Genomic DNA, 115343 nt, shown 5'->3' on the forward strand with positions numbered 1-115343 from the left:
TGATGCGATTCCCACACCTGCAAGGGTGTGGGGACTTGAATGCTTGACCGCAGTACTTCTTTATTTTTTGTTTCTTAAATATGTCAACTCATTAGGAGGTAGATAAAGACCGAAAGGGTCTTTATGCTACACTCAAAGACTTAAGGTGGTTATGGCAACGGGGCTCACCTCTTCCCATTCCGAACAGAGAAGTTAAGCCCGTTAGCGCAGATGGTACTGCTATTTGTGGGAGAGTATGTCGCCGCCTTTCTTTTAAGACCCTTACATTAATTTGTAAGGGTCTTTTTTTTGGAATATTATGTAGGTCCCGCTACGAAGCGGGATTCATTCCTATAGCTTTTCACTCTGCGTGCAAGCACTTGTATTCAAAAGGGGGGGCATTAATAATTCTGGGACTAAATGTTTTCAGTAAATAATTAATTCTTACTCTTTTATTAATCTACTTTCTTTATTCTATTGTTTAAATAAACCTTTATTCCCCAGGCGATTAAAAATGTGGTGATTAAGGAAAAACTACTATAAAGTACAGCAACCAGGCTTAGGTCTTTATCCTTCAAAATCTGGTTGGCGATAAACAATGCCAGTACACTGTTTTGCAGCCCCATTTCAATGGCGATCGTATATGCAGCTTTATGTTCCAGGTGGAGACGCCGGGAGCTGAAATAACCGGTTGCGATAGTAATAAAATTCAGCAGAAAAAGAGGAATAAAAAGATTAATGTGATCCAGATAATTTACTTCCTGCTGCGATTCGTCAAAAAAGATTACCGCTAAGAAGGCTATTAACATAATGCCCGGAAGAATATACTTCAATGCCTGATGGAATTTATCTGTGAATTTATGACCAAAATATTCATTCAGCAGGATTCCCAGGCTTATTGGTAAAATCACTGTTAGAAAAACATCTTGCATCGTATCGGTAAACTTAAGTTCGAACTGCTTAGTATCACTTCCCAGTAGAAGGAAACTTAGTTGCATCACAAAAGGAATGCTAAAAACTATTATAAAACTGTTGAAAGCTGTAAGGGAAACTGATAGTGCGACCTTGCCCTTTAGCATTTTTGTTACCAGGTTAGATGCAGTGCCACCGGGGCAAGCCGCCAGTAACATGAAACCGACCTTATATATCTTACCCATAGGCCAGAAGTAAACCAGAGCGAACGTAAGTAGAGGTAAAAGTATTAACTGATTCCCCAAGCCTGTTAATACTGGCCTGGGATGAGTGAAGACCCTCCTGAAATCCCTAAAACAAAGTTCTAAACCTATCCCCAACATTATAAAGGCTATGGAGAGAGGTACAATAATATTCACAACCTCTTGCATATTAGTTTTTTACTTCAGTAGCTAAGGTAAGATAATCATCTTCTTAAATTTTTGTACCTTCATATGTATATGACTTAAGTCATAAAATAGAAGGGTAATACCCGGTAATTTTACAACTAATTAAATATCTAATAATTATGAAAAGTTTGCTAAAAACAACTGGAATTTTTGCAGCAATGCTGCTAATGTTTTCTTGTGGAGATTCAGAGAAAAAAGAAAAAGATGAAATTCGTTTAGACGACTACAAGGAGGCACCTGCTCCTGAAGCAAAGTCTGCCTCCCAGGATTCAGAGGCCGATAGTGGAGATGATCTTTCCAATAAAGGAATTGGCCCTATAGACAACCTTTCTCTTGATGATGACATTGATTCCGATATGGCTGCAAAGGGAGGAGATATCTTCAAAAATATGTGTTCTGCCTGCCATAAGATGGACAAGAAATTTGTAGGTCCTCAAATCGCTGGTGTAACTGAAAGACGTTCTCCTGAGTGGATCATGAACATGATTCTTAATCCTGAACAGATGATAAAAGAAGATCCTATTGCTAAAAGACTTTTGATTGAATCGAATATGGCGGTAATGGCTAACCAGGGACTCGCTGAAGATGAAGCTAGGGCAATTCTTGAATACTTTAGACAATATGATGAGAAAAACTGATGCTTCTCATATTTTTCTAAGCTTTTCTGCTATAAATTCGCAATGAATTAGCTTTTTAATTGAATAAATCTAACCAAACCAACAAATGATGAAATCAATTCCCTTTTTAATGATGATTTTCCTGCTAATAAGTTCTTCAGTACTTATTGGATGTAAGGATAACACCAATGATGAGAGTGAGACTCCTGCCACAGCTGACGAAACAAGTAACGATGCTGCTTCAAATAGAGGTCAGGCTTTTATTGATGATGACAGTGCTACCCCAAATGCCTTACGCCTGGCCATGGACTCTGAGGATCATACAACTTTGGTTGCCGCAGTTGAAGCTGCAGGGGTTGAAAACTCTCTGGTAAATGTAGGTCCGCTTACGGTTTTTGCTCCAACAAATGCAGCTTTTGATAAACTCCCTGATGGTACCGTTGAAGATCTGTTAAAACCTGAAAATAAGTCTAAACTGGCTTATATCCTTAAAAATCATGTCGCGCCCAGCAATTATCCAATTGATATGCTTGAGAAAAATATAGAAAAAGGCCGTACCCTTTATATGGCTTCCGGAGAAAATGTAGATGTTAGCAAGGAAGGAGATGATATTATTGTGGGTGGAGCTAAAATTATCGGTACCGTTAAAGTAAGTAACGGATGGGTACACGTAGTTGAAGACGTCATTTTACCAAAAGAATAATCAATCCAATTTCAAACAATAAATTAAAAATCCAATCTAATGAAGAATATTTTAAAAATCGCGGTCCTGGGTGTTCTGGGACTATTTATCCAATCATGTGGCAATGGTGGGTCTTCTGATGAGAAATCAGGAGCCATCACCTCTAATGCAGCAGAACGTGTTTACGTAGCTCCGGGGGAGCACGATGAATTTTATGCATTCCTTTCCGGAGGATACAGTGGTAATCTTACCGTATACGGTTTACCTTCAGGAAGAATGTTGAAGGAAATTCCTGTTTTTTCTCAGTTTGCTACTAATGGTTATGGGTATTCTGAAGAAACAGTCCCAATGTTAAATACCTCATATGGATTCGTGCCATGGGGAGATGCTCACCATCCCGATATTTCTCAAACTAACGGAGAACTTGATGGACGTTGGGTTTTCATCAACGAGAACAATACTCCAAGGATAGCACGTATTAGCCTTGAGACTTTTGAGACCGAAGAGATTATCGAGATTCCTCACAGTGCAGGAAACCACTCTTCATCTTTTGTTACTGAAAATACGGAATATGTGGTAGCCGGAACTCGTTTCTCCGTGCCTTATCCACAAAAGGATATGCCTATCAATGAAATGAAAGGTAACTTTAAAGGCCCACTTACTTTTATCGCTGTTGGCGATGATGGAAGGATGAATATTGATTTCCAGCTAAAAATGCCTGGATTCAACTACGACCTTTCACATCCTGGACGTGGAGATTCTCACGGGTGGTTCTTCTTTACCACTTATAACACCGAAGAAGCTCACACTTTGCAGGAAGTTAACGCTTCTCAGAATGATAAAGATTTCATTGCTGCTGTAAACTGGAAAAAGATCCAGGAATATGTAGAAAATGGAGGTGGAGAAGAGATCGCTGCAGAATATGCACATAATGTTTTTGATCATAGTACCCAGACTGCTACTTCCACGATGGAAGATAAAGTTCTTACTGTAGATCCAAGAGAAGTAGAAGGAGCCGTATTCTTTATGCCAACTCCAAAATCTCCTCACGGTTGTGATGTAGATCCTTCAGGAGAGTACATTGTGGGTAATGGTAAACTTTCTACCGACCTTACTGTTCACTCTTTTTCTAAAATGATCACTGCAATTGAAAATGAAGATTATGAGGGTGATGCTTACGGAATTCCAATTCTTAACTTCGAGTCTACACTTGCAGGAACTGTTAAAGAAGGAGGTCTGGGACCACTGCATACCGAATTTGACGGAGAAGGAAACGCCTATACTACATTCTTTATCTCCTCTGAAGTTGTTAAATGGAAATTGGGAACCTGGGAAGTGCTTGACAGACAGCCAAGTTACTACTCTGTGGGTCACAATATGATTCCAGGAGGTAACTCAAGAAAACCTTTCGGAAAGTATATGATCTCTATGAACAAGATTACTAAAGATCGTTTCCTTCCTACAGGTCCTGAGTTGGAACACTCTGCACAATTATATGATATTTCCGGAGATAAGATGGAACTTCTGTTAGACTTTCCAACTCACGGAGAGCCTCACTATGCTGCCGGTATTCCTGCAGATATGATTAAATCTAAGTCTCAAAAAATCTACAGATTGGATGAGAATGAGCACGAATATGCCGCTACCAGTGAGTCTGAGACAAAAATGGTGCGTGATGGTAATGAAGTTCACGTATATATGACTACAGTGAGAAGTCACTTCTCACCAGATAACCTTGAAGGTATTAAAGTTGGAGATAAAGTATTCTTCCACGTTACTAACCTGGAGCAGGATTTTGATGTACCACACGGCTTCGCTATGATTGGTGCAAACACTTCTGAGCTCTTGATTATGCCCGGACAAACCAAAACAATTACCTGGGAACCCAAAAAAGAAGGGGTATGGCCATTTTACTGTACCGACTTCTGTTCAGCTCTTCATCAGGAAATGCAGGGATACGTAAGAGTATCTGGCCAGAATTCAAATGTGCCATTGAAATGGACTTTGGATGATGAAGAGATTAATTAGTTTATTTAGTTGAAAACTGGTTGTTTTTAGATTGAGAAAGGCGGGTGGATGGAAAATTTACCCGCCTTCTTTTAAAAATCCCCTTCACAATGAAAAAATCAGGAATTTTAATGGTAATAGGTTCAGCCTTACTGCTTGGCCTGTTTATCTATCCACTCTGGAACATACAACTGGAAGCGCCACAGTATCCAGATCCTCTGGGGATGAATATTTATATAAGTGGAATTCAGGGCGAAGAAGAATTTGATATTCAGAATATAGATGGTATAAACCACTATATTGGGATGAAAAAGATCCCTAAGCCTGCAGAAATGTGGGAATTTAATGTCTTCCCTCTGGTAATAGGTGGAATGGCCGGTCTAGGTGTCCTTCTGGGAATCCTGGGCTTCTTTAAAGTTATAGGTCCAAACTGGTTCTTAGGTTGGCTCATATTAATGACCGTTTTAGGCATTTTAGGAATGATGGATTTTAATAACTGGCTTACAGACTACGGAACTGATCTTGATCCTAAAGCCATTATGAAGTTAACCGACTCTGAAGGCAACCCTTTAAGCTATAAACCTCCACTCTTCGGATCTCAAAAGATTCTTAACTTTACCGCGCATTCCTATCCTAAAGCAGGTGCCTATTTGATGTTTGCAGGAATGTTACTAACTTTAGTCGCCTGGTGGGTTGGAAAAAAATCCCCAAAAGGTAAGAGCTAAAGAAAAATTAAAGCTATGAAAAAGATAATTTACCTCTTTGTGCTGGGGCTGTTCACCGCATGCAGCAGTGAACCCCAACCTATAGACTACGGCAACGATAACTGTAACTTCTGCGAGATGACGATTGTTAGTCAGGCTTATTCGGCGCAGGCAGTGAGTCAAAAAGGGAAGCAATATAAATATGATGCTATAGAATGCATGGTTAACGACCAGCTTCAGCATAATTATGATATGGCCGTAAATTTGGTTGCCAATTTTGAGCAACCGGGAACTATGATAGATGTAAATAAGGCCGGATTTGTTATAAACGATAGTATTAAATCTCCTATGGGCGGCAACCTGGCTGCTTTTAAAAAAGAAAGTCCTGTGATTAATGATGGATCTGAAGGAACATTTAGTTGGGAAAAATTAAAGACCCATTTCCTTCAAACCGATTCATTAACTACAAGTTACCAATAACATGGGAAGATTATTTATTCTTTTTTTATTGCTCGGTTTTGCAACAACAAGCATTCATGCACAGGAGATCGAGGTCTGTAAAAGTTGTGAGGTAAAGACCATTCAGGCTGCCGTAGACATGGCCGAAAATGGTGATGTTATCAGGATTAAAAGCGGTACCTATAAAGAACACGATATCACCATTATCGATAAATCTCTTACAATCATCGGGGAAGGTCTCCCGGTGATAGACGCCGAAATGGAAGGCACAGCAATAAGCATAAGAGCAGAAAACTTTTCTATTGAAGGCTTAAAGATTATCAATGTAGGAAGGAGCCATACTAATGACTTTGCTGGTATCCTGGTTTCAAACTCCAAAAATTTTGAGGTAAAGAACAACAGGTTGGACCAGGTGTTTTTTGGTATCCTGTTAGAAAGATCTTCAGAAGGAATTATTTCCGGGAATAAAGTTACCAGTAATGCTAAAGACCAGGCTACTTCAGGAAATGGTGTGCATATATGGAAATCGGAAAAAATAACCGTAAAGAATAATGAAGTAATTGGTTTAAGGGATGGTATCTACCTTGAATTTGTGAATAATTCTGAGATCATTGACAATCTCTGTAAAGATAACTTACGTTATGGACTGCATTTTATGTTTTCAGACAATGACCTTTATAAAGGCAATATCTTCGAGAATAATGGAGCCGGAGTAGCAGTGATGTATTCCAAATTTATTGATATGCAGGATAACCAGTTCAGAAAAAACTGGGGCAGCGCCTCCTACGGACTTCTGCTGAAGGAGATAAACGATTCAGAATTAAAAAATAATATTTTTGAGGATAATACTATAGCTATTAGTGCCGATAATACCAACCGAATAAATTATATCGAAAACGATTTTAAGAACAACGGCTATGCGATTAGGATTCGCGGTGCTGTTTACGACAATATTTTTGAGCGGAATAACTTCCTTTACAACTCCTTTGATGTAGCCTACACCGGGAGGCTTAATGATAACAAATTCAACAATAATTACTGGAGCGGCTATTCTGGCTACGACCTGGATAAAGATGGGATAGGGGATGTGCCTTTCAGGCCGGTAACTCTTTTCTCCTACCTGGTGAACAGAACTCCGGAGGCAATCGTTCTGTTAAGAAGTATGTTTATAGATATGCTGGACTTTTCAGAGAAAGTTTCTCCTATTTTTACACCGGCCGATCTTATCGATGAACAACCCCAAATGAAAAGAATCCAATGGTAAGTATTACAAATCTGCATAAAAAATTCGGTTCCCTGGTTGTCCTGAATGGGCTTGACCTTCAAACTCCCGAAAGCGGGATAATAGCTGTATTAGGGCCAAACGGCTCAGGGAAAACCACGCTTATAAAAAGTATCCTTGGGATGGTAGTACCCCAAAAGGGAGAAATTGAAGTTAATGGTCAAAGAGTAAAAAAACACTGGAATTACCGTAAAGATATAGATTACCTGCCACAGATCGCCAATTTCCCCGGCAACCTAAGGGTTCAGGAACTTATTGATATGATCAAGGACCTGCGCGGAAAAGTAGCGCGGGACCGGGAACTTATTGATCTCTTTAAACTGGAACCTTTTCTGGATAAAAAGCTTAGTAATCTTTCGGGAGGGAGCAAGCAGAAAGTAAACCTGGTCTTGTGTTTTATGTTCGATAGTCCGTTAATTATTTTGGATGAACCCACATCCGGGCTGGATCCTGTTTCACTTATACGCCTGCGGAAGCTTATTCAGCAAGAAAAAGAAAAAGGGAAAACTATCCTGATCACCTCGCACATTATGAGTTTTGTTGAAGAAATATCAGACAGGATCGTGTTTTTGCTGGAAGGCAAAATCTATTTTAATGGAACCGTGGAAGAGCTAAAAACCTCTACAGGAGAAAAAGATTTCGAACACGCCATTGCCAACATCTTAACCGAGAACCATGCTTAAAATATTAAAATATAGTTTTTACGATCTATCCCGTAGCCGCTGGAGTTATGTGTATTTCTTTTTTTACCTGCTTTTAGGGGTAGTGCTGTTGTTTTTGAACAATGATCTCTCCAATGCGGTAATCACGCTAATGAATGTCATTATTATCCTGGTACCTCTTATCGGGACTATCTTCGGAGTCATGTACTTTTATAATTCTCGGGAATTCACAGAGCTCCTCCTGGCACAACCGGTAAGAAGAAGCTCTATATTTTTAGGTCAATATCTGGGCGTGGCTATTTCTCTGTCTGCCAGCCTTATCTTTGGATTAGGTTTGCCATTTATTATATACGGCCTATTCCAGTCTGGTGCGATTTGGGATTTTGCTTCTCTTTTGATTTCAGGAGTTTTTCTCACCTTTATTTTTACCGCTATAGCCTTTAATATCGCATTGTCCCATGAGAACAAGATAAAAGGCTTTGGCCTGGCAATCCTGGTTTGGCTTTTTTTGGCAGTGGTTTACGACGGCCTCTTTTTGTTATCGCTGGTGTACTTCCAGGATTATCCGCTGGATAAGTTCTCCCTGGTGGCGAGTATGCTTAACCCCATTGATCTTTCCAGGATACTTATCCTGCTGAAACTGGATATTTCAGCTTTGTTGGGTTATACCGGTGCAGTCTTCAAGCAGTTTTTCGGAACAGGTTTGGGGGCATTTACCTCTATTGTCGTGCTTATTCTCTGGGTGATATTTCCCGTTTGGAGAATAAAGAGGATCGCTGCAAAAAAAGATTTTTAGAAAACTTTCCTTTTATGACTGCGCTCATATAATTTCCCCTGTTAAGATGTGATATTTACATCGTGATTTAGACAAGGAATATGAATACCATAAAAGATAAGACAGTAGCAGAGTTAGTTACTGACAACATAAAAAATGCTCATGTCTTTAAGAAATACGGAATTGATTTCTGCTGCGGAGGAGGAGAGAAACTTGAAACCGCATGTAAGAGGAGAAAAGTAAGCCTTGAAGATATTGAGAGAGATTTGCTTAATGCCTACAACAATGGTAGCAGGGAGTATAAATATAATACCTGGGAACTGGATTTCCTATCTGATCATATAGTTAATGTCCACCATCAATACGTGGAAGAAAGCATTCCGATGATGCTGAATTATTGCGATCGGGTAGTGCGTTCTCACGCAGGTGAACATCCCGAACTTAAGGAAATAGAGAAGCTGTTTCACCAATTGGCCGGAGAAATAAAAACCCATCTGAAGAAGGAAGAACTAATTCTTTTTCCCTTTATCAACAAGATGGTAAAAGCTGAAAAAGAAGGAACAAAGCTGGAGCGTCCGCCTTTTGGTAATGCCAGTAGCCCGGTAAAGATGATGGAGGAGGAACATGAGAGTGCAGGAGACCTTATCAGGAAAATAGCAGAGTTGAGTGATGGTTTCACTCCGCCGCAAGGAGCCTGTAACACTTATAAGGCCTTCTATTCAAAATTAGACGAATTTGAAAAGGATTTGTATTTACATATCCATCTTGAAAATAATATACTTTTTCCCAAAGCCATAGCCTTGGAAAAGAAAGTGATGATTTAGTTTAGTGATTGCAAGCCGGCTGTTTCAAAGTGGAATACTTTGCTTTGAAGCAGCCATTTTTGAGGAACTACCCATTATGCTTCTTGTGTTTCAGGAAGAAATGGAAACGTTTTTAAGATTAGTTTAGTGATTGCAAGCCGGCTGTTTCGTGGCTCACAGGTATAAAAAATTGATAAAACTTTACTGCCCCAATAGTATCGATCAATAAACCTGTCGCCCCGGAGCAGCCTTTTTGTTTGTCTTCCCGGTACGACCTACCCAAAGCTGAATTATACTTTAAATGTTACCTAAGTTATCCGAAATCGAATTTAATCCAGGTTAATTATTATCCATCGAAAGGACTGAAATACGTATGCCCGGTCCTGCTGAGAGATTCAGCTTTGCGATGCTAATTTTCCTATCTTGCGAATCAACATGATCGCCATAAGAAAGCATATCATCCTGGCCTTAGGATATTTTTTCCTGGTTGCCCTTCTGGGTGTGGTTTTAAGGTTGTTTTTCTTCGCCGATGTGCCTGCCACCTATAAATTTATGGTGCATACGCATTCTCACGTAGCATTGCTGGGTTGGGTTTATGTGGGGCTCACCAGTCTTATTTATATTCTTTTTCTTAAAGATGCCGGTATAGATAAGGTCTACCGAAGAATCTTCTGGTTTACCCAGCTCACGATCCTGGGGATGTTGCTAAGTTTTCCTTTCCAGGGATATGCCTTGTTCTCTATAGTTTTTTCCACGCTTTTTCTTGTCGCCAGTTACTTTTTTGCCTGGATGGTTTTCACGAAGACTCCAGTAGAATTCAAATCACGTTTCTCTTATAAATGCATACGCGCATCGCTCATATATATGATTATTTCCAGTATAGGCCCCTGGGCTCTTGGCGGAATTATGAGTGCCCTGGGAAGCACATCTATCTGGTATAAGCTGGCGATTTATTTCTATCTGCATTTTCAGTATAATGCCTGGTTTGTACTCGCTTTATGTGGGATGCTTTTTTTTATTGCTGAAAATAATAAGCTGAAAATCTCCCGCAGGGATTTCAAAAGCTTTTTTATCTTCATCAATATAGCCATCGTGCTCACATTTTTTCTCTCTGTATTATGGACACAACCAAATCTTATATTTTATAACCTGGCTGGAATAGGGGCGGTGTTGCAGCTATTCGTGTTTCTGAAATTTTACAGCATCCTGAAATCCGCCGGTCTGGGAAGTGTCATCATGCCTTTTTCGAAGCAACTTCTTGTTATTGCCGGTTGGGTGTTGGTTGTAAAACTCCTTGCGCAGTTGTTATCTGCCCTGCCATATTTTGCCGATCTGGCCTATAGAACCCCCGATTTCGTAATTGCTTACCTGCACTGGATCTTTCTGGGATTGATAAGTCCGGTTCTCTTCGCTTTACTGATTCATTTTAAATTGATGAGACTTTCGAAAATTGGTTTTTGGATATTCTTTTCGGGCTTTGTAATAACCGAACTTATTTTGCTCTATCGTGGTTTGGCGATGTGGCAGCGCTGGCAATTACCGGAAGATCTTGCGGTCTATCTTTTCGCGGGAAGTTGCCTCTTCCCAATCGGGATAGGCTGGATATTGCTAACCAAATTAAGAACGAAAGCTTAGCGAAATACCTTTCTTGATTTTATCTGTAATTCCCCTTTTTTTTCCAAAGATTTAGTAGCCCTAATAACCGTTTCTACCCGTAGCCCGGTTAGATCGGCTATTTGTTGGCGGGTGAGATCTACTTTATATGAAAAAGGCTCCTGCAATTTGTGTACGTGTTTCTTCAGGTAATCCAGTAAGCGTAGGATGCGGTGTTCGGGTTCCTGGGTAGAAAGTTCAGAAGCAATTATGGCTTTGTAATAGAGACGGCTGGCCAGGGTTTTAGTCAGGCCCAGGTGAATTTTGGGATGTGAGGAAAGCAGATCCAGAAATTTTAGTTTATGAAGTTTCAGTAGTACGGCATCGGTTATCGCTTCGGCATTGGCAGGATATTTTACATTGGCCAGCAAGGGCGGCTCTCCAAAGCTCTGCCCGCTAAAGAACATTCCCTGGACAAATTCTTTTCCATCATAATTGAAATTATTCATCTTTACTTCTCCCGAAATCACCTGGTAGTAATTATTTGCGTTTTCGCCTTCAGAAAAGATGACTTCCCCCTTGGGGTATTCAACCCGTTTGGCTCCAAAGTCTTCCAATACCTCTACAGGAATCATAATTTTTTAGTTTAGGATGCCTACAAAAATATGAGAAAATTAAGGAATAAGGGGGTATTAAAAAATGAATTTGAGAATGGGTGGAAAAGAAACCAAAAAAAATAATATTTCCTTTTCTGCTTTTCCATATACAAAGAAAAACTGGCATGATACCAAACTTTACTGATAGGGTTATATCTTTGATATATTGAAAAATTTATTTTTGCCGGAGCTTTCTTTTGAATTTTCAAAACGATGAAATTTTTTTTTAATTTTCTGATATCTTGTTTTTTCTTTTTTTCGATTTCTTTGTTCGGTCAGGAGGAGGAAACCCTGAATGCTGTTCTTGAAAACATTGAAAAAGCTGAGGAATATGACCGGGAAAAGGTAAATCGCATTGAGAATTTAAGAAATGAGCTTAACAATGTTGATTCTCTGGAACTTCAAAAACGGTATGAACTCAACCTCAAACTTTTTAATGAATACCGGATTTTTAAACAAGACTCCGCCTTTAAGTATGGTTTAAGAATCCGAAGTTTGGCAGATCAATTGGATAGCCTTCCTTTAAAGGCTACTGCGGTTGTCAATCTGGCAGACGTAAGTGTTTCTGCCGGAATGTATAAAGAAGCACTTGATTTTCTGGAAACTATATCCCCCGAGGAAATACCCGAAAACACCCGTTCTCTTTATTTTGGCCTGGCTGGGCGGCTTTACAACGAAATGGCAGAATATAATGCGCTTCCTTTCTTTGCTTTAGAATATCTGGAAACGGCACAAAATTATCGCGAACAGGCACTCCGGCTTGCAGAAGAAGGTACTTTCTTTAACTCGTTTTTAAAAGGATTTATAGAATACAAGCATGGTGACCCAAGGGCGGCCCTGCAGATTTTTGAATCGCTTTTAGAGCAAGAATTGGGATTAAGGGATCAGGCTCTGGTTCATTACAGCATGGGAGATATTTATTTCCAGTTAGGCGAAAAAGAAAAAGCTATTTTTCATTTTTCCAAAGCCTCTATTGCCGATATCAGAACTTCTACAAAAGAAACCCTAGCTATGATAAGGCTGGCTGAACTTACTTTTGAACGAGGAAAAACAGATATGGCTTCAGCTTTTATTAGAAAGGCCAATGAAGATGCCTCTTTTTATGGGGCACAGCAAAGAAAAATTCGTGTTGGGGCTATTTTGCCAATAATTGAAGAACAAATCGTGCAAAAGGTTGAAAAGCAACGGGAAGCGCTTTACCGGCAAAATGTTATTGTAACCTTCCTCCTGATCTTCGTTATGGGGCTGGCAGTTATCATTTTCTACCAGGTGATTAAGATGAAAAAGGCTCGTAAAACCATTGAAGAAGCACACCATACTCTGCAAGAAACCAATAAACGCATCATTTTGGTAAATGAGGAGGTAGAATCAAAGAACCAGCAACTTAACCGATTAAATGCACAGTTACAGGAGGCCAACAAGATCAAGGAAGAATACATTGGATTTTTCTTTACCCAGGATGCCGATATTTTTGAAAAATTCAGGGAATTCAAATTGAAAATAGAAGAAGATCTTAATGAGGAGAACCTAAAGAGACTTAAATATACTATCAGCAGTTTAAACCTGAAACGCGAAAAGGAAAAACTGATGAGGAATTTTGATGAAGCCTTTATTAAACTCTTCCCAAATTTTATTGAGGAGTTTAATTCCCTTCTTAAGCCCGAGGAACAAATTACTCTAAAAAAAGGTCAACTCCTTAATAAAGAACTCCGCATTTTTGCCTTGATAAGACTCGGAATTAAACACAACGAAATCATTGCGCAAATCCTGGGATATTCAGTGAACTCTATTTACACTTATAAAACCAAGATTAGAAAAAAATCGCGGTTGGATAAAAAGGATTTTGACGATAAACTAATCGAAAATACCACTCTTAAGCTCTAATCTTCTTTTATAACACCTCTTATTTTCTATATATTTCTGCATATATAATTTGTATTATAATCCTAGTAATCAGCAATTTATATTTTATTTAATCCTGAATTTTTCTATATGGATTTTTAAAAACCTAAAAGGAGTCCTTGATTTTTTCGAAGTTTGAGGTGTTATCATTAACTGACACATACACTTTTTAACAGACATTAAATTTTAGCAAATGCGAAATGAATTTAAAATTTTAAGAATTAGAGGACTACGGGCCAAAGTGACGTTGATGCTCCTTTTCTGCCTTCCGCTTTTTGCAGGGGCACAAGGTTCTGATATTACCGTTAGCGGGATTGTTCTCGACGAAACTGGAATTCCACTACCAGGTGCATCAGTAGTAGAAGTAGGAACCAATAATGGAGTGGTAACCGATTTTGACGGAAATTTTGAGCTTGTCGTGAGTGAAAACGCTCAACTGGAAGTGAGTTTTTTAGGCTTTGTAACGCAAACGTTTGAAGCTACTTCCGAAGAAGTTGAGATCGTGATGGAATCAGACGCCGACGCCCTTGAGGAGGTAGTAGTGATTGGTTACGGCCAGACTACTCAACGAGACCTAACAGGATCTGTTTCTTCTATAGATCTGGGTGATATTGAATCACAGCCGGCGTCAAACATTGGTGATGCCATGCAAGGTAGGGCTGCCGGGGTACAAGTAATTACCTCAGGTGCTCCGGGTACAAATCCCACCATCAGGATTAGGGGAATTGGTACTATTGGTAACAACGACCCATTAGTAGTGGTAGATGGAGTGCCACTAAATGGCGGATTAAATCAGGTGAACATGCAGGATGTTGAGTCGCTGCAGGTTTTGAAGGATGCTTCGGCCACTGCTATTTATGGTTCACGTGGAGCAAATGGGGTGGTAATCATTACCACCAAAAGCGGGAAAGACGGAAAAGGGCAGTTTAATGTGGAAGCCTTTTCAGGGATTCAGCATTCTACCGATATGATTGACGTTTTAAATGCCCGTCAGTTTGCTGAATTTAATAATGAAATGCTCTCCAATGCCGGATATGAAACAAATCCTGAATATGCTGATCCTTCTTCGCTTGGCGAAGGTACAGACTGGCTGGATGCCTTATTCACAACCGGAAGGCAAAACAATTTCACTGTTTCCTTCAGCAACGGGAATGAACATACTAAGGTGTATACATCGTTGAATGCTTTTGATCAGAAAGGTATCATTATCAATAATGATTACGAAAGGTACATCTTCCAGTTTAACAGTGAAACAGAGATCAACGATAATCTTCGTTTTGGGAATAACCTGAAAATGAATTATGATCAAAAGGAAAGTGGAGATACTAATATCAACAACGCGATTTTTTCACTTCCTACTAATCCAATCTATCGCGAAGACGGTGATTTCTCAGGACCGTTAGGCCATCCTTTGTATTACGGAGACATAGAGAACCCAATTGGTAAAGCAAATATTGTAGATAACTCTACTGAAGGCTACAATATTCAGGGATCTGTTTTTGCAGAATTAGATTTTCTTGAAGATTTCACCTTTAAAACCCTCTTTGGGGGAGAGACAAACTTCTGGTTTGGGAGAACCTGGGCCCCTTCCTATGAATGGGATGCGCATATTGGCCAAAACGAATTTTTGTCAGAATCTTCTAACCGGAGCATAACCCTGCTTTGGGATAATACCCTTACCTACGAAAAACGCTTTGATGACGGGAGTCGTTTTACCGGGGTTGTGGGTACCAGTGCCCAGGAGAACAGGTTTAAGACCATGGGTGGATCGATTCAGAATTTCGCCAGTACATCGACCCAGCAATTGGATAGCGGAACGGATCAGCAGGAAATTGGTGGAACCGAATCAGAATGGGCGATATTCTCTTATTTTGCACGCGGTACTTTTGATTTCCGTAGTAAATATTTATTAACTGCTACCGTTCGTCGTGATGGTTCTTCAAGATTTGGAGAAGGAAATAAATACGGAACCTTCCCTTCGGCTTCGGCAGCATGGAGACTTTCAGAAGAAGATTTTCTAGTTGATTCAGAAAATATCAACGACCTGAAAATTCGTGCCGGTTATGGTATTACCGGAAACCAGGAGATAGGAAACTATGCCTTTGCCTCTTCCTATAATACCAATCTATACAATTTCAACGGAAACCTGGTAACAGCTGCTGTTCCTACGGTTTTACCCAATGCTAATGTGCAGTGGGAATCCCAGAAACAATACAACTTTGGTGTGGATGCCACTTTGTTCGACAATAGAGTTGATTTAACCCTCGATCTTTACCGAAAAGATACCGAAGACATGCTCGTACCTATGGCGGTGCCGGTAACTTCGGGTTATTCTGATGTATTTGTGCCTTCTGTTAATGCAGGAAAGATTAGGAACCAGGGGGTTGAAGTATTGCTGACCACGCAAAATATCGAAAAGGAAAACTTTAGCTGGACCTCAGATTTCGTATTCACTTATAACGATAACGAGGTAATGAATATTAACAGCGATACGCCAATGACAACCGGTGGAATTGGGCTTAATTATAATTTAGCCAGAATTCAGCCAAATTATCCGGTGAATGTTTTCTACGGATTTGTTGAGGATGGAATATTCCAAACCCAGGAGGAAGTAGAGAATGGTGCCGTGCAAGTTGCCGGAAATGATCCTGCTACCAGTACCGCAGCAGGAGATATCAGGTACAAGGATTTAAATAATGACGGAGTGATTAATGACGATGACCGTACCATTATTGGTAATCCAAACCCCGATTTCACATATTCCTTTAATAATACTTTCCGAGTGGGGAATTTTGATCTTAATATTTTCCTTCAGGGAGTCTACGGAAATGACATCTTTAACGCAAATCGAATTTTTACTGAAGGTATGGCCGTTACCAGTAACCAGTCTACCGCGGTTCTTGACCGTTGGACTGGCGAAGGCACCAGCAACACCATGCCTCGTGCCATTTTTGGAGATCCTAACAATAACGCCCGCCCTTCAACACGCTATATTGAAGACGGTTCTTATTTAAGATTAAGAAACGTGAACCTGAGTTATAATATTCCGGTGGAAACATTTGCTGAGAATGCATTAAGCTCGGCGCGTGTTTATATCTCAGGCCAGAATTTATATACTCTGACCGACTATTCAGGATTTGATCCTGAAGTAGGTCCAAACGGAATAGATAATAACAACTATCCCGTTACCAGGACTATCTTGTTAGGAGTTAATGTTGGATTTTAAAAAGAAGAAACTATGAAGATTTATAAAATATTTTTATTGCTTGCTCTTGCAGTTATCACGGGATGCTCCGATGATTTCCTGGACAGGCAACCCCTGGATTCAATCAATACCGAAAACTATCCGGCAACAGCCGATGAGTTGGTGACCATTGTAAACGGTGCATACCAGCCAATGCAATGGCCAAAACTTTACAATATGAGGATGTGGACCACTGATATCATCGCCGGAAACAGCATTGTAGGTGCCGGTGGAGGAACCGATGGTATAGAAACCACTAATATGGCCAACTTTGTAACTTCAACCGATAATGCCGGGGCACTTGACCTTTGGCGTGGCCCATGGCCGGGAATTCTAATGTCTAATATTGTTTTAGATGTTGCGCCAACTATGGAAATCAACGAAGATATTCGCGACAGGTCAATGGGCGAAGCTTATTTCCTAAGAGCTCATTATTACAATATCCTTGCAACCTTTTTTGGGGATGTTCCTTTGGTAACCGTGCCGCAGAGTTCAGATGATGATCTGCTGCCGGAGAGAGACCCGGTGGAAGAAGTCTATGCGCAGGTTATAAACGATTTGACCGCAGCTGCTGAATTGCTTCCGCAGAAATCCACCTATAACGGCGAAAATCTTGGAAGAGTACCAAAGGCTGCCGCTTATGGATTGCTTGCCAAAGTACATCTTAGCCTTGGCAACTGGCAGGAGGCTGCAGACGCAGCAACCGAGGTGGAAAACCTTGGCTATGCGCTAAATGAAAACTATGCTGATAATTTTAGCATAGACAATGAAAATGGAATAGAGTCTATTTTTGAAGTTCAGTATACCGATGATGCCGGGGAGAATTTCTGGAGTAACGATAACCAGTCTTCCTGGACGAGCCCGTTCATGGGGCCAAGGGGAGCAAATTTTGTTGCCGGAGGTTACGGGTGGAACCAGCCTACCGAAGAATTCGTGAACTCTTATGAGGACGGAGATTTGAGAAAAGATGTCACTATTCTTTATGAAGGCGGACCGGAGTTTGACGGAAAAGAATATGACAGTGATTATTCACATACCGGATACAATGTGCGGAAATTCTTAGTGCCGCTTAGCGTAGTTTCGGCTTATGATAATAGTCCGCTTAATTTCCCGGTTTTACGTTATGCCGACATATTATTGGTGAAAGCTGAAGCCTTGAATGAACTTGGCCGTACCGATGAAGCCGAAGACTACCTGAATATGGTTAGAAACCGCGCCGGTCTTGAGGATGTCGCCCAGGGACTGGGACAGGAAGAATTTAAGGATGCAGTTCTCCACGAACGTAGAATTGAGCTCGCTTTTGAAGGTCAGCGTTGGTTAGATCTTATCAGGGTAAATAACGGGCAGTATGGTCTGGATTTCCTTCACTCGATAGGGAAAAACAATGCTTCAGAAAAACATTTGCTGTTCCCAATTCCCCAAATTGAGCTTGACAGGAATCCGAATCTTTCACAAAACCCAGGTTACTAACTTTAAAGTAAATGAACATGAAAAAATATTTAAACTTTCAACATTTATTCCTTTGGATGGTATTGCTGGGTACTGCTGCTTTCAGTGTATCCTGTGATAGTGATGATCTTTACGACCCATCTTTTGAGAATATAGATAACGAATTGCAACTAAGTATTTCAGAAGAATCGGTAGCCCTTTCTGAAGAAGATAAAAGCCGGGAACTGGAATTTATCTGGTCTACGGGAACAAATTACGGGACCAATCAGGGGATTTTCTACACCCTGGAAATTGACCTTGAGGAAAATGACTTTTCCTTTCCACTGGAATACGAACTCGGCAAAGAAACCTACGATTTTTCGCTTCGGTACGGAGTCTTAAACGATATTTTACAGAATACCTACGGCGTTGAAGCTGGAGATTCGGTTGATTTAACAGCCCGAATTACTGCCAGTGTGGGAGGTGAAGAAGATATGGACCAGGTAGACGTGGTTAATTTTACCGCCACCACCTATCAGCCACTTACTGAAGAACTTTATTTGATTGGAAGCGCCTCACCAAACGGTTGGGATGCTAATAATCCTATTGAAATGACCAGGCAGGGAGATGAAGCCGTATTCGAATACACCGGAAGCCTTAATGAAGGGGAGTTCAAATTCATCACCACTTTAGGTGAATTCCTTCCTTCTTATAACATGGGTGAAGACGAAAACAGCCTTTTCTACCGAACCTCAGATGATGAGCCTGATGATGCTTTTGAAATAACCGAAGCCGGGGTTTATAATATCGAAGCAAACCTCCTTGATGGAACAATTTCTGTTACAACCGTAGACGATCCGCCATTCAGTAAATTATACATTGTGGGAGACGGCACCGAAAGTGGCTGGACCGTTGATGATCCGGCTGAATTTGAACAAAATGAAGAAGATCCTTTCATCTTTGAATATGAAGGAACCCTTAGCCCCGGTGATATGAAGATTTTTGCAGGACCAATGGGCGACTGGTGTGGGCAATGGTACCGACCGCTCGAAGCAGGGCAGGACATCACCAATACCGATGTGGAACAGAATTCCGGTTGTGATGTAGATAATACCTGGAGAATAACCGAAGAAACCGAAGGCCGCTACAAGATTACCGTGAATACCCGCGACGAAAGTGTGGAAATAGAGCAGGTAAATCTCTACATAGTTGGAGATGGCGGTCCTAATGGTTGGGATATCAACAATCCTGAGCCAATGGAAAGAAGTGGAAGTGTTTATACTTATACAGGGCCACTTGGCGAAGAAAATGCAACCGGCGAATTCAAAATAGCCAAATTTAAGGGAGACTGGTGTGATGGTGAATGGATAAATTCAGCTTCAAACGGGCAGTCGATTTCAAACACCGAGTTTATCTATACACAAGGCTGTGACGGTCCCGACAATAAATGGAAGCTTCGGGAAGGCGAAGCCGGAGATTATATCATAACGGTAGATCTTGACGCTGAGACCATCAGTATTGAAGCACAATAGAAAATTGAAAATGATCTATAAAATCAAAAGATTTTCGGGGATGCTGGCGCTGTTTTTAGCAGCGCTGGTTTCCTGCGAAAAAGATGATGATGTTACCGGCCCGGAAAATTCGGGTAATGGAGGCGAACAGCCGGTTACCGAGATTTTTCTTAGTACCGACAAGGCAAGATATGATCCGGGGGAAGAAGTGGAAATTTCAGTTGATGAGTTTCCTTCCAATGCAATGGTGCGATATAAGCACCTGAATGAGGTAGTTGATGAGGAAAATCTTTCTTCGCAAACCTGGACCTGGACGCCCCCTTCCAACGATTTCAGAGGCTATATGCTGGAGGTGTTTTCCGAAGATGAAGATGGGGAAGAAGTGATACTGGGTACTGTAGCTATTGATGTATCTTCAGACTGGGCGCGGTTTCCACGCTACGGTTTTCTTTCAAAATTCGGGGATATTGTCGATGATAAGAAGGAGGGAATTATTTCTAACCTTAACAGGTATCATATCAACGGACTTCAGTTTTACGACTGGCACTATAAACCTCACGCACCTCTGGCCATGGAGAATGGTTCCCCGCAAGAGATGTGGAGGGATATAATTGATAGAGAAATCTATTTTTCTACGGTCGAAGATTATATCAACCTGGCGCATCAGAATAATATGAAAGCGATGTATTACAACCTGGCTTATGGTGCTCTTGACGACTATGAAGACTACGGAATTGGTGAAGATTGGTTCCTTTATAACGACCGGAATCAGGATCGTAAAGACAGGCACGAATTACCTCAACCGCCCTTTATCAGTGACATTTATTTAACCGATCCGTCTAATCCTGATTGGCTGGAGTACCTGAAAGATCAAAACGATCTGGTGTACGAGAACCTGGCTTTTGACGGCTTTCATATTGACCAGCTTGGAAGCAGGGACGATGTTTATGATTATAGCGGAAACCGTGTAGATCTTCCAAATGCCTTTGGAAATTTTATCGATGAGATGAAACAGGACGATGCTGAAAAAAGTATGGTGATGAATGCCGTAGATCAGTATGCACAGGAAAACATTGCCAACGAAGAGGTAGATTTCCTTTATACTGAAGTTTGGAGCGCAAACAGCTACGGAGACCTGACTGAGGTGATTACTGATAATTATGAGTATTCCAATAACGAAAAGCAAACAGTACTCGCAGCTTATATGAACTATGATCTGGCTGAGAATACCGGCCAGTTCAATACTCCGGGAGTGCTGCTTACCGATGCTGTGATTTTTGCATTTGGTGGGGCTCACCTTGAACTTGGGGAGCATATGCTGGGCAAGGAATACTTCCCTAACAGCAACCTCTCTATGAGCCGTGATCTTCAGGACAGGGTGACAAAATATTACGACTTTATGACCGCCTATGAAAACCTGCTTCGTGACGGAGGGGACTTTAATTATCCCGATGTTTCTACAGGTGACGGGAAAGTTAATTTTGGCAGCTGGCCTCCGCAAGCTTCCAATGTAGCTGTGGCCGGAAAACGCATCGGTAACAAACAGGTTATTCACCTGCTAAACTTTTCACAGGCTACCACCATGAACTGGAGAGACAACGAAGGAAATCAGGCCAGTCCTACTCCGATAAACAACTTGTTAGTGAATTTGCAGGAAACAGGCGATATCTCAAAAGTATGGTTTGCCTCTCCCGATTTTGAAGGAGGAGCTTCCATGGAAATCGAATTCAGCCCGCGTAACGGACAGGTTTTGGTGAGATTGCCTTACCTGGAGTATTGGAGTATGATTGTGGTAGAGTACAATTAATATAATAAGCTGAAATTAGCCGGGGCATCTGAATAAACGCGGGTGTCCGGCTTATTCATATTTTCTTTTCCAGGTTGAGAAGAGGAATCAGCTTCAGAATGAAAAAGAATATGAAAAAGATACAATTAATAATTACCCCTGTTTTTTTGTTGTTTTTTGCGCTTGGATTTTCTCAGGAAAACTTCAGTAGCGAGTGCAGTGAAATACTTGAAAAGGAAGGTAATAGAGTGGTTTTTGGATGTGATGCAGGAGCAAAAATCTCACTGGAATTCCTGGATGCCAAAAACATTAAATTTTGGTATGCTCCCAATGGAAAATTTGAAAGAAACAATGAGTCCTTCGCGGTAATCGATGAGAAGTTCGATCCCGGATTTTCCATTAATGTAGATGAATCTAATGCTGCTTTCGAGATCTTCACCGGAGATCTTAGGGTAGTGGTTGAAAAAGCACCCTTTAACGTGAAGATTTTTGATAAATACCAACGGCTGGTGATGGGCGATTTTGCTGAAGAAGCCTATACCACAGAAGGTACCGGAGTTACTGCAAAAAAGATACTGAGAAAAGATGAACAGTTTTTTGGATTGGGTGAAAAAACCGGACCGCTAAATCGCAGGGGGAATTCTTATACCATGTGGAATAGCGACAAACCCTGTTATTCTGATGTGGAAGATCCACTTTATAAAAGCATTCCGTTTTTCCTGAGCACCTATAATTTCGGAATTTTCTTCGATAATACTTATAAAACCCAATTCGATTTCGGGGAATCTTCAGAAGAGCATTTCTCTTTTTCCGCACCTGATGGCCCTTTTATTTACTACTTCCTTTACGGAAAAAACCATAAGGAGGTCATTGGTAGTTATACCAAACTTACCGGCCAGCCTATCATGCCGCCAAACTGGGCGCTGGGATTTTCCCAGAGTCGGGGTATGCTTACCAATGAAAAACTTACCCGCCAAATTGCAAGGGAATACCGGGAGCGGGAAATTCCCAATGACATAATTTACCAGGATATTGGTTGGGTAGACGGACTGCAGAGTTTTGACTGGCGTGAAGACCGCTATGATGATCCTGAAAAAATGCTTACTGATCTTGCCGAAGATGGATTTAAAGTGATTATTTCCCAGGATCCTGTGGTCTCGCAATCTACCGAAGGACAATGGAAAGAAGCCGATGGAAAAGGCTATTTCGCGCTGGATGAACGCACCGGAAAATCTTACGACATGCCCTGGCCATGGGGCGGAAATGCGGGAGTGGTAGATTTCACCAAACCCGAAGTAGCCGACTGGTGGGGAGAACTTCAGCAGAAACCGCTTGATGACGGGGTGAAAGGTTTCTGGACCGATATGGGTGAACCTGCCTGGAGCAATGAAGAAGATACCGATCGCCTGCATATAAAACATCACAAAGGAATGCACAATGAGATCCATAATGTGTACGGACTGGAGTGGGATCGCGTGGTGACCGAGCAATTTGAGAAAAGAAATCCGAACCAGCGCGTGTTCCAGATGACCCGTGCAGCCTATGCCGGGATGCAGCGATATACTTTTGGATGGAGTGGTGACAGCGGCAACGGAAGTGATGTAACAGCCGGCTGGGAAAACCTTGCCAATCAAATTCCGGTTGGATTATCTGCAGGACTTGGGCTTATCCCGTTTTGGGCCACCGATATTTCAGGATATTGTGGAGATATTGAGGATTACGGAGAGTTCTCTGAACTTTATGTTCGCTGGCTTCAGTTTGGAATTTTTAATCCTTTAAGCCGTGCCCATCACGAAGGTAACAACGCTGTGGAACCCTGGCTTTTCGGCGAGGAAGCTGAAAAAATTTCAAAAGCCGCCATTGAACTTAAATACCAATTGCACCCTTATCTTTATACATATTCCCGGGAAGCCTATGATACCGGCCTGCCTATTATGAGACCCCTTTTTCTGGAGTATCCTACCGATGAGAAGACCTATGAAATAGACGAACAATTCATGTTTGGCGAAGAATTTTTAGTGGCGCCGGTAGTAGAAGAGGGCATCACTTTTACTCAGATTTATTTACCCAAAGGAGAGTGGATAGATTATAACGATCCGCAGCAGAAATTTTCCGGAGAGCAGTTTATAGATTATGATACTCCACTGGACAGGATTCCTCTTTTTGTAAAAGCAGGAGCCATAATTCCGAAAATGCCTGTGATGCCTTATATAGGCGCTATGGATAACGCCCCGATGATCCTGGAAATATTTCCTTCCAATAAAGCTTCGGAATTCACCATTTATGAAGACGACGGAACAACCAATGGCTATAAAAACGACGAATTTTCTAAAACGAAAATAGAGGCTGTGCCGGGCGCTTCAGCGATTTCAGTTAAGATCAATACGCCTGAAACTTCAGGATATGAAACTGAAGAAAGAAATTTCTGGCTGGAAGTTCATTTAGAAGAGGAGCCGGGAAAAATTCAGCTTAATGGAAAAGAACTCAGTAGTAAAGCACTTTCAGAATTAAAGGAAAATTGGAATTCTGATTTTAATGAGGAAGGTCATAGCTTTGATAAGGAAAACAATATACTTTACCTCAAATTTCCCGACACCAAAAAAGAACAGCTAATTGAAATTGAAAAATAATCCCCAAAACAAATAAAATGAAAAGATTTTTGATAATATCAAGCCTTTGGCTGGTAGCGGTTACCACCACCCTGGCACAAGACCTGCAGTCACCGGACGGCAACCTTGAAATGAATTTTAGCCTGCAGGAAGATGGTACCCCTGTTTACAGTCTAAATTATAAAGGACAGGAAGTTATAAAAACAAGTAAGTTGGGATTGGAACTAAAGAATGACGAGCATTCTCTTCTAGCCGGTTTCAGCATTGAAGATACCGCAACTTCTCATTTTGATGGAACCTGGGAGCCGGTTTGGGGAGAAGAAAAGGAAATTAGAAACCATTATAATGAGCTTGAAGTAAAACTCAAACAAGCTGAAACCAACAGAGAAATGGTATTGCGTTTTCGATTGTTCGATACGGGACTTGGCTTTCGTTATGAATTTCCGCAGCAAAACGAGCTGGGGCACTTCGTGATCAAAGAAGAGAGAACTCAGTTTGCTATGGCGGGAGACCATACGGCTTTCTGGATTCCGGGAGATTACGATACCCAGGAATACGATTACATAGAATCAAAACTTTCGGAGATACGCGGACAAATGGAAAAGGCCATTACGGGCAATCTTTCACAAACATCTTTCTCCAACACCGGGGTGCAAACCTCTTTAATGATGAAATCTGATAACGGAATTTACATCAATCTCCACGAGGCCGCACTTATCGATTATGCCGCTATGCATCTTAATTTGGACGACGAGAAGATGATCTTTGAATCCTGGTTAACTCCAGATGTGAATGGAGATAAAGGATACCTGGTTTCCCCAACTCAATCTCCATGGCGTACTGTGATGGTGAGCGATGATGCCAAAGATATTCTGAGATCAAGAATCACCTATAACCTGAACGAGCCTCTTGCCATAGAAGATCCTTCCTGGATCAAACCTATGAAGTATATCGGGGTTTGGTGGGAGATGATCACCGGGAAGAGTTCATGGAACTATACCGATGAATTTACCGCGGTAAAACTCGGCGAAACCGATTTTGATGCTGCAGAACCCAACGGGCGCCATGGAGCTAATAACGAAAATGTAAAAATGCATATCGATTTTGCTGCTGAACACGGTTTTGATGGGGTTCTTGTGGAAGGCTGGAATATAGGTTGGGAGGATTGGTTTGGACATTCGAAAGATTATGTTTTTGACTTTGTAACTCCTTATCCTGATTTTGATGTTGAAGAAATAAGAGATTACGCCAAAAGCAAGGGTGTGGAAATGATCATGCACCACGAGACATCTTCTTCGGTGAGGAATTATGAACGTCACCTGGATACTGCTTATGCTTTTATGAATAAACATGGTTACAACGCGGTAAAGAGTGGATATGTGGGAGATATTTTACCCAGGGGAGAAAATCATTATTCTCAATGGTTGGTAAACCATTATCAGTATGCCCTGGAAAAAGCGGCAGATTATAAAATAATGATAAATGCTCATGAGGCTGTGCGCCCCACCGGTATTGCGAGAACTTATCCGAACCTTATCGCTAACGAATCTGCGCGTGGAACCGAATACCAGGCTTTTGGAGGTTCTAAACCTAACCACGTGACCGTTCTGCCATTTACCCGTTTAATAGGAGGGCCAATGGATTACACCCCGGGTATCTTTGAAATGGACATCAGTAAATTAAATCCTGATAACGACTCCCACGTGAATAGTACCATTGCCAATCAGCTGGCTTTGTATGTAACTATGTATTCTCCGCTGCAAATGGCAGCCGATCTCCCTGAGCATTACGAGCAATTCCCCGATGCTTTTCAGTTCATCAAAGATGTGGCTTTAGACTGGGATGAAAGTATCTACCTGGAGGCTGAACCTGGTTATTACCTCACAATCGCCCGAAAGGAAAAAGGAGAGAATAACTGGTTTGTTGGAAACGTAAACGGAAATGAAGAACGCATTTCCAATATTTCGTTTGACTTCCTGGACAAAGACAAAGATTATATCGCCACTATATATTCTGATGGAAAGGATGCACACTACAAAGACCATCCTCAGTCTTATGAGATCAGAGAAGTACGCGTAAATCACAGGTCTAAACTTTCTCAGGTTTCTGTGCCTGGTGGAGGTTATGCTATCAGCATTATGGAAGTTGATAAGGATAAAGCAAAACAGGTAAAGAAATTGTAGGTTTCTATCTGAAAAAATAATGCGGCCAAAACCCTCATCCTAGCCGGTGGGGGTTTTGGGTTTTGAGAAATCAATTCTTAATCTTAGAGTTTCTTTTCTATAATTTCTCTTAGAAATTTTATAGATTTATAGGGTGTTAATCAAAGGACCCGCCCAAAGCCCTACCTTCGGCGGGATTTTTTATTTCGTATTATGACCAGTCTCAAACGCTTTTTTCTATTATTCGTTCTTCTCGGAAATTTTCTTGCAGCCGCACAAAATGAAGAAAAGATCAAAGTTTTAAACTATACCACTTCCCATTTAACCAATACTTCAGATGCGTATTCTTCTTATTTCGATGTTTTTCTGAAGCACAATCCGCAATTTGAACTTATAGACGCCACGGAGTATACCGATTTTTAGCCTGTGCTACTTTCGCTTTCAGTTTAAACTGAAAGAAAAGACTTAGCTGAATAAAAATTCACTAATTTGAAGGTTCATTAAAGAAGCCGTAAACAATGCAAAAACTACTTCAGGTAAAAGTTGCCTTGCAGATACAGAAATCTGCCGCCGAGGTTTTTGAAGCCATCGTAAATCCGGAGAAAATGAAGAATTATTTTATTTCGGAGAGTACGGGGCCAATGGAAGAAGGAAAGGTACTGGTGTGGAAGTTTCCGGAGTTTGAAGAGGAAGCCCCGGTAAGAATAGATAAGATCGAAAAGGATAAGTATATCTCCTTTTATTGGGATATTGATGAAGAAGAACTGCTCACCGAAATCGAACTGCGTCCCGCCGGGAATAATTCAACGGTCGTGCATATCACTGAAAAAAGCCGGCAGAACGATGAAATGGGCATACAGTGGCTACAAAATAATACCGAGGGCTGGTCAAATTTTCTCGTTTGCCTAAAGGCTTATCTCGAGTACGGCATAAACCTGAGAGAAGGTGCTTTTGATTTTCTGCGGAAATAATATCGATTAAACTTAAACCTCCAAAATAATTATCTTAGCAGGTAAACAAGCAATCTTAATGTCTGCCTCCCATTTTGTAGAAAAAACATTTAAAAAACTCATTCCGGCACCATTTACCCTGGCAGTCTTACTTAGCCTGCTCACTTTAGCTATCGCTTTTGTGTTTACAGGAGACCGCAGTGGAGATTCGGCTGTGCAGATCCTGGAATTTTGGCAATCCGGAATGTGGGACCCGGCTCTGCTGGTCTTTATGGTGCAGATGATGCTTATTCTTGTGCTGGGTCACGTTTTGGTGCTCAGCAAACCTGTTGCCTGGTTAACGAGTCAACTTACCAAAATAGTCACCAATAACGCCAGCGCCGTGATTATTGTTTCGGTTTCCACCATGCTGGTGGCTTTTTTTAACTGGGGCCTGGGGCTGATCTTCGGTGCGATTATGGCCAGGAAAGTTGCTGAAGCTTCACAGGAACGAGGATTTAAGATCAACTATCCACTAGTAGGTGCTGCGGGTTACGTAGGCCTGATGGTGTGGCACGGGGGCATTAGCGGAAGCGCGCCTTTAAAAGCTGCCGAAAGCGGGCATCTGGCAAGCCTGTTCCCGGGCGGTGATCCGGCGCTACTCGCACAATTACCTGATAGTATCCCTGCCGATACTACTATTTTTGCAAGCTGGAACCTGATTATTTTCGGGGTTCTGCTTGTGCTTATTCCGCTGGTGCTGTATTTGGTTTCCAGAGCTTCAGGGACTGTCCCAGTAAAATTAGAATCACAGGAGAAAGTAAGTTTTAAGCTTGCAGTAACGGGTGCAGAAAAACTGGATCATTCCAAATGGCTTAAATTTATTTTTGGTTTATTGTTGTTAAGCGCATTCTTCGCTAGTTATTCTGAACAACTTCTTGCCGGAAATCTAACGCCTAATATGCTGAACTTTTTGATGCTTTGTCTATGTATTCTGATGCACGATTCTTTTGCTTCTTTTCTAAAAGCTTTGGAAAAAGCCATAGGTGGGGCGGCGGCTATTCTGATACAATTTCCTTTGTACTTTGGGATTATGGGGATTATGCGGGAAACCGGATTGGTTGCAGATATCGCTAACTTTTTTGTAAGTTTCGCAACAGATGTTAGTCTGCCGGTGTACAGCTTTTTTAGTGCTGGCCTGGTGAATATCTTCGTGCCCAGCGGTGGCGGGCAGTGGGCTGTTCAGGGCCCGGTGGTTCTGGAGAGTGCCTTAAAGCTGGGAGTGCCACTCAATAAAGCGGTGATGGCCCTAGCCTATGGCGACCAGATAACCAATATGCTCCAGCCGTTCTGGGCTTTACCACTGCTGGCCATCACTAACCTGAAAGCCAGAGATATTTTACCTTATACCTTAATACTTATGCTGGTGGGAATTCTGGTTTATGTTGGTGGTTTGCTGCTGATCTAAATATTTTCCAGGTTCCAAACGACGAACAAAGTACGCTAGTCAAAATGATAATCCTTATCTTAGAGGTGCAACAAAATTTCTAAAAATGGCTGAAGCACCTAAAAACAAACCTATTAAAAGACATAAAGCGATCCAACCTCTAAGCCGGGAACACCATCAGGGACTTTTGCTGTGCTGGAAGATAGGTAAGGGTTTTGAAAAGGATATTGCCCCGGAGCGGATGAAAACTTATTTGGAGTGGTTTTGGGAAAATCACCTGAAACTTCATTTTGAAATTGAGGAAAAATATGTTTTTCCGGTGTTGGGTGAAGATCATAAGCTGGTAAAACAGGCCTTGGAAGAACACGAGCATCTAAAATATTTATTTCAGGCTAAAGAAGATCTAGCCGAAAACCTTAAAATGATAAGAAGGGATCTGGAAGCCCATATCAGGTTTGAGGAGCGCGTTTTATTTAATGAAATTCAGCAAAAAGCTTCCGAAGAAGATTTTCAAAAACTTCTGGAGCATCATGATCAGGAAATTTCCTGTGGACTTTGGCACGACGAATTCTGGATATAAGCGCCAATCTGCATAAATGTTCCTGTAACAAATGTTACTTGCGGGTGCTGTAAGGTTTTTCTATTTCTTCAGAAAAATCAATAGAACACTTATAATTTTCACTTTAAAACCCTTTGAAAGGCTTGATTTCAAAGGGTTTTAATTCATGTGGTTGATTTCTCCTTTAGACGCTTATAGTAAAATTTTTCAAAATATTGCTTGTTTGCTTAGGTAACAAGGGTTACAGGCTTAGCCTATCCTGCGGCTTATTTTTGCCAACAAATTAAGTAACCCATGAAACAATATATATATCTTTTTATATTAACAATACTATCTGGAAGTTATCTCTTTGCTCAGGAAACCACAGCTCTCTCTAAGGAGGAGGTTTTGGCCCGGGTACTGGAGAACAACCGAAGCTTAAAAATATCTGAACAGGAGTTTTTCCAGTCCAGAGCAGACTACCGCCAAACCAATGCGGTGTTCTTGCCAAATATTAAGGCGTCGCATACCGGTTTTACTACAACCAATCCGTTGATGGCTTTTGGCTCAAAGCTCAATCAGGAAATACTTACCCAAAACGATTTTAACCCGATGTTGCTTAATGACCCGGATCGGGTTAACAACTTTGCCACAAAAATCGAGGTACAACAACCTCTTGTTAATGTTGACGGCTTCTTGCAACGCCAGGCTGCTAAATCCAAGATGCAGGCCACCGAACTCCAGGGAGATCGTACCCGGGATTATGTGCTGCTGGAAGTAGAAAAGGCTTATATGGAGCTTCAGCTAGCTCATAGAGCAGTTGCGGTTTTGGAGAAAGCTCAGGAGGCAGCTTTGGAGAATAAAAAACTGGCAGATAACAGTTTTAAGCAAGGCTACTTACAACGTGCCGATGTACTTGCTGTTGATGTTCGCGTGAGCGAAGTAAACAACCAATTGCAAATGGCAAGAAGTAACGTGCAAAATGCATCAGATTATCTCTCATTTTTGATGAATGAAGAAAGCGGAAAAACCTGGATGCCATCAGACCAGCTGCAGGCTGAAAGTCTTTATTCCGCAGAGAGCCTTCAACTTTCTAATAATCGTGCCGATATCCAGGCTATGGAATTCGCGACAGATGCCTATGAAAAAATGAATAAGGCCGATAAGATGGCATTTTTACCCAGGCTTAATGCCTTCGGAAGCTATGAGCTTTATGACGAGGATATATTCCAGGGTGCAGCTAACGGATATATGGTAGGTGCTGAACTAAGCTGGGACCTGTTCCAGGGAAGCAAACGCTTCGGAAAAGCCCAAAAAAGCAAAGCAGAATTTGAACAGTCTAAACTGGAGCTCGATCAATATAAGGCGAAGAGCCAAATGGAGATCAACCGGGCCAAACGCAATGTGGAAGATCTTTATGATAAAATGAAACGCAGTGAACTTGCTGTAGACCAATCGGAGGAAGCTTTCCGCATAAGAACTAACAGGTTTGAACAGGGACTTGAAAAAACCACAGATCTCCTGCAAACCGAAACCCAATTTCAGCAAAAACAACTGGAATATTACCAGACGATCTTCGAATATAATTTCGCAAAATCCTACCTGGAATTTTTAACAAAAGCAGAATAATCACTAATTAAATATAATCTCTCATCGAGAGAAGAAATCACTATAAAAATGAAAACAAGAATTTTACTCACTTTAGTTCTGGCAACAACATTATTTATTAGCTGCGGCGATAATGAGAAAGAAGCTGTAAAAGAAGTTGCTGCAATCCAGGTAACTACAAGTACCCCTGTTTCGGCTTCAGGAGGAAAACTTAGTGTAAGCGGTACTGTGGAAGCAGAGAACAATGCTACGCTAAGTACCCGAATGATGGGATACATCAATAAAGTAAACGTAAATACCGGAGATAAGGTTAATAAAGGTCAGGTTTTGGTGTCGATTAACAATGCTGATCTTCAGGCGAAAAGAGCCCAGGTAAATGCCGGTATAAATGAGGCTACTGTAGCTTTCCAAAATGCTAAAAAAGACTATGAACGATATCAGGCTTTATTTGCCGAGAACAGTGCTTCCCAGAAAGAAGTAGACGATATCACAGCTAATTATGAAATGGCTAAGGCAAGATTGGAATCGGCTAAAGCGATGAAGAACGAGATCGATGCCCAGTTTGCCTATGCAAATATAAGAGCGCCTTTTAGCGGGGTGGTTACCAATAAATTCGTTGAAAATGGAGATATGGCCAATCCCGGAATGCCTTTGATCGCTATTGAAGCTCCCGGAGATTTTGAGATTCGTGCAAGTGTACCGGAATCTTCCATTGGAGCAATAAACTCAGGGGAAGAAGTTGAAGTGCTGATCAAGTCTCTTGACCAGCCTTTAAAAGGAAAAGTTATTGAAGTAAGCAGCTCTTCCAGTAACACCGGTGGTCAATTCCCGGTAAAGATCGCTTTAGAAAAAACTGATCTTCCGGTAAGATCAGGAATGTATGCTACGGTTCAATTTCCTGTTGAAGCAGATGAAAACACTCAGGGGCCGGTTACTGTGTCTACGGACGCCATTATCACTCAGGGGGACCTTCACGGAGTTTATACCGTAAGCCAACAGAACACGGCGATGCTTCGCTGGTTGCGATTAGGTCGTACCTACGGTGACCAGGTGGAAGTGCTTTCAGGGCTTTCAGCAGACGAGCCCTATATTATTTCTGCTGAAGGAAAGTTGTACAACGGTGCAAAGGTGAAAATGTAATTCAACCTGAAGTAATTAATCTGATACTATAAAGAATGTTCTCTAAGGGAGAACTGAAAAAATATAAAAATGAAAGAAGGTTTAGCAGGAAAAATAGCCAGGGGGTTTATAGACTCCAAACTCACCATACTACTGATGGTTGTTTTTATGGTGATTGGCGTTTACAGCTCATTTTTGATACCTAGAGAAGAAGAACCCCAGATTGACGTGCCTATGGCCGATATCTTTGTAGGCTATCCCGGGGCAAGCCCTACCGAGATGGAATCTCGGGTTATAAAACCCATAGAGAAAATAGTTTCCAACATAAAAGGAGTAGAGTATGTGTATTCAACTTCTATGCAGGAACAAGGGATGGTGATCGTGCAATTTTATGTAGGAGAAGATATAGAGCGCTCTTACGTAAAACTCTATAATGAGATCATGAAACATATGGACCAGATTCCCGAAGGGGTTACCCCCCCTTTGGTGAAAACAAGGTCTATAGACGATGTGCCTATGCTGGGTTTAACATTGTGGAGTGAAAACTACGACGATTACCAGCTGCGACAAATTGCCAATGAAGTAAATCACGAGATAAGCAAAGTGACCGATGTTGCTGCTACCCATAGAATGGGAGGCAGGAACCGGGAGATTCGCGTGGTAATGGATAAAAATAAAATGGCTTCGGCAGGAGTTGATCTTTTAGGGGTTAGCGAAAAAATAAAAGCCAATAATACCCAGATGAGTTCCGGGAGTTTTACCCGAAATGATACTGAATTCCTTGTAAATACGGGAAGTTTTCTTCAAACCACCGATGATGTTGAGAATTTAATTGTAGGCATCAATCAAAATCAGCCTGTGTATTTAAAGCAGGTAGCTCAGGTACTGGATGGCCCTGAATTGCCTACAGAATACGTTAATTTTGGGTTTGGACAGGCTAATACGGCGATAGCTTCAGATTATCCATCGGAATATCCTGCGGTAACTATTTCTGTAGCGAAAAGAAAAGGTGCTGATGCGATGAAGATCGCCGATTTGGTTTTGGAAAAGGTGGAACATTTAAAGACCACCATGATTCCTTCTGATGTGCACGTGGAGGTAACCCGTAATTACGGAGAAACTGCTTCGCAAAAAGTTTCAGAATTATTATTGCACCTAATAGGGGCTATAATCGCGGTAACTATCGTAGTTATGCTGGCAATGGGCTGGCGTGGTGGTTTGGTGGTTTTCCTTTCGGTGCCGGTAACTTTTGCGCTTACTCTGCTGAGTTACTACCTTCTGGATTATACCCTGAACAGGATCACTCTTTTTGCCCTGGTTTTTGTAACCGGTATTGTGGTTGATGACTCGATTATTATTGCTGAAAATATGCACCGCCACTTCAAGATGCGAAGGCTTCCATTTAAACAGGCCGCACTTTATGCGATTAACGAGGTAGGTAACCCGACAATCCTGGCGACCTTTACGGTTATCGCCTCAGTATTGCCAATGGCTTTTGTAAGCGGACTGATGGGGCCTTATATGAGTCCGATGCCGATCGGTGCTTCTATCGCGATGATACTTTCACTTTTTGTAGCGCTAACTATTACGCCATATCTGGGATATTTATTCCTACGGGAAAAAGGAGATAAAAATGGTTCAGCTCAATCAGAAGGACAGAGATTGGAAGATTCAAGAATTTATAAACTCTATCGAAGATTAGAGCAACCGCTTTTAGATAGTCCGGTTAAGCGGTGGTCGGCTCTTGCGATTACTTCTGTATTGCTTATTGGATCTGTATTGATGTTCTTTACGGAGACTGTATTAGTGAAAATGTTACCCTTCGATAACAAGAATGAATTTCAGGTAGTAATTGATATGCCTGAGGGAACTACCCTGGAGCGCACGGCTGTTGTGACCAAAGAAATAGGTCAATATCTTGCCGATCGCCCGGAAGTAGTGAATTATCAATCTTATGTGGGAACTTCGGCTCCAATAACCTTCAACGGACTGGTGCGTCATTATGATATGCGTGGAGCTTCAAATACCGCCGATATTCAAGTGAATATTACGGATAGAGGTGAACGTAGTGCCCAAAGTCACGATATCGCGAAATTAGTGCGGCCGGATATTCAGAAGATAGCTTCAAAATATGGTGCCAACGTGAAAATTGTTGAGGTTCCGCCGGGACCACCGGTGCTTTCAACTATTGTTGCTGAAATCTATGGCCCCGATTATGAAGAGCAAATTGAAGTAGCCGATGAGGTTAAAAATATATTGAATAGCACCACCGATGTTGTGGATGTAGACTGGATGGTAGAAGCCGATCAAACCGAATTTGTTTACGAAATTGATCGGGAGAAGGCTATGCGCTACGGAGTAGCTCCGCAACAGATTGTTTATACATTAAGATCGGCCTTAGGTGATAAAGCGGTAACGCATTTGTACGATGAAGATGCCACTGAAAGAGTAGGAATACAACTTGCCCTTGCTGAACAGGAAAAAGCGAGTCCGGAGGCCATAGCGCAACTGGAGATTGTATCTGCGCAGGGAAATATGGTGTCTATTGGAGATCTTGTAAATATTAAAGAGAGCACCCTGGATAAAAGTATTTACCGCAAAAACCAGAAACGCGTGGTTTATGTGCTTGGAGATATGGCAGGAACCCTGGAAAGTCCTGTTTACGCCATTCTTGGTATGGAAGAAAAATTAAAAGAAATTCCATTGCCGGCCGGTTATACTATGAATGAATTGTATTTAGAACAACCTCAAAAAGAAGATGATTATACGGTAAAATGGGATGGCGAGTGGCAGATCACCCTGGAAGTTTTCCGTGACCTGGGAATTGCATTCCTTGGAGTTATCATCATCATTTATATGCTGATAGTTGGCTGGTTCCAGGACTTCAAAACCCCGATTGTGATGATGGTGGCGATTCCGCTCTCTATGGTGGGAATTGTACTGGGTCACTGGATCATGGGAGCTTTCTTTACTGCAACTTCCTTTATCGGGATGATCGCTCTCGCCGGAATTATGGTGCGAAACTCCGTTTTGCTCATAGATTTTGTTAACCTCAGATTGGAAGATGGAATTCCTCTTAAGCAGGCCATCATCGAGGCAGGGGCAGTGAGAACTACGCCAATTCTGTTAACTGCAGGAACGGTAGTAATTGGTGCCTTTGTGATTCTTTTTGACCCGATTTTTCAGGGTCTGGCAATCTCTCTAATGGGAGGAACCATTGGTTCTACATTCCTCACGCTGCTGGTAGTTCCAGTTGTGTACTATCTGCTTGTAAGAAAGAATTATCCTGAGGAAAAACAAACGGCCAGAAGAGTTAAGATTGAGGAGGATGAAAAGAAGGAAATTGAAGGGTAAATGTCGTAAATTTAACAGGAAGATAAGCCGCAATGTTTTTAAATACTGATATAAAAATAAAACGATGAAATTATTAATGGTAACTACAGTAGCCGAATATCAGAAAGGGGTACTGAAACTTTTTAAAGAGGCAGGTATTGAGGCCTTCAGTACTTCTGAGATAGACGGTTATAAAAGTAACGATTCCCTCATAGCAACCCAAAGCTGGTTTCCCAGTGAAAAGGGAGGGAGTGAATCACTATTGTATTTCTCTTTTACTAAAAATAAAAAGATAGACGAGTTTTTTAAGCTGGTAGAAGAATATAATAAACACCTGGAGACCGATAATCCTATAAGGGTTGTTGTGGTGCCGGTTGAAAGAGCAATTTAGGAGGGATCCTGAATTTTGCAAGGAGGAGAATATGACAGGAGTTAGTTTTAACTTCCAATTAATCTTTTCTCATATTAATTAGGTTTTTTAGGTTAGAAACCGCCTCCAGGAATGGAGGCGGTTTTGTTTTAATCAATTTTTCAAAAGATTTTAAGGGTTCATTTTCCTGATCAATAATTTTAACATTTTCTATAGTCTATTTTTTAAGTTTTCAATTATCTTTGTTAACCAAATGGTTAAACTGTATAGTTGAAAAATGAAAGCTAAACACGAAAATACTGAATCAGAGATATTGGAGGCTGCAAAAACTGTTTTTCAGCAGAAGGGTATGGCAGGGAGCAGGATGCAGGAAATCGCTGATAAAGCCGGGATTAATAAAGCGATGTTGCATTATTATTTCCGCAGCAAGCAGATGCTTTTTGAAGCCGTATTTAAAAACGCGTTTAAGTTGTTGGCTCCGCAATTAAAGAAGGTCCTTGACGAGGATGCCGATCTTTTTGACAAGATCAGGGGTTTTACCAATAGCTATATATCTTTTGTGATAAAGCACCCTTACCTGCCTAATTTTATTATTCAGGAACTGAATAAAACCCCCGATTTTATTGAACGTCTGAGGGCTGATAAAGATTTTCCGAATATTGAAAAATTCAAGCTACAGGTTGAAGACAATGTAAACCGGGGTGTAATTAAACCTATTAGTGGGGAACAACTGTTTATCAATATTATGTCGTTGAATATCCTGCCTTTTATTGCGGCGCCTTTGTTTAAAGGTTTTCTGGATGCTAACGATAAAGAATACCGTGTTTTAATGGATCAAAGAAAAACAGAAGTTGCCGAATTTATTATCAATTCAATAAGACTTTAGAAATGAGATTTTTAAGTGTAATTATTATTTTTTTGTTGACCTTTTCGATGGAAGCCCAACAGGTTCTTAGCCTGGAGGAAAGTTATGAGTTGGCAGAAAAAAACTATCCTCTGGCCAGACAAGGAGAGCTGTTGGGTAATAAAACCGAAGCTGAAGTTTCGGAGATTCAGAAAGATAAACTGCCTAGAATAGACCTGAATGCCCAGGCTCATTATCAATCTGAGGTGATTTCTTTTCCCTTCCAGCTTCCTAATACCACAATGGAAACACCAAATAATGATGTGCCTTTTGTGGGGAATATTGGATTGATCTATTTGTTTACTGCAGTTTACCTTCTTGTAATCCTGGGAATGGGACTTTTCATCTCTAATTATACCGATACGCAGCAACAAGCTATGTTTATTGCCTGGTTTTTTATGGTGGTATTTATCCTGATGAGTGGATTATTTACACCTATTGAAAGCATGCCAGACTGGGCTCAGAAGCTTACCCTGCTTAACCCTATACGGTATTTTGTAGAAGTGATTAGAATGGTAATGCTTAAGGGATCGGGGTTAGGAGATATTTTATGGCAGTTTGGAGTGATGAGCTTTTTTGCTGTCGTCCTGAACGCCCTGGCTGTATGGAGTTATCGTAAAACACAATAGGAATAGTTCCCGGGATTAATTAAGAACATTATGAAAAAGTTATTTTATTATATCGCCCTTGGGTTTTTTCTGGTCTTTACCCTGGTTACCCTATACTTAAGCAGTAGTATAATCTTCGATTGGTTTGAGTTAAGAGAGGCTCAAGGTGACTATGTGCTGTTTGTAGTGTGGGTGAACTTTATCGCTGCCTTGATTTATCTCGTTGCACTTTTTGGCTTTTTCAAGTATAAAAAGTGGACCTGGAAAGTTTTGGGAGTGGCTGCACTCATGATTTTTGCAGCCTTTATAGGTTTGCTTTTTCATATAGATTCTGGTGGTGCATATGAACTGGAAACCATTCGGGCACTGGTTTTGAGGTTTATTATTACTACCGGATTTGCAATTCTTGCATATTTTAAAATAAAAAAATGGAAAAACATAGAAAACTAATGTTCGGCATAATTGCCAGCTGTATCCTGTTATTTTCGACGGGGGTATTTAGTCAGGAAACTTCTTCTCTTTCAGTAGAGGTAAAAAACCTGAGAAATTCTGAAGGAAAAGTCTTATTTGCGATCTATAATGAAGATGGGACCTTTCGAATTTAATGGAAAAGGCATTTCAGCTAAGCCTAACCAAAAACTAATCCCTGGACAAGGTTCTAGTTTTTCCCGAAACAAGGATTTCATTCATATTCTTTCTGTCTTCAGAAAACTGCAGGCGTACCCCAGATTTATTTCTGATCGTGAACTCGTGTTCACCTAAAGGTATCAGCTCAAACTGCATGCCTGCTCTTTCGTAGATTAACCTGCTTTTTTTAAAAAGAATTTTATTGCCTCCGTAGGAGCCAGCATAAGAGTTTAGTTGTTCAGTATTCAGTATAATGGGGTCTTTTTTTGCTTTCACAGTTTTAAGATACCATTGATAGATAGCTTTCTTTTTGTCATCTACGGTTTTCCTGGAGAGGTTTTCAAGAGCCTTGAGATGCGTAAAGGTTAGAGATTCTTCTTCAGGAACCTGGATGTGCGGAATAATTCCTGTACCTTCCCAATTGGTGTTCGTTATGGGGCTGTAGGCTCTGCCGCTGGGTATAAAAATAATGAAGCTGTCATTGATGTTTTGAGTGCTGCCGGGATTTGCTGCCCCAGCTGTAGTTTCGCCAATTAGCCTTCCACGCTCCAAATTCTTGATATTAAATGCGAATTCTTCGGCTGCAGAAAAACTTCGTTTACTGGTTAATACGTATACATCGGCATTTGGATTACGTTTTCCGGGAACATGAGGCAAGGTCCAGGTTTGCATATGCTTATTGGTTGGACGATTGTAAAAATTATTGAGATGCACCGGTTCTGCTTCAAAAAGGTATGACTGGATAAGCTGGATCATCTCAGGGCTTCCACCACGGTTATTTCTAAGGTCGAAAATGATAGCATCGGTATTGGCCAGGAAATTCATGGCGGCAATGGCAGTTTCTGCTGCGTATTCAGGACTAATAAAAAGCCGCAGGTCAAGATAGCCAATATTTCCATCCAGTATTTTTACCTCATTAAAACCAAAATTTTCTCGTTTAAGGCTCTCTATAGTACCCGCGGCCAAATCTGTTTTTATTTTTTTATTTTTCTCTTCAGCAATACTTTCGGGATCAAATTTCACCTTAATATGAAGATCGTTGGTGATTGACCTGAGATCCTCAGTAAGCGTCCGGGCAAATTCTTCCGGAAGCTTCGTGGAGCTATAGATACCTTGCTTTTCGTTTTCTTTTAGCAGCGCCATAGCCTCTTTGGCTACTTCTGGAAATACGTAGGTGGAGTCCATGAATTTTTCAATTGTTTCTATAACTGCTTTTTTTTCTTCGGAAGTAATCCTTTCTTGAGAAAAACCCGGAAGACTGGAAATCATGAGTGCGAGGATGATTATAAATTTTGAATTTTTCATAGAATAAATTTTAATGATCATTAATTACTCAAATATACTATGGTAGTATCCTGACCCCAATCCAATTTGGATGAACCGGGATATGGGGCAAATGAATCGGGAAAAAAAGCGATGAAACAGGATTAAGCTATACTGCCAGTTATCCTTTTCCCTTAAAATTTTAAATTAACTCAATCCCTTGGTTTCTTGTTTAACCTATCAAGAAACGCTGCACTGTAATGGTGGCCTGGAAATGCGGCGAAATCCATTTCCAACATCGCTTTTGCCCTTTCCTGGAAATCAGTATTAACATAATAACGAGCGAGTAGATACAGCTCAAAAGCTTAGTATAAGTTCCTGTTCTGAAGACCAGGCGGGAGAATCTTTCTGCAAGGTTCCAGCTGTCTGGCTTCCAAAAAAAAAGAGAATCCCGGGCAGATGCCCGGGATCTCCCGTGATGCAGGGTATCGAAAACGGCTATTTTCCACCTGCTCTGTTAAGTTCTTCTAAACTGTTTTGGCGAACTTTTTTGTTTGAATTCGATTTTCTGAAAGTATATCTGAGATTGAGACTTACGGAACGTTCATCAAAGTACTGATCTATTTTAATTGTATTGTCAAGAAAATCAGCATTGACATCCATTTCCATTCCTTTAAAGATATCGGTTGCATTTAGAGTTACCTCCAGTTTATCATTGAAAAATGACTTTTTAAGACCGGCATCGAGCCACCATTGGCTGGCAATATTGTATACTCCGTATGCCATAGGACCTCTGTACGTGCCGTTCAGTTCGAATTTTATGTTCAGGGGAAGATTGATCTGGTGATTCGACTGAACAAGATAAAAGAGGTTATCATTTTCTACGGATTGTTCATCTATAGTAAGATCATATTTCTGCTGATTTAAGACCATGGTGTTATTCATCTTCCAGAAGGAAGCTAATTCCACAGGAGCTACTAAAGTAGCACTGTAATTCGTAAAATTGTCCAGGTTCCGTGTGGTAAAAGCTGTTTTACCGGTCTGTGAATCAGACGCAGGTACTTCAATAAAGTAATCATTTGTACTTTCATAGGCCAGCAAAAGATTGAACTTTTTGAAGAAAGTCTGGGTCAACTTATAGGAATCGGTTATCTGGGCCCGCAGCTCGGGATTTCCATCAACATAAGTATATGGATCCAGATAGAATATAAAAGGATTGAAATTGCTGTAATTCGGTCTTGATATCCTTCTGCTATAGGCATAATTCAACTGGTAATTTTTACTTACCTTCTGCTCAAGCATGGCATTGGGAAAGAACTCCAGGTATTCCCTCTCATTACTTTCGTTCATTTTAAAGGATCTTCCCTCTCCATAAGTCTGTTCAGCTCTAAGCCCGGCCTGGAAATTCCAGGTGTCATTGAACCTGTTGCTATAACTTGCATACGCCGCATAGATCTCCTCTTCATATCTGAAACGGTCGCTCATGGAGGGATCTAACTGGCGATCGTTATTTTCAGTTACGAAATAATTTAGTTCACTGTCAGATATTACCTTACTGGCCTTTACTCCCAGTTCAAGATTAGAACTGGTTGACAGTGGTGTCATGAAATCTATTTTTGCAGCGTAAATGCTGTAGTCTGATAGGCTGTTATTGTCGAGGAGTTCCAGTACTTTAGAATCATCAGTGTGGTAGGTATAAGTATTTGTGAAACTGGCATTAACTTCGTTTTTGAGTCTCACATAATCCACATCGGCCGATATGGAGGTTCCTGTAGTATCCAGTTTTCCCGTATAGTGAACATTGAACTGCCCGTTTGAAAAACTGTCATTCCTGTTGTTAAGGGCATCTACGCTAACGAAAGGACCATTTACAGGGTGCCGCAAAGTACTGAAGGTATTCCAGTCATCTTGTCTGTCCTTGTAAATAAGATTGGCCATTATTCCAATGCTGTGATTGTCATTAAAATCGTAATCTGTTCCAATTCGAAGAGATGGAACAAATTGTTCGCTTTCCTGAAGTCCTGATTGTTCGTATATGGAAAAATCCTGGTTACCGGGAAATGTTCTGATCACCTTCTGTGGCCTGTAATCTCCCCGTTCAGACAGATCTAGATTGAAGAAAGAATTCCAGTTTCCTTTGTTATAGCTCAAATTAGTACCTCCATTGAATAATTTCTGATTACTTACTTTATACCCCCCGTAAATACTACCAGTAAGTCCGGTGCCGATATTCTTCTTAAGGTTTATGTTCAAAATCCCAGCAGTACCTTCGGCATCATATTTGGCTGAAGGGTTATGGATCACTTCAATTTCTTCTATGCTTTCTGCAGGCATGCTCTCGAGCAAGGTCTGGAGTTCCTTGGCTGAAAGATAAGTCATACGCCCATCGAGCATAACAGTTACTCCTTGGTTTCCGTTGATCATAAAGTCCCCATCCTGTCCAACTGAAACTCCGGGTGCTCTGGAAAGCATTTCATAAGCCGTTCTGCCGGCAGCAACAGCAGTTCCTTCCACTTTCATCACCATTTTGCCATTTTCGACTTTTACACGTGGCCTCCAGCTATGGATCATAACCTCGTTAAGCATGGCCATTTCTTCCCGCATGGTAACCAACCCGAAATCCCTGCTGAAATCTGAACTGGCTATTTCAAATAATGGACTAAATGTGGATTCAAAACCTATGGCGCTGAATCTCAGTACATATGTTCCATTTTTAGGGGGTTTCAGATTAAAGGTCCCATCCATTTCTGTAGTCGATCCCGTTACCAGTGTAGAATCGGGTAATTTCATTACTGCGACAGTCGCAAAAGGTATGGATTCTTCTTCCTGGTCCATAAGGCTCCCGCTGAGCAAACCCTGCTGAGCGATACTAATCTGTGTTATTAAACACATAAAAAAGGCGATTGTTAATTTTCGATACAACTTCATCACGTTTATTTTAATTGGTTAATAATTGATTTATGAAGCAAATATGACAGGAATTACGCCTTCGGGGAACCGCAATTCTATGAACCGGGATTTTAACTCAATGAACCGGGATATGCTCAATATGAAATGGAAAGGAGTTTTTTAAAATTAAGAGATCTTGCACAAGAGATAGAAATCCAAACCATAATGGATATGAGAAAACGAAAAAACCTTTTAATTTTTTACATTTACCTTTTAGATAAAATAAAAAGAATAGAAGCTTCAGCTAAAAATATTGACTCTTCACGGAAACGATTCGGATTTTATTTGATCCTTAAAGATATCGGCATTGCTGCTTTAGTGACTGTGTTGTGGTATTATGTGATGGTTTTTATGCACCAGGGCTATATAATGGTTCCCTCTTATTATAATCTAATCGAGATGGGTTTATTTTTTATATTCCTTCTGTTTCTTCTCTGGATGCATCACGGGATTTCAAGCTATATGGAATCTAGTGTTTTAAAAGAAATCAATACTGTCATTAAAACGATCATTGAGTTATCTATTGTCATTCTGGCGACTCTTTTGTTGACTTTTATTACAATATATCTTCCAACTAGTTATATATTTCCTCCCGAGGCCATTCTGCCGGAAAACATACGAACCGCCTTTGTTATAACAATCATCCTTTCTCTGTTTTTCTATTTTTTAGTTGAACGGGAAAGAAATAAAAGAAAACTTCAGGAAAAAATATTGCGTTCAACCCATCTCCAAAAGGAGAATTATCAGGCCCAGATACAAAGTCTTAAAAACCAGGTGAACCCTCATTTTCTCTTTAACAGTCTTAATGTCTTGAGTTCCCTGATCCGGAAAAACCAAAGCCAGGCCCAGGAGTTCGTACACAGGCTTTCAAAAGTATACCGATCGTTCCTTGACCATAGCCATGAACAGTTGGTGACGCTCCAAAAAGAAATGGAATTAACAGAGGCTTACATTTACCTGCTTAGTACGCGATTTGGTGACAATGTTCGTTTTGAAATAAATGTTCCCGAAGATCATACACACTTATTATTGCCTCCCGGTTCTCTGCAGATGTTGGTCGAAAACGCTATTAAGCATAATGGCTCTACCCGAAGAAAACCTTTGATCATTCAGATCTCTTCCGAAAAAGATGAAGTGATCGTGAAAAATAACCTCCAGCCCCGTTTGGAGAAAATGGATTCAACCAGGACCGGATTGAAAAATATTACCAGACGTTACAAATTCCTGACTGATCAGGAAGTAAAATTCATTACATCAGAAAAAGATTTTATAGCCAAACTTCCATTGCTAAAAGTTGAAGCTTATGAAAATAGTAATTATTGAAGACGAAGCCTTTGCAGCCGATTCCCTGGAGTCGATGATCCTTGAATTACGGCCGAAAACCGATGTGCTGGAAAAGTTAGAATCGATTGAAGAAGCTGTGGAATGGTTCAGCATGAATCAGCACCCTGATCTGGTGTTTTGTGATATACATCTTTCAGATGGGAACAGCTTTGAGATTTTCAGGCAAACAGAGGTTAAATGTCCGGTGATCTTTACCACTGCCTACAATGAATATGCTATTGAAGCTTTTAAAGTAAATAGCGTAGATTATCTGCTAAAACCTATTGGGAAAGAAGAACTTGCAAAAGCCATACGAAAGTATGAAGAACTTAAGCAAACGAACCTGCCCCTGGAGATTCAAAACCTGCAGAATCTTTTACATGATGCTGCTAAGGGACGATCCCAGACAGAGAAGAAATCCCGTTTCATGGTAAAATCAGGCCAGTCAATAAAAACTATTTCCAGTGAAAAAGTTGCTTATTTTTTGGCAGAAGAGGGAGTGGTATTATTGGTTACTTTTGAGGGCAATCGTTTTGTGGTGAGTTATACCCTCGATCAGCTGGAAGAGATGCTTGATCCTAAAACATTTTTTAGGACAAACCGGCAGTTGATTGCAAACATCAGATCTGTGAAGGAGGTGAGCCCCTATTTCAAAGGACGGCTTCATCTCGTTCTAAATCCATCCCTGGCAGGTGATCAGATCATAAGCAGTAGTAAGGCTTCTGCTTTCAAGGATTGGCTGGACCTGTAAGAAATGATAGAGATTATTGAATAATGACCAGGAAATGAGACTGAAATTAGCTGAGAAAATAAAACCGCGGTATCGGGTTTGGCTGCACAGAATACTTGTGGCTGGGTTAATAACTGTCGCAATCCAACTAATATTCCTTTATGTAAAATATGGGAGTATATTCGTAGAGCTACATTACACCTCCGGAATTGAATTCACCTTTACATTTCTTTATTTCCTTTCTCTGTTCTCGATATATCCCAGGATTTCCCGCTTTCTCCATTCTCCTGTTTTTAATCGCCTGGAGTCAGTTTATATCAATATTCTTGAAGGAATAACTGTAGCCATGTCTACTTTCCTTTTGATTACGATCATGAAAATCTTGCCAATATGGATACTGCTCTTGTATCTAAACGCAAGATATGAGGACCTGAATGCCTCATTTGACATAGATGCTTTGCGCCGGGACGTCATTGCGCATGCTGTCCTGGGTCTTTTCATTTATTATTTTGTGGAGAGAGAAAGGATTCGGAAGCAAATACAGGCAGAAGCTTTACGATATGCACAGCTACAAAAAGAAGAATTTAAAGGTCAACTGGAGAACCTGAAAAACCAGGTGAATCCTCAATTCCTGTTTAATAATCTTGAAGCTCTTGATTCCCTTATTGAAAAAGATCCGGAAGAAGCTGTCAAATTTGTAAATCGCTTATCTTATGTCTACCGGTCTTTCCTGGATCGTGAACAAGAATTGGGGACATTGGCAAAAGAAATGGAATTGGTGGAGGCGTATATTTATTTGCTAAAAACCCGTTTCGGGGATAGAATACAATTTAACATGAAAATCCCTCCGGAATACTTGTCTCTTCAGATACCACTCGGATGTTTACAGGTACTTATCGAGAATGCCGTATTATATAACGAAATTAGCAGAGAAAAGCCACTTCATATCAATATCAGTATTCACAGAGAAAAACTTATAGTGAGTAATAATCTGTATGAGATTCGGCGAGAAAAGACATCAGGAGCAGGATTGAAGGATTTAATCGAAAGGTATGAATATTTTACCACTGAAACCATTGAGGTAGAGGAGACCGGCAAAGAATTGATTGTTAAACTGCCCTTGCTTAAGGTTGAAGAGTACAATGGCAGTTTTGAATAATAATTCCCAGATTCTTCCAGTCACCTGCAATTCGATCTTCGTTTATTAAAAACAGCCAATATCTTTACCGGATGAGGGAAATCCCCCATAAGGAATAATATCAATTTGTTGTTCTTTCCCGAAACCCAAAAACCCGCCCATTTCCAGCAGTCCCGAAACACGGGAATGACATTTTTATTTTATATAAAGATAGTATTTACATATCGAGACATCTTCCGAAGTCAGGACAGATAAGAGGTAAGATTAACCAAGTGTGAAGTAAAAACAGGATAAAAAATAATACCCCTAATACAAGAGCATGAATAATATACGTTGACTCTCCAGCGGGTTTTATTTTTGGCCAAAGAAGTCCAAAGGCCCCGACTACAAAAAAGAAGAATGGTAATCCGGAAAATAAGACTAAAAACTTCAGGCTAAAACCATCAGCCATTCCTCCATAGACAATAATACCTACTAGAATTGCAAGTATAATTAATATCCAGAAAATCACCTTAGTTGTTTTATTAAGTACTTTAACCATGACTTTTAAGTTTCACCATAATATTTTTAAAATTAAGACTTTAAAATCTTTTTCTTAATGATAAATGTCATTTTGAAAGGTGTTTTGAAATCTTAATTCATTCAAAATTAAGCCTGCTTACTATTCTCTATCAGATGTTCTAATCTTAGTGAGGAGCTTTTTTATATCGCGGTTATTTCCATACAACACCATTACATCGCCATGATGTAAAATGGTTTGGGCTGAAGCCACTCCCTGTACCGAAGAAACATTTTTATTGACTCCAATTTCATTTTTCTCTCCGGAAATTTTAATGGTAGTAAGCACAATAATGTTATACTTGCGTTTTAAACCGGCCTCCTGTAGGGTTTGTCCATCATACTCCTTTGGGATTTCCGTCTCTACGATACTGTATTCTCCGGTCACTTCAAAAGAATCTATTACTCCTTCAAGATTGAGTTTTTTAGACCAACGCTCTGCCGTTTCCTCTTCCGGATGGATGATCTCTTTTACTCCCATAGCTTCTAGAACCATTTCCTGTAGTGAGGATACTGCCCTGCTTACTAACCTTTTTACTTTCAGTTGTTTCATTAAGGCGGTAGCCATAATATTGGCTCCCAGATCTTCGCCTATCCCAACTATTACTACATCAGTATCTTTTAGAGGTAGGTTGGTTACCGCATTAAATTCTGTCGCATCCAGGCTTATCGCATGAGTAATTTTTTCTTTTATGGCTTCAACGCGATCCAGGTTATTATCTACTCCAATCACTTCATTTCCCATGGTAGTCAGTTTCTCAGCCAGGGAAGCTCCAAAATTTCCTAATCCTATTATTATGTACTTCATATTTTTAAATTTTTAGTTGATCAATATCTCTTCTGAAGGATATCGGTAATTAAGATGTTTTATATTTCTAAGCATCGCAATAAGGACTGTAAGCATACTCACCCTCCCAATAAACATAGTGGCGATAATGACCAATTTGGAATAACTTCCAAGACCTGCGGTAATACCCATACTTAATCCCACCGTACTGTAGGCTGAAAATGCTTCAAAAGTGATGTCGGTAATATTTTTATCACCTTCAAAAAATGCGACCAGAAAAATGGATGCGCCAATAACCAGGAACGATAAGGATATTATGGCAAAAGCACGCCTTAATGAAACAGGAGAAACCTCACGACGGTACACCTCAACTCTGTCTTTTCCCCGAGCAAGACTAAAGAAATTAAGTGTTGCCAAAGCGAAGGTACTCGTTTTTATTCCCCCTCCGGTAGATGCCGGGGAAGCTCCTATCCACATTAATAAGAACACGATCATTAATGTAGAGAAATGAAGCGCTGAGGTATCTACCGAATTAAACCCGGCCGTTCTGGGAGTCGCAGCCCCAAAAAATGCGGTTACCATTTTCCCAAATGTGCCGTGTTCTGCCAGGGTATTATTATATTCAAAAATATAGAATACCACCGACCCCGAAAACAATAGAATTATTGTAGTTAAAAGAACAATTCTGGAATTAAGATTAAGTACCCAGGGTATATAATGCGCCTGATGCGGATCTTTAAATTTTCGAAACTTCCTTAGTACATAATACCGCATATATTTATATAGGTTGAGCAAAATAGGAAAACCTATCCCGCCCAGAATAAACAATGCTGCAATGATGAGATGCAAGGGATAATTGAACCGGAACGCTGGTTCGTAAAGGCTGTTCTCCAGGGTTGAAAACCCGGCGTTACAAAAGCCTGAAATACTGTGAAAAACGGCAAAGAAAATTTGATCAGGAATCGAGCTGAAAAGACTCCTATCCAGGTTAAGGTAGATCAGGATAGCACCTATAGCTTCGATCCCAAAGGTGAGTAATAGGATCTTTTTCAAGACTACGAAAACTTCCCCTATTTTATCTGAATTATTTAAGTCTTTCAGCATAAGCTGGTTGGCATAAGATGTGTTTCCCCGAAAAAAATAACTGAAATAACTCGCGAAGGTCATTATTCCAAGGCCTCCCAATTGAATTAAGATCATAATCACACTTTGCCCAAAGCCGGTAAAATAGGTCCCGGTGTCTACTACGATAAGCCCGGTAACACAAACCGCGCTGGTAGCGGTAAAAAGTGCGTCTACCAGGGAAATACCGGAATGTGTGGCTTTAGGGAGCAAGAGAAAAAGTGTTCCCAGAAATATGATCAGCATAAAGCTAACAACAAAGAGTTGGGCAGGATTTAGATATTCCTTATTGAAATTCATCCTAAAGGAAAAAATCTCGCGGAGGAAATACAATAATATAGCCAGGTAGAGCCATCCCATCTTATTAAAGAACTTTAAAAACTCAAAATTCTCTACTATGAATTCATTCCTGACTAAAAGCAGGAGCAGAAAAGATATGCTTAACAACCAGTCGAATAGTATTACTTTTTTGGGAGGCTTGACTTTGGATATTATTTTCCTGAAGAGCACATTAACCAGGCCTATCCCTATTATAAAATAAAAGAGCTCCTTAAGTATGGCTTTTTCACCTTCTGCATGAGTAAAGCCCAGATCGAAAATGACCAAACCTATCCCGATCAAACTTAAGAAACCTGAGAATTTCCTGAGTCTTCTTTCCACTTTTACATTGGACTGAAGCGAATTTAAAAATGATAACATTTAGTGGGAGAATTAATTGCCTTAACGAGAACAATAATCGAGGCTAACTATTAATATAACAACGAGAACGCCCATAATTATCGCCGGCCATTTTAAGTATGTATAAGATTGATTTTTAGGTTCACCTGATCCATCTTTCCGCTTAGCCATGATGTTGGTTTAGTTAATTGACTTACAAAGTTAGGACTCATCATATAAACAGAATATAAAATTTAGACCGAAGACATAAAGATTTTATAAAGATTACACAAAGCGGTAGCCTACGCCACTTTCGGTAATGATATGAACAGGGGAATTGGGATTCTCTTCCAGTTTTTTACGAAGCTGTGCAATAAAAACCCGCAGGTATTGAGTTTCGTTCTGGGAGCCCACTCCCCAAATCTCCTTAAGTATAAATTGATGGGTGAGAACTCTCCCCTGGTTCTTTGCTAAAAGTGCGATTAAACTGTATTCAGTAGAAGTTAGTTTAACCGGCTTTTTATCTCTTTCAACCAATCTTGCAGAAAGATCTATCTCGAGATCATTAGCAAATATTCTCGGTTGTAATTCGGTATTTTTGTTGATTCTCAGGGAAGCTCTTATCCTAGCCAGCAGTTCTCCTGTTCTAAAGGGTTTGGTAAGATAATCGGTAGCGCCGTTATCCAGGGATTTTATAATATCGACCTCTTCATCCTGTACCGAAAGAATAATGATAGATTTTTCGAACCACTCTCTTAATTCCTTTAGTATTTCATGGCCGTTTTTATCGGGCAAACCCAAGTCAAGGATAATTAGATCAGGAGTGTGGTTTGCAGCAAGATGAAGACCTTCAGTGCCGGTTTCAGCTAAGGTGACTTTATAATCGTTACTTTCCAGGGAAATTTTAAGTAGTTTCCTGATTTGAGGTTCATCATCAATAACAAGTATTTCGGCATTATTCATTGTGATATTCTTTTGGATCGGTCATCGCGGCCGGTATTCTTATCATAAACTTGGCGCCTCCCGAAGGTCGGTTTTTTAATTCAATACTTCCATTGTGGGCCCTGGCAAATCCCTGGGCAATAGAAAGACCTAATCCCGTGCCACCGGTTGCCGTATTAGGCAATCGGTAAAATTTATCAAAAACCCGGTCTATTTTATCCTGCGGAAAGCCCTTCCCGTTGTCGGCTACTTCAATAAAACAGCCTTCTGAAGTATGAGAGACCTTGATTTCAATAATCGATCGCGGAGGAGTATACTGAAGGGCATTATGCAAAATATTATGCAATATTTGCTCTACTAATGCCGCATCTAACTGGAAAAGTGGGAGGTCGTCTCCCGGTTCAAAAAGAATTTGATGCTTAGCAGAGTCGCTTTTATTGAGTTGTATCACCCCATATATCAATTCATTAATATCATACCAGTTCAATTGCAGATGAATGGAATGACTTTCCAGTCGGCTCATATTAAGGAGGTTTTTCACCTGACGGTTTAACCTGTTACCTGCAATTTCAATTTCGGTATAAAGTTCGTTTTTATTCTGTCTAGATAGTTTTTCCGAATTTTCTTTTAAGGTATCTACAGATCCTATTATGGCTGCGATAGGGGTTTTTAATTCATGCGAAAGTGAATTCAGCAATGTATTGTATAATTCCAGGGTCTTCCCTCTTTCCTGCCGTTTCCGGGTCGCAGCCTCAGCTTTCCTGATCTTTGTGGTAAAAACGGCATTCATAACGGCAATCATAAAATACATTAAGAACAAAAGTATGTCTTCCGGAGTGCTTATTTTAAAGGTGTATTGTGGTTGAATAAAGAAAAAATTCCAGATTAGAGCACTTAAAACAGCTACAGTAACTATAGGGAAAATTTCAAAAAACATTGCCAGGATAGAAACAGCAAAGAGGAGAATCAAGGCTACAACATAATAGCCAATAATATCAATAAAAAGATAAGAAAAAAGGGAAACCAGGGTAATAGTGCCAATTCCAATAAGATATTGGATTGGTTGATTCTCATTTATCTTCTTGTAGAATTCCAATAAAGTGAATGTTGTATGGGCAAGTATAAAAGTAGGAAATTACTCATTATAATCCTGATACCATCACTTGTAATTAAAATGATCCATGATCCGCCGGCGCAGGTCAAGCTCCGGCCTTCCGGGTTTCAACGGAAATCTCCATCGGCAAATAAACTCCTGTTAATTTCACAACTCAAAACCAAACGGATAGATTGCTTTCCTATCTGGATTTGTACCCTTTTGTAAATTCTACTTCAAACTAATTTTCATTTATTTTCTATCAGCCCAATACAGTAGGGGCTTAAACCAAAAAACCCCAACTATAAGTCGGGGTTTCTGAGGTGGTGCCTCCAGGAATCGAACCAGGGACACAAGGATTTTCAGTCCTTTGCTCTACCAACTGAGCTAAGGCACCAGTTGCTTGTTTTAAGCGGTTGCAAATATAATTTCATTTTTATTAACCCACAAAGGAATTTTTAAAAAAATGCTTTTGTAATTTAGCCAATTCAAAAGAAAGCCAGTGAATTTAGTTGTAGATATAGGCAATACTTTGGTGAAAATGGCTGTTTTTCAAAAAGGTAGCCTTCAATATAAAGTTGCAGTTCCCGGGAAAGAATTTTTTCAAAAAACCGAAGAAATTTTTAAATCCTTCCCTCATATAGAATTTTCCATCCTTTCTTCGGTGATTAAAAACACTGAAAGGGAGGAGAAATTTCTCGAGGAACGCAGCAAACTTGTGATTTTGACAATGGATATTAAGCAGCCTTTTACAAATCATTATGCAACGCCTGCTACATTAGGTAAAGACCGGATCGCACTTATCGCTGCTGCGGTTAAAAATTATCCCGGTGAAAATGTGCTGGTTATTGACGCCGGAAGTTGTATTACTTACGATTTTAAAAATAAAAAGGATGAATACCTGGGGGGAGCTATCTCTCCCGGGCTCACCATGAGGTTAAGAGCCATGCACGAATTTACCGGGAATTTACCCTTATTTAAGCCCGTTGAAGCTTCCGGAGTCACCGGTAATTCTACCAAAAGCGCTATGAATTCCGGTGCGGTTAATGGAGTGCTTTTTGAAATCGACGGATTCATAAATTTGTATAAATCTGAAAATAAAGATTTAACAATTATTTTAACAGGTGGGGATATGCTATTTTTGTCAAAGCAATTAAAAAATAGCATATTTGCCAACCCTAATTTTCTATTTGAGGGTTTAAACTACATTTTAGAATTTAACAAGACTCAATGATTAAACGATTTATAGTAATCGTAGCTATATTAACTACGGCACTCGCCGCGGCACAGGAAAATATCTCTTCCCCTTATTCATATTACGGAATTGGTTTAACTAAGTTTAAAGGAACCATCGAAAACCGCTCTATGGGAGGTATAAGTGTGTTTTCAGACAGTATTCACCTTAATCTTAGTAATCCTGCCGGGTATGGGCGTTTAAGACGTACAACATATTCCATAGCAGGGAGTCACGAACAGAGCAGTCTGACGTCTGATATGGGGAGTGATAAGGCAAAGATCACATCCCTGGATTATCTCGCTTTAGGAATACCGGTTGGGAAATTCGGCTTTGGTTTCGGTCTCATTCCTCAAACTTCAGTAGGTTATCGCATTCTGGATATTCAGGAGGATGTTGCCAGCAGGCTTCAGGGGCGCGGAGGTCTTAACCGTGTTTACCTTTCGGGTGGATATGAAATAAATAAAAATTTCAGCATTGGAATAGATGCCCGCTATAATTTCGGGAATTTCCAGAATAGAAGAACCCTGGTAAGGGATCAAATACAGTTGGGAAGCCGGGACATTAGCCGGTCAGACCTTAAAGGTTTGAGCTTTAACTTCGGAGCTGATTTCCAGACGATGATCTCTGACAGGCTAAAACTACACGCATCGGCCACATATTCTCCGGAAACCAGTCTTACTTCAGAAAACAAAAGAGAAGTTGCTACTATCGCTTTCACGCAAAACGGAGAAATTCCGGTAGAAGTGAGAGACCTGGAGGTGCCCGATTCAGAATACAGCCTTGCAGAACAAATTACTATTGGGGCCGGTCTTGGTCGACCTAATAAATGGTTTTTTGGTGGAGAATACATTAAAACGGGACGCAATGCCTATCTCGACCGATCCAACACCTTTAATGAGGCTGCGGTGTATAATGAAGCCGCACAATATAAATTGGGGGGGTACTATATTCCTCAATATAACTCCCTAACCAGCTATTTCAAAAGAGTTGTGATAAGAGGAGGTTTTCGATATGAAGAAACCGGGCTTAGCCTCAATAATGAGGACATCAACGAGTTTGGCATCACTTTTGGATTAGGATTGCCTGTAGGACCAGGATTCTCTAATATCAACCTTGGATTTGAGTATGGACAGCGCGGTACCACAGATTCAGGATTGGTAAAAGAGGATATTTTCAAGGTGTCTGTAGGGTTTTCCCTAACGGAAGCCAGAAAATGGTTTGAAAGAAGAAAATTTGATTAACCACTATAACTAAAGAAAATGAAAGCGAAGTTAATAGCATTAGTATTTGGAGCCGTATTCGGTTCAAGTGTAGTAAATGCACAGTCTAATGATTGTGCGACTATGGCGGCATTGGCCTATGACGATGCAAAGGCAAAAAATTATGACGCAGCCTACGAACCTTTAATGAAGGTAAGGAAGGAATGTCCAAAATATAGCCTGGCTACCTTCCAATATGGAGAGAGAGCTCTTAAGTATAAAATAGATAATGCTGAAGGCGAAGAAAAAGAAGCTTTTATTGAAGAGCTTATCGAGCTCTGGGAAGAGCGATTAGAGCTTTTTCCTCAAAAAACTTCAAAAGGTAAAGTATACGGTGATATTGCTCAACTTAGGTTCGACTATAAAATAGGAGATAAAGAGGACCAATATGAAGCTTTTGATAAGGCTTTTACTGAAGATCCTGATAACTTTACCAGTCCAAAAGGAATATATGCTTACTTTTCACTTTTGGTAGATATGCAGGATGCAGGGGAACGTTCTCTTGAAGATGTTTTTGCTAAGTACGATGAAGTAATCGCTAAAGTAGAGTCTGAAGAAAACGAACTTGCTGAAAGACTTGCACCGCTTTTGGAAAAGCAGGATCAAGCAGAGACTCTTACTGCAAAGGAAAAAACCCTTGTTAAGAATTCAGAGATCAACCTAAAAGCCTACAACCAGGTAAAGAATGCTATTAATGGGAAACTAGGGCAAAGGGCAGATTGTGATAACCTTATTCCTCTTTATACCAAAGATTTTGATGAGAAGAAAACAGATGTTGACTGGTTAAGGAATGCTAACGCACGTCTTTCTGCTAAAGATTGTACTGAAGACCCATTATTTATGAGGGTTTCAGAAGCGCTTCACAAACTTGATCCTTCTGCAAAATCAGCATTCTCTTTAGGTCAGTTAGCTGAAGCTGAAGGAAACAGATCCAAAGCCCTTCAGTATTATAACGAAGCGGCTGAACTGGAAAAAGACAATTCAGCTAAAGCGAGAATTTATTACAGAATTGCGGGTAACTATAAAGACCAGGGAAGTTTTTCTCAGGCAAGAACTTACTATAGAAGAGCACTAAGTGCAAAACCTTCTTTAGGTAGCGCTTACCTGCAAATCGCAAGTATGTATGCTCAAAGTGCAAACAACTGTGGGAACACCACCTTTGAGAAAAGAGCTGTTTACTGGGCTGCTGCAGACTATGCAAGAAGAGCTGCTAGTGTAGATCCTTCTATTGCTAGTAACGCAAGTCAGGCTGCAAGTAGCTATATGGGCAGAGCACCTCAGAAATCTGATATCTTCCAGGAAGGAAGAAATGCCGGAGAGGCAATTAAGATTGGTTGCTGGATAGGCGAGACAGTTCGCATCCCTAATTTGTAGAATGAAAATCACATATAACCAAATAATTTCAGGCATTGTCACGCTAATAGGCGTGACAATGCTTTTTTCATGTCAGGGCAACTTAAGTGAGATCAGGGCCTTAGATCTTGAAGGCGACGCTCCCCAGGCTGAGGCATTGGACCTGAATCTTAAATACACCGATTCGGGCCGGCTTGTAGCTACCCTAAAAAGTGAGCGAATGCTTGATTTTACCAATAAAAATTTCCCTTACCGTGAATTTCCTGATGGACTTGAGGTAGAGTTCTTCGATCCCGAGAATAAAAGCAGTACTGTAAGCGCAAATTACGGAGTGATCTACGAGAAAACCGGCCTAATAGACCTGCAGGGAGATGTTGTGATTTATACTAGTGATAGTACCCGTTTAGAAGCTAGCCAGCTTTATTGGGATCAAAACCAGGGCTGGGTTTTTACAGACAAGCCAAATAAAATACGCTTCCCTAATGGAGCACTAAACGAAGGACAGGGTTTTGATTCTAATCAAAATTTCGGTAATTTTCGTTCCCGGACCAACGTAGGGGTTCAAATTATAGAAGATAAAGAAGATGAGTAAATATTATAAGTTTTTTGAGTATGCTTACCTCGTTATTGGGGCATTTTTCCTTTTTGAAAGTATCAGAATCTGGGATACCGAACGCGGCAGGGCTTACCTTTTTATCTTTTTTGTAGTGATATCTATATTTATGTTCTTCTTTAAAAGGCGTTTTAGGCGTAAGTTTGAAGAGCGCAACAAATAACTCCGATGCAAAGCGAGATATTTATAATTATTCTTTCCCTGATCTTTTCAGCCTTTTTTTCTGGGATGGAAATTGCTTACGTTTCTTCCAACAAAATCTATATTGAGATTGAAAAGCGCCAGAATGATCTTTTGGCCACGGTTTTAAGAAGGCTCACCAAGAAACCCTCAAAATTTATTGCCACCATGTTGGTGGGTAATAACATTGCCCTGGTGGTTTACGGGTTCTTCATGGGCGATCTCATTATGAGCTGGCTAAACGGCCTTCAGCCCATAGAAAACGGAATTGTTGAATACCTGGTAACCGATCTTAGCCTGCTTACCCAAACCGTTATTTCAACTTTGTTGATTCTCTTTACTGCAGAATTCCTCCCCAAAGTTTTTTTTCAGATCTATGCGAATTCTATGCTGAAATTTTTCGCCATACCTGCATATTTTTTCTATGTCATTTTTACTTTTATTTCTGATTTTGTTATCTGGATTTCTGATTTTGTTTTGAAGAAATTCTTTAAAACCGAAGGGGACGAAGTGCAGCTGGCTTTTAGCAAAGTTGACCTGGGTAACTTTATCAATGAACAAATGGAAACTGTGGAAAATGATGAGGATGTTGACACCGAAATACAGATTTTTCAAAACGCGCTTGAATTTTCAGATATCAAGGCCCGGGAGGTGATGATTCCAAGAACCGAGATCGTTGCGGTAGATAAAGCACAGGCTCCTAAAGATCTTATTGAAACTTTTACCGAAACCGGATTGTCGAAAATTCTGGTGTATAATGAAACCATAGATGACATTATAGGCTATATTCATAGTTTTGAATTATTCAAAAAGCCAAAATCATTAAAGTCTATTTTGCTGCCGGTAGTTTTTGTCCCTGAAACCATGTGGGTGAAGGATGTGCTGAATATTCTCATAAAAAAACGCAAAAGTATCGCAGTAGTAATAGATGAATACGGCGGTACCAGCGGGATGATAACCGTTGAAGATATTGTTGAAGAACTTTTTGGAGAAATAGAAGACGAACACGACTCGCCGGTACTCATTGAGGAGCGGTTAGATGAAAATCACTATTTATTCTCGGCCCGGCTGGAAGTAGATTACCTTAATGAAGCTTATAAGATCAACATTCCCGATGGTGAAAACTATGAAACCCTGGGCGGTTTTATCGTGAATTATACCGAAGAAATCCCCCAACAGGGGGAGCTGGTTTCTATTGAAGATTTCGAATTTGAGATTAAAGAAGTTTCCAATACTAAAATAGAATTGGTGGAACTAAAAATTAAACCCGCAGATTAAATCTGGTATCGTTGATATTTTGCTAATTATAAGTTTCATAATTAGCTTAAAAACGCTATTTTCGCCCACTATATTCCGATAAATAATAACTACAAATGGCAGTATTAAATAAAATCAGACAGCGTTCTGTTTTCTTGATCATTATCATTGCTTTGGCACTTTTTGCATTCGTGTTAGCTGATGTGATTCGTAATGGAGGTTTTTCTTCCGCTAAATCTCAAAATGTTATCGCAACCGTAAATGGGGAAGAAATAGACAGGGAGGAATTTGCCCGAAATGTTGAAAATCTCCAACGTAATATGGGAGCTAATGCGAGTACAACTCAGGCGGTAAACCAGGTTTGGGAAAATAAGCTCCGCGAGATCATCCTTGACGAAGAACTTGAAGAATTAGGTGTGAGAGCAGAGCAAGCCCAGATCAGGGAAATGATGCGTGCCCAGATGGGTAACAACCCTAACTTCACCAATGAGGCAGGAATGTTTGATGAAAATAGAGTTCGGGAATATGTTGCCACAATGAAGTCAACTTCTCCAGAAGCTTACCGCCAGTGGCTCGATTTCGAGAACAGTCTTGGTAGTGCTGCCCGTGAAAATATATACTTCTCAATGGTAGCAGCCGGAGTGGGTGCAACCTTAAAAGAAGGAGAGCAGGCTTATCGTTTTGAAAACGATAATATAAATATGAAATTCGTACAGATTCCTTATACTTCAGTTTCAGACGACGAAGTGGAGGTAAGTAAAGATGAGATCAGGGATTATATTAAGAAGAATCCTGCGAAATTTGAAACGGAAGCTTCCAGAAACATTCAGTATGTGTTCTTTGAAGAAGACGCTTCCGAAGAAGATCGTAATGAAGCAAAAGAGTCCCTTACTGCGTTAATGGAAACCAGGGTGGAATATAATTCTGCTTCTCAAACCAATGATACCTTACCAGGTTTTAGCGAGACTACAGATTACGAAGACTTTGTTAATTCAAACTCCGATCTTCCTTATCAGGATCGATATATGTTCAGAAATGATCTTCCATCCGATTTTCGTGATGAACTTTTTAGCCTTGAAGTGGGAGAAAGCTTCGGACCTTATGAGCACGATGGATATTTCAAAATCAGCAAGATGGTAGATGCAAAGCAAATTGCAGATTCTGCTAAAGCAAGCCATATCCTTATATCTTACCAAGGCTTACAGTTTGCGCCTAATATAACCAGAAGCAAGGAGGAGGCTGAACAATTGGCTGACAGTATTGCTAATGTTGTACGTAATGATAAATCTAAATTCGCAGGCCTGGCTGCCCAGTATTCTTCAGATGAATCGAATAAAGCTGAAGGTGGAGATCTTGGATATTTCGGACCTGGCGATATGGTGCCTGAATTTGATTCTTATATTTTTGACAATAATGCCGGTGATATAGGGGTTATAGAAACCGATTTTGGTTATCATGTAATTCATATTGAAGAGCAGAGCGATAGAGAAAGAGCGGTGAAAATCGCAACCCTTGCTCGTGAAATTGAAGCTTCTGAGCGTTCAAGAAATAACCTGTTTAATGAGGTGACCAAATTTGAGATCGCTGTCCGTGAAGGGGATTTTGCCGAACAAACCAAAAACGAAAATCTTGATCTTAGAACGGTTAGAGATGTTAAAGCCTTGGAAGAAAATATTCCAGGTTTAGGTAACCAAAGAAGGATTATTCAGTGGGCCTTTGAAGACGATGCTGAAGTTGGTGATGTTAAGAGGTTTGACACTTCTGGAGGTTATGTTGTTGCTCAACTTACCGCGAAAAGAGATGCCGGGCTTATGAGTGCTGAGAATGCCTCTTCTGAAGTAATACCAATTCTTACCAAACAAAAGAAAGCTGAGATTATCAAAAATAAAATTAGTGGAAATAGTCTTGAGGAGATTGCAGCTGCCCAAAACAGCAGTGTTCAGTCTGCCAATGCTATCAACTTGAATAATCCAACTCTTCCGGGTGCTGGAAGCGAACCTGCAGTAGTAGGTTCAGTTTTCGCGATGGAACCTGGTCAGGTGAGCAAACCCATAACCGGAGAGAAAGGTGTTTATGTAGTGGAAATGGTTAGCAAAAACGAGGCTCCTGCTATGGATTCGTATAAGAATTTTGCAGATCAGGAAACTGCAAAACAACGTCAGGCTGCCGCTCAGCGTGCTTTTGAAGCGCTAAAGGAAAAGGCCGATATCGAAGATAACAGAGCCAGATTCTATTAGTCTGAAAGCATTAAGAATGTATAAAAAACGCCTCCTTTTTGGGAGGCGTTTTTTATAGTTTCATTTTGCTGAAAGGAATAATTGTATTATAATTTTTGTCTCTAAAGTACTGTTGGTCTTCCTCAGAGCCTGTGGCGAGAACGAAATCCCCGCCCCAACCTCCAAGGCTTTTTATGCTTCCGGAGAAATCAGGAAATAGTCTGGTTTTTATTTTTGGGAGGTTTATTGCTTTTGAGATTAGGGTTTCATGAAGATCCATTAAAACCCGGAATTCGTGCAAGGTTTCACAATGAAGAAATTGTTCTGTAAGTCCGGATATTTTGTCTGTAAGAACATCGATATTCTCCCGGGGTTGGTTGCGGTAATGAGCAATCGCTTCCCGGCTGTTCTGTTTCTGGTTTAGGTAAACAAAAAATAATTTGTCTTCGAATTGTGGCTCAAAATGGCTTTTTAATACCGATGCCTGCCCCTTTATTAATTGATAGGTGAATGCAGAATCCTGCTGCGCGGCCGCAATATCATAACCGCTCCCTCCAAATGTTTTTTCAAGTAGTTTATAGGCATCAATATTAAGCCAGCTTGCAATATTATTTATTAAAGTAGATGAGCTGCCTAAACCCCACTTGCGGTTAAAGTCGAGTTTCGTGGTTATTTTGAAACCCTGTTTTTCAGAAAAAAACTCAGGATTGAGCATTTTAGCCGCATTTAGCACCTGGAGCAGGCGGGAGTCTAAAACAGAAGGTTTATTATTTTCTTCCTTCAGAAAAAAATTATCATTTTTTAAAATGAAACTACCTCCAAACCATATGTCCTCCTTTTCATCAAGGCTTGTCCACGAAATTTCGGGTTTATCTGTGCTCTCCACCTGCATTTCCTGACCGTATTTGGTAGGTAAAGCCAGAGCTTTTGCTCCATCCAGAACGGCGTATTCTCCAGTGATTAGTAATTTTCCGTGGCTGTAAAATTTTTTCATTGCAAACGTATCTTTTGGAGTTGCTCAATAACACTGCTGTGGGTTACCGTGTGATGTTTAAAGTAATCGGTTAAGGCGAGTTTCTCTTCCCGGGTAGCATTCTGCTGGTTAAGAATATTCATAAGGTGCATTTTCATATGCCCCTGCTGAATTCCAGTGGTGATTAGTGAGCGAACCGCTGCAAAATTTTGTGCCAGCCCGGCAACTGCGACTATCTTCATCAGTTTTTTTGCTGAAGGCTGTTGCAGAATATCCAGAGCTAATTTCACCAATGGATGCAAACTTGTTAGTCCGCCAACTGTTCCCAGCGCCAGAGGAATTTCCATCCAGAAGGTGAATATTCCGTCTTCTACTTTAGCGTGGGAGAGACTGCTGTAGTTCCCGCTTTTTGAGGCGTAAGCGTGAATCCCAGCTTCTACCGCTCTGAAATCATTTCCTGTGGCCAGAACTACTGCATCAATGCCATTCATAATACCTTTATTGTGGGTCACCGCCCGGTAAGGTTCGACTTCGGCAATCTTTATGGCCTGTATAAATTTTTCCGCAAATTCCTGACCACTCATTTGGTCGTCTTCAAAAAGCTCTTCCACCGGGCAGGAAACTTCTGATCTTACCAGACAATGCGGCACATAATTAGAAAGGATGCTCATTATGATCTCAATCTGCTTTTCTTCTTCAGTAAAAGCTTCAAATTCTTTGGCCTCTTGCTGAAAAACGTCGGCAAATTTCTCGAGACAGGAATTGATAAAATTGGCACCCATAGAATCCTGGGTGTCAAAGGTGCAGTGCAATTGGAAATAGTTGTTTAAGCTTTCGGTTTTATCCTTAAGTTCAATATTTAATATCCCGCCCCCGCGTTTTTCCATGTTTTTGGTAATGGGCTTAACTGCTTCTATCATTTTCGGTTTTACCTCCTCAAAAAAACCGGTAAGTTTCTCCGGGTCACCCGTATAGCTGAAATGTACCTGCCCTATCTTTTGCATATCGATCACTTCAGCTTTAAAGCCACCACGAGACCTCCAGAATTTTGCTGCTTTACTGGCAGCCGCAATAACAGAGCTTTCTTCAATCGCCATTGGTAGCGCCAGAAGTTCTTTGTTAATCAGAAAATTGGGAGCCAAACCAAACGGAAGATAAAAATTGGACAGGGTATTTTCGGTAAATTCATCGTGCAGCTGTTGCAGCCGGGAATCTTCATTCCAGTATTGCCGGAGTACCCGCACATCTTCAGGTTGATCTTTCAGGTAAGTTTCGGCAAGCCAGTCTATTTTTTCCTTTTTCGTTAATTTGGAAAAACCACTAATAGGTGAGATCATAGTTCATTCAATTTTCGAAGGGCAAAGATACAAAGCTTATGTTTAGATAGCCGAAAAATGAAAACTGGGAGGAAATATTTTAAAAGTTAAGGCCGTATCTTTCTTTAACAAATCCTTAGTATTTAACATTCTTCATTAACCTATTTTGCTGAAATTTTAGTAAACTTGGGAATTGATACCTATATCAAAAAAATATGAAATTTAGAAATATTGTACTGGGGTTGATAATCACTGCATCCTCAGTTGTTTATGCACAGGATAAACAAATCACCCAGGAAGAGATCTGGGATGGCACTTTTAGCCAGGAACGCTTACAATCTCTCCAATCACTCGATAATGGTAAGGAATATGTGGTTTTAAACCGCGAAAATGGGACCGCTAGCATAGATGTCTATGATTATAAAAGCGGTGAAAAATCCCGCAGCCTGGTTTCTACGAACGATCTTGATGAAATTTCCTCTTTTCAGGGCTTTGAATTAAGCGACGATGAAAGTAAAATATTGCTTTCTACTGAAGTTGAACAGATCTACAGAAGGTCTTCGCGCGGAGTTTACTATATCTACGATACAGCCGACGGCAGCCTTATAAAACTTTCTGATAAAAAAGTTCAGGAGCCCACTTTTTCACCCGACGTCTCGAAGGTAGCTTATGTTTATGAGAACGATATTTACATTTTCGATATTAATTCAGGGGAAGAAACCAGAGTAACTTCCGATGGAGAAAAGAATAAGATCATTAACGGAATTACAGATTGGGTTTACGAAGAGGAATTTGCTTTTGTAAGAGCCTTTGAATGGAATAAAAATGGTAATTGGATTGCTTTTTTAAAGTTTGACGAAGAAGATGTTCCGGAATTCTCTATGGATATATTTGGTGAAGCACTTTATCCAAAACAGGAAGTATTTAAATATCCTAAGGCAGGTGAGACAAATTCTGAGGTAAGTCTGCATTTGTATGGGCTGGCTTCCGAAGAAATAGAAGATGTTGAATTGGGAGATTATGAAGATTTTTATATTCCGCGGATAAAATGGACTCAGGATCCCGAGATCCTAAGTGTACAGGTGTTGAACAGACATCAGAATAAATTGGACCTAATCTTTGTTGATGCTGAAGATAATGAGGCCGAGATTGTGATGACTGAGACTGACGAGGCTTACATAGATGTTACCGATAATTTGACTTTTCTGGAAGACAATGATTTTATCTGGACCAGTGAAAAAGACGGTTGGAACCATATTTATCTTTATGATGAAGATGGAGAGCTTGAGAATCAGGTAACCTCCGGAGAGTGGGAAGTAACAAATTACTACGGATACGATAAAAAATCCAACAGGATCTTTTACCAGAGCACCGAGAATGGAAGTGTAAATCGTGATGTTTACTCGATAAAACCAAACGGCAAGGGGAAAACCCGTTTAACCGACAAAACCGGGATGAACAGCGCCGATTTCAGTGCAGACTACACCTATTTTATCAATTCCTTTACAAATACTGAAACCCCATACGAATATACCCTTCACAATGCCAAAAATGGCAGGCTGGTAAGGAAGATCAAGGATAATTCGGCCTTACTGGAAAAAGAAGAAGCTTATAATTTTTCGCCAAAAGAATTGAGCACCATTGAGGTGAACGGCAACGAACTCAATATGTGGATGATCAAACCTTCAGATTTTGATCCCAATAAGGAATATCCATTACTGATGTTCCAGTATTCAGGGCCGGGATCACAGTCGGTTTCAAATTCTTATTTCGGGACTAATGATTACTGGTATCAGCTTCTTGCAGATAAGGGTTATATCATAGCGACCGTAGACGGAAGAGGAACAGGCCTTAAAGGCGCCGATTTTAAAAAGGTAACTCAAAAAGAACTTGGGAAATACGAAGTGGAAGACCAGATAGAAGCTGCCAGAGTTTTAGGTGCCAGAGAATATATCGATGAAGATCGTATAGGTATCTGGGGTTGGAGTTACGGTGGGTTTATGTCTTCTAACGCTATCTTGAAAGGTAATGATGTGTTTTCGCTGGCTATCGCTGTTGCTCCGGTTACAAGCTGGAGATTCTACGATACTATTTATACCGAAAGATATATGACGACTCCACAGGAGAATCCATCGGGATATGATGAGAATTCTCCGATAAATCATGTGGAGAAACTTAAAGGTGATTATTTATTGATCCATGGGGGAGGAGATGATAATGTGCATCTTCAAAATACCATGCGTATGGTAGAGGCTCTAATTCAGGCAAACAAACAATTTGACTGGGCCATCTATCCTGATAAAAATCACGGAATCTATGGAGGGAATACCAGACGTCACCTTTATACTAAAATGACCAATTTTATCACTGAAAATCTTTAAACCAAATCTAAGTTAATGGCTACTACGACAACACCAGCGCCTCAAAAGGAATTATTTGGGCATCCAATGGGGCTTTATATCCTGTTTTTTACTGAAATGTGGGAGCGTTTTTCCTATTATGGGATGCGCGCCATCCTGGTTTTATATCTGGTAAGTGCAACTACCGATGGAAATGCCGGTCTTGGCTGGACCCAGGGAGAGGCTCTTGCTCTTTACGGGTGGTATACTATGCTTGTCTATATAGTCTCTATCCCCGGCGGTATAATCGCCGATAAGCTTTTGGGACAGAAAAAAACCGTACTCTGGGGTGGAATAATCCTGGTTGCAGGACATACTATTCTTGCCGTTGAAGAAATGTGGGCATTTTACACTGGTTTAGGTCTTATCATAGCAGGTGTTGGAATGCTTAAACCCAATATCTCTACCATGGTAGGTGGGCTTTACAAGCCTGGAGATATAAGAAGAGATAAAGGATTTACCATTTTTTATATAGGAATTAACCTGGGAGCATTTCTTTCGAGTTTGCTCGTTGGATACGTTGGTGAACAAATTGGCTGGCATTACGGCTTCGGTCTTGCCGGAATCGCTATGGCTCTTGGTTTGATAGTGTATCTATGGGGGCAAAAATACCTTGTAAATGTGGGTAATCTCTTATCAAAAGCCGAAAGGGATGAAGGAGCTTCTCTTTCCGGACTTTTTTCAGATTTGTTCCAGTCACCAATTCAATTGGTTGTTACCTCGGTATTAATGATCGTATCATTATATGTGCTGGTATTCGAATCCTGGGCTTATGGTTTGTTATTTATCTTCCTTACTCTGGTTACCGCGATGATGCTTATGGTTTATAAGGATCTAACCACTCAGGTCATGAAGGATCGCTACGTTGTAATGCTCTTATCTTTTATTTTGGTAATTGTCTTCTGGGGTGCTTTTGAGCAAGCAGGAGGATTGATGAATATTTATGCACTGGATAAAACGAATAGGGCCCTTCCATTTACGCTGCCGGGTATTGGGAATGAGGTTCCTGCATCCTGGTTCCAGTCATTAAACGCATTATTTATTATCACTTTTGGTGTGTTGGTAGCTAATTTCTGGGCGAAACGAAAACTAAAGAATAAAGAAGCCTCTTCAATATTTAAAATGGCAATAGGGGTTATTATAATGGGCTTAGGATTTGTCTTTATGGCTGCCGCTTCTGTGCAATTCGAAGCCAATGGGTCTTCAGCGATGTACTGGTTAGTGCTTGCGTATCTTTTCCATACAATTGGAGAACTAAGTAGCTCCCCGGTTGCATTATCTTTCATTACCAAACTGGCACCTATGAAATACGCTTCCTTAATGATGGGAGTCTATTTTGCAGCTACCGGGCTTGGAAATAAAGTGGCTGGAATCCTGGGAGAATTTGCAGCTTCAGCAGGAGATCTTGCAATATTTTCCGGAATCACCATATTTACGGTAACCTTCGCAGTAATTGTGCTTATTATGCTTAAGCCTCTAAAACGCTTAACTCATGGAGTTGAAGATGAAGAGCATGAAATGCTGGAGCAGGAAAATTATGAGATTGCCGATACAGAGAAAAAGCATTAGGTTAAATGGTTTTATAATAAGAAAAACGTTCCTTAAATTTGAGGAACGTTTTTTGTTAGGATAGAGTTGTTGTTCGACTAAAGCCTAAAATATTTCTTTATGCATAAAATTTTTATTCTATTTCTATTGTTCTTTGCAACAAGTTTCCTTCAGGCTCAGGAGATTAACTGGATGTCTATGAATGAGGCTCTCGAGGCCCAGAAAAAGGAGCCTAAAAAGATATTTATGGATGCCTATACCACCTGGTGTGGTCCTTGTAAGATGCTTGATAGGAATACTTTTTCTAATGAGGATGTGATTGCATATGTAAATGATAATTATTACGCCGTAAAATTTAATGCCGAAGGGGATGAAGAAGTTAATTTCGGGGACAAGGAATTCACCAATCCTAATTTTGACCCCAATAAAAAAGGTCGGAATACAACGCATCAGTTTACGGCAGCCCTTGGAGTAAGAGGTTATCCTACCCTTGTGTTCTTTGATGAAGAAGCAAACTTAATAGCACCAATAACGGGTTACCGAACTCCACAACAATTGGAGATCTATTTAAAATTATTCGGTACCGATGAATATAAAAAAATGACAACAAAGAAAGCTTTTGCTGAGTATCAGGAAAGCTTTGAAGGCACTTTTTAGTTAAAGTTTAAGTGTTAGTTGATATAGAGCCTTAGGTTCTGTAAAAATGCGGAAAGCTCCCTTTCTACCTGTGTGGTGGAAAGGGACTTTTTGTTTTCGGCAGGTTTCTTCCCAACGGGCTACAAAACTATTGTAATTACTACCATCTGCAATTACCTGAGAGGGATTGACTAAATTTAGTACTCGCTCCAAATTAATTTTGGGAGACTGAGTAATTAAAAGGAGGTCTGGTTCCAGGTTCGGGATATCATAGATCCCGCTGCTATCTATTATCAGAAGGTTTTTGTCTCTAATCCTCAAGACATTTTTAATGGTGTCGGTTTCTGTTTCTGTGATGTTTTTTCCGGTTTTATAATCGCTTATAATTCTTTGTGCCGCAGCAAGACTGTCCGGATTATGATAGAGTTGCAAATTCCTGTTTTGGTATAAGCCTATTAGATTGTTCCTGCTTTTATGAAAAATAACAGCTTCTTCAGAAAAATGCTTTTGTTTTTCATAAATACTGCTTAGTTGAAAACTGATTATTCCCAAAAACAAAAAAACGAATGTCCTGTAGGTTTTTTGAATTAGCAGATAGAACAAGGCCAGGATTATAAAATAGGCTGTAATACTTTGAAGTATAGAAAAGGAAATCTCGTTAAAGAGAAAATCTTCCTGTACCGCTACCCAACCAATAAATTGGTTCATATAACTGATAAGCTGGCCATAGATCTCCGCTAATTGATCTGGTAAAAAATTTAATAAGCTCAACAGGATTACTAAAATTCCTAAGCCCAGGATAATTCCCAATGCCGGAAGGATCACCAGGTTTGATAGAAAGAATAAGGCAGGGAATTGATGAAAATAGAACAAACTTAATGGTAGAACTCCGAGTTGTGCTGCGACACTAACAGTCAGTAAACCCCACATATATTTTATCAGCTTAAATTTAGGCCTTATCAGCCGATAGAGAAAAGGCTGAAAAGCCACAATACTGAAAACGGCCAGATAACTTAACTGAAAGCCTACTTGGAAAATGAAATAAGGATTTATCAGCAGTAAAACGAAAAGCGAAATAAACAGACTATTCATCACACTGGTTTTACGTTTAAGTTGCATTCCAACAGCCACAAAAGAGAACATACTTACAGCCCTAACTACCGAGGGTGAAAGTCCGGCAAGAAGTGCGAAGCCCCATATAAGCAAAAGCAACAGAATGGTTTTTAAAAGTCTTCCGTGTTTTATGCTTTCCAAGGGTTTTAGTAGAACATTAAGAATAAGTAGAATGATCCCCACGTGTAAACCTGAAACTGCAAGTATATGCACGGCCCCGGCGGCGGCATATTGATCGTAGATCTTCCTGGAAATATCTCTACGCTGCCCCAGTAATAAGGCCTGGATGATACTTTGTTCTGCTTCAGAAAAACTGGCGGCCTGAAGCTTTTTTATGATCCGTTCTCTTAGATTTTCTGCGAAACTTATGGGAGATAAACTCTCGTTTATTTTCAGGATTTCTGCAGAATTAATCCGGAGCTGTTTCAGCACTGCCTGTTTTTCCATATAATTTTTATAGTCAAACTGGTACGGGTTAAGCGGAGAATTGATATCTGATGGGCGGTAGGGGAACAGGAGCACATCGCCTACCTGGAATTCTGTTGCGTCTTTTTCTGTGCTGAGCAGAAGCTTACCTTCCGTTAATCTTGCTTCCTGGTGCTCTGTTCTGAAGGCTTCTGCTCTAATTATGTACCGCTGGTTATATCGTGTAGGTTTTAATTTTTCGGCTATACGGGCCTGGAGCAAAGTTTCTTGGAGATTTACTTTAGCTTTAATATAGTGAAGCGAACGATTTCCAGGGACGTGCAGACTAGCCGTTAAGAATCCAAGGATAAAAATAACAAGGAAGACCAGAATTCCGAAGAAAGCATCAGGGAAGATCTGCTTTCTGGCGCGATAATAAGCCAAAATAAAAACCGGCATCAACAGACTGATTATCCAAAATAGAACCTGTAACGGCATATCCAGGTAAAATCCAGCTATTATTCCCGGGAGAAAGCTAAGACTTAGTTTTATAAATGTGAAATTCAGAAATCGCATCGCTTAATTTAAAGTGCGATCTGGGGAAAAGACTAAGGAAGATATGAAAAATTTATAAAACCCGGCGTGCCATCACAAAATTGCTTTTCCAGTAATTGTCTTCCAGAGAAGAAATAATCACTCCCCGTGATGTAGAAGAATGAATAAACCGGATCTCATCTGCCACTTCTACTACAAGGCCAACGTGGTTGATAACCTTTCTTTTTTTGTTGGTTTCGAAGAATAGTAGATCCCCGGGCGATACATCTTTGAGGTAAAGCCTTTTGCCTTTAAGGGAAAGATCGCGTGAGGTGCGGGGCATAGCGATGTCCTCTTTGAGAAATGAGGTGTAGATCAGGCCGGAACAATCCACGCCTTTTTTAGTGATTCCGCCATATTTGTAACGGGTGCCTTCAAAATCCAGGGCGTGGGAGATAATATTATGTACCTGCTTGTTTGTGGGTTCTATTTGGGTGCCGTTTTCGGTTTTTGTAATGATAACCTTAGACCGGGAGGAGCCACAGGAGGTAAGGGCCAGGCCCGATATAATTAGAATGATAAATTTTAACCGAAATTGCATATCAGCTTTAATTAATCGTATCAAAGATTAGTTGCGCGGTCTTTTGGCTTGCACCTTTGCCACCTAATTTTTGTTCCAGCAGGTAATAGTCTTCGAAAATCTTATTCCTGTGCTCATCCTTCAGAATTTTGCTAAGTTCTCTTTTTAATGAATTTTTATTGAAGTTTCGTTGGATTAATTCTGTTACTACTTCGCGTTTCATAATTAAGTTCACCAGGGAAATAAATTCCAAATTTACGATCTGTTTAGCGATATGGTAAGAGATAAAACTTCCCTTATAACAAACCACCTCGGGTACTTTGAAAAGAGCTGTTTCCAAAGTAGCTGTTCCCGATGTTACTAACGCAGCGTGAGATAGGCTTAGTATTTCATAGGTCTTATCCATTACCAGTTTAACCTTGTTTTTTTTAAAATACGGCTGGTAAAATTCTTCCTCCTGGCTTGGGGCACCGGCGATAATAAATTGATAATCCGGAAAATCGTTTGTGATACTCAACATGATTTCCAGCATTTTAGCTATCTCCTGTTTTCGGCTTCCTGGAAGTAATGCAATTATTGGCTTATCATTTAAGTTGTGCTGTTTTTTAAAATTTGGGGCATCAACAAGTTTTTGGTGAGAGATCGCATCAATTAATGGATGGCCCACAAAGTGAACGGGGAAATTATGTTTCTCTTCATAAAATTCTTTTTCGAAGGGAAGGATAACATACATCTGGTCGATATCCCTTTTTATTGCTTTGATGCGATTTTCCTTCCAGGCCCAGATTTGCGGGGAAATATAATAATGTGTTCTAAAACCCTGTGCCTTCGCCCATTTTGCAATACGCATATTAAAGCCCGGATAATCTACAAAGATGATCACATCTGGCTGGTATTTACTTATATCATCTTTACAGAAACTTATATTGCGAAGTATGGTTTTTAAATTTCCAAGAACTTCAGCAAAACCCATAAATGCCAACTCGCGGTAATGCATCACCAGTTCTCCTCCTTGCTGCTGCATTAGATCGCCGCCCCAGAATCGGAATTCGGCCTTAGGATCTGTTTCTTTTAGGGCCTTCATAAGGTTTGAGGCGTGGAGATCGCCTGAAGCTTCGCCGGCAATGAGGTAGTATTTCATTTAAAATATTTTTGAAAATGCGATGGCTACGGCCGCTACAATAGTGGCGAGTAATACACCCCTGGCGTGATAATGCTGTTTCTTTTTCAGGAAAACAAAAAATGGCAGAAAATTGAGGATGGCTCCCAGGGCGATAATCTTTCCTATATAATCGTTGATGATGGCGTCTTCTATTGTGTGGTCTATTCCATATGCTGAAAAAACCAGGATATAGAGAAGAATGCCTCCAATATTAAAGGCCAGCCCAACAAGAAATCCTATAAAAATATTCTGCTTAATCATTGAGTTCCCAGTTATTAAGATCGTCCATAAAATGGTGTGCGGTAAGGTCGAATTGAACCGGGACTACCGAAACGAATCCGTTGGCAAGTGCCCATTCATCTGTGTCTTCACCTTTGTCTTTATTTACAAATCTTCCGCTAAGCCAGTAATAGTCGCGGCCCTGTGGGTTGGTTCTCTTATCAAATTCTTCTTCCCAGTGAGCATTGGCCTGGCGACACACTTTAATGCCTTTAATTTCTGAAGACTGGAGTTTAGGTAAGTTTACATTCAGAACAACTCCTTTAGGAAGTCCTTGTTTTAAAACTTTTCGCGTAATCGCTTTCACAAACTTTTTTGAAGGTTCGAAATCGGCGGTAAGCGAATAATCCAGCAGGGAAAAACCGATAGCTGGAATCCCTTCAATCCCGGCTTCTACCGCTGCACTCATCGTACCTGAGTAAATAACATTAATCGAAGAATTGGAACCGTGGTTGATTCCACTAACACAAAGATCGGGTTTGCGATGCAGGATTTCCTGGGTAGCGATCTTTACGCAATCGGCTGGAGTTCCCGAACAACTGAATTCTTTATGTTTATAGTTTTCCTTAATGGTAACTGGTTCACAAAAAAGGGTATCGCTAATGGTTATGGCATGTCCCATTCCACTTTGCGGACTATCGGGAGCAACAACGATAACATCTCCGAGTTCCTTCATTACTTCGATTAAAGCCCTGATTCCCGGAGCTGTAATCCCGTCGTCATTGGTCACCAGGATCAATGGTTTTTCTTTATCCATGCATTTCGAAATTGTTATGGCTAAAATAGTGATTTCCTAAGGAATGCCTATCTTAGTAGTTTAACAAATTATTAGTGTCTATGCCGAGTGTTGGCACAATTTTTAATGTATTTTGGTAAGCCATTATGATGAAAATTATGCGATTTATGAAAAGGAACCCTAAAATTCTTGTAGTACTGCTGTTAATGGCAGTTGCTTCCTGTAGTTTTACTACGAAAAGTTTTGATGACCCCAATAAAGATAAAGTTTTAATAGACCTTATAACCTATGTGCTTAATCAGGGACATTATGACGCTAAAGATGTTAACGATGAATTCTCGAAAGGAGTTTATAAAGACTACCTTAGAAACCTTGACGGGTCTAAGCGGTTTTTCTATGCCAGCGATATAGAGGAATTCAACGAATATGAAGAACTTATCGATGACTACATTAAGTCCAAAGATATCAGCTTTTTTGATCTTACTTACCAGCGTTTGATGAAGCGTTCTGATGAATCACGGGAAATTTATATGGAAATTCTGTCTACCCCTTTTGATTTTGAAAAGGAAGAAGAACTTAACACAAGTTTTGAGGACCTGGACTATGTAGATTCAAAGAAGGAAATGAAAGAAAGATGGAGAAAACAACTTAAGTTTTCTACGCTTATCACTTTTCACGATAAAAAAGAAGAGGAAGAGCAAAAGAAGAAAAACGACCCTGAATACTCGATAAAATCTGATCAGGAACTTGAAAAAGAAGCCCGGGAAGTAACCCTTACTTCGCTGGAGGAGTACTACGATTTTACTGATGACCTTGAACGGAAAGATTATTTTTCAGTATATATAAATGCGATCGTAGAGGAATTTGACCCTCATACATTTTATTTTGCCCCACAGGATAAAGATAGGTTCGACATGGCAATGTCTGGTAAACTGGAAGGAATTGGGGCAAGACTTCAGAAAAAGAGTGACAATATTACCATTATGGAAGTGATCTCAGGAGGTCCAGCCTGGAGAAGTGACGAATTGAGCGAAGGTGATGTGATCCTTAAAGTGAAACAGGAAGATGAAGATGAAGCTGTGAGCATTGTAGGAATGCGCCTTGACGATGCGGTTAAACTTATAAAGGGTCCAAAAGATTCTAAGGTTACTTTAACCGTTAGAAAGAAATTACTTGGAACCATAGAGAATATCACCCTTACCCGGGATGTGGTTGAAATTGAAGAAACCTATGCCAAAACTTCCATGGTTAAGAAAGAAGGTGAAAATTTCGGAGTAATTAACCTGCCGAAGTTTTATTTCGATATGGAAAATTACGCTGAAAGGAATGCTGCTTCAGATATAGAAAAAGATATTGTTCGCCTTAAAAAAGAAGGTATGGACGGCCTTGTGTTGGATTTGAGAAATAATGGTGGAGGCTCACTTAAAACAGTGGTTGATATCGCAGGATTGTTTATTGAAAAGGGCCCAATTGTTCAGGTTAAATCAAGTGGACAGAAAAAGGAAATTTTAAAGGATAAAGATCCGTCTGTTTTGTGGGATGGTCCCCTTGTTATTCTTGTGAATGAACTTTCTGCCTCGGCCTCAGAGATATTGGCTGCGGCCATGCAGGATTATAAGAGAGCCGTTATTATAGGCAGTAAACAAACCTATGGAAAAGGTACCGTCCAAAACGTTATAGACCTTAACCGTTGGTTAAGAAATAATGAGTATGGCGATTTAGGAGCTCTTAAATTGACCACTCAAAAATTCTATAGAGTTAATGGAGGTTCTACCCAGTTGGAAGGAGTTAAAAGTGATGTTGTGGTTCCAGACCGTTACAGTTTTGTAGATATTGGCGAGAAGGATATGGAAAATCCCTTGCCCTGGGATAAGATCGATGCCGCCGATTATGAAATCTGGGATGGATATGTGGACCTTGAGGAAACCATTGAAAGGAGCAAACAAAGAATGGATGAAAACAAACAGTTAAAACTCATTGAGGAAAATGCCAGATGGATTAAAACTCAAAGCGATAATAATGTTCACTCCCTTAATTACACTGAATACAGTAGAAATGCTGCGGAAAACAAACAGGTAGCCAAACGTTTCGATTCATTAAAAGAATATGCTTCAGATCTTACTTATACATCTCTTCCTTATGAAAAAGAGCTCTTTGTAAGTGACACTATCTTAAGAGAGAAAAGGGACAGATGGCATACCAACCTAAGCAAGGATATTTACATCGAAGAGGCTCTGAATGTTCTTTCTGAGCTCAAGGTTAGTGATGTAAAAAGAAATAAAGTGGCCAGGATTAATAATTAACTATTGGCTATTGAAAAATAAATGCCCCGGAAATTCCGGGGCATTTTTAATTTTGAATTATGATGAAACGAAAATATATTTATCCCGTTATAATTTTGTTGGTAGCTGCATTGTTGCTTCTTGCAGAACGTTGTGATTAAATATAGGAGATCCTTTCGGCATCCAGTTTAATGAAGATAAACAGTAAAATGGTAAATGCCCAAAGGCCGGAGCCACCATAACTAAAAAATGGCAGAGGTATTCCTACGGTGGGAAAGATGCCTATAACCATTCCTATATTGACCAGGAAGTGCATAAAAATTATTCCTATCACGCTATAGCCATATACACGGTTAAACTGTGAGCGTTGTCTTTCGGCGAGGTAAAGCAGCCTGAGCAGGAGTAATATGAAAAGGATTATTACAAAACTACTTCCAAGGAAACCCCATTCCTCTCCTACAGTGCTGAAGATATAATCGGTATGTTGTTCGGGAACAAAATGGCCTTTGGTTTGTGTGCCTTCCGTCCAGCCTTTTCCCAACCAACCTCCACTACCTATGGCAATTTCGCTTTGGTTAGTGTTGTAACCTATTCCCCGGGAATCCACCTCTCTTCCCAGTACAATATTGAACCGGTCGCGGTGATGTTGTTTAAATACATTTTCAAATACATAATTCACTGAAAGGGAAAAAATCATGGCTACTGCCATAAAGAATAAATATTTGAGGATATTAGGTCTCCTTTTACGATTTTTCAGAAACATTAGGATCCCAATTACAACGATTCCCCCAATAACCCAGGGAATTCCAAAGGCCAGGGTGGCAACAAATAGGATGGCTGCGAAAAAGCCCAGTAGTAAATAGGCAAAATGTAAACCCTCTCGATAAAGTGGAAAAATAAATGCAAAATAAATCATCGCACTTCCCGCATCGGGTTGCATCATTACCAATAACACCGGTAAACTTATAATTACAAAAACCTTTAGCTGATGCTCAAATTCCTTTAAATTAACCTGAATTCCACTTACATATTTGGCAACAGCAAGAGCCGTAGCAGCTTTGGCAAATTCGGCGGGTTGAAGGCTAACGGGCCCCATGACATACCAGGCGGTTTGGCCTGCAATGGTTTTCCCAAACACAAATAAGCCAGCAAGACTTAAAAGACTAATTACATAAATTACACTGGAAAAACGCTGATAGAATTTGGGTTCGATAGATAGTATAATGATAAGCATTAGAAAACTGAGCACAATCCATAAACCCTGCCTGCCGTAAACCTGGTTCAGGTCGAAAAAATTCCCTGTGTTCGCACCCAGGGAAGCCGAATATATATTGGCCCAGCCAAAACCAACCAGAAGTAAAAAAATAAGAATTGTAGTCCAGTCGTAACCTGTTATACTTTTAGCCATTTATTGGTTAATTATAAAGGGTTCGCCACTTAAAGGTTTGGCATATTCATCTTCAAGACTATTTTCAAGAATCCACTTTTCCATATCGGTTCGGGTAATCTCTCCCTTAATATAATTTTCAATCATAAGGCTGGCGATCCGGCCTGCATACCTACTTCCCCAATAGCCGTTTTCTACAAAAACCGCGAGGGCAATTTTAGGATTATCAACTGGAGCAAAGGCGATAAAAATAGAGTGGTCGGTAAGCTGTACCCGTTTTCCATCTATCTTTGTGAAATTCTCTGCGGTTCCGGTTTTTCCGGCAATCTCAATTCCTGGAATCTGAAGGCTACGGGCCGTTCCTTTTTCATACACCTGGTGCATTCCTTCAACTACGGGTTCAAAGTGCCTTGGTTCTATAGTGGTGTGATTTTTAACCGTGAATTTTTCTTCCTTTATCGGGTCACCTTCAATTTCTTTTAAAATGTGTGGCGTATAATACCAGCCACGATTGGCAATGGTAGCCGTCATATTGGCAAGTTGAATAGGGGTCATGAGCACTTCGCCCTGGCCGATCGCGTTGGAAATGGTCGCGGTAGAATACCATTTATAGGTAGGGTAGTTGTATATTTTATTGTAATAATCAGAATCCGGAACTTTGCCTGGCCGGCCGGTACTCAGGTCATTTCCCATAAACTGCCCCAGGCCAAAACTCTCCAAATGATTTTTCCAGGTGTCTATTCCTTCTTGCGGACTTGGGTATTTCTCGATTACCCTACGGTAAACATTTGCAAAATAAGCATTACAGGAAGTAGCGATTCCTGGAACCATATTTAAGGGACTACTATGTGCATGACAGCCCATTCTTCGTCCTCTTCCGTAGGTATATCCATTGTTGCAGTAGAACTTGTCTTCGGTTGTTACTACTTCTTCCTGAAGCGCAATAAGTGCATTTACTGCTTTAAAGGGCGACCCGGGAGGGTATTCGGCTAAAAGTCCGCGGTCATATAACGGATGGGCGATGGAGTCATAATATAATTTTGTGTAGTTAGGGGATCTTTTTCGTCCCACCAGAAGGGCAGGATCGTAACTGGGAGCCGTTACCAGGGCTAGTATTTCTCCTGTTGAAGGTTCAAGAGCTACTATTCCTCCACGTTTATTCTGCATAAGTTTTTCACCGTATTCCTGTAATTTTGAATCCAGGGTAATACTTATATCCTGTCCCTTTTCAGGTAGGGTATCATAGATTCCATCTTTATAGGGGCCAATATCTCTGTTAAAACGGTCTTTCTGAATATATTTCACGCCCTTTACTCCCCGTAATAATTCCTCATAGACGCTTTCAACACCGCTACGGCCTATGAGATCTCCAGAAATATAATAAGAATTGTCTTTAACCATTTGGGGATTCACCTGGGCGATATATCCCAGTACATTGGCGCTGTGATCTACCTGGTAATCTCTCAAAGAACGTTTCTGAATATAGAAACCTTCATATTTTCGCATTTTTTCCTGCAGAACAGCGTACTCGCTTTTGGTTAGCTGCGGAATAATTACAGAAGGCAGCAGCGGGGAATAAATCTTTGCTTTATCGAGTCTTTTACCTAATTCTTCCGGGGTGATATTCAGGATTTCTGAAAATTCCAGGGTATCGAAAGGTTTCAGGTTTCGCGGAATCACCATCACATCGTAGGAAGGCTGGTTGGAAACCATAAGCTTTCCGTTTCGGTCGGAAATATAACCGCGCTGGGGGTAATCGTATTGGATTTCTATCGCGTTATCCTGAGACCTGAGCGCAAGAGAGGTGTCAATTACCTGAAGATAGAAGACACGTGCCAGAAAAATAAGGCCGGTTGTTAGAATTATGATGTAGAGAAGTAACTTTCTCATCTAAATTTTTTATTGAAAAGGCTTAGGCTTAAGATCACCAGAATCACGGTGAATATACTTGAAAATAACGTCTTTTTCAAGATCAATATTATATGACTTAAGCTGAACATTTCCAAAGAAAATAAGATGAAATGATGAATAAGGACCATTAATAAAATATAACTAAATCTCGCCCCAAAGGGAGTAGCGGAAAGCCTGATATTCTGATGATCATAGCTTACCCCAAAAGAAAATCTCAAAAGATTTGGACGTACAAAAGCAGCTATTAAACAGGCGGCTGCGTGAATACCGCCGCTGTCCTCGAAAATATCAATACTAAGCCCCAGAAAAAATGAAAGTATTAGAAAAAAACTCTGGTTGCTGTTAAAAGGATATAAGAGGACAAAAAGTACATACAAATATGGATTTATATAACCCATAAAATTAATATTGTTCAGTATCAGGACCTGCAGTAAGATCAAACCAATAAACCGGGCGGTATTTGCGAGTGCGCTGTTATTCATCTTCGGTTTCTAATGATAATATTAAATCCCGGTCAACATTTTCGATAACGTATACAAAACCAATATTGGTCATATCGTTAAATAAGCGTACGTTGATCTCATAATAACTTCCGCTTTCATCCATTTCAAAATCCTCAATACTGCCAATGGGTAAACCTTCAGGAAAAATAAGCGATCGTCCCCCGGTAGTTATGGTGTCTCCTTGCTTTACCGGTGCCTGTCTTGGCACGTCAATAAGCTGAACTAGATTGGGATCTCTGCCATTCCAGATAAGACTTCCAAAATGATTGGTTTTGCTCAGTTGGGCGTTTATTCTGGATTCGGTATGCAGGATGGAAATCACCCTCGAAAACCTGCTATTAACACGATCTACAATGCCGATAACCCCTTTGCTGGTCACCACCCCAAATTCGGGATTAATACCGTTTTCCTTCCCTTGGTTTATGGTGAGGTAATTATCTGCTTTGGCATAATTGTTATTGATTACCCGCGCAGCTCTGAAATAATATGTACCCTCAAATGAGGTGCTGTCACGGTAATTTTTGATTGAAATAGTGTCGTTTAGGTTGGTGAGGATATTTCGCAATTCCTTGTTTTCTTCAAGTAAACGCTTATTGTATTCTTCCAGATACAGATAGTCTTTCAAATCACTGGTCCAGGAATAAACCCCGCCCGTTACAGCGTTGGCAGAACTTATAAATCTGCTTTTATGAAAAGAATGAGTTTGAATCGTAAAAAACACAGATAAAGCCAGCAGGAATAAGAACAGAATATTATTCTTATTGCGGATAAGAAAATTAAAAATTTGCTGCATAAGCTATCTTCTCCTACTTGATCAGTATTCCCTTATATCGGTTCAAGGTTTTTAAGGTTATTCCGGTTCCTCTTACCACAGCTCTAAGCGGGTCTTCGGCGATGTAAACAGGTAGATCTGTTTTTTGAGATAAACGTTTGTCCAGTCCGCGCAACATTGAGCCACCACCGGCAAGATAAATCCCGGTGTTGTAAATATCGGCGGCAAGTTCGGGTGGGGTTTGGGATAAAGTCTCCATAACCGCATCTTCAATACGAAGAATAGATTTATCCAAAGCCTTGGCTATTTCGCGGTAAGAAATATTTACCTGTTTTGGTTTTCCGGTTAGTAAATCCCGTCCCTGTACACTCATTTCTTCCGGCGGAACTTCAAGATCTTCAGTGGCTGCACCTATCTGGATCTTGATCTTTTCGGCAGTTCTTTCACCAACATAAAGGTTATGCTGGGTACGCATATAATACACAATATCGTTGGTGAAAACATCTCCGGCAATCTTAATTGATTTATCACAAACAATACCGCCAAGGGCGATAACCGCGATCTCGGTAGTACCACCACCTATATCTACGATCATATTTCCTTTCGGTTGCATAATGTCTACTCCAATCCCTATCGCCGCAGCCATAGGTTCGTGAATTAGATATACTTCTTTTCCGTTTACACGTTCGGCGCTTTCTTTTACCGCCCTCATCTCAACTTCAGTAATTCCTGAAGGAATACAGATCACCATCCTTAACGCCGGAGTGAACATCTTTTTCTTCAGCGCAGGAATCTCTTTGATAAACATCGTGAGCATTTTCTCACTAGCATCAAAATCTGCAATTACTCCATCTTTTAAAGGACGAATCGTTTTTATGTTTTCGTGGGTTTTTCCCTGCATCATTGCAGCTTCTTTCCCTACCGCGGTTATTTTTCCTGTGGTGCGGTCGCGGGCTACTATTGAAGGACTATCTACAACAACTTTGTCGTTGTGGATAATCAAAGTGTTTGCGGTTCCTAAATCTATCGCTATTTCTTCAATGAGAAAGTCAAAAAATCCCATAGTATGTTAAGTGTTGAGGTTTCGTAAATGTAATAAAATTAATGTTTAAAATGGCGGGTTCCCGTCACCACCATAGCAATATCATTTTCGTTGCAATAATCTATACTAAGCTGATCTTTGATGGATCCCCCCGGCTGAATTACCGCTGTAATCCCTGCATTTCCTGCGATTTCTACACAGTCTGGAAAAGGAAAAAACGCGTCACTGGCCATTACGGCTCCACTCAGGTCAAAGTTAAAAGAACGGGCCTTATCTATGCTTTGATTAAGCGCATCTACACGTGAGGTCTGGCCTGTTCCGCTGGCACAAAGTTGTTTGTTCTTTGCCAAAACAATGGTATTTGATTTGGTATGCTTGCAAATTTTGGAAGCAAATAACAAGTCAGATAACTCCGCATCGGTGGGTTTATTGTTGGTAGCTTGCTTTAAATCTTCAGCAGCATCTGTTTTAAGATCTTTCTCCTGAACCAGAACTCCGTTCAGGCAGGTTCTAACCTGTTTTTTAGGAAGCTCTACTTCCTTCTGAATTAATAGAATTCTGTTTTTCTTTCCTTTCAGAATTTCTTCAGCTTCAGCTGAAAAAGAAGGAGAGATCACTACTTCACAAAAAAGTTTATGAATCTCTTCAGCAGTAGCCTTGTCGATTTCAATATTGCTAATCAGAATTCCGCCGAAAGCAGAAACCGGATCTCCCGCCAGTGCATCGGTATAAGCCTGATGCAAAGTCTCGCGCTGGGCAAGGCCGCAGGCATTGTTATGTTTTAAAATAGCAAAAGTAGGAGCTTCCCCCTTAAATTCGTTCATAAGATTTACCGCCGCATCAACGTCCAGCAGGTTGTTGTAAGATAGTTCTTTCCCGTGTATCTTTTTGAACATCGCATCAAAATCTCCAAAGAAAAATCCTTTTTGGTGAGGGTTCTCACCATAGCGAAGTTCGGTGCCTTGCTGAATGCTTTCTTTGTAAACATTTACTTCATTTTCAGCATTGAAATAGTTGAAAATGGAGGTGTCATAATGCGAAGAAATATTAAAAGCCTTAGCGGCAAATCTCTTACGGTCGGCAAGGCTGGTTTCGCCCTTCTTTTCGTTCAATAAATTTTCAAATTCTTTGTAATCTTCAACCGAAGAAACACAAAGCACATCTTTAAAGTTCTTAGCCGCGGCGCGTATCAGCGAGATCCCTCCAATATCTATCTTTTCAATAATATCTTCTTCGGAAGCCCCGGAGACAACAGTTCTTTCAAACGGATAAAGATCTACAATCACAATGTCTAGCTGCGGAATTTCGTATTCAGCCAGTTCTTTTACATCACTTTCATTGTCCTGGCGGTTTAAAATTCCGCCGAAAACCTTTGGATGCAGGGTTTTAACCCTTCCTCCAAGAATAGATGGGTAGGAAGTAATATCTTCAACAGGAATAACTTCAATTCCCAGATCTTTGATGAATTTCTCGGTTCCTCCGGTTGAATAAATAGTGATACCCAGCTTATTGAGTTTTTTGGCGATAGGAGCCAGGCCGTCTTTACTGAATACAGAAATTAAAGCAGATGTTGCTTGTTTTAAGTCTCTCATTGTGTTGTGTTTGATGAAGTGGCAAAAGTAAGTATTTCACCCACAAACATAAAAGCGAATGAATTTATTTATCAATAAAATTGTAACGAATTTTCAACACCGGCGTCTTATCTTGTGATTCCTTTAAATACGGCAGTTAACTGTATGTTTATATATCTTAGACTTTTAAAAGAAAGTTTCACTTTTGCTGTGAACGCGCTTAGAAACAATAAGCTGCGCACCTTTCTTTCTTTGTTGGGGGTTACCATTGGTATTTTCTCCATAATCGCCGTGCTCGCTGCAGTAGATTCTCTTGAAAAAGAGATTAAAGGTAGTTTGAGCTCCCTTGATAACAGCACGGTAATTATTATGCGCTTTTCCTTTGGCCCTACCGATGTTCCACAATGGAAGCGCCAGCAATTTCCCGATGTCTCCTACGATGAATATCAGCATTTGAAAAGGAGCCTACCTGATCTCGAAGCGGTAAGTTATGTGATTGGCGTTCCTTCAGAATCAATAAAATACCGGGATGTAACCAGTGAAAATGTAGATGTAGGCGCGGTAACCAGTGAATATTATGATATTGAAGCCTTCGAATTAAGGGAAGGCAGATTTTTTAATGAATCTGAATCGGTAAGTGGCTCTCCCGTTATTGTTCTTGGCCATGAGATAGCAAATAATCTCTTCGGAAATTCCAACCCTTTGGGACAGGAAGTTAGACTATATGGGCGTAAGATGCAGGTAATTGGCGTTTTGGAAAAACAGGGGAGTTCTCTCTTCGGAAATTCCAGGGATGGCCAGGCTTTTGTACCTGTTAATCTCGTAAGAAGAATATATGGCGATAACAATAAAGGGGTCTTTCCTCAAATAGTTCTTAAACCTGAAGATGGGGTAGATAACGCCGAATTTGTAGCTATGGTTGAAGGTCAACTCCGAAATTACAGGGCGATAAAGCCCGGAGAGACGAACAATTTCTTCATAAATCAATTACAAGGCTTTGCCGATTTTATTGATAATATTACCGGGCAGATGAACATCATAGGCCTTATTATTAGTGGCTTTTCGTTGCTGGTTGGAGGATTCGGGATAGCCAACATTATGTTCGTAAGTGTGAAAGAGCGTACCAACCTGATAGGAATTCAAAAATCCCTTGGTGCTAAAAACAGGTTTATCCTTTTTCAGTTCCTCTTCGAGGCAGTTATTTTATCGGTAATAGGCGGATTAATAGGGCTGTTTCTGGTATGGGTGGTTTCAATAATTGCCTCTCAGTTCACTGGTGATTTCGAATTCGTACTATCGCTCTGGAATCTAATGTTAGGGACGATTGTTGCCGCAGTCATCGGACTGATTTCTGGAATTATTCCTGCTATTTCAGCCTCTAAATTAGATCCGGTAGAAGCGATAAGAACCGGTTTTTAGAAGGCGAAGTCTTTAGGTAGAGGGGGACTTTAGAACTTCCGCTACTTTTTCATTAACCCATTCCAAAAATCTTTCATCTTCAATATTGAAAGGATCTTCGGTATGAGAATCGATGTCGATCTGGCCAATGTTCTCTCCATTTAAAAACAGAGGAACTACAATTTCCGCTCTCACATTAATGCTACAAGCGATGTAATTGGTCTGGGTTTTAACATCAGGCACCACAAAATTCTCGTTAGATACGGCTACCTGCCCGCAAATGCCTTTTCCAAAGGGAATAATGGTATGGTCGGTGGGTTCCCCTGCAAAAGCACGTAGTTTTAATTCTTCCTTGTCACCGTTTTTGAAATAAAAACCTACCCAGTCATAATACGGGATATTTTCTTTCAACAGGTCACAAATCTGCTCCAAACGATGATCTACAGAAAGTTCGTCGTTAGATAAAATCTTTTCTACTGCGGGTTTTAGTTTTTGAAATGGCATACCAATGTGTTTTAGTGCAAAAGTATTTAAAAATTTGCGCAGGCTGGGTGGCTTATTTGTATAAATTTGTTAAAAAGCCTTTAATCACTCTTGCTCAAACTATTCGTAAAATACAAATCGGTACTTCGGTTTATCCTCATTTTTCTGGGAAGCTATTTTATTTTAAGTCTTTTCTATAACTGGTACCTCGACCTTTTCAGATCTGAGATCTATTACCCCGACTATGTCACGCATATGGTCGCCCGGCAAACCGAAATGTTGATTAGCAGCTTTGGATATGCTGCCCAGATAGAACCGCATCAATACCACCTTTCTATGAAATTGATGATCAACGGGGATTATCTTGCTCAAATCGTTGAAGGTTGTAATGCCATGAGTATAATGGTGCTTTTCGTTGCTTTTATCCTGGCTTTTTTTGGGAGACTAAAGACTACTTTGGCCTTTCTTCTTGCTGGATTGGTGATTATCTATGCGATGAATATCATTCGTATCGCGATCCTTTCTATAGGAATCTACGAATATCCTCAGCATACAGAATTTCTTCATACCATTATATTTCCGCTCATTATCTATGGAACAGTTTTCGTACTTTGGATTCTTTGGGTCTATATTTATTCTAAAAACCAGGCACGATGAAACCAGGATACCGCATACTCATAATTGGAGTGCTGGTTGTTTTTCTGGCGCTGGTGCGCGTCTTTGAGGAGTATCTTTTTTACGACCCCATTAATGAGTTTTACCGCAGTGGATATTATATGCTGGACCAGTTGCCTCAATATAAATTGCCAGAATTATTGCTTAATCTAAGTTTTAGATTCTGGTTGAATTCTCTAATTTCCCTGGTGATTCTTTATGTAGCATTCCTGGATAGAAATATTGTAAAATTTGCCGCACTTTTATTTCTCGCTTTTTTCCTGTTTGGTATGGCAACCTATACGTATTTACTACTGAATCTTGATCGCGGCCACGTACTGAGCCTGTTTTATGTGAGAAGATTCCTTATTCATCCGGTGTTTATCCTTATTTTACTTCCGGCTTTTTATTATTATCGGCTTCAGAAACGAACAAAACCATAATTTCAAATTAATTCCCGGTAATCCTGAAATTTCTTTAGAAAAAATTGTGCGTATCTTTGAAAATGACTTTATATCAAAAATTTAACTATTTTTGTAGCTGATGAAAAAAGCTTTTCAAAATAGCAGTTCTGTTTTACTAGCCCTGATGGTGCTATTTTCTACCCTGTCTTTCACGGTAGACAAGCATTTCTGTGGAAGCTTTTTGGTAGATAAAGCTATCTTTTCTGAGGCTGAAACCTGCGGAATGGATATGGAGAATGCTGTAGATAACTGCTGTACCAACGAAAAAGTGGTGGTAGACGGGCAGGATGAACTCAAACATTCCTTCGAGTCGCTTGATTTTCAACAGCAGATATTTATTGCAAGCTTTAGCTTTTCTTATTTAAATCTTTTTGAAACCCTTCCAAAAGAAGTTGTTCCATTTAAGGATTATTCTCCCCCCTTGCTGGTCACTGACATACACTTGGTAGATCAGGTTTTCCTTATTTGATTTTATTGATGATCGCGGCCTTTTCCTGTTCCAGGAAATAGCCTCATCCTGACTTTTTCTGACTCAGAAATCCTCCTTTAGTGTTGGATTCCATCAATAAATCATTTTGAAAATGTTCAATAAGCTTATAAAATATTTTTTATATAACCGGCTGGTATCAGTGCTTCTGCTTATCTTCTTAATAGGCTGGGGACTGGTTACCGCACCCTTTAACTGGAATACCGGTTTTCTTCCAAGCGATCCTGTACCGGTAGATGCCATTCCTGATATTGGTGAAAACCAGCAAATCGTATTTACCGATTGGCCGGGACGTTCCCCACAGGATATCGAAGACCAGATCACCTATCCGCTTACCAGTTCTCTTTTAGGAATTCCCGGAGTAAAGTCTGTTCGCTCTAATTCTATGTTCGGTTTTTCCAGTATTTATATCATCTTCGAAGAGGATGTAGAGTTTTACTGGTCCCGTTCCAGGGTTTTGGAAAAACTCAATTCCCTTCCTTCCGGTCTTTTGCCAGATGACGCAAAACCAACCCTGGGTCCCGATGCTACGGCTTTAGGTCAGGTATTCTGGTACACCCTTGAAGGCCGGGATAAAGACGGAAACGTAACCGGTGGCTGGGATCTGCACGAATTGCGTACTATTCAGGATTATTATATAAAACCGGCCCTAAGTGCTGTTGAAGGCGTTGCCGAGGTGGCTTCAGTAGGCGGGTATGTTCAGGAATACCAGATCGATGTAAACCCTGATGCTTTGAAAGCTTATAGCATTGGGATTGACGAGGTGATGAAAGCGGTAAAAAACTCCAATCGCGATGTAGGCGCAAAAACCCTGGAGATAAATAAGGTGGAATACTTGGTGCGGGGTCTTGGGTATATTGAATCTGTTGAAGACATCGAAAATACGGTAGTTTCGGTTTCAGAAAATACCCCGGTGTTAATCCGCGATATAGCCGAGGTTCACCTGGGACCATCAGAACGCCGTGGCATTCTCGACAAAGGTGGAGCTGATGTTACCGGTGGGGTTGTGGTAGCACGTTATGGTTCAAATCCGCTAAAGGTTATAGAGAATACCAAGGAAAAGATCAAGGAGATCTCCACCGGTCTTCCAAATAAAACCCTGGCCGATGGCACCGAAAGCCAGCTTACCGTAGTGCCTTTTTACGATCGTACCCAGCTTATCCACGAAACTATTGGCACATTAGAAAGAGCGTTATCACATGAGGTGCTTATCAGCATTATTGTGATCCTTGTTTTGGTGCTCAATTTACGGGCTTCAATTCTTATTTCGGCCCTGCTGCCTATTGGGGTACTAATGACCTTTATCGCGATGCGCTACTTTGGCGTAGATGCCAATGTGGTGGCCCTTTCGGGTATTGCCATTGCCATAGGGGTGATGGTAGATGTCGGGATTGTTTTTGTTGAAAATACCATCCGACATCTCGAAATGCGTAAAAATTCCGGGGTGCGAGGTGAAAAGTTGTTAGCGATCATCCAAAAAGCCACTATCGAGGTAGCTCCTGCCGTAACAACAGCCCTGGCTACGACCATTGTGAGTTTTATTCCGGTTTTCTTTATGGAAAATGCAGAAGGTAAACTCTTCCGCCCACTGGCTTTTACAAAAACCTTTGCTTTGGTAGCCGCTTTCCTGGTGGGAATTCTTTTGCTGCCAATGCTCTCCTATTTTGCTTTTAATATCAAGGTAAACAAAGAAAAAAGCCGAAAGATCTGGTATATAATTTTAATCATTTCAGGACTTGTTCTTGCATTCTGGTTCCAGTTTTGGCTGCCACTTGCGCTCACATTAATCGGGGTTTTAAAACTACTAGAAAGTCGTAATCCCGCATTCCTGGGAAGGTACTCAGATAAAATAATGATGTTGGTGATTCTTTTGGTTACTATTCTGTTCCTGGTTGAAGAATGGATGCCGCTTGGCTTTGGGATTTCCTTGTTTACTAATTACTTCTTCGTGATTATTCTACTGAGTTTAACCCTGGCAGTTCTTATGGCGGTGGTGAAATTTTACCGGCCTATCCTAAACTGGTGTCTGGTCAATAAAGGAAAATTCCTATCACTGCCACTTATCACTATTTTCTTCGGAATGATGATCTGGTTCGGCTTTCCAAAAATTTTCGGATTTGTAGCTGACGGTTTTGATAAAGTAGGCTGGAATGTGAGGACTACTTCAGGATGGAGCGGGATGGCTCATACTTTCCCCGGAGTTGGAAAAGAATTTATGCCATCGCTTAATGAAGGGAGCTTCTTGTTGATGCCTACAGCTATGGCACACGCCGGAATAGAAGAAGTCAAAAAAACCGTTCAGCAGCTCGATATTGCGGTAACCAATATCCCGGAAGTAGAGATTTCTGTAGGGAAATTGGGACGGGTAGAAAGCGCTCTGGATCCTGCGCCTATCTCGATGTTCGAGAATATAATCAATTACAAATCTGAATATATTCTGAATGAAGACGGAAAACTTCAGGCATTTAAGGTTGATGACAACGAACGCTTCATTACCAAAGCGGGCGACAGCCTAACCAATGAGGAGGCTATTCTGCAAAATATTTCCGAAGAAAATCTCATAAAAGACGAAAACGGAAAATATTACCGAAGCTGGCGGGAACATATTAAAAACCCTGATGATATCTGGGATGAGATCGTGAAACGTACCAGGCTTCCGGGAGTTACTTCGGCACCCAAACTTCAGCCAATTGAAACCCGATTGGTAATGCTGCAAACCGGGATGCGTGCTCCAATGGGAATTAAAGTGTTTGGACCTGATTTGCAAACTATTCAGGATTTTGGAATGGAACTCGAAAGTCTGCTGAAAGAGGTACCTTCAGTAAAAGCCGAAGCCGCTTTCGCCGATCGGGTGGTGGGGAAACCTTACCTGGAGATCGATATAGACCGAAACGCCATAGCCCGTTACGGACTTAGCATTGAATCGGTCCAGAGAATTATAGAAACCGCTATTGGCGGGATGGAGATAACTTCTACCGTTGAAGGCCGCGAGCGTTTCCCGGTAAGGGTGCGCTATCCACGCGAATTGCGGGACGACCCCTCTAGCCTGAAGCGAATCCTGATTCCGACCCCAAAAGGGGCGCAAATTCCCCTAGGGGAACTGGCCGATCTCAATTATGTACGTGGCCCGCAAATGATTAAAAGTGAGGATACCTTCCTTACCAGTTACGTACTCTTCGATAAACGCGATGGTTTTGCTGAAGTGAATGTGGTGAACGATGCTCAGGATCATATTCAGTCTAAGATCGATTCGGGTGAATTGAAAGTGCCTGCTGGAGTGAGCTATAAATTTTCGGGTAATTATGAGAACCAGGTACGGGCTGTTAAACGTCTGGCCATCCTTATTCCCATTTGTTTACTCATTATTTTCCTGCTGCTGTATTTTCAGTTTAAAACCATTATCGCTTCAACTATTCATTTTTCCGGAGTTTTTGTGGCTTTTGCAGGTGGATTTATAATGATTTGGCTTTACGGCCAGGGTTGGTTTATGGATTTTGGCATAGCAGGGACCAATATGCGGGATCTTTTCCAAATGGGCACTATCAATTTAAGTGTAGCCGTTTGGGTTGGATTCATCGCGCTTTTCGGGATCGCTACCGATGATGGGGTGCTAATGGGAACCTATATTCACCAGGTTTTTGAACGAAAAAATCCACAAACTGTTCCGGAGGTTCGTTCTGCTGTGATGGAAGCCGGACTAAAAAGGGTACGCCCTGCGATGATGACCACGGCAGTTACGATTATTGCCCTTTTCCCCGTGCTTACCTCCACCGGAAAAGGTTCCGATATTATGGTGCCGATGGCCATCCCAATTGTTGGCGGAATGGTGATTCAAATTATGACCATTTTCGTGGTGCCGGTTTTACAGGCCTACTGGAGAGAAACTGTGGTGAAAAAAGCTGAGAAAACTAATTAAGATGAAAAACGCACTAAAAATAATACTGACATTTCTGGTCCTTTTCTTCGGAAATAAGACTCAGTCGCAGGAACTTGAAACCTATCTCAGGATCGCCGCGGAAAACAACCCGAAACTGCAGTCGGCGTACACTCAATTTGAAGCTGCCTTGCTGCAATCGCCGCAGGTAGCTTCCCTTCCCGATCCCACGCTTACGGTAAGTGCTTTCGGAAGGATGATAGAAACCCGGTTGGGAGCACAGGAAGCCCGGTTTAACCTGATGCAGATGTTTCCCTGGTTTGGAACCTTAAAAGCCAAAGCACAGGCAGCCGATTTGATGGCCGAAGCCCGTTTTCAGGAATATCTGGCGATGCGCGGGGACCTGTTTTATGAGGTGAAAAAGGCTTATGCAGAACTTTATGAACTGGAAAAAACTATTGAACTCAAAGAAGAGAACCTGGAAATCCTGGATTCGTACCGTGAACTTTCGCTGAGTAAATTCAGAAGTGGAAGCTCTTCGATGGTTAATGTGGTGCGGGTCGATATCATACGTGAGGAGGCTATTACCGAAATTGAGCTTGAACACGATGCTTTGGAAAGTTTGAAGAAACAATTTAATTATTTGCTGAATCGGAAACCCAAGGCGGCTGTAAGTATTCAGGATACTTTGGTGCTAAATGCACTGGGAGCTACTGAAATGGAAGAAATAGATTTTGACGCCCACCCTGAACTGGCCCGATACGATAGTGAGCTCGAAGCTTATCAGAGCCGAGCTGAAATTGCCCAAAAGGAAGGTCTGCCAATGTTGGGTCTGGGGGTGGATTATTCAATTATCTCAAAGCGTACCGATGCCAATCCCGAAATGAACGGTCAGGATGCTATTATGCCAATGTTCTCGGTAAGCTTACCTATTTTCAGAAAAAAATATAAAGCCGCTGAAAGGGAAGCTGAACTAATGCAAACAGCCGCTATACAAAACCGGGAAGCTCGCGAAAATGAACTGCTGGGTATTTATGAACAAACCCGTTACGAACAGAATAAGGCACAGAAACTCTTGGACCTGTACGACAGGCAGATCATCAGCTCCAACCAGGCTAATAACTTACTGGTATCGGGCTTTGGTAATAACACCGAAGATTTTGAGGAAGTACTTCGGATGAATCAGGATATTTTAATGCTGAATACCCAAAAACTCGCCGCTTTGAAAAACGGATTTATCGCCCAGGCGAAACTGGAATATTTGGCAACTAAAACAGAAAATTACGATGAAAACAAATAATATACTTAAAGCAATAGGAATTCTCGTTATCGGGATCCTACTGGGGTGGGCTATCTTTGGTGGTGGCAGTGATGATGCCGCTGAACACGATCACACTGAAGCGGGCGCAGAAACCATTTGGACCTGCTCTATGCATCCATCTGTTAGACAAAGTGAACCCGGAGCCTGTCCGATTTGCGGGATGGACCTAATTCCACTTGAGGAGGAAGAAACTTCCACTGATCCTAACGTCTACACGATGAGCGAGAATGCGCTGAAACTTGCCAATGTGAGCACTATGAAAGTAGGGAAGAGCGAAGCTTCCCGGGAGTTAAGATTAAACGGAAAAGTTGAGGTCGATGAACGTAATGCCTATTCCCAGTCGACTCATATCCCTGGAAGAATTGAAGATCTACGGGTGAACTTTACCGGGGAAAAGGTTAATCGCGGCCAGACTCTTGGCGTAGTGTACAGTCCAGAGCTCGTTACCGCCCAGGAAGAATTGCTGCAGGCTTATTCGATAAGGGAGAGTCAACCTGATTTGTTTGAGGCGGCAAAAGAGAAATTGAGAAACTGGAAAATTGGAGAGAATCAGATCCAGCAAATCCTTTCTAATAGAAAAGCTATTGAACGCTTTCCTATTACGGCTGATGTAAATGGGATAGTGACTGAAAAAATGGTAGACCTTGGGGATTATGTGGAGCGCGGAATGCCAATTTACGAGATCTCAGATCTCTCTGAAGTTTGGGTAATGTTCGATCTTTACGAAAGCACTATGGGCTGGGTAAATGAAGGTAGTGAGGTAGAATACAGCATTCGTTCTCTGCCTGGAGAGACCTTTACGGGGAAGATCAGTTTTGTAGATCCCTTGCTGAATTCCCAAACCCGTGTGGCTACTGCCAGAGTTGAGGTAGATAATAGTACCGGGAGATTAAAACCGGGAATGTTCGCCTCCGGATTGGTTAAAAATAATATCGGGGAAGCCGGCAGTAATGAGATCGTGATTCCTAAGTCGGCGGCATTATGGACCGGGAAACGCAGTTTAGTATATATTAAGGAAGAAGCTGCAGGTGGAGCAGGTTTCAGAATTAGAAGAATCACTTTAGGCCCATCCTTAGGGGATGCCTATGTGGTAGAAGATGGATTGCAGGTAGGAGATGAGATCGTGGTTAACGGAACCTTTACTGTAGATGCTGCCGTGCAATTGGCCGGAAAACCCAGTATGATGAATCCCCCGGAAAATGAAGAAACTCCTGAGCCTGTTGGAGAGATTTTGCTTTCGGAAGAGGAAAAAACAAAGCTGCAACCGGTTTTCAGTAATTATTTAAGTTTGAAGGATGCCTTGGTCGAGGATGATTTTAAACTTGCTGAAAAAGAGGCGAAAGAACTTGAAGCTAGCCTTGAGCAGCTGGAAGTTTCTGAATTTGGAGCTTCAGCAGGAGCCGCACTGGAAAGCTATAAAATGCAGCTCGAAAATAATATGGAAAGCATCACTCCCGCAGAAGATATTTCAGCATTGAGAGAAAAATTTGATGAACTTTCAATAGTAATGATAAGAATGGCGCAAAGCTTTAAACCTTTTAGCGACAAACTCTATATACAACACTGCCCCATGGCAAATAGTGACAGAGGTGCCGATTGGTTAAGCCTTTCTGAAGAAATCGAGAATCCTTATTATGGTAGTGCCATGCTTACCTGTGGGGAAGTAACCGAAATTGTAGAATAAACAGTAATCTTTAATGATGGGGTGTCCGTCATTATTATGAATGGAGAAATGTTTTTGAATGTTGCCAGTATAGAGAAACTGGAAAAATAAAATTTGTATAAGTTTGTCGAATTAAAAGCCTAAAAGTGGTTAAACGGAAAACAGCCCTTAAACTAAGACAGGCCCACAGATACCTGGGACTTTTTATAGGAATTCAGTTCATTATGTGGACCGTTAGTGGAATGTATTTTAGCTGGACCGATCTTGATGAGATCCATGGAGATCATTTTAAAAAGGGAATTGTGGAAAATCCTGCATTTTCCGGTCTTCAGGGACCAGGACAAATGCTGTTTGAAACTCCGGTACGCTCTTTGGAGCTAAAAGATATAGGAGGTGAAGCCTTTTACTTAATTAATGGTAAAAGCTTGATTGATCCTAAAACGGGAGAGGAAAGACAGGAGATTACCCAAGAAGAAGCATTAAAAATTGCTAAAAAACATATGCGGGAAAACCTCGAGGTAGCCGGAGTGGAATTGGTCAATGAAACCGGAAAACACCACGAATACCGAAGTGGGGCCTTACCGGCTTATGTGATCTCCTACAAAGAACCGGATGATCTTAAGGCATATGTTTCGGTAAAGGATGCCACATTCAGATCGGTTCGCCACCGCGACTGGCGCTGGTTCGACTTTCTCTGGATGACCCACACAATGGATTATGAAGGGCGGGATGATTTTAATAACCTGGTGCTTCGCATATTTTCCCTGATGGGAGTAATAACAGTGCTAAGCGGTTTTGTGCTTTGGTACATTTCGTCACCGTCGGTAAGAAAACTTAAGAAACGATTTAAATAAGAGTAATTTTAAACACAAATAAGAATAAAAACAGAAACGATGAAAAAGAGTCTAAAAAAACTTATTATGCTTAGCCTGGTAGCCGGAGCGCTATCTATGACCTCATGCCGCGATGCCGAAGAAAAAAAGGATGAACCGGCAGAACCTATGCAAAATGAAATGCACCAGGAGGGCGAAACGGACGGTATGGATCATAGCAGCAACGAAATGAAAAAATATGAGGGCGAAGCTATGAACGCTGAATTCAAAGATGAGAATACTGCCAGAGCTTACGAGCTGTACGTGGAAATAAAGGATGCATTGGTGAATACAGATGCTGAAACCACCAAAACCAAGGCTGAGGAACTAAGCGAGGCCGGAGCAACAGAAGAGGTTACTGAAGCCGCGAAAAAGATCGCTTCCAGTGATGATGTAAACAAACAAAGAGAAGCATTTTCTGACCTTACCGTGGCTATGGAAAAGCAACTTGAAGGCGCCCTTGCTTCAGGAGAAATCTACAAGCAATACTGCCCGATGGCTTTTGAAGGAAAGGGAGATTACTGGCTTTCAAACTCAAAAGACATTTTTAATCCTTACTATGGTGACAAAATGTTAAAGTGCGGTAGAGTAGATGCTACCATAAAATAAGTATTTTATAATCCTTCAGGGTCTGAACAGGCCCTGAAGGTTTTCTCTAAATTCTTCAGAAATTTGAACAACAGGATTCTGCATATTAAAAATATGGTTTGTGCCCGTTGCCTGACGAGTGTAAAAAACCTACTTGAAGCTCAAAATCTGTCTTACAAGGATGTTAGCCTTGGCAGGATCGAGTTGAAGGAAGAGATTTCAGAGGAGCAGTTGAGTTTGCTGGAAAGCGAATTGAATAAAACCGGATTTGAACTGGTTATAGAACGTAGCGACAAGATCGTAAATGCTATTAAGGCGATTATTATTGAAATGGTTTATCATCGCAGTGATTTTGGAAACAAAAAGCTTTCGGAAATTTTAAGCGAGAGACTACATTACGATTACAGTCACCTAACCGGAATTTTTTCAAAAGCAGAGAATCAGAGTATTCAGAGTTTTCAGAATAAAATAAAAACCGAACGTATCAAGGAGCTACTTGAATACGACGAACTAAGCATAGCCGAAATTGCCGATGAAATGGGTTACGGCAGTGCCGCTTATCTTTCCACCTTCTTTAAGAAAGAAACCGGTTTAAAACCATCGGAATATAAACAGCGATACACCTCCCGAAATTCCCTGGATAGTATTTAAACTTCCAGTTTCAACCTGATGGAATTTTTTCAGGCTACTGATCTAATTCTTTCTCAATTCCATCGAAATAATAGATATAACTATTTTATATTCAGAATTATATATTTTATGTAACCGGGCTGATTTTCGATTTTCTTATAACTTCTTACCATAATTTTAAAACCTTTTACGGTTTTGGGTGGTTACCTTTGGTGTAAACCAATAAAAATGAAGTTATGAGAAATGAGAAGTTGATTCATGCATTGGGAAATTGCATAAACCACTGTAATTATTGCGCCGATGCGTGTCTGGATGAAGATGATGTGAAATTGATGGTTACCTGCATCAGGACCGATAAGGTTTGTGCTGAGGTTTGTTCGACCCTGAACCAGGTGTTGGCCACCAATTACAAGAATGTAGACGGATTGGTGAAATATTGCATCGAAGTTTGTAATGATTGTGCCGATGAATGCGGTAAGCACGAGCACGATCACTGTCAGGAATGTGCGGAAGCCTGCAGACATTGTGTAGAAGCTTGTCGGGCCTATCTGGCATAAACAAAGAAAAATAAAGACCCCGATGAAACGGGGTTTTTTTAAGCATAAAAATAATATGAAACACAGCTATAAAATAACAGGAATGACTTGCCTTGGTTGCAGGTCTCAGGTGGAGTCGACTCTTAGAAATGTAGAAGGCGTTAAAGATGCCTGGGTAGATCTCGAGGAACAAAAAGCAGAAATCGAGATGGAAAAGCATATACCAATTGAAGAATTCCAAAAAGCGCTTAAAAAGATTCCAGGAAATTATGGAATTAAGGCACCGGGCCCCATGGTTCATACTTATTCGGTAAGCGGGATGACCTGTAATGGCTGTCGTTCTCATGTCGAAGAAACCCTTAACAAAGTTGAAGGTGTTGAGGAAGTCAAAGTCGATTTGGAGAAAGCTGAAGCAGAAATTAGGATGAAGAAACACATTCCGCTTGAAAAATTTCAGAAAGCTTTAGAGGACGACGGTGGAAAGTATGGGATACACCCTCCCGGTCCTGTTACAAAGAAATTCTCGGTAAGCGGGATGACCTGCAACGGCTGTCGCTCTCACGTTGAGGAAACGCTTAACAAAGTTGAAGGTGTTGAGGAAGCAAAAGTCGATCTGGAGAAAGCCGAAGCAGAAATCAGGATGAAGAAGCACATTCCACTTAAGAAATTTCAGAAGGCCATGGAAGAAGATGGTGGTAACTATCAGATCCATCAGCTTGGTGATGAGGTTAAAACTGAAAATAAAAAACCTAAAGGCGGTGGTACAGGGGTTTATTACTGCCCAATGCATTGCGAAGGCGATAAAACTTACGACCAACCGGGAGACTGCCCGGTGTGTGGGATGGATCTTGTGGAAGAAGCCAGTCTAACCCCGGCCGCTACGCAGTATACCTGCCCTATGCATCCTGAAATTGTGGAAGATGAACCGGGCTCCTGTCCAAAGTGCGGGATGGAACTAGTGCCAATGGAACCGGAATCTTCGGAAAGTAAATCCTATAAAAAACTTCTGAAAAAATTCAAATTAGCGGTCGCCTTTACTTTGCCCATTTTTATTATCGCGATGTCTGAAATGATCCCGGACAATCCGCTTTATGATGTAATGGGAATGAAATACTGGAACTGGGTGCAGTTTGCACTTTCAATTCCGGTGGTTTTTTATGCCACCTGGATGTTTTTTGAAAGAGCCTACCGATCAATAAAGACCTGGAACCTTAACATGTTTACGCTTATTGGGATTGGAGCGGGAATAGCCTGGATCTTCAGCGTTTTTGGGCTCGTATTTCCCGGTTTCTTTCCTGAACAGTTTAAGACTGAAATGGGAACCGTGCACGTTTATTTTGAGGCTGCAACGGTGATCCTAACCCTGGTTTTGCTTGGGCAGGTTCTCGAAGCACGCGCTCATAGCAAGACGAATTCTGCGATTAAAGAATTGCTGAAGCTGGCTCCTAATAAGGCGATAAAGGTGGTTAACGGGGAAGAAAAAGAAGTCTCTATCAATGAGATACATTCAGGAGATATTTTAAGGGTTAAACCGGGCGATAAGATTCCGGTAGATGGAGTTATAGAAAAAGGAAATTCCAGCATTGATGAATCGATGATCACCGGGGAACCCATCCCTGTAGATAAAACTGAAGGTGATAAGGTGAGTTCGGGTACCATAAACGGCAACCGTAGTTTTACTATGAAAGCCGAAAAGGTGGGGGAGGAGACATTGCTCTCCCAGATAATTAAAATGGTGAATGATGCCAGCAGGTCTCAGGCACCTATTCAGAAACTAGCTGACAGGATTTCGGGTTATTTTGTACCGGTGGTGGTGATGATTTCCGTAATCACTTTTATTGTTTGGGCAATTTTCGGACCTGAACCTTCTTACGTATACGCGCTGGTAAATGCTATTGCGGTTCTAATCATTGCCTGTCCCTGTGCACTCGGTCTGGCCACTCCAATGTCGGTGATGGTAGGCGTTGGGAAAGGAGCCCAAAACGGGGTTTTGATCAAGAATGCCCGTGCTCTTGAACAAATGGATGATATCGATACTTTAATTATTGATAAAACCGGAACCATAACCGAAGGAAAACCCAAAGTTGAAAAGGTGGAGGTTACTTCAGAAGAAAACAAGGAAGAGATCATCAAACTAATCGCATCGGTAAATTCCCAGAGTGAACACCCATTAGCAAAAGCTACCGTTGATTTTGCCAGGGAAAAGGGATTGAAGTTCAGCGAAGCTACAGACTTTAATGCTTTTACCGGAAAGGGAGTTATCGGGATGGTTTCAGATAAAAAAGTCGCTATTGGGAATGATAAATTGATGCAGGCAGAGGATGTTCAGATTACTTCAGAAATTAAAGAAAAGGTTATTGCTGAACAGGAACAGGGTAAAACTGTGTCTTATGTTGCTGTGGATAGCAGAATTGTGGGATATTTAACGATTACCGACCCAATAAAGAAAACCAGTAGAGAAGCGTTGAAATCGTTAATGGATGATGGGGTTGAAGTCTTTATGTTCACCGGAGATAATAAAAAAACCGCAAAATCGGTTGCTGAAGAACTTGGTCTAAGTGGATTTAAAGCAGGAATGCTTCCGGAAGACAAACAAAATGAAATTAAGAAACTTCAGCAGCAGGGTAAAAAGGTTGCGATGGCAGGTGATGGAATAAACGATGCACCGGCCTTAGCTCAGGCTGATATCGGGATCGCGATGGGAACAGGAACCGATGTGGCTATTGAAAGTGCAGAGATCACTTTGGTTAAAGGGGATTTAAAATCTGTGAAAAAAGCCAAGACCCTAAGTAAAAAGGTGATGCGTAATATTAAAGAAAACCTGTTTTTCGCTCTTATCTATAATACGCTTGGGGTGCCTATTGCGGCAGGGGTTTTATTTCCGGTTTTCGGGCTTCTATTATCACCAATGATAGCGGCATTAGCTATGAGTTTTAGTTCTGTTTCGGTAATTGCGAATGCGCTGAGGCTGCGAACCACGAAAATTTAAATGGGTTTAGTAATTATCCTAAGATAAGATAGGGATTGAGTGCAGAGGGAGTTGTAGAAGCCGTTTGGCAAGGCTCCCTCTTTATATTATTGGGAAGTCAATCCTTTATAAGACTGCTACCAGATCCTCCAGGGCCATTGCCCGGGAACCTTTAATGAAAAAATTGCAATTCCTGAATTCGGTCATGCTGAAATGTTTTTTCAGATTTTCGGTATTTTCGAATTTTATGACCGTTGGAGTAGTGGTTTTGGTCTTTTTAAAATTTCTTCCTACAAGGTAAACTTCGTCGAACTGGCAGGATTCTGCGAGATCTACTATATCCTGATGTTCGATTTCAGAGGTAGAGCCCAGCTCCAGCATATCTCCAAGTACGACAATCTTTTGGCCTTTAACCTTCATTTGATCGAAGTTTTCTATTGACGCCCGCATACTTGTAGGATTGGCATTATAGGCATCCATAAAAAGTGTATTGCTGTCTTTTTTCAGGATCTGGGACCTATTGTTTTCGGGAGTATATTCTTCTATAGCTTCTTTAATCTCTTCCAACGGAACTTTAAAATAAAGCCCTATACAGAGGGCGGCCGCCATATTAAAGGCATTGTATGTCCCTGTTAATTTGCTTTTGAAATCGGTTTGATTAAAATGAAGTCTGGCGGTTTGGTCCCCTGAGATATAGGTCACCTGGACCTGTGGGGTTCGTCCGGTTCCAAAACTGAAATAGTGGTTGTAGGGAAGCTGGACTCGCTGGTTTTCATCATCCAGGTTTAAAAAGAGAAGTTTTTTATCTTTCTTCAAATAATTATATAACTCACTTTTGGCCTGAATAACTCCTTCCAGGCTGCCAAAACCTTCCAGATGTGCCTTCCCGAAATTGGTTATATAACCATAATCAGGCTTTGTGATACTGCAAAGAAATTCAATCTCCCCGGGGTGGTTTGCGCCCATTTCTACGATTCCCATCTGGGTATTTTCATCCATTTCAAGGAGGGTGAGCGGGACCCCAATATGGTTGTTGAGGTTTCCTTTTGTGGCTGCAGTCTTATATTTTTTAGTAAGTACCGCATGCACGAGTTCCTTGGTGGTTGTTTTTCCATTGCTGCCGGTTATGGCTATAATCGGGATATCGAGAAATTTTCGGTGGAAAGTAGCCAGATGTTGTAATGCTTCTAAGGTATCCTTTACCAGGATATATTTATCTGATTTGACTGCAAATTCCTTTTGGTCTACCACTACACAGGCTGCTCCTTTTTCAAGAGCCTCGGCGGCATAATGGTTACCATTGAAATTTTGGCCCTTCAGGGCAAAAAAGATACTTCCGGGAATTATCTTTCGGGTATCGGTACTAAAACCGCTACAAACTAGAAAACGTTGGTGGAGTTTGGCTATATTCATGAAATTAAAGCTAAAAAAAAGCCCTAAATAAATAGGGCTTTTTTAGAATATTTTAAAAGATTAAGGTTTAATTCCTCGCTTTCTTGTTTTTATCCTTGGATTTTGATCCTACTCTGGACATAGCATTTCTGAACCCAATATAGTCGGTAGCCATATCCTGTGGGAAGAATCGGCGTTGAGCCGGATCTAACCAGTAAGCTCGATCTCTCCAAGAGCCTCCTTTATAAACTCTAACTTCATCACTAATAAGTGTGGTGCGTTGCGCTGAATCGTAGCCTCTGTTTACTGCACCGGTACTGTCATCATAAGTGATATTATCGTAGGTGGGGGAATTGTACATTCTTTTTGACGGATCATCAATCTCCTGAAAAGGTTGAAAGTATCTTGAAGAACTCTTGTCTCCATCGCGGAAACTTCTTTGGTCACTATCGGTGTAATTCGTACGCATATAGGTGTCTTCTTCGGTAACCGGTGTCTGAAGGATTTCTCCAGGCAGGTTTCTAGCCACGATCTGTCCGTTGCTTAAGGTATCAAAACGTACATCTTCAGGAGTTACTATTTTCACGCTGCCATCTTCATTGATCTCGTGTTTGGTGTAAACGTTACCTCTGTAGTAGTTAAAATCATTGAATTCATCGTCTATAATTGGTCGGTAAACATCAGCAACCCATTCGGCTACGTTTCCGGCCATATCATAAAGTCCAAAATCGTTTGGCTCGTATGATTTGACTTCAGCAGTGATATCGGCGCCGTCATCACTCCAACCGGCAATTCCACCGTAATCTCCGTCCCCTTGCTTGAAGTTTGCTAACTGGTCTCCCTGTCTTTTTATATCTCCTGAACGGGTGTATTGCCCATCCCATGGATATTTTTTTCTTCCACGATAAACATTATAATCTCTAATGCCTACCAAACCTAAAGCAGCATATTCCCATTCAGCTTCAGTAGGCAGCCGGTATTCCGGCAGGATTATCCCGTCCTTTCGCTGAACAAAGGTTTGCCCGCCAATGGTATTGCCTTCAGCATCGGCTCTATCTTCGTTACGCTCAATCATTCGTTCTGATTCACGTCCTCCCTGGCTTATTTCTGTATTTCCGCCGTAAACCTGGCTGGGTGCATTAAGGTAGGTTTCAGTATTAAAGGTGGAACCGGCGTTCACATCGGTATATCTTGCATCCTCTTTGATGTAACCTTCCTCTTCCAGCATCAGTTCGTTAACCCTGTCGGTTCTCCATTTACTGAATTCAACGGCTTGGATCCAGCTAACACCTACTACCGGGTAATTGGCATAGGCCGGATGGCGCAGGTAATTGTTTACCATAGTCTCGTTAAAACCAAGACGGTTTCTCCATACCAAAGTATCTGGTAAGGCTCCTGAATATATATTTCTGTAGTTTTCTTCACTTGGGGGGAATACGTTTTTTAACCAATCGAGATATTCCATATACATCATATTGGTCACTTCGGTCTCATCCATGTAGAAAGACTGAACGTGTTGCTGGGTAGGGGTGTTGTTCCAATCATGCATCACATCATCCTGAACCCGTCCCATAGTATATGTTCCACCTTCAACAAAGACGAGGCCGGGACCGGTTTCCTGCTCCTTATAATCGGTTTTGTATTGGAAACCACCGTCTTTAGAGTTGATATCCCAACCGGTAGCCCGCGAATTATCCTTATAGTCCCGCGAATTGTTACAGCCTACAAAACTACCCGCTAAAGCGACAGCTATTAAGGCTTTTAAAGCAACATTAATTCTCATATTAATCATCTCTTTTTGGTAGAAATTTAGGCTTTGCAATATAGTAATTAACGATAAATGTACAAGATTATTTTATTTTAATCAGAATACCTCAAAATCTTATAAGTCCCTGATGTTGTTGAGTCTTTGCTGTTTTTTATTAACCGGCCCGTAAGCTTAATGTTAAGAGGCTTCAGCACTTCGGGTGGGGTAAAATTAGTGGTTTTTTACCGAAGCTTCTTAGAAAGAATAAAAATATACCTGCAATCCTTCTTAATAATACAATAATTATCTGTAATTTAAGTTATTATTACTTACCGGTGCCCAATGATTTCCCCAAGGCTATCTACAATGGATATAAGCTTATGATGTATATTTTAGTGCTAAGGCACTTTCTTAACGAGAATATTAATATATATTTGTTAATCATTAATTAATGTGATGAGAAAAATTACAATCTTACTGCTTGGGGTCTTTCTTGGAATTAACTATTCTGCCACCGCGCAGGATGAAGAGAGGGATAGAGTAATTACTACTGCAGTTCCGTTCTTAATGGTAGCTGCTGATGCTCGCGCCGCAGGGATGGGTGACCAGGGAGTCGCTACTTCTCCCGATGTATTCTCCCAACAATGGAATCCGGCCAAGTATGCTTTTGCTTCTTCTGAACATGGAGTTGGAGTTTCCTACACCCCTTATCTAAGCGATATCGTTAATGATATTTTCCTTGGAAATATAAATTACTTTAACCGTATTAATGAAAGAAGTGCTTTTGGTGCAAGCCTGCGCTATTTCAGTCTGGGTTCGATAGAAACACGAGGTACCAGAGAACAGGAGCCTCTTTTGGTAAATCCTAATGAGCTTACTTTTGACCTTTCCTATGCACTAAGGCTTAGTGATCATTTTTCTATGGCTGTAGCCGGGCGTTACTTGCATTCGGATCTCGGATTGCAGGATGAAGCCGATCTTGGTGCAGCCAATAGTTTTGGGGTTGATGTCGCAGCATATTTCCGAAGTAATCAGGTAACCTACACCGCTTTCGATGGGCGATGGAAGGCGGGAGCTAATATTTCTAATATAGGGCCTAAGATGAAGTATGATGATGCCGGGCAGGAAAACTTTATCCCTACTAATTTTAAAGTAGGAGGAGGTTTCGATTTTATTTTTGATATGGAAAACCGCTTAGGAACTTATGTAGAGTTCAACAAATTGCTGGTTCCTACTCCTCAGGATTTCAATGATGACGGAACCATAAACGCTGAAGATGATGCCGAATACAATAATATTGGGGCCATAGAAGGAATATTTAAATCTTTTGGGGATGCTCCCGGAGGCTTTGGCGAAGAAATGAGAGAGGTAACCTGGGCACTGGGTGCAGAATATCTTTTTCGTGATGCATTTGCTTTTAGAGCTGGATATTTTAATGAAAGTGAGACCAAGGGATCCCGGCGGTTTCTTTCTTTTGGTGCCGGTTTTGCCTATGAGAAGGTAAATGTGGATATTTCATATCTCTTCTCGACATCTAAAGTACAAAGCCCTTTAGAGGGGACTTTAAGGTTTGGCCTTACTTTTAATTTTGGGGAACAATATTCTTTTTAAAAAGATCCCGACCTGACAATTTCAAAAAAGTATCATGTTTTACATTTGATACTTTTTTTAGTTACAATTCCCTTGTTTGAGTAAATAATCAGGGTGTTATTTTTTAAAGCTTCAAATAAAATTAAATGAAAACCTTCAATATATCTGCTGAATTTGAAATTTTCGATTCATTTGAAGAATTGCCTGATAATATAGGCGAATTGATGAAAAAAACCTTTGAGGCCAGGGATAAGGCCTATGCACCATACTCCAGGTTCCAGGTTGGTGCCGCTTTGTTGTTGGATAACGGAGAGATTATTACCGGAAGCAATCAGGAAAATGCCTCTTATCCTTCTGGCCTATGTGCCGAGCGTACCGCCGTTTTTTATGCAGGAGCTAAATTTCCCGAGGCCAGGATAGAATGCATAGCAGTTTCGGCTACTTCCCTGAAGAGACCGGTAACTTCTCCGGTGCCTCCTTGTGGAGCTTGCCGGCAGGCTCTCGTGGAATACGAGGTAAAACAAAAAACAGATATGGAAGTTTATTTTATGGGGGAATCCGGGGCCATAGTGAAGGCTAAATCTGTAAAAGATTTGCTTCCGCTCATTTTTGATAATTCCTACTTATAACGTTTTCGTGATTTTTGGGTTAAAACTGTTTTCCATTCTTGTTGAAAATAGTATTTTTGTTACCCGCTTGGCAAACCCTATCTGTCTGGCCTAAAATTAATAGAGTTAAATGAAGAAAATAACAAAAGCCACATACCTAAAGTGGTACGAGGATATGCTGTTTTGGCGCAAATTTGAAGATAAGCTTGCGCAGGTTTATATTCAGCAAAAAGTGAGAGGTTTTTTACATCTTTATAACGGCCAGGAAGCTATTTTGGCCGGAGCCTTACATGTAATGGACCTGGAGAAGGATAAGATGATCACCGCCTATCGTAACCATGTGCAACCCATTGGAATGGGGGTGGATCCAAAAAGGGTTATGGCCGAACTTTATGGAAAAGCTACTGGGACATCTCAGGGACTTGGTGGCTCTATGCATATTTTCTCTAAAGAACATAGGTTCTATGGGGGGCACGGAATTGTAGGAGGGCAAATACCTCTTGGTGCCGGGTTGGCTTTTGCCGATAAATATTTTAAGCGCAATGCTGTGACCCTTACTTTCCTTGGAGATGGAGCAGCACGGCAGGGTTCACTTCATGAAACTCTTAATATGGCGGTAAAATGGAATCTTCCGGTGGTTTTTTGTGTGGAGAATAACGGGTACGCTATGGGAACTTCTGTTGCCAGAACTTCCAAGAGTCTTGATATCTGGAGGCTCGGTAATGCATACGAGATGCCTTGTGGACCAGTAGATGCTATGAACCCGATTAAGGTTGCTGAAGCACTTGATGAAGCAATTAAAAGAGCCAGAAAAGGTGATGGACCTACCTTTCTAGAGTTAAAAACATACCGTTATCGCGGTCACTCAATGAGTGATGCTCAAAAATACCGTACCAAAGAAGAAGTTGCAGAATACCAGAATATAGATCCTATCACCCAGGTGTTGGATGTGATTAAGGAAAAGAAATATGCTTCAGAAGACGAAATAAAAGCCATCAATAAGCGCGTGAAGGACAAGGTGTCAGAATGCGAGAAATTCGCTGAAGATTCTGATTGGCCGGAGAAAAACGTAATGTATGATGTAGTATACGAGCAGAAAGACTATCCGTTTTTAGCACATAAACCCGAATAAATTATGGCAGAAGTAATTAACATGCCGCGTTTGAGCGATACCATGGAAGAAGGCGTGGTAGCAAAGTGGTTGAAGAAAAAAGGAGATAAAGTAGAAGAGGGGGACATCCTTGCAGAAATCGAAACCGATAAGGCAACGATGGAATTTGAATCCTTTCATGAAGGTACGCTTTTGCATATTGGAATTGAAGAAGGTGAAACCGCTCCAGTAGATACACTTTTAGCGATTATTGGAGAAGAAGGCGAAGATATTTCTGACCTGCTTGAAGGTGGAAGCTCAGAATCTGATAAGGCTGATTCTGATGAAAAAGAAGATACTTCTGATGAAAAAGAAGAAAGCGAAAACGGAAGTGATGATAATGATATCCCGGAAGGGGTAGAAGTGATCACCATGCCAAGGCTTAGCGATACTATGGAAGAAGGTACCGTTGCTTCCTGGATTAAGAAAGAAGGAGATAAGGTAGAAGAGGGGGATATCCTGGCCGAGATCGAAACCGATAAGGCTACAATGGAATTTGAGTCCTTTTATACGGGTACTTTGCTTAAAATAGGCATTCAGGAAGGAGAAACAGCCAAAGTTGATAGCCTTTTGGCTATCATAGGCCCTGAAGGGACAGATGTTTCAGGTATTTCTACCGGTGATACTGAAAATAAAACTTCTGCTAAGAAAGAAGATAAATCAGAAGAGAAGAAAGAGAAAAAAGAGGAGAAATCTTCAGAAAAAACTTCCGGAAAATCTGAGGATAAGAAATCTTCAGGAAGAATATTTGTTTCTCCACTTGCCAAAAAAATGGCTGAGGATAAAGGCATAGATCTTTCGGAGGTCCAGGGAAGCGGAGAAAACGGACGAATCGTGAAAAGGGATATTGAAGACTTCAAACCTTCAGAAAAACCTGCAAAAGCTGAGGCTCCTGCTGAGAAGAAACCGGCAGCAGCACAAACTTATGTGCCCGCAGGAGAAGAAAGCTTCGAGGAGATTAAAAACTCACAAATGCGTAAGACTATCGCCAAACGCCTGGGAGAGTCTAAATTTAATGCCCCTCATTATTACCTGACTATCGAGGTAGACATGGCAAATGCTATGGCTTCGCGTAAGCAGATTAATAATATGCCAGATGTTAAAGTAAGCTTTAACGATATGGTTATTAAGGCCAGTGCTATGGCCCTGCGTAAGCATCCGCGGGTGAATAGCCAGTGGACGGGTGATGCTACTAAGATCGCTAAACACATCCATATGGGAGTGGCCGTAGCGGTTGAAGAAGGTCTTGTTGTTCCTGTTCTTAAATTTGCGGACCAGATGTCTATGACACAAATTGGTGGCAATGTAAAGACCCTTGCGGGGAAAGCCCGTGATAAGAAACTTCAGCCAGACGAGATGGAGGGAAGTACCTTCACAGTTTCTAATCTTGGAATGTTTGGGATCGTAGAATTTACCAGTATCATCAACCAACCTAATTCGGCTATTCTATCGGTTGGAACCATCGTGGAAAAACCGGTTGTTAGAAACGGACAGATCGTTGTTGGAAATACTATGAAGCTAACCCTGGCCTGTGACCACCGAACAGTAGATGGTGCTACCGGGGCCGCATTCCTGGAAACCCTCAAAACTTATTTGGAAAATCCGGTGACTATGCTGGCCTAATGGTCTAATCATCGTATTCTATAACTATAAAATCCCGCTTAATTGCGGGATTTTTTTATCTTTAGCCTTATGAGAAAATTTTTACTTTTTTTAGGAGTAATAGCGGGTTTAACCGTTTTTGGATGCCAGGGAACAGCCCAAACGGCAAGTCCAGAAAAGCAAACTGAAACCGAAGATACAACTGAAGATCCCGTAGAATCTTTGTTACGCTACCTTGCATCTGATGAATTGAGAGGCCGTGAAACCGGTACTGAAGGAATTAATCTTGCCGCCAGCAGGATAGAAACCATCTTCCAGGATCACAATGTACAGCCTTACTATGAATCTTATCGTGATACCTTCCAGGTTGAAGATCGAATTGCTTATAATGTAGTTGGTTTTGTAGAGGGATCAGATCCTGTCCTGAAAGATGAGATTATCATTATTGGTGCACATTACGATCATATTGGGGAAGGAAAAGAGGTAAACGGCGACATCATTGCTAATGGCGCAAATGACAATGCAGCCGGAACAGTTGCTGTTGTAGAACTCGCTAAGCATTTTGCTGAAATTAGGGACAATAAAAGAAGCCTGATGTTTATGCTTTTTTCTGCGGAAGAAAAGGGCCTTCAGGGTTCTAAATATGCTGCTGAAAAACTGAAAAAAGATGGAATAAATCCGTATACGGTGCTCACCTTTGAAATGATTGGAGTGCCCATGGAAGATAAGGATTATCTGGCCTATTTAACCGGCTATGAAACCTCCAACCTTGCTGAAAAATTCAATGAGTATTCGGAAGAAGAGGTTCTGGGATATCTTCCGCAAGCCGAGGAATACAGGTTATTTCAGCGTAGCGATAATTTTCCGTTTTATAAGGAATTTAAAATTCCTGCACAGACTATCAGTACCTTTGATTTTACGAATTACGAATATTATCATCACGTTTCCGATGAAGCCGGAAACCTGGATTTTGTGCATATGAAAGACCTGATAGATAAAGTGAAGCCGGGGATTTATAAAATGGCAAATACTCAGGAAAAAGAAATAAAACTAAACAAGGAATGAAGCAGGTTGTAATAACTGGTACAAGCAGAGGAATTGGTTTTGAACTGGTAAAGCTTTTTGCTGAAGCCGGGCACAAGGTTCTGGCCTTATCAAGAAATGAAATGCCTGTGTTGGATCTTAAGCTTGAAAACGTTCATAGTCTTTCCTGTGATATTTCAGAATCTTCCGGTTTGGATAAAGCAGGAGATTATTTAAAAAACAATGCTGATAGCGTTGATATTCTCATAAATAATGCCGGAGCTTTGATTAATAAAGCCTTTGAGGATATAAGCCTTGAAGAATTTGAGAAGATTTATAAAACGAATGTAATGGGTGTAGTAGGTTTAACCCAAAAGCTGCTGCCATTTTTTCACAAGAACTCCCATGTAGTAAATATTAGCACAATGGGAGGAGTACAGGGTAGCGTGAAATTCCCGGGACTTTCTGCTTACAGTTCCAGTAAAGCTGCGGTAATTACATTAACCGAATTGCTCGCGGAAGAATTCAAGGAAACCGGGCCTTCGTTTAATGTGCTCGCTTTAGGAGCGGTGCAAACCGAAATGCTGGAAGAAGCCTTCCCGGGATATAAGGCTCCGCTTTCGGCTAAAGAAATGGCGCAATATATAATGGACTTCAGTTTAACCGGAAATAAATATTATAACGGAAAATTGCTGCAGGTCTCTAATAGCACTCCATAAAATTTAATGAAGCAAATCCTTGAGAAATATTTACCTGTGCAGGCCATACCTGCTGTTTTTAGCCTCATCAGGGAGAATAATGTTCATTTAAAAATTGTTAATGAGCGCAAGACGCGACACGGCGATTACAGGCGGATGCCCAATGGTTCACAACAAATTACCGTGAATGCCAATTTGAATAAATACCGGTTCCTTATAACGCTGGTTCATGAAATATCACATTTATTGGCTTTTGAAAAATATGGCAGGACTATTAAACCTCATGGGATTGAATGGAAATCTACCTTCAGGGAACTAATGTTGCCCTTTATAAGGCCGGAGGTTTTTCCTCAGCGTCTTTTGCCGGTTATTGCGAGTCATTTCCGGAATCCGCGTGCCAGTAGTGATACCGATGCGAGACTTTCGGTGGCATTAAAAAGTTTTGACCCTGAAAACGATAAAAATTATATTTTTGAAATTCCAACCGGTGGGATTTTCAGAATTTATAATGGGAAGACCTTTAAAAAAGGCCACAGGCGGATTAAAAGGTATGAATGTTTGGAAATTAATACAGGTAGAATCTATTTGTTTCAACCTAATGCTGAAGTAGAATTATTAAAGGCCTGATGTATGAAGAATAAAAATTATTATGCGATTCTAATGGCCGGGGGAGTGGGTTCCCGATTCTGGCCTGCGAGTACTCAGGCTAATCCAAAACAGTTTCAGGATATTCTTGGCTCCGGGAAAAGTCTTATCCAAACCACTTTTGGACGCCTATCCAAAATTATTCCGCAGGAAAATATATATATCCTTACCAATAAGGATTATACAAACCTGGTTAAAGAACACCTGCCACAGGTGAAGGAAGAACAGATAGTTCCCGAGCCTGCTATGAGAAATACGGCCCCAAGTATTTTGCTGGGTGCTCTAAAAATCAGAAAAAAAAATAAAGATGCGCTTATTCTGGTAGCCCCAAGCGACCACTGGATTGATGATGATTTGGATTTTTCTGAAAATGTGGAAGCCGGATTTAACGCAGTTGCTGAAGATGATAAACTTATAACCCTGGGTATAAGTCCTCATTTTCCTAATACCGGTTACGGTTATATTAAATATAATCCCGAAGAGGCCACAAGGCTCTCCAGAGTAGAGGATTTTACTGAAAAACCTAATTTTAAAAAAGCAGAAGAGTTTTTGAAAAGTGGTAATTATCTATGGAATGCCGGGATATTTATCTGGAGCGCAGCCTTCATTATCGATTCTTTCGAAAAGTACCTTCCCGAGATGTACCGACTTTTTGAAAAAGGAGATCGACTCTGGAATACGGGTAAAGAAGGGGAATTTCTTGAAAAGAACTATGGACTGGCCGATAATATTTCAATTGATTATGGCATCCTGGAAAAATCAGACAAAGTTTTTGTGATTCCGGTGGATTTTAAATGGAACGATCTGGGTACCTGGGGAAGTCTGGAGCGAGAACTTCCGCAAGATGAATTAAAAAATACTGTAGTGAATTCCAGATTGCTGCCCCTGGATTCTTCAGGAAATATAGTAAGTACTCAAAGCGGGAAGGTTGTGGTGCTCGATGGAATCCATGATTATATAATTGTGGAGACTTCTGAAGTTTTATTACTGCTTCCTAAGAATAAAGAACAATCAATAAAAGAGCTCAGGGATAAAGTTCAGGAGCGTTTTGGAAATAACTTAGGCTGATTACATGGATAACAATCAACCCGGTAACGATAAGGCTCATGTAACCGAATTGCGGAAAAACGCACATGGTTTCTTTGAGAATTTGAAAATATTCATCCGGGATCTTCTGGAGATCCGGGATGATACCGATAGGGAGTCTACCGTCGAAGCCGTTAAAAAGGATATTTCTTTCAAAGGGCATAATGCCTGGATTCTCATCTTTTCCATATTTGTAGCTTCAGTTGGGCTTAACGTGAGCAGCACCGCGGTGGTGATTGGAGCGATGTTGATCTCACCTTTAATGGGACCCATTGTTGGGGTAGGCATGTCGGTTGCTATAAATGATGTTATTACCCTTCGGAAATCTTTTGTTAACCTTGGTGTAATGGTTGGTTTGAGTGTGCTCACAGCATATATTTATTTTCTTATTTCGCCCGTCAAAGAAGAAACTCCTGAGCTTATTGCCCGTACTTATCCTACCATTTTGGATGTGTTGGTTGCTATTTTTGGTGGTTTGGCCTTAATAGTGGCTAAAACCAAAAAAGGAACCATTGCCAGTGTGATCCTTGGGGTTGCTATTGCTACTGCGCTTATGCCACCCTTATGTACAGTAGGATATGGGCTGGCTATTGCCAATTGGTCTTACGCAGGGGGAGCCTTATATTTATTTTCAATAAATGCCGTCTTCATTGCTCTTTCAACCTTCGTAGTGACAAAGCTTTTAGGTTTTCCCCTGGTTAAATATGCCAATAGCCGAAAGCGTCGGCGTACTGCCCAGATTGCTTCAACAATCGCGATAATTGTTATGATTCCCAGTGTGATCCTCTTTGTAAATCTGCTGCAAAAGCAACTTTTTGAATCTAAATCAAGAGAGTTTATTAACGAAGTGGTTCGTTACAGTGGAGCTGAGACCATTAAATTTACGCAGGATTATCAGGAAAAGACCATTGATGTTTACCTTATAGGGCAAAGGGTGCCTCAAGGAACTATTGAAACCTGGAAGGAGCAAATGGGAAGCGTGGAAGCTCTTAAGGAATCTGAATTAATCGTGCACCAGGGAGAAAGAGGTGGAGATATAAACGAGCTAAGTAGCCAGGTTCGAAGTGGAATTCTGGAAGATCTCTACGTTCGTAACCAGGAGATTATTGAAGATAAGGATGCCCGAATTGTGCTTTTGGAAAATGAACTCAGTAAATTCCGGGGAGATAACTTCTCATTTCCCGATTTAAGTAAAGAAATAAGGATCAATTACAGCGAAATTCAGGAGCTTGGTTATTCTAATCTCATCTCTACAAATTTCGATAAAACCGATACGATTCCCACTTTTACAGTAACCTGGGATCCGGGTATTTCGGCTGCAAAAAGAAATCAAGAAAAAGAAAAATTTGAATCCTGGCTAAAAGTGAGGCTAAAGCTGGATACCCTGGCGGTGAAAACAGTGAATTAAAGTCCTTTTAACTGGGCGGTTCTGACCTTTTTAAAGAGATTAGAAGAATAAATAAAATCGGTTACTGTTTCGTCCTCGGTTTTAAATACCTGATCCTTATCACCTTTCCAGGCTAAGACTCCGTCTTTCAAAAAAGCTATATTTTCACCTATTTCGAGTACAGAGTTCATATCGTGGGTAATAATCACCGTGGTGATGTCATATTCCCGGGTGATTTCCTGGATAAGATTATCTATAACCGTAGCTGTTTTTGGGTCAAGCCCTGAGTTTGGTTCATCACAGAACAAGTATTTGGGACGGTTTACAATTGCCCGGGCGATGGAAACCCGTTTCTGCATCCCTCCACTAATTTCTGAGGGATATTTTTTTTCACTGCCATCAAGATTTACGCGCTTTAGTACTTCGTTAACCCGCGTCATTAACTTGCTCCTGCTTTGTTTAGTGAACATGCGTAAGGGGAAAAGCACATTCTCTTCAACGGTCATCGAATCAAAAAGAGCCCCGCCCTGAAAAACCATTCCTATTTGCTTACTAAGGTCTTTCTTTTCATCTTCACTAAATTCTGTATAGGGTTTGCCATCATATTCAATTACCCCTTGATCCGGGAGGAAAAGACCCAGCATGCATTTCAGTAAAACACTTTTACCCGAGCCTGACTGGCCAATGATTAAGTTGGTTTTCCCACGTTCAAAGACAAAATCTATTCCCTTTAAAACTTCTTCCCCGTCAAAGGCTTTATGTATATTCTTAACTTCTATCATCGCCTAACTTAATAATAATTGGGTTACTATATAATTGGTTACAATAATCACCACACTCGTCCATACGAAGGAGGTGGTACTGGCCTGGCCTACTTCTAAGGCTCCGCCTTTCATATAATAGCCGTGATAAGCCGGGACCGTGGCGAGGATGAAGGCAAATAAAAATGTTTTTACAAAAGCATAAGTGAGATGAAATGGATCAAAATCATCCTGAAGCCCTTCTATGAAAGCATCTGGACCTACAAAGCCTCCCAGAACCGCAGCAGTATAGGCCCCAACAATTCCAAGAAACATTGCGATAGCGATAACAAACGGATAAGTGAGCATCGCGATCACTTTTGGAAAAATCAGGTAATTCAGGGAGTTAATTCCCATTACTTCCAGGGCATCTATTTGTTCGGTAACGTTCATAGACCCAATACTGGAAGTGATATAAGACCCTACTTTCCCCGCCATAATAATGGAGATGAAAGTTGGAGCAAACTCAAGAATCACCGATTGCCTTGCAGCATATGCTACCAGTGTCTTTGGGATTAATGGATTGGTGAGATTGAGAGCGGTTTGAATTGCGACTACACCTCCTATGAAAAAGGAAAGGAAAGCTACGATTCCGAGAGAGCTTATAATAAGATCGTCTATTTCCTTAAAAATAAGGTCTTTAAGAACCGATCTTTTGGTCATCCGGCCAAAAACCCCTTTCAGCATTAAGAAATATTCTCCAATGGAGTGCAAATAGTTCATTCACCAGTTTTTGTAAAGCTAAAATAGTAAAAAATCAGTCCAAAGTATTTAACGTAGAATTAAACTTTAGCTGTGGAAGTATAGTATATTTAAGGTACTCCAAAAAATTATAAAATGGAAAATAACTTACTGCGCATCTTTTCCCAGCGCAGTTTTCTTATAAAACTGCCTTCTTCTTCATTTACAAGAAAAGGCCGTTTTTCTTTTTTAGCCTTGAAAAAACCTTGCATATAATCGCTGAAAAAGGAGAGTTCTCCTTTTTTTAGAGCGAGTTTTGCGGAAGCTATCACACTTATTATAAAACCATAACGCAGCCTGTAGAAGGCTTCACCCTGTTTGTATTTTGAAGATTTATTATAGTTTTTTCCGGTGGGTTTAAGATGTTTTACCAATAGGCTGTCGTCGGTTTTTATTTTCCAACCATAGTATTGTGCCAGCAGCTCGTCTAATGTGTCCCATCCCATTGCAGGTTTTAGTCCGTCTAAATCCTTGAAACAGGCTTTCCTGTAAGTTTTTAATGCACCGCGAATATGATCTTTTCCGGTGAGGTTTTCCAGGATCCATTCTCCGTGCTTCTCTATAACGCAGAATCCACCAACCATCCCGATTTTGGGATCTTCCTGAAAATGTTTTGTAATGACCTCCAGGTAGTTTTTCGGGAAAATTAGATCTGCATCAAATTTACAGATAAGCTCGTAATCTTCATCAAGGCTTTCCAAGCCTTTATTAAAAGCATTTATCACTTTGCTTCCCGGCAGGTGAATTTTTTCTCTGTCTGAAGGATTTTTTATCAGCGATATTTCGGGATATTTTGAAGCGAATTCTGCTACAATATTCGGAGTATTATCAGTAGATCCATCATCCACAACTACTATTCTATTTGCCTTAGAAGTTTGGTCGATTAAAGACTGAAGGGTTTCGCCAATAAAACCGGCTTCGTTATATGCGGGAATGATAATGTAAATTTTCAAATGCTGAAATTTAAAAGTTGCTGCTATTAAACTCCAAAAGAATAATTTCGCTTAGGTTCTTTCAGCATAAATGGCATAGTATCTTGGAGTAAAATATCTTAGAACAGGCCTAAATCCCAATTTGTTAACCGGATTCGTCCATTTTTTTCTGCTTTTAATGGTCCAGCCGGCCTTTTCCAAAAGCCAGTCAAATTGCCAATCTTCAAATTCGTGAAAATGCCGGTCGCGCATATCGGTTTTACTCCGGTATGCACTGGAAAACCATAGTTTAAGAGGGACAGTCGCCACTAATTTATTAGCCTTAATGTTTGCTAAAACATTGTATGGTGCCACTAAATGTTCAAAAATTTCAAAAGCCGTAACTACATTATATGTTGAAGTTTGCACCGCCTCAGTATTAAGATCCAGATCTTCACCGGAAGTATTATCCACCTTAAAATTCCGCTCCCGCATCATTTTACTAAACGGATTTTCTACCCCTAGATCCAGTATTCTATCTGAAGGATCAATGTGAGCTTCCAAAAATTCCATCGTTTTTTTATAACGTTTATTAGGGAAGCTATTTTCGTACATTTTAGTATTGGTATACGATGGCGTTGATATTCATCCCGGCTCCTACACTGGCAAACATCACCACATCACCTTTATTGAGATTTTGATCGGCGATTTTACCTTTGCGGACGAGGTCAAGAAGTGTTGGCACTGTAGCCACACTACTGTTTCCTAATTCCTGGATAGTCATCGGCATTATATGATCTGGCACAGGTTCTTTGTGTATTTTGTAGAAACGCTTGATTATGGCATCATCCATCTTCTCGTTGGCCTGATGTATAAATATTTTTTTAAGGTCTTTTATATCTTTACCACTTTTTTCAAGACAGGATTTCATCGCTGCAGGAACGTGACTCAAGGCGAATTCATAGATCTTGCGACCATTCATTTTAATATATCTTGTTTCATCAGTAGCCTCGGCATTGTTTGATTTGCCGAAGAAAATATAATTGGCTTCACTAAAACTATGGGTAGCAGATTCATGGGAAAGAATTCCACCTTCCTCTTCAGTGGCTTCCAGAACCGCAGCTCCGGCTCCATCTGAAAATATCATAGAATCCCTGTCGTGATGGTCTACCACACGGGATAAAGCTTCGGCACCAATAACCAGGCATTTTTTAGCCATCCCTGCCTTGATAAAAGCCTGGGCCTGTATCATTCCTTCGATCCAGCCCGGACATCCGAAAAGAACATCATAGCCAACACACTTAGGATTTTTGATACGTAAATTATATTTAACTCTGGTGGCAAGGCTTGGCACCGTATCGCTTTGAGGGTTTTTAAACTTAACATCACCATAGTTATGGGCAACGATTATGTAGTCTAAAGTTTCCGGATCGGTTTTAGCATCTTCCAAAGCCCTTTGAGCCGCTAGTGTCGCTATATCCGAGGTATTCAGATTGTCTTCGACATACCTTCTTTCCTCAATTCCCGTGATTGCTTTGAATTTTTCAATCGTGGTTTTATTATCATGCGGAAAACCAGAACCATCAGTATTCAAAAACTCATGCTCTTGAAAATCGGCATTCTTGGTGATTATGTTAGGAATATAACTTCCTGTGCCGCTTATTTTTATATTCATATGTCCGGGGCTTATCGGTTTAAAAACTAAATTAATAAAATGATCGGTAAAAGATATCTAATCCGAATTTAATTTACTTATTAAGACGAAAAATTAAGGCGAAACTTTCGTTTCGCCTTAATTTTTTATGCTTCGGCGTATTCCTCAGTAGGAGGGCAGGAGCACATTAAATTTCTATCTCCAAAGGCTTCATCTACTCGTCTTACACTAGGCCAGAATTTATTATCGGCTATGTAATCCAGCGGGAATGCCGCTTTTTGTCTCGAATAAGAGAATTTCCACTCATCTGAAGTAAGCATCGCTACTGTATGCGGTGCATTTTTCAACATGTTATCGGTATCATCTGCCGAGGTTTCTTCAATTTCCTTTCTAATAGAGATCAAAGCATCGCAAAAACGGTCTAGCTCGGCCTTGCTTTCGCTTTCCGTAGGTTCTATCATCAAGGTTCCTGCCACAGGGAAGGAAACTGTAGGAGAATGGAAGCCATAATCGATAAGGCGTTTTGCGATATCGGTTACCTCAATTCCATTTGCTTTAAAAGGCCTGCAATCCAGGATCATCTCATGGGCTGCTCTACCTCTTTCTCCTGAATAAAGGGTTTTGAAATGTTCGTTCAATCTTTCTTTTACGTAATTGGCATTCAGAATAGCATATTCAGTGGCTTTCTGTAGACCTTTGCTTCCAAGCATTTTGATGTAACCATAAGAGATCAAACACACCAGGGAAGAACCCCAGGGAGCAGAAGAGATTGCACCAATGGCTTGTTCTCCTCCGGTTTTAACTACCGGGTTGCCCGGCAGGAATGGTTTTAATTGTTCGGCTACACAAATAGGTCCAACTCCGGGACCGCCACCACCATGGGGGATAGCAAAAGTCTTGTGTAAATTCAGATGACAAACATCAGCGCCAATTACACCTGGATTGGTTAAGCCAACCTGGGCGTTCATATTGGCTCCGTCCATATAAACCTGCCCGCCGTTATCGTGAATAATAGTGGTGATCTCGCGAATAGCCGATTCAAATACTCCATGTGTTGAAGGATATGTAACCATAAGAGCTGCTAAATTATCCTTATGCTCGATAGCTTTTTCCCTGAGATCATCTACATCAATATTTCCATTTTCAGAGGCTTTGGTCACCACCACTTTCATTCCGGCCATTACTGCAGAAGCAGGATTAGTCCCGTGAGCCGATGAAGGGATAAGACAGATATTTCTGTGTCCTTCTCCGCGCGATTCGTGGTAAGCTCTAATCACCATCAAGCCCGCATATTCTCCCTGGGCACCCGAATTTGGCTGCAAAGAGGTTGCCGAAAATCCGGTAATCTCGTTAAGTTGCTTCTCTAATTCACGCAACACAAAATGATAACCTTCTGCCTGATCAACCGGAACAAAGGGATGAATATTTCCCCATTGCGGATTGCTAAGCGGCAACATTTCTGAAGCTGCATTCAGTTTCATCGTGCAGGATCCCAGTGAGATCATGGAATGATTGAGGGAAAGATCTTTGCGCTCCAGCTTTTTGATGTAACGCATCAATTCGGTTTCAGAATGATAAGTGTTGAAAACCTCGTGAGTTAGGAAATCGGTTTTACGTTTTAATTCAGCAGGAATCTTTTCTTCCTCTGAAAGTTCTTCTAAAGGAGTTGTTTCTTTCGCAGCAAGTTGAGCGAAAACAGCAACAATATTATTGAGGTCCTCAAGGTTGGTGGTTTCGTTTAGCGAGATAAGCACCGTTTCGGCATCCGGATAAAAGAAGTTTATCTCTTTTTTCTCTGCGATTTCTTTTACGCTGCTGGCATTAGCCTTGATCTGTAACGTGTCAAAATAGGTGGAGTTCACCTGGTCAAATCCTAATTCCTTAAGTTCTTTCTCCAGACTTACCGCTGAAGCGTGAACGGTATCTGCGATATATTTTAATCCATTGGGACCGTGGTAAACCGCGTACATTCCTGCCATTACAGCCAGCAGTACTTGTGCGGTACAGATGTTTGAAGTGGCCTTGTCGCGTTTAATGTGTTGCTCGCGGGTTTGCAGGGCCATTCGCAGGGCCTGGTTGCCATCCATATCTTTAGTCACCCCAATAATCCTTCCGGGGATATTTCTTTTGTATTCTTCTTTGGTCGCGAAGAAAGCCGCGTGAGGCCCGCCGTAACCAAGAGGAATTCCAAAACGCTGGGTAGTACCAACTACCACATCAACCCCAAGTTCTCCCGGAGCCTGTAATTTTACAAGGCTGAGAATATCGGCTGCAACTGCGGTCTTTATTCCGGCATCCTGACATTTTGCGATAAAATCGGCATAATTGAATACTTGGCCAGATTTCCCTGGGTATTGAACCAAAGCTCCGAAATATTGCTCTGAAAATTCAAATTCTTCGTGATTGCCCACCACGATCTCTATCCCTAGAGGAATTGCGCGGGTTTCAATTAATGAAATGCTTTGCGGTAAAACTTCTTCAGAAACAAAGAATTTATTTACGTTTTCCTTCTTCTGTTTGCGGTCTCTTAAAGCGTATAAAAGTGAAATTGCTTCTGCAGCCGCAGTAGACTCGTCAAGCAGAGAAGCGTTGGCGATTTCCATACCCGTAAGGTCGCTCACCATTGTTTGGAAATTCAGAAGGGCTTCCAGTCTTCCCTGGGCGATCTCTGCCTGATAGGGAGTGTATGCCGTATACCAACCCGGATTTTCCAAAATGTTTCGTTGAATCACAGCTGGCAAAATAGACTGGTGGTAACCGAGGCCTATATAACTCTTGAAAACCTTATTTTTAGCAGCAAGTTTTCCAATATGCTCGGCATATTGGTGTTCACTTAAAGC

Annotated in this window: 94 protein-coding genes, 1 tRNA gene and 1 rRNA gene (1 of these 96 running past the window's edge); 64 read left to right on the forward strand and 32 right to left on the reverse strand. The window is 40.8% G+C overall.

Annotated elements, in window-relative coordinates:
- Window positions 1–141: 141 nt before the first annotated feature.
- Window positions 142–250 (forward strand): 5S ribosomal RNA (gene rrf / locus BM266_RS08995).
- Between the two features lie 184 nt (window positions 251–434).
- Here rrf and BM266_RS09000 read toward each other — a convergent pair.
- Complete coding sequence (locus BM266_RS09000; RefSeq protein WP_093408586.1) at window positions 435–1322, reverse strand: bile acid:sodium symporter family protein; 888 nt, start codon at window positions 1320–1322, stop codon at window positions 435–437.
- 137 nt (window positions 1323–1459) lie between these two features.
- Between BM266_RS09000 and BM266_RS09005 the strand changes: the two genes are divergently transcribed.
- The 10 genes from BM266_RS09005 to BM266_RS09050 all read left to right on the forward strand — a co-directional run bounded on the left by BM266_RS09005 (window position 1460) and on the right by BM266_RS09050 (window position 10966).
- Complete coding sequence (locus tag BM266_RS09005) at window positions 1460–1978, forward strand: c-type cytochrome (protein ID WP_093408588.1); 519 nt, start codon at window positions 1460–1462, stop codon at window positions 1976–1978.
- A gap of 88 nt (window positions 1979–2066) precedes the next feature.
- Complete coding sequence (locus BM266_RS09010) at window positions 2067–2660, forward strand: fasciclin domain-containing protein (protein WP_093408591.1); 594 nt, start codon at window positions 2067–2069, stop codon at window positions 2658–2660.
- Window positions 2661–2699: 39 nt separating this feature from the next.
- Window positions 2700–4667 (forward strand): Sec-dependent nitrous-oxide reductase, encoded by a 1968-nt coding sequence (gene nosZ / locus BM266_RS09015; protein ID WP_093408593.1) that lies wholly within the window; start codon window positions 2700–2702, stop codon window positions 4665–4667.
- Window positions 4668–4756: 89 nt separating this feature from the next.
- Window positions 4757–5371: a hypothetical protein gene (locus BM266_RS09020; RefSeq protein ID WP_093408837.1), complete on the forward strand. Its 615-nt coding sequence runs from the start codon at window positions 4757–4759 to the stop codon at window positions 5369–5371.
- 15 nt (window positions 5372–5386) lie between these two features.
- On the forward strand, window positions 5387–5830 hold the full coding sequence (locus tag BM266_RS09025; RefSeq protein WP_093408596.1) for a nitrous oxide reductase accessory protein NosL: 444 nt from the start codon (window positions 5387–5389) through the stop codon (window positions 5828–5830).
- A 1-nt stretch (window position 5831) separates the two neighbouring features.
- Window positions 5832–7073, forward strand: coding sequence for a nitrous oxide reductase family maturation protein NosD (locus BM266_RS09030; protein WP_093408598.1), 1242 nt, complete (start codon window positions 5832–5834; stop codon window positions 7071–7073).
- Complete coding sequence (locus BM266_RS09035) at window positions 7067–7774, forward strand: ABC transporter ATP-binding protein (protein WP_093408601.1); 708 nt, start codon at window positions 7067–7069, stop codon at window positions 7772–7774. Before BM266_RS09030 ends, BM266_RS09035 begins: the two co-directional genes overlap by 7 nt.
- Window positions 7767–8549: an ABC transporter permease gene (locus BM266_RS09040; RefSeq protein ID WP_093408603.1), complete on the forward strand. Its 783-nt coding sequence runs from the start codon at window positions 7767–7769 to the stop codon at window positions 8547–8549. The genes BM266_RS09035 and BM266_RS09040 overlap by 8 nt, the downstream gene beginning before the upstream one ends.
- A gap of 80 nt (window positions 8550–8629) precedes the next feature.
- A complete protein-coding gene (ric, locus tag BM266_RS09045) occupies window positions 8630–9352 on the forward strand; it encodes an iron-sulfur cluster repair di-iron protein (RefSeq protein ID WP_093408607.1) in 723 nt (240 codons plus the stop codon).
- A 402-nt stretch (window positions 9353–9754) separates the two neighbouring features.
- A complete protein-coding gene (locus tag BM266_RS09050; protein WP_139220615.1) occupies window positions 9755–10966 on the forward strand; it encodes a hypothetical protein in 1212 nt (403 codons plus the stop codon).
- On the opposite strand, the gene BM266_RS09055 is transcribed toward BM266_RS09050, so the two are convergent.
- Complete coding sequence (locus BM266_RS09055) at window positions 10963–11559, reverse strand: Crp/Fnr family transcriptional regulator (protein ID WP_093408612.1); 597 nt, start codon at window positions 11557–11559, stop codon at window positions 10963–10965. The genes BM266_RS09050 and BM266_RS09055 overlap by 4 nt on opposite strands.
- A 234-nt stretch (window positions 11560–11793) precedes the next feature.
- On the opposite strand from BM266_RS09055, the gene BM266_RS09060 reads away from it, so the two are divergent.
- The 19 genes from BM266_RS09060 (at window position 11794) to BM266_RS16940 (ending at window position 37683) form a co-directional block, all read left to right on the forward strand.
- Complete coding sequence (locus BM266_RS09060; protein WP_093408614.1) at window positions 11794–13464, forward strand: DUF6377 domain-containing protein; 1671 nt, start codon at window positions 11794–11796, stop codon at window positions 13462–13464.
- Window positions 13465–13675: 211 nt separating this feature from the next.
- Window positions 13676–16708: a SusC/RagA family TonB-linked outer membrane protein gene (locus tag BM266_RS09065; RefSeq protein WP_093408616.1), complete on the forward strand. Its 3033-nt coding sequence runs from the start codon at window positions 13676–13678 to the stop codon at window positions 16706–16708.
- Window positions 16709–16720: 12 nt separating this feature from the next.
- The gene (locus BM266_RS09070) at window positions 16721–18196 is read left to right on the forward strand and encodes a RagB/SusD family nutrient uptake outer membrane protein (RefSeq protein ID WP_093408619.1); all 1476 of its coding nucleotides are present in this window, start codon (window positions 16721–16723) and stop codon (window positions 18194–18196) included.
- Between the two features lie 17 nt (window positions 18197–18213).
- Window positions 18214–19686, forward strand: a complete 1473-nt coding sequence (locus BM266_RS09075) for a SusE domain-containing protein (protein ID WP_175494784.1) — start codon at window positions 18214–18216, stop codon at window positions 19684–19686.
- Window positions 19687–19696: 10 nt separating this feature from the next.
- Window positions 19697–21472, forward strand: a complete 1776-nt coding sequence (locus BM266_RS09080; protein WP_093408623.1) for an endo-dextranase — start codon at window positions 19697–19699, stop codon at window positions 21470–21472.
- Window positions 21473–21582: 110 nt separating this feature from the next.
- Complete coding sequence (locus tag BM266_RS09085) at window positions 21583–24081, forward strand: glycoside hydrolase family 31 protein (RefSeq protein WP_093408840.1); 2499 nt, start codon at window positions 21583–21585, stop codon at window positions 24079–24081.
- Between the two features lie 17 nt (window positions 24082–24098).
- The gene (locus tag BM266_RS09090; protein WP_093408626.1) at window positions 24099–26243 is read left to right on the forward strand and encodes a glycoside hydrolase family 97 protein; all 2145 of its coding nucleotides are present in this window, start codon (window positions 24099–24101) and stop codon (window positions 26241–26243) included.
- Window positions 26244–26435: 192 nt separating this feature from the next.
- Entirely contained in the window at window positions 26436–26645 is a 210-nt protein-coding gene (locus tag BM266_RS09095) for a hypothetical protein (protein WP_093408628.1), read from the forward strand.
- A 95-nt stretch (window positions 26646–26740) separates the two neighbouring features.
- Entirely contained in the window at window positions 26741–27193 is a 453-nt protein-coding gene (locus BM266_RS09100; protein WP_093408631.1) for an SRPBCC domain-containing protein, read from the forward strand.
- 58 nt (window positions 27194–27251) lie between these two features.
- Entirely contained in the window at window positions 27252–28619 is a 1368-nt protein-coding gene (locus BM266_RS09105) for a short-chain fatty acid transporter (protein WP_093408633.1), read from the forward strand.
- Between the two features lie 85 nt (window positions 28620–28704).
- On the forward strand, window positions 28705–29178 hold the full coding sequence (locus BM266_RS09110) for a hemerythrin domain-containing protein (protein ID WP_093408636.1): 474 nt from the start codon (window positions 28705–28707) through the stop codon (window positions 29176–29178).
- A gap of 273 nt (window positions 29179–29451) precedes the next feature.
- Window positions 29452–30765, forward strand: a complete 1314-nt coding sequence (locus BM266_RS09115) for a TolC family protein (protein ID WP_093408638.1) — start codon at window positions 29452–29454, stop codon at window positions 30763–30765.
- A gap of 48 nt (window positions 30766–30813) precedes the next feature.
- Complete coding sequence (locus BM266_RS09120; protein ID WP_093408641.1) at window positions 30814–31884, forward strand: efflux RND transporter periplasmic adaptor subunit; 1071 nt, start codon at window positions 30814–30816, stop codon at window positions 31882–31884.
- 69 nt (window positions 31885–31953) lie between these two features.
- Window positions 31954–35217 carry an efflux RND transporter permease subunit gene (locus BM266_RS09125; protein ID WP_093408643.1) on the forward strand — a complete coding sequence of 1088 codons (3264 nt, stop codon included), beginning with the start codon at window positions 31954–31956 and terminating at the stop codon, window positions 35215–35217.
- Between the two features lie 64 nt (window positions 35218–35281).
- Complete coding sequence (locus BM266_RS09130) at window positions 35282–35587, forward strand: hypothetical protein (RefSeq protein WP_093408646.1); 306 nt, start codon at window positions 35282–35284, stop codon at window positions 35585–35587.
- A gap of 256 nt (window positions 35588–35843) precedes the next feature.
- Window positions 35844–36452 carry a TetR/AcrR family transcriptional regulator gene (locus tag BM266_RS09135; RefSeq protein WP_093408648.1) on the forward strand — a complete coding sequence of 203 codons (609 nt, stop codon included), beginning with the start codon at window positions 35844–35846 and terminating at the stop codon, window positions 36450–36452.
- Between the two features lie 2 nt (window positions 36453–36454).
- Window positions 36455–37099: an ABC transporter permease gene (locus BM266_RS17485; protein ID WP_093408651.1), complete on the forward strand. Its 645-nt coding sequence runs from the start codon at window positions 36455–36457 to the stop codon at window positions 37097–37099.
- Window positions 37100–37129: 30 nt separating this feature from the next.
- Window positions 37130–37528, forward strand: coding sequence for a hypothetical protein (locus BM266_RS09145; protein WP_093408653.1), 399 nt, complete (start codon window positions 37130–37132; stop codon window positions 37526–37528).
- Window positions 37507–37683, forward strand: a complete 177-nt coding sequence (locus BM266_RS16940) for a DUF2141 domain-containing protein (protein ID WP_139220616.1) — start codon at window positions 37507–37509, stop codon at window positions 37681–37683. The genes BM266_RS09145 and BM266_RS16940 overlap by 22 nt, the downstream gene beginning before the upstream one ends.
- Window positions 37684–37717: 34 nt before the next feature.
- Here BM266_RS16940 and BM266_RS09150 read toward each other — a convergent pair whose 3' ends face one another.
- Window positions 37718–39010 carry a S41 family peptidase gene (locus BM266_RS09150; protein WP_175494785.1) on the reverse strand — a complete coding sequence of 431 codons (1293 nt, stop codon included), beginning with the start codon at window positions 39008–39010 and terminating at the stop codon, window positions 37718–37720.
- 456 nt (window positions 39011–39466) lie between these two features.
- A complete protein-coding gene (locus BM266_RS09155) occupies window positions 39467–41860 on the reverse strand; it encodes a TonB-dependent receptor (RefSeq protein WP_175494786.1) in 2394 nt (797 codons plus the stop codon).
- A gap of 228 nt (window positions 41861–42088) precedes the next feature.
- On the opposite strand from BM266_RS09155, the gene BM266_RS09160 reads away from it, so the two are divergent.
- The 3 genes from BM266_RS09160 to BM266_RS09170 are packed head-to-tail and all read left to right on the forward strand — an operon-like array spanning window position 42089 to window position 45129.
- On the forward strand, window positions 42089–43240 hold the full coding sequence (locus tag BM266_RS09160) for a sensor histidine kinase (RefSeq protein ID WP_175494787.1): 1152 nt from the start codon (window positions 42089–42091) through the stop codon (window positions 43238–43240).
- Window positions 43221–43991, forward strand: a complete 771-nt coding sequence (locus tag BM266_RS09165; RefSeq protein WP_093408662.1) for a LytR/AlgR family response regulator transcription factor — start codon at window positions 43221–43223, stop codon at window positions 43989–43991. The genes BM266_RS09160 and BM266_RS09165 overlap by 20 nt, the downstream gene beginning before the upstream one ends.
- 34 nt (window positions 43992–44025) lie before the next feature.
- Window positions 44026–45129 carry a sensor histidine kinase gene (locus tag BM266_RS09170; protein ID WP_093408665.1) on the forward strand — a complete coding sequence of 368 codons (1104 nt, stop codon included), beginning with the start codon at window positions 44026–44028 and terminating at the stop codon, window positions 45127–45129.
- Between the two features lie 196 nt (window positions 45130–45325).
- Here BM266_RS09170 and BM266_RS09175 read toward each other — a convergent pair whose 3' ends face one another.
- The 6 genes from BM266_RS09175 to BM266_RS09200 all read right to left on the reverse strand — a co-directional run bounded on the left by BM266_RS09175 (window position 45326) and on the right by BM266_RS09200 (window position 50664).
- A complete protein-coding gene (locus BM266_RS09175; RefSeq protein WP_093408667.1) occupies window positions 45326–45649 on the reverse strand; it encodes a hypothetical protein in 324 nt (107 codons plus the stop codon).
- A gap of 120 nt (window positions 45650–45769) precedes the next feature.
- Window positions 45770–46474 carry a potassium channel family protein gene (locus tag BM266_RS09180; RefSeq protein WP_093408670.1) on the reverse strand — a complete coding sequence of 235 codons (705 nt, stop codon included), beginning with the start codon at window positions 46472–46474 and terminating at the stop codon, window positions 45770–45772.
- Between the two features lie 12 nt (window positions 46475–46486).
- Window positions 46487–48274: a TrkH family potassium uptake protein gene (locus tag BM266_RS09185; protein WP_093408672.1), complete on the reverse strand. Its 1788-nt coding sequence runs from the start codon at window positions 48272–48274 to the stop codon at window positions 46487–46489.
- A gap of 243 nt (window positions 48275–48517) precedes the next feature.
- A complete protein-coding gene (locus BM266_RS09190; RefSeq protein WP_093408675.1) occupies window positions 48518–49195 on the reverse strand; it encodes a response regulator in 678 nt (225 codons plus the stop codon).
- The gene (locus tag BM266_RS09195) at window positions 49188–50270 is read right to left on the reverse strand and encodes a sensor histidine kinase (protein WP_245760414.1); all 1083 of its coding nucleotides are present in this window, start codon (window positions 50268–50270) and stop codon (window positions 49188–49190) included. Before BM266_RS09195 ends, BM266_RS09190 begins: the two co-directional genes overlap by 8 nt.
- 321 nt (window positions 50271–50591) lie before the next feature.
- Window positions 50592–50664: transfer RNA gene (locus BM266_RS09200), tRNA-Phe, on the reverse strand.
- 105 nt (window positions 50665–50769) lie between these two features.
- On the opposite strand from BM266_RS09200, the gene BM266_RS09205 reads away from it, so the two are divergent.
- The 6 genes from BM266_RS09205 to BM266_RS09235 all read left to right on the forward strand — a co-directional run bounded on the left by BM266_RS09205 (window position 50770) and on the right by BM266_RS09235 (window position 58403).
- Window positions 50770–51501, forward strand: a complete 732-nt coding sequence (locus BM266_RS09205) for a type III pantothenate kinase (RefSeq protein WP_093408678.1) — start codon at window positions 50770–50772, stop codon at window positions 51499–51501.
- Complete coding sequence (locus BM266_RS09210; protein ID WP_093408680.1) at window positions 51498–52745, forward strand: BamG family beta-barrel-assembly machinery protein; 1248 nt, start codon at window positions 51498–51500, stop codon at window positions 52743–52745. Before BM266_RS09205 ends, BM266_RS09210 begins: the two co-directional genes overlap by 4 nt.
- Window positions 52746–52763: 18 nt before the next feature.
- Window positions 52764–54137 carry a hypothetical protein gene (locus BM266_RS09215; protein ID WP_093408683.1) on the forward strand — a complete coding sequence of 458 codons (1374 nt, stop codon included), beginning with the start codon at window positions 52764–52766 and terminating at the stop codon, window positions 54135–54137.
- 1 nt (window position 54138) lies between these two features.
- Complete coding sequence (lptC, locus tag BM266_RS09220) at window positions 54139–54708, forward strand: LPS export ABC transporter periplasmic protein LptC (RefSeq protein ID WP_093408685.1); 570 nt, start codon at window positions 54139–54141, stop codon at window positions 54706–54708.
- Window positions 54709–54897: 189 nt separating this feature from the next.
- Window positions 54898–56187 carry a hemolysin family protein gene (locus BM266_RS09230; protein ID WP_093408690.1) on the forward strand — a complete coding sequence of 430 codons (1290 nt, stop codon included), beginning with the start codon at window positions 54898–54900 and terminating at the stop codon, window positions 56185–56187.
- Window positions 56188–56282: 95 nt separating this feature from the next.
- On the forward strand, window positions 56283–58403 hold the full coding sequence (locus tag BM266_RS09235; RefSeq protein WP_093408693.1) for a peptidylprolyl isomerase: 2121 nt from the start codon (window positions 56283–56285) through the stop codon (window positions 58401–58403).
- 52 nt (window positions 58404–58455) lie between these two features.
- Here the strand turns inward: BM266_RS09235 and BM266_RS09240 are convergent, their stop codons facing one another.
- Entirely contained in the window at window positions 58456–59376 is a 921-nt protein-coding gene (locus BM266_RS09240; RefSeq protein ID WP_093408695.1) for a GYDIA family GHMP kinase, read from the reverse strand.
- Window positions 59373–60692, reverse strand: coding sequence for a hydroxymethylglutaryl-CoA reductase, degradative (locus BM266_RS09245; protein ID WP_093408698.1), 1320 nt, complete (start codon window positions 60690–60692; stop codon window positions 59373–59375). Before BM266_RS09245 ends, BM266_RS09240 begins: the two co-directional genes overlap by 4 nt.
- Window positions 60693–60886: 194 nt before the next feature.
- Between BM266_RS09245 and BM266_RS09250 the strand changes: the two genes are divergently transcribed.
- The 3 genes from BM266_RS09250 (at window position 60887) to BM266_RS09260 (ending at window position 65275) form a co-directional block, all read left to right on the forward strand.
- Entirely contained in the window at window positions 60887–63052 is a 2166-nt protein-coding gene (locus tag BM266_RS09250) for a S9 family peptidase (protein ID WP_093408701.1), read from the forward strand.
- A gap of 15 nt (window positions 63053–63067) precedes the next feature.
- Entirely contained in the window at window positions 63068–64639 is a 1572-nt protein-coding gene (locus BM266_RS09255) for a peptide MFS transporter (RefSeq protein WP_093408703.1), read from the forward strand.
- 99 nt (window positions 64640–64738) lie between these two features.
- Complete coding sequence (locus tag BM266_RS09260; RefSeq protein WP_093408706.1) at window positions 64739–65275, forward strand: thioredoxin family protein; 537 nt, start codon at window positions 64739–64741, stop codon at window positions 65273–65275.
- On the opposite strand, the gene BM266_RS09265 is transcribed toward BM266_RS09260, so the two are convergent.
- Genes BM266_RS09265 through surE form a run of 5 tightly spaced genes read right to left on the reverse strand, consistent with a single transcriptional unit; the run spans window position 65276 to window position 70084 of the window.
- Window positions 65276–67348 (reverse strand): ComEC/Rec2 family competence protein, encoded by a 2073-nt coding sequence (locus tag BM266_RS09265; RefSeq protein ID WP_093408708.1) that lies wholly within the window; start codon window positions 67346–67348, stop codon window positions 65276–65278.
- A gap of 52 nt (window positions 67349–67400) precedes the next feature.
- Complete coding sequence (locus tag BM266_RS09270; RefSeq protein ID WP_093408711.1) at window positions 67401–67907, reverse strand: C40 family peptidase; 507 nt, start codon at window positions 67905–67907, stop codon at window positions 67401–67403.
- A gap of 7 nt (window positions 67908–67914) precedes the next feature.
- Window positions 67915–69027, reverse strand: coding sequence for a lipid-A-disaccharide synthase (lpxB, locus tag BM266_RS09275; RefSeq protein WP_093408714.1), 1113 nt, complete (start codon window positions 69025–69027; stop codon window positions 67915–67917).
- Complete coding sequence (locus BM266_RS09280) at window positions 69028–69309, reverse strand: hypothetical protein (RefSeq protein ID WP_093408716.1); 282 nt, start codon at window positions 69307–69309, stop codon at window positions 69028–69030. It abuts the gene before it with no gap.
- Complete coding sequence (gene surE, locus BM266_RS09285; protein ID WP_093408719.1) at window positions 69302–70084, reverse strand: 5'/3'-nucleotidase SurE; 783 nt, start codon at window positions 70082–70084, stop codon at window positions 69302–69304. The genes BM266_RS09280 and surE overlap by 8 nt, the downstream gene beginning before the upstream one ends.
- Window positions 70085–70230: 146 nt before the next feature.
- Between surE and BM266_RS09290 the strand changes: the two genes are divergently transcribed.
- A complete protein-coding gene (locus BM266_RS09290; protein WP_093408844.1) occupies window positions 70231–72366 on the forward strand; it encodes a carboxy terminal-processing peptidase in 2136 nt (711 codons plus the stop codon).
- A gap of 136 nt (window positions 72367–72502) precedes the next feature.
- On the opposite strand, the gene rodA is transcribed toward BM266_RS09290, so the two are convergent.
- From rodA to purH, 6 genes are read right to left on the reverse strand one after another with little or no spacing between them, the layout of a single operon-like run.
- A complete protein-coding gene (gene rodA, locus BM266_RS09295) occupies window positions 72503–73753 on the reverse strand; it encodes a rod shape-determining protein RodA (protein ID WP_093408721.1) in 1251 nt (416 codons plus the stop codon).
- The gene (gene mrdA, locus BM266_RS09300) at window positions 73754–75622 is read right to left on the reverse strand and encodes a penicillin-binding protein 2 (protein ID WP_093408724.1); all 1869 of its coding nucleotides are present in this window, start codon (window positions 75620–75622) and stop codon (window positions 73754–73756) included.
- On the reverse strand, window positions 75619–76125 hold the full coding sequence (locus BM266_RS09305; protein WP_093408726.1) for a rod shape-determining protein MreD: 507 nt from the start codon (window positions 76123–76125) through the stop codon (window positions 75619–75621). The genes mrdA and BM266_RS09305 overlap by 4 nt, the downstream gene beginning before the upstream one ends.
- On the reverse strand, window positions 76118–76939 hold the full coding sequence (gene mreC / locus BM266_RS09310; RefSeq protein WP_093408729.1) for a rod shape-determining protein MreC: 822 nt from the start codon (window positions 76937–76939) through the stop codon (window positions 76118–76120). Before mreC ends, BM266_RS09305 begins: the two co-directional genes overlap by 8 nt.
- Before the next feature lie 13 nt (window positions 76940–76952).
- Window positions 76953–77981 carry a rod shape-determining protein gene (locus BM266_RS09315; protein WP_093408731.1) on the reverse strand — a complete coding sequence of 343 codons (1029 nt, stop codon included), beginning with the start codon at window positions 77979–77981 and terminating at the stop codon, window positions 76953–76955.
- A gap of 38 nt (window positions 77982–78019) precedes the next feature.
- Window positions 78020–79552, reverse strand: coding sequence for a bifunctional phosphoribosylaminoimidazolecarboxamide formyltransferase/IMP cyclohydrolase (gene purH, locus BM266_RS09320; RefSeq protein ID WP_093408734.1), 1533 nt, complete (start codon window positions 79550–79552; stop codon window positions 78020–78022).
- 144 nt (window positions 79553–79696) lie between these two features.
- Here purH and BM266_RS09325 point away from each other — a divergent pair, with 144 nt between their 5' ends.
- On the forward strand, window positions 79697–80950 hold the full coding sequence (locus BM266_RS09325) for an ABC transporter permease (RefSeq protein WP_093408736.1): 1254 nt from the start codon (window positions 79697–79699) through the stop codon (window positions 80948–80950).
- A 12-nt stretch (window positions 80951–80962) separates the two neighbouring features.
- On the opposite strand, the gene BM266_RS09330 is transcribed toward BM266_RS09325, so the two are convergent.
- Complete coding sequence (locus BM266_RS09330; RefSeq protein ID WP_093408739.1) at window positions 80963–81433, reverse strand: GAF domain-containing protein; 471 nt, start codon at window positions 81431–81433, stop codon at window positions 80963–80965.
- Window positions 81434–81523: 90 nt separating this feature from the next.
- Between BM266_RS09330 and xrtF the strand changes: the two genes are divergently transcribed.
- From xrtF to BM266_RS09385, 11 genes are all read left to right on the forward strand, one after another.
- Entirely contained in the window at window positions 81524–82069 is a 546-nt protein-coding gene (xrtF, locus tag BM266_RS09335) for an exosortase family protein XrtF (RefSeq protein WP_093408741.1), read from the forward strand.
- Window positions 82066–82509, forward strand: coding sequence for an exosortase F system-associated membrane protein (locus BM266_RS09340; RefSeq protein WP_093408744.1), 444 nt, complete (start codon window positions 82066–82068; stop codon window positions 82507–82509). Before xrtF ends, BM266_RS09340 begins: the two co-directional genes overlap by 4 nt.
- A gap of 100 nt (window positions 82510–82609) precedes the next feature.
- Complete coding sequence (locus BM266_RS09345) at window positions 82610–82999, forward strand: HYC_CC_PP family protein (protein ID WP_093408746.1); 390 nt, start codon at window positions 82610–82612, stop codon at window positions 82997–82999.
- 112 nt (window positions 83000–83111) lie between these two features.
- Complete coding sequence (locus tag BM266_RS09350) at window positions 83112–86933, forward strand: efflux RND transporter permease subunit (RefSeq protein ID WP_093408749.1); 3822 nt, start codon at window positions 83112–83114, stop codon at window positions 86931–86933.
- 1 nt (window position 86934) lies between these two features.
- Window positions 86935–88191, forward strand: coding sequence for a TolC family protein (locus tag BM266_RS09355; protein ID WP_093408752.1), 1257 nt, complete (start codon window positions 86935–86937; stop codon window positions 88189–88191).
- Window positions 88178–89896: an efflux RND transporter periplasmic adaptor subunit gene (locus tag BM266_RS09360; RefSeq protein WP_093408754.1), complete on the forward strand. Its 1719-nt coding sequence runs from the start codon at window positions 88178–88180 to the stop codon at window positions 89894–89896. The genes BM266_RS09355 and BM266_RS09360 overlap by 14 nt, the downstream gene beginning before the upstream one ends.
- A gap of 125 nt (window positions 89897–90021) precedes the next feature.
- On the forward strand, window positions 90022–90729 hold the full coding sequence (locus BM266_RS09365; RefSeq protein WP_093408757.1) for a PepSY domain-containing protein: 708 nt from the start codon (window positions 90022–90024) through the stop codon (window positions 90727–90729).
- 39 nt (window positions 90730–90768) lie between these two features.
- The gene (locus tag BM266_RS09370) at window positions 90769–91356 is read left to right on the forward strand and encodes a DUF3347 domain-containing protein (protein ID WP_093408759.1); all 588 of its coding nucleotides are present in this window, start codon (window positions 90769–90771) and stop codon (window positions 91354–91356) included.
- Between the two features lie 63 nt (window positions 91357–91419).
- Window positions 91420–91986, forward strand: coding sequence for a helix-turn-helix domain-containing protein (locus BM266_RS09375; protein ID WP_245760415.1), 567 nt, complete (start codon window positions 91420–91422; stop codon window positions 91984–91986).
- Between the two features lie 215 nt (window positions 91987–92201).
- Window positions 92202–92522, forward strand: a complete 321-nt coding sequence (locus BM266_RS09380) for a four-helix bundle copper-binding protein (RefSeq protein ID WP_093408763.1) — start codon at window positions 92202–92204, stop codon at window positions 92520–92522.
- Window positions 92523–92577: 55 nt separating this feature from the next.
- A complete protein-coding gene (locus BM266_RS09385) occupies window positions 92578–95490 on the forward strand; it encodes a heavy metal translocating P-type ATPase (protein WP_139220617.1) in 2913 nt (970 codons plus the stop codon).
- Between the two features lie 105 nt (window positions 95491–95595).
- Here the strand turns inward: BM266_RS09385 and BM266_RS09390 are convergent, their stop codons facing one another.
- Window positions 95596–96882 (reverse strand): UDP-N-acetylmuramoyl-tripeptide--D-alanyl-D-alanine ligase, encoded by a 1287-nt coding sequence (locus tag BM266_RS09390; RefSeq protein ID WP_093408765.1) that lies wholly within the window; start codon window positions 96880–96882, stop codon window positions 95596–95598.
- Between the two features lie 67 nt (window positions 96883–96949).
- A complete protein-coding gene (gldJ, locus tag BM266_RS09395) occupies window positions 96950–98644 on the reverse strand; it encodes a gliding motility lipoprotein GldJ (protein WP_093408850.1) in 1695 nt (564 codons plus the stop codon).
- Window positions 98645–99064: 420 nt separating this feature from the next.
- Between gldJ and porV the strand changes: the two genes are divergently transcribed.
- The 9 genes from porV (at window position 99065) to BM266_RS09440 (ending at window position 108418) form a co-directional block, all read left to right on the forward strand.
- The gene (gene porV, locus BM266_RS09400) at window positions 99065–100219 is read left to right on the forward strand and encodes a type IX secretion system outer membrane channel protein PorV (RefSeq protein WP_093408767.1); all 1155 of its coding nucleotides are present in this window, start codon (window positions 99065–99067) and stop codon (window positions 100217–100219) included.
- A 125-nt stretch (window positions 100220–100344) separates the two neighbouring features.
- Complete coding sequence (cdd, locus tag BM266_RS09405; RefSeq protein WP_093408770.1) at window positions 100345–100827, forward strand: cytidine deaminase; 483 nt, start codon at window positions 100345–100347, stop codon at window positions 100825–100827.
- A gap of 109 nt (window positions 100828–100936) precedes the next feature.
- Window positions 100937–101938, forward strand: a complete 1002-nt coding sequence (gene pdhA / locus BM266_RS09410) for a pyruvate dehydrogenase (acetyl-transferring) E1 component subunit alpha (protein ID WP_093408772.1) — start codon at window positions 100937–100939, stop codon at window positions 101936–101938.
- Window positions 101939–101941: 3 nt separating this feature from the next.
- Window positions 101942–103579, forward strand: a complete 1638-nt coding sequence (locus tag BM266_RS09415) for a pyruvate dehydrogenase complex dihydrolipoamide acetyltransferase (RefSeq protein WP_093408774.1) — start codon at window positions 101942–101944, stop codon at window positions 103577–103579.
- 69 nt (window positions 103580–103648) lie between these two features.
- Window positions 103649–104623: a M20/M25/M40 family metallo-hydrolase gene (locus BM266_RS09420; RefSeq protein WP_093408776.1), complete on the forward strand. Its 975-nt coding sequence runs from the start codon at window positions 103649–103651 to the stop codon at window positions 104621–104623.
- Entirely contained in the window at window positions 104620–105300 is a 681-nt protein-coding gene (locus BM266_RS09425) for an SDR family NAD(P)-dependent oxidoreductase (RefSeq protein WP_093408778.1), read from the forward strand. Before BM266_RS09420 ends, BM266_RS09425 begins: the two co-directional genes overlap by 4 nt.
- A 6-nt stretch (window positions 105301–105306) precedes the next feature.
- Window positions 105307–105906 carry a SprT-like domain-containing protein gene (locus BM266_RS09430; protein WP_093408781.1) on the forward strand — a complete coding sequence of 200 codons (600 nt, stop codon included), beginning with the start codon at window positions 105307–105309 and terminating at the stop codon, window positions 105904–105906.
- Between the two features lie 3 nt (window positions 105907–105909).
- Complete coding sequence (locus tag BM266_RS09435) at window positions 105910–106992, forward strand: mannose-1-phosphate guanylyltransferase (protein WP_093408784.1); 1083 nt, start codon at window positions 105910–105912, stop codon at window positions 106990–106992.
- Window positions 106993–106996: 4 nt separating this feature from the next.
- Window positions 106997–108418 (forward strand): DUF389 domain-containing protein, encoded by a 1422-nt coding sequence (locus tag BM266_RS09440; RefSeq protein ID WP_093408786.1) that lies wholly within the window; start codon window positions 106997–106999, stop codon window positions 108416–108418.
- Here BM266_RS09440 and BM266_RS09445 read toward each other — a convergent pair.
- From BM266_RS09445 to gcvP, 6 genes are all read right to left on the reverse strand, one after another.
- A complete protein-coding gene (locus BM266_RS09445) occupies window positions 108415–109179 on the reverse strand; it encodes an ABC transporter ATP-binding protein (protein ID WP_093408789.1) in 765 nt (254 codons plus the stop codon). The two genes, BM266_RS09440 and BM266_RS09445, sit on opposite strands and share 4 nt — an antisense overlap.
- A 3-nt stretch (window positions 109180–109182) precedes the next feature.
- Window positions 109183–109920 (reverse strand): MlaE family ABC transporter permease, encoded by a 738-nt coding sequence (locus BM266_RS09450; protein WP_093408792.1) that lies wholly within the window; start codon window positions 109918–109920, stop codon window positions 109183–109185.
- A 107-nt stretch (window positions 109921–110027) separates the two neighbouring features.
- Window positions 110028–110891 (reverse strand): glycosyltransferase family 2 protein, encoded by an 864-nt coding sequence (locus BM266_RS09455; RefSeq protein WP_093408794.1) that lies wholly within the window; start codon window positions 110889–110891, stop codon window positions 110028–110030.
- A gap of 51 nt (window positions 110892–110942) precedes the next feature.
- Window positions 110943–111464: a class I SAM-dependent methyltransferase gene (locus BM266_RS09460; protein ID WP_093408797.1), complete on the reverse strand. Its 522-nt coding sequence runs from the start codon at window positions 111462–111464 to the stop codon at window positions 110943–110945.
- A gap of 1 nt (window position 111465) precedes the next feature.
- Complete coding sequence (locus tag BM266_RS09465) at window positions 111466–112524, reverse strand: 3-oxoacyl-ACP synthase III family protein (RefSeq protein WP_093408799.1); 1059 nt, start codon at window positions 112522–112524, stop codon at window positions 111466–111468.
- 125 nt (window positions 112525–112649) lie between these two features.
- Window positions 112650–115343, reverse strand: partial view of an aminomethyl-transferring glycine dehydrogenase gene (gene gcvP / locus BM266_RS09470; RefSeq protein ID WP_093408802.1) — the 3' portion only. Its footprint extends 156 nt past the window's final position; only the last 2694 of its 2850 coding nucleotides appear in the window; its start codon lies off the right edge, out of view — the gene reads right to left on this strand; it ends in the stop codon at window positions 112650–112652.

Origin of the sequence: Salegentibacter flavus, assembly GCF_900115145.1 — a bacterium.
In the GTDB taxonomy this organism is placed as follows: Bacteria; Bacteroidota; Bacteroidia; order Flavobacteriales; family Flavobacteriaceae; genus Salegentibacter; species Salegentibacter flavus.

Coding starts and splice junctions, on each gene's coding strand:
- BM266_RS09000 (WP_093408586.1), bottom strand. CDS start 1,322: ATGCAAGAGGTTGTGAATATTATTGTACCTCTCTCCATAGCCTTTATA.
- BM266_RS09005 (WP_093408588.1), top strand. CDS start 1,460: ATGAAAAGTTTGCTAAAAACAACTGGAATTTTTGCAGCAATGCTGCTA.
- BM266_RS09010 (WP_093408591.1), top strand. CDS start 2,067: ATGAAATCAATTCCCTTTTTAATGATGATTTTCCTGCTAATAAGTTCT.
- nosZ (WP_093408593.1), top strand. CDS start 2,700: ATGAAGAATATTTTAAAAATCGCGGTCCTGGGTGTTCTGGGACTATTT.
- BM266_RS09020 (WP_093408837.1), top strand. CDS start 4,757: ATGAAAAAATCAGGAATTTTAATGGTAATAGGTTCAGCCTTACTGCTT.
- BM266_RS09025 (WP_093408596.1), top strand. CDS start 5,387: ATGAAAAAGATAATTTACCTCTTTGTGCTGGGGCTGTTCACCGCATGC.
- BM266_RS09030 (WP_093408598.1), top strand. CDS start 5,832: ATGGGAAGATTATTTATTCTTTTTTTATTGCTCGGTTTTGCAACAACA.
- BM266_RS09035 (WP_093408601.1), top strand. CDS start 7,067: ATGGTAAGTATTACAAATCTGCATAAAAAATTCGGTTCCCTGGTTGTC.
- BM266_RS09040 (WP_093408603.1), top strand. CDS start 7,767: ATGCTTAAAATATTAAAATATAGTTTTTACGATCTATCCCGTAGCCGC.
- ric (WP_093408607.1), top strand. CDS start 8,630: ATGAATACCATAAAAGATAAGACAGTAGCAGAGTTAGTTACTGACAAC.
- BM266_RS09055 (WP_093408612.1), bottom strand. CDS start 11,559: ATGATTCCTGTAGAGGTATTGGAAGACTTTGGAGCCAAACGGGTTGAA.
- BM266_RS09060 (WP_093408614.1), top strand. CDS start 11,794: ATGAAATTTTTTTTTAATTTTCTGATATCTTGTTTTTTCTTTTTTTCG.
- BM266_RS09065 (WP_093408616.1), top strand. CDS start 13,676: ATGCGAAATGAATTTAAAATTTTAAGAATTAGAGGACTACGGGCCAAA.
- BM266_RS09070 (WP_093408619.1), top strand. CDS start 16,721: ATGAAGATTTATAAAATATTTTTATTGCTTGCTCTTGCAGTTATCACG.
- BM266_RS09075 (WP_175494784.1), top strand. CDS start 18,214: ATGAAAAAATATTTAAACTTTCAACATTTATTCCTTTGGATGGTATTG.
- BM266_RS09080 (WP_093408623.1), top strand. CDS start 19,697: ATGATCTATAAAATCAAAAGATTTTCGGGGATGCTGGCGCTGTTTTTA.
- BM266_RS09085 (WP_093408840.1), top strand. CDS start 21,583: ATGAAAAAGATACAATTAATAATTACCCCTGTTTTTTTGTTGTTTTTT.
- BM266_RS09090 (WP_093408626.1), top strand. CDS start 24,099: ATGAAAAGATTTTTGATAATATCAAGCCTTTGGCTGGTAGCGGTTACC.
- BM266_RS09095 (WP_093408628.1), top strand. CDS start 26,436: ATGACCAGTCTCAAACGCTTTTTTCTATTATTCGTTCTTCTCGGAAAT.
- BM266_RS09100 (WP_093408631.1), top strand. CDS start 26,741: ATGCAAAAACTACTTCAGGTAAAAGTTGCCTTGCAGATACAGAAATCT.
- BM266_RS09105 (WP_093408633.1), top strand. CDS start 27,252: ATGTCTGCCTCCCATTTTGTAGAAAAAACATTTAAAAAACTCATTCCG.
- BM266_RS09110 (WP_093408636.1), top strand. CDS start 28,705: ATGGCTGAAGCACCTAAAAACAAACCTATTAAAAGACATAAAGCGATC.
- BM266_RS09115 (WP_093408638.1), top strand. CDS start 29,452: ATGAAACAATATATATATCTTTTTATATTAACAATACTATCTGGAAGT.
- BM266_RS09120 (WP_093408641.1), top strand. CDS start 30,814: ATGAAAACAAGAATTTTACTCACTTTAGTTCTGGCAACAACATTATTT.
- BM266_RS09125 (WP_093408643.1), top strand. CDS start 31,954: ATGAAAGAAGGTTTAGCAGGAAAAATAGCCAGGGGGTTTATAGACTCC.
- BM266_RS09130 (WP_093408646.1), top strand. CDS start 35,282: ATGAAATTATTAATGGTAACTACAGTAGCCGAATATCAGAAAGGGGTA.
- BM266_RS09135 (WP_093408648.1), top strand. CDS start 35,844: ATGAAAGCTAAACACGAAAATACTGAATCAGAGATATTGGAGGCTGCA.
- BM266_RS17485 (WP_093408651.1), top strand. CDS start 36,455: ATGAGATTTTTAAGTGTAATTATTATTTTTTTGTTGACCTTTTCGATG.
- BM266_RS09145 (WP_093408653.1), top strand. CDS start 37,130: ATGAAAAAGTTATTTTATTATATCGCCCTTGGGTTTTTTCTGGTCTTT.
- BM266_RS16940 (WP_139220616.1), top strand. CDS start 37,507: ATGGAAAAACATAGAAAACTAATGTTCGGCATAATTGCCAGCTGTATC.
- BM266_RS09150 (WP_175494785.1), bottom strand. CDS start 39,010: ATGAAAAATTCAAAATTTATAATCATCCTCGCACTCATGATTTCCAGT.
- BM266_RS09155 (WP_175494786.1), bottom strand. CDS start 41,860: ATGTGTTTAATAACACAGATTAGTATCGCTCAGCAGGGTTTGCTCAGC.
- BM266_RS09160 (WP_175494787.1), top strand. CDS start 42,089: ATGAGAAAACGAAAAAACCTTTTAATTTTTTACATTTACCTTTTAGAT.
- BM266_RS09165 (WP_093408662.1), top strand. CDS start 43,221: ATGAAAATAGTAATTATTGAAGACGAAGCCTTTGCAGCCGATTCCCTG.
- BM266_RS09170 (WP_093408665.1), top strand. CDS start 44,026: ATGAGACTGAAATTAGCTGAGAAAATAAAACCGCGGTATCGGGTTTGG.
- BM266_RS09175 (WP_093408667.1), bottom strand. CDS start 45,649: ATGGTTAAAGTACTTAATAAAACAACTAAGGTGATTTTCTGGATATTA.
- BM266_RS09180 (WP_093408670.1), bottom strand. CDS start 46,474: ATGAAGTACATAATAATAGGATTAGGAAATTTTGGAGCTTCCCTGGCT.
- BM266_RS09185 (WP_093408672.1), bottom strand. CDS start 48,274: ATGTTATCATTTTTAAATTCGCTTCAGTCCAATGTAAAAGTGGAAAGA.
- BM266_RS09190 (WP_093408675.1), bottom strand. CDS start 49,195: ATGAATAATGCCGAAATACTTGTTATTGATGATGAACCTCAAATCAGG.
- BM266_RS09210 (WP_093408680.1), top strand. CDS start 51,498: ATGATTAAACGATTTATAGTAATCGTAGCTATATTAACTACGGCACTC.
- BM266_RS09215 (WP_093408683.1), top strand. CDS start 52,764: ATGAAAGCGAAGTTAATAGCATTAGTATTTGGAGCCGTATTCGGTTCA.
- lptC (WP_093408685.1), top strand. CDS start 54,139: ATGAAAATCACATATAACCAAATAATTTCAGGCATTGTCACGCTAATA.
- BM266_RS09230 (WP_093408690.1), top strand. CDS start 54,898: ATGCAAAGCGAGATATTTATAATTATTCTTTCCCTGATCTTTTCAGCC.
- BM266_RS09235 (WP_093408693.1), top strand. CDS start 56,283: ATGGCAGTATTAAATAAAATCAGACAGCGTTCTGTTTTCTTGATCATT.
- BM266_RS09240 (WP_093408695.1), bottom strand. CDS start 59,376: ATGAAAAAATTTTACAGCCACGGAAAATTACTAATCACTGGAGAATAC.
- BM266_RS09245 (WP_093408698.1), bottom strand. CDS start 60,692: ATGATCTCACCTATTAGTGGTTTTTCCAAATTAACGAAAAAGGAAAAA.
- BM266_RS09250 (WP_093408701.1), top strand. CDS start 60,887: ATGAAATTTAGAAATATTGTACTGGGGTTGATAATCACTGCATCCTCA.
- BM266_RS09255 (WP_093408703.1), top strand. CDS start 63,068: ATGGCTACTACGACAACACCAGCGCCTCAAAAGGAATTATTTGGGCAT.
- BM266_RS09260 (WP_093408706.1), top strand. CDS start 64,739: ATGCATAAAATTTTTATTCTATTTCTATTGTTCTTTGCAACAAGTTTC.
- BM266_RS09265 (WP_093408708.1), bottom strand. CDS start 67,348: ATGCGATTTCTGAATTTCACATTTATAAAACTAAGTCTTAGCTTTCTC.
- BM266_RS09270 (WP_093408711.1), bottom strand. CDS start 67,907: ATGCAATTTCGGTTAAAATTTATCATTCTAATTATATCGGGCCTGGCC.
- lpxB (WP_093408714.1), bottom strand. CDS start 69,027: ATGAAATACTACCTCATTGCCGGCGAAGCTTCAGGCGATCTCCACGCC.
- BM266_RS09280 (WP_093408716.1), bottom strand. CDS start 69,309: ATGATTAAGCAGAATATTTTTATAGGATTTCTTGTTGGGCTGGCCTTT.
- surE (WP_093408719.1), bottom strand. CDS start 70,084: ATGGATAAAGAAAAACCATTGATCCTGGTGACCAATGACGACGGGATT.
- BM266_RS09290 (WP_093408844.1), top strand. CDS start 70,231: ATGAAAAGGAACCCTAAAATTCTTGTAGTACTGCTGTTAATGGCAGTT.
- rodA (WP_093408721.1), bottom strand. CDS start 73,753: ATGGCTAAAAGTATAACAGGTTACGACTGGACTACAATTCTTATTTTT.
- mrdA (WP_093408724.1), bottom strand. CDS start 75,622: ATGAGAAAGTTACTTCTCTACATCATAATTCTAACAACCGGCCTTATT.
- BM266_RS09305 (WP_093408726.1), bottom strand. CDS start 76,125: ATGAATAACAGCGCACTCGCAAATACCGCCCGGTTTATTGGTTTGATC.
- mreC (WP_093408729.1), bottom strand. CDS start 76,939: ATGCAGCAAATTTTTAATTTTCTTATCCGCAATAAGAATAATATTCTG.
- BM266_RS09315 (WP_093408731.1), bottom strand. CDS start 77,981: ATGGGATTTTTTGACTTTCTCATTGAAGAAATAGCGATAGATTTAGGA.
- purH (WP_093408734.1), bottom strand. CDS start 79,552: ATGAGAGACTTAAAACAAGCAACATCTGCTTTAATTTCTGTATTCAGT.
- BM266_RS09325 (WP_093408736.1), top strand. CDS start 79,697: ATGTTTATATATCTTAGACTTTTAAAAGAAAGTTTCACTTTTGCTGTG.
- BM266_RS09330 (WP_093408739.1), bottom strand. CDS start 81,433: ATGCCATTTCAAAAACTAAAACCCGCAGTAGAAAAGATTTTATCTAAC.
- BM266_RS09340 (WP_093408744.1), top strand. CDS start 82,066: ATGAAACCAGGATACCGCATACTCATAATTGGAGTGCTGGTTGTTTTT.
- BM266_RS09345 (WP_093408746.1), top strand. CDS start 82,610: ATGAAAAAAGCTTTTCAAAATAGCAGTTCTGTTTTACTAGCCCTGATG.
- BM266_RS09350 (WP_093408749.1), top strand. CDS start 83,112: ATGTTCAATAAGCTTATAAAATATTTTTTATATAACCGGCTGGTATCA.
- BM266_RS09355 (WP_093408752.1), top strand. CDS start 86,935: ATGAAAAACGCACTAAAAATAATACTGACATTTCTGGTCCTTTTCTTC.
- BM266_RS09360 (WP_093408754.1), top strand. CDS start 88,178: ATGAAAACAAATAATATACTTAAAGCAATAGGAATTCTCGTTATCGGG.
- BM266_RS09370 (WP_093408759.1), top strand. CDS start 90,769: ATGAAAAAGAGTCTAAAAAAACTTATTATGCTTAGCCTGGTAGCCGGA.
- BM266_RS09380 (WP_093408763.1), top strand. CDS start 92,202: ATGAGAAATGAGAAGTTGATTCATGCATTGGGAAATTGCATAAACCAC.
- BM266_RS09385 (WP_139220617.1), top strand. CDS start 92,578: ATGAAACACAGCTATAAAATAACAGGAATGACTTGCCTTGGTTGCAGG.
- BM266_RS09390 (WP_093408765.1), bottom strand. CDS start 96,882: ATGAATATAGCCAAACTCCACCAACGTTTTCTAGTTTGTAGCGGTTTT.
- gldJ (WP_093408850.1), bottom strand. CDS start 98,644: ATGAGAATTAATGTTGCTTTAAAAGCCTTAATAGCTGTCGCTTTAGCG.
- porV (WP_093408767.1), top strand. CDS start 99,065: ATGAGAAAAATTACAATCTTACTGCTTGGGGTCTTTCTTGGAATTAAC.
- cdd (WP_093408770.1), top strand. CDS start 100,345: ATGAAAACCTTCAATATATCTGCTGAATTTGAAATTTTCGATTCATTT.
- pdhA (WP_093408772.1), top strand. CDS start 100,937: ATGAAGAAAATAACAAAAGCCACATACCTAAAGTGGTACGAGGATATG.
- BM266_RS09415 (WP_093408774.1), top strand. CDS start 101,942: ATGGCAGAAGTAATTAACATGCCGCGTTTGAGCGATACCATGGAAGAA.
- BM266_RS09420 (WP_093408776.1), top strand. CDS start 103,649: ATGAGAAAATTTTTACTTTTTTTAGGAGTAATAGCGGGTTTAACCGTT.
- BM266_RS09425 (WP_093408778.1), top strand. CDS start 104,620: ATGAAGCAGGTTGTAATAACTGGTACAAGCAGAGGAATTGGTTTTGAA.
- BM266_RS09430 (WP_093408781.1), top strand. CDS start 105,307: ATGAAGCAAATCCTTGAGAAATATTTACCTGTGCAGGCCATACCTGCT.
- BM266_RS09435 (WP_093408784.1), top strand. CDS start 105,910: ATGAAGAATAAAAATTATTATGCGATTCTAATGGCCGGGGGAGTGGGT.
- BM266_RS09440 (WP_093408786.1), top strand. CDS start 106,997: ATGGATAACAATCAACCCGGTAACGATAAGGCTCATGTAACCGAATTG.
- BM266_RS09445 (WP_093408789.1), bottom strand. CDS start 109,179: ATGATAGAAGTTAAGAATATACATAAAGCCTTTGACGGGGAAGAAGTT.
- BM266_RS09450 (WP_093408792.1), bottom strand. CDS start 109,920: ATGAACTATTTGCACTCCATTGGAGAATATTTCTTAATGCTGAAAGGG.
- BM266_RS09460 (WP_093408797.1), bottom strand. CDS start 111,464: ATGTACGAAAATAGCTTCCCTAATAAACGTTATAAAAAAACGATGGAA.
- BM266_RS09465 (WP_093408799.1), bottom strand. CDS start 112,524: ATGAATATAAAAATAAGCGGCACAGGAAGTTATATTCCTAACATAATC.